Source organism: Prevotella sp. P3-92 (assembly GCF_002251205.1).
Taxonomy (GTDB): domain Bacteria; phylum Bacteroidota; class Bacteroidia; order Bacteroidales; family Bacteroidaceae; genus Prevotella.
Genome location: NZ_NPJE01000031.1, coordinates 1 through 114,939 on the forward strand (window position 1 = coordinate 1; position 114,939 = coordinate 114,939).

Below are 114,939 nucleotides of genomic sequence, written 5' to 3' on the forward strand. Positions count from 1 at the left end.
CAACTTCAATCCCGTTATCGCAAGATACTATATGCGACTCGTAGAACGTGGAAAGAAGAAGCAGGTTGCACTGAATAATGTAAAGAACAAACTCATACGTTTGGTCACTGCTATGGTCCGAAATCGCAAAATTTTCTCACCAGAATATAAAATATCAGCATAAATTAAAAATAATGGTCAAAATATTTGGATTTTAACATAGAAAGCGGATCCACGGAGCACACAGAGTACATGGAAAGATTCTGGTTAAAGATTTTTCTTAAGATTTTCGTAGGATGATAAAGACCACTCCCTCAGACTTCAGACTTCAGACTGCATTTTCGTTAAAGATTATATTTTAGTTGCCTGCCGGCAAGAAATCTTGGAGGAAATCTTCATGTAAAATCTAAGGACCTAAACGGTCCAGAAATCTATTTAAGATTGCTATCTTCCTAAAATATTTCTTGCCGTAGGCAACATCTTAAACAAGATTTCCCCCAAAGATTTCTTGCGAAGCAACCCCATAAAAAATCGTTTCCAGAAACTGTCAACTGTCAACTGTCAACTGTAACGCTTGTGAATGATGATATTGACTACGGATAGTTTTGGAATGACATTGATCTGTATTCATGACATAGCTGCTGACTGCAACTCCGGAAAGCTGAACGGGTATGCTCCGGAATATGCAAACAAGTGAAACAGTATCTGTTCCCCTGTTTCATCCCCCTGTTTCATGGTTGCCTCATAAGTAAGTCATAACTAACTCCGCACTAAGTCCCAAAATTGGCGGACAATGATTGGAGGTACAAGGAACAGAAAGGGAGAATACCAATGATGTGGAAATGAATTGTATGATTGGAATTGCAGTCTAAAGCGTTACAGTTGACAGTTGACAGTTTGGGAAAAGCAAAAAATCATCCAAGCGTTACAATATAACAGTATAACAGTTTCCATAAACCATATTTTTGCGATGGGCTCCGAAAATGTCACACGGATTACATGGATGACACGGATTTTTATTTGCAAGTTCCCTCCCTTTTTAATATCACACAGATATTCTGGAGCAGCGAAGACAGAGTGAAAGCTCGGTTTTACTCTGTTGAGTCGCGTCAGAATAAGCCAAAGGCAAATCACAGAAATTTATTATCCACGGAACACACGGAGAACACGGAAAAGATTAAAGTTAAAGAAACGCTCTGAGGAAGGTGTTCGAGTGCATTTTCGTCTTTGATTTATTTGCTGTGTTATGCGCTTGGCTTATATTGTCAGGAGAGAATTATAAAAAAAACTATGCGAACACGAGATTAAAATATCTGTAATAAAGTTAAATAATATTAAATATTGAATCAAAACTGCCAAAACTCTTGCATTTCGGGGGTGTCATGTTGTATCTTTGTGTTTCAAGCCGAGGATGATTTCCAAAACAAGAAAGAAACCTTTAAACCAAAAAAATCAAATAAATAATTTAACAACTAAAAAGCTGCTTATGTTTACAAAACAAGTAATTCAACACGCCATCTGGTCCCGACAGAAAGACCACGGTTTCCCGATCGCTTCTCGTTCGGTTCCCGTTAACTTCTCGTTAGGTCCTCGTTCGTCTCTCGTTCGTCTCTCGTTCGTTATTCGTTAGTCTATCGAAGACCGATCGAGAACCGAACGAGGAACAAGCGAAAAACGAACGAAAGAGCAACGAATGTCGGTCGAGAAACTATCGAAAACTCGACGAGAAGCCATCGTCATGGCTGGCTCATGGCTGGCAAAGTACCCTTAAGCAACCACAAACCAGAAAAATGCCTTTTGCCTCAAACCTGCCGAGGTGGAATCCTGCACTTCCTTTCCCACACTGAGCATTTTCTCGGCGAATAAAACCATTTCGTCCATCCCGACGGATCCTATGCTCCAACCATGCCGAAACTCCCTCCACGGGCTTATAACGCCTTGTTGTTCCCCAAATAACCGACGGAGAGAATCCAGAGTCCACCCCAAAACACCCTACCATAAGCCCAACAGCCCATCTTTATAGGCTCAACCACAGGTCAAACCATAAAAATCATGTAAAGCCTTACAAGAACCCTCAATATTATCATTTTGTGCAATGTGGGTATTGTAACTTTACAAATGAAGCATAATACAAGTTCGATATATTTACAGAACGATGGATTTTGGCATCAATTCAATCCATTATTTCACGGAAGCCCTCTTTTGTCCAACTCCTCTTTGATGAAGGCATCATATCATGTCTGGATGATGTCGAAATCACAGAAATCACGGAAATCTTTTATCCACGGATCACACGGAGAACACGGATTTTTTTATGTCGCACAGAAATCACGGAAATCACAGAAAAAGATTTTGTTTAAAGATTATTTTCAAGATTTTTATTTAGATTTACCTTTAGCTTATTTTTGTCACGACTCGGCATAGTGAAAGCTTGCTTTCACTCTACTCTCGCTGCTCCAAAAATTCGAGCCTGTAAGGCGATCCATAATAAATTCGTCCCCAAAAGCGAGGTGCTCGAGCGCATTTTCAGTTAGGATTTTCGTTAAAGATTATATTTTTAGTTGCCTTTCGGCAAGATGTTTTGGAGTAGCGAAGACAGAGTGAGAGACGCGGCTTTCACTATGCTGAGTCACGACAAAACAAACCATAGGTAAATCTTGGAGGAAATCTTCATGTAAAATCTAAGGACCTAAACGGTCCAGAAATCTATATTTAGTTTTAATCCGACAACCCTAAAATATTTCTTGCCGTAGGCATCATCTTAGACAGGATTTCCACAAAAGATTTCTAGCCTTCAGGCTACCCAAAAAAGTCCACGTAACACACGGAGAACACAGAGAAAGATTTTCGTAGGATGATAAAGACCACTCCCTCAGACTTCATTTTTGTGTTACAGTTGACAGTTTTTGAAAAGCAAAACTGGTGCGTTTAGACCTCCTGAATCATTCTTCGACGAAGGACTGACCAAATGAAAATGAAGATGAATATAAATTTTTCTGTCAACATCTTCGTAACTCTCATTATATTTTTATATATTTCCATGGAAAAATCTGAAACAGGGGAATTACTCCCCAAAACATAAAAAGCAAAAAAACGTGCATCAGTCTTGATGCCATCGACATGTCCCTGTGATATTTTATGTTCAGCGTCTGCTCCATGATGCTCATGGGATGCGACAGCCTTTTCGACTACCATCCATATGATACGCGCTTCGACGGAGAGACAAATATTAACAAGGGGAATATCTCCAGAATAGAGGACGCTGAAGGAGAACTTCATACCCTGGAGCTGTTATATGAAAGGCGGCTGGATGCTGGAGCCATTGTCTTGTGGACTGTATTTCAACACAGTGTTCGGGTCGGAGTTCTGGGACCGCGAGCCCGAACGCTATCCCGACAACTATTATCCACTGTTGAAGACTAAGGTGCGCACCAACATTTTCATTGGCCAGCGCATGACGAAAATTATCCCTGCCAACCGCCGCAAGTTCCTAAAAAGCATCACGCTGTTTTATGAGATTAGTTCGTGCGACCTCTACATCCGTTCAGCATTCATGGACAGCAAGGTTTCGCTGGGCGACATCCTTTGACTGTCGATAGGAATGAAGTTGCAGATGCTGTGAATAAATAATCTCCACAACAGATTATTCTTTACGACGTAGAACGAACACACCACAAGCGTAATTGAGTGGAGTGTGATTAAAACGAGTTGACGAGTTGAAACTTGTCAACTCGTCAACGAAAAAAATTAATATACGCTGTATGTGCAATACTGGGTGAGGAACGGCTTGCTGTTGCGACCTCCAGTAGTGTTGGTAAAAACCTGTATCAAATCGTATGTGGCACGCGAACACTTTAATGTTGCCTTCTTCGACTTGTTGGAAGTGCAATAGAACCAATAGTCGATATTGACATTGGAAGGCACATTGAAATTGGGTCCGAGGTCGATTTCTTCTATATATGCACTATTAAACATACTGCCGATACTTGTTACATTGTCAGCGCTCCATCCCGAGATGTTTATCTTCTTTGCATTTCCACAATTAGCGAATGTGCTGCTAAGGTTCTGAACTGACGTAGTATTCCAGCCGGAAAGGTTGATGGAAGTGGCAGTGCATCCCTTGAATGCGCTGTCCATTGTGGTGGCAGAAGAGAAGTCGGCATCTACACATGTGAACTCACCGTTGCCGCCTACACCAGCGAACGCATTCTTCATATAGATGATATTCGACGTATTGCTCTTGCCGAACACAACAGTCTGAAGACTCTTGCAATTGCTGAATATAGAGGTGAAATCATTGGCATTATGGAAGTCAAACGAAGACATGTCCACCTTCGGCAACAGATAGCAGTTGGTAAACATCTCCTTAACTCCCGTTTCCTCCAACGATGTCTTGCTACAATTCATTTTCACATCGGTGAGCTTCTGACAATTCCAGAACATACGGTTGAAGGTTCTAACCTTATCAGTGTTCCACGAACTGATATCCACAGACTTGAGCGAATAGCAACGGTCAAACAGGCTGTTCATCGAGGTGACGTTGGACGTGTTCAACCCCTTCACGTTTACAGACTCCAGACTCTCACATAGAGTAAAGATTCCGGACATATTGGTCACGTTTGAAGTGTTGAGCGGAGTGAGGTCCACGCTCTTCAGCTTTCTGCATTGATTGAACATGCCTGCCATGTTGGTGCAGAGCGAGATGTCAAGTCCCGAGAGGTCAACCTCCTCCAAGCCAGAGCAATTAGCGAACATGGCAGAGCAAGTGTTGCGGGTGCTTACGATTGCTCCGGGAGTGGAGACGGTGATGGTGGCCTTGGCGGCATCCCATTCCATGTAAACATTATGCTGCAAATTTTTATCATTGCCTGCTATCCTCTTGACATTGACGGGGAGACTACTTCCTTTATACCCATTATATTTGTCGCTATGGCCTATGATGTTCACCTTCTTTACGTCGGCAATCACTCCTCCGTTAGCTTTTACGAGACTCTCTATATTATTTTTGAATCCTCCGTTGGCTTGTATCAGCTCTCCGGCATAAGTCTCCGACTTCTGGTTAAGCTTGAATGTAAACTTCTTGCTGATGTTGGTGGTTGGGGTTAAGGTGACGTTAGCACTCTTGTCCGAGCCGTTATAGTTGGCATATACGAAGAGTATTAGTTTCCCATCCTCCTTGGAGAAATCGTATATCCATCCCTGCTCGCCGAAGCACACGTCAAAGTCGCAGTTGGCTTCAATGGGTATTTCCACCCTTCCTCCGGCTGCTGGAGCTTCCACCAGAGTCTGCTTAACGTTAATGTATGGTTCATTCTGAACGTCTGGAGAACTTGGGACATCGCCCTGAGCATAGTCAATGACAGACTCTGAGTCGAAGTCGGAGATCCAGTCGGAATCCGTTGCGCCGCCGCTTGTCATCCAATTTGAAATCTTCGGGAACACCTTGTTAATCTTATATCCCTCAATGGTATGAGGCATATAGCCTTCCACCCTGAACGCCCATACGAGTCCTCCATTGTGGAAACTGCTATCGTCAGTGTTTGATGCGAATCGGGTTACTGCAGTGTTCTTCTCGTGTATCTCCACCATGTTCTGTGTGTTATAGATGAAGAAGTTGAGGTCTTTGTCCCTAATGTTCAACTGTGGATTGCCGTCTAACGGTCGTGTGAGTATGATGGTGACATAAGGCAAGCTTTCCTGTGATATCTTTGGCAGATTAACATTGAAATAGCCGTTGCCTTTCTTTAGGTTCTGTGCTCCGTTCACTCGGAAAACAGGAGTGCCGCTGGCATCAGATTCCGATACGTTCTCCACCGAAAGGCGCGTATCCGACGAGAGCCAGTTCACTTCGAGTCCGTCCACATCCACACCCTTTACCTCAACTCCAGGCACAAACGGCAGTTGGCCGCCTATGGCACGTATCTGAAGAGTGATTTCCAGGGTCTCCGAAGTATCGGACTTTCCATACTGTTTTCTGTAGCCAAGCACGAAGTCGTTCATATCGTAGTCGCCCATTTCTGGATACATGTCCTCAAAGAGCACTGTGCCATACACCGAGTTGTTGGGTGAGAACACCACGGTCTTGTCGCTTCCCAACGGCGTCAGCGCCTCTGACGCGTCAGTAATCTCGTCCGATATGTTGGCGGCACGAGTGAGAACCTGCTTTTTACCGATGTCAATGGTGCGCACCACTGTCTTGCCATCCTTGTCGAGGTAGGCAAGATATAGGTTTTCAAACGTTTTGAGTGTAGTGAGAGATACTGTTTCCAGTTTATCAGCCTCAAGCATTGTGGTACACATTAGTTTCTCTAAGTTCTCGTCCTCATATATATACGCACGAGTCGTTACATTGCTTATAAGCTGTATATCCACGTCTTGCGACATGTTCCAGTCAAAATCCAAAGGAACTTCAATTGAATCATTACCTTCAGTATTCATGCCAGGGTGAAGATTGGCTTCAACACAAGCACCGAGTGTTGTAAAGGCGATTGAAACGCCAGCCAACCTTAAGATTTTACAAAAATCTGGTTTAATGTTCATGACTTAAAAAAAATTGCGCGGTTAGTATTCATTCTCAATTTGGCGCAAAAATAAAAAAAAATATTGAATTGTCCAAGGAATTAGACAAATATATTTAATAATATCCTAAAAATATTCACTTTTCAAGTAGAAAGTGATGTCACAGGAACAGGTCCATGCCATCAATCCCAGGCGTTACAGTTTGACAGTTGACAGTTTCGATAAAGCAAAACTATGGATTATCGTTTTAGCCTCAAATATACCTATATAAATGGAATAAAAGGTGGAAATAGTTTGTGGATTGAAGAAAAATGTGTAATTTTGGAGGCGAAAACCTTACTATGATATAGAAGGAAAATGGGGTTAAACGAAACCACATTGGATTATCAACAATTTAAATATAGATTATGTACATATTATTATTTGTAGCTTTTGCCGTTTTTATCACCATCAGCTGGATGATGAAAGATGTATGATAGGTGAAGCCTCTTAAGGTTGCACACGGATGTTTTAGTCGCACGGATTTTACTTTTGTCCTTACAGGACGATTGTAAAATGTTTTGTTGTGTCCGCAGGACGTCGCCCTGGGCTAAGGAAGCCGTTGGGCTTCCAGCCCGGGGCTGCTTGTTCCGTGATTCCGTGTCGTCCGTGTGCTCCGTGGATTTTTTTTGGTAGCCTGAAGGCTAGATGTTTTGGAGTAGCGAAGACAGAGTGAGAGTTCCATTTCATGGCACCTTTTCTCGCCATGGCAGAATTAAAGCGAGCTTTATTCTGCTCATCTGGCTTAACGAAAACGTTCGCTTTCACTATGCTGAGTCACGACAAAACAAACCATAGGTAAATCTTTGGAGGAAATCTTTTTTAAGATGTTGCTTCGCAAGAAATAATCTGTAATTCAGGGAGGCAGTAAACGAATCCTTAACAAAAATCTCAACTTAAAATGCGCTCGAGTTCCTCGCTTTTGGGGAGGGTTTTATTATGGATCGCATCAGAGATGCTCGAAATCTTAACAAAAATCTTTCTCCGTGTACTCCGTGTGCTCCGTGGATTTTTTGAGTTGCCTACGGCAAGATATTAAAAGACCCGTGTCGTCCGTGTGACATTTTCCGTGTGCTATTGGCGGAGAGAACCGCATACGAGTCCTCTTCCGTGTGTACCCACATAGACGCGGCCGTATTCTTGCATGTCTCCGCAAATGTGGAGGACAAGACCATACTGGTGGTTGTCATCGTTGATGCGCACCCAGTTGTTGCCAGAGTCGTCAGAACGGAAGAAACCATAGACGCCATCTACTACACCTATTATATATAGGGCGGGATAGCCATCTTCTATGCGTGACTTGCCAAAACCGAAAGCATAGAGGGTGCTGACATGAGGCATGGCACCCACGGCCTGTAGGTCAGCGTTGAGATGATACAGTCCATCGTAGGCGGCAAGCCATAGGTCACCTTCGCGGTCGGGCATGGCGTATATGCGATCTTGACCGCCCCGATTGTCGCCCCGTTTTTTCTTTTCGGTGGTTCGCAATGTGATGTTGAGCGGTTTTGAAGTGAAGGTTCTACCCGCATCTATACTGGTATAGAGTGTTTTGTTGATCACATCGACAGCATAGAAGCGTTGTGGATTTACTTTGTCGGCGATGACTTTGATGTTTTTGGGGAGACCTTGACATGTGTTCCACGATTCCCCTTTGTCGGTAGTGAATGAGGGTAGGGCACCGCGTGGCGTCCATATCCATACCGAGGCATCGGCATTGACAGCGATGTGTCCGCTCTCCGCTTTTTCTACAGGAGCATTTGCGCATGGCTTCCATGTGCGTCCGCCATCTTCAGAATACGAGATAGGTGGAATGTCGAATAGATGGTTGAAGATGACACCCACGCGCACCATGACGTCAGGTTTGTTCCATGCGCCAGTTACTCCGTCGGTATTGCCGAAATATGGAGCGTAGTGCATGCCCTCCGGTACTGGTTTGGTGATGTCGAAATGCGTATATCCGCCGTAGTCTCCCACACCGCTTACTATGCTTGCTCCCGTTGGGGGAGCATAGAGTTCGAGGGGTACAGTTTCCTCAACTCCCTTAGTGGCAATGCTCCACACGATGGTGTCGCCCTGTCGTTCGCCGGCAGAGAGATTGAACGTTTCCCAACCTCCGAAACCAGTAGTGAAATAGGCATGATCGGCATTGCAGGGGTCGATCTCTATGTCGAACATCCAGTGGAGCGGTGCCATCTTCGTATAAGGAGCTTTGCTATGGTCGTATCTGTAACCATGTTTGAAGAGTGGTATCCATTGTTTACCGCCATCGGTACTGCGAAACATTTCCTCGTCACCGTAGCCGTATTTCTTCCCTAGTCCGTGTGTGCTTACAATGATATGTTGCGGATGGTGTGCATCGACAGCAACTGCAGCATATCCGAATCCCGATTTCTTGCCCTTGTCGAATTTCAAAGGAGAGATGTCCGTCCATGTGTTCTTCTTGATATCGTAAGCCCACAGTGCGCCATCGGTCATGGGTGACGGTCCTGGCGAATCGGCATAACTGATATACAGTTTTCTGTCGGCAGCCATGACCATGTGGGTGGGGCGCAGTCCGACGGGTTGATTGTCAACGGCTTTCCAACTCTTTCCGGCATCGCGGCTGACAAAAATGCTCTGTCGGTCTTTGAGCGAAACAGCCACAAAGATATTCTTTGCATCGTTGCCTTTCTTCTCTTTTTTGTCGAATACAACGGCAATGATGCCGCTGCCTCTGTTCATGCGGTTTTGGGGATTGGAGAAGTCCGTCTGTTCTGTGACATCAGGAAAAGTGTCCACGCGCTTCCATGTCATTCCTTCGTCAACTGACCTCCAGAGTCCGTTGAGCCGTGTTCCGAAGTAGATATTGCGTGAATTGAGCGGATCAACCATCATTCGTTCGCCGTTGCCACGTCCGTTCTCGTTGCCTCCCATGGCAATGGGCACTTTCACCTCGATGAATGATCTGCCTCCGTCGTTTGATTTCAGAATACTTCCCGTCTTAATTGTATAAGTGCCACAGGCCAGATACACCTTTTGGTCGTTGTTGGGGTCGATAGCCACGCTCTCCACCCCTTGCAGATTTTGATTGTCGAGCGACACCCAGTCGAGCATCTGTATCCACTCTTTGTTGACCGCATCCCATCGGTATGCGCCTCCCATATCTGTTCTGCAGAAGCGTACGTCAGGGTTAGTCGGATGAAGAATAAGCCCATCTACGAATCCTCCGCCGACGATAGGTACATTCTTCCATTGGTATTGTTGTGCTGAAGCAGTCATGCCTGTCAACAGGCAAGCGATGGTTAATAGAAAGTGTTTCTTCATATTCCTGAATATCATGTTGGGTTATTAGTATTGGACTGTAAAGGTAGTCATTATTCTGAAGAAAACCACAAAACTTTGTGTAATAAATGCAAAAAAGCTGTTTTTCTGGTATTGTATTTCAATCAAATGGCCTATCAAGCAAAACCATCCGGCAGAAAAGGAATATCTGCCGGATGGAATATAGATGATAGGTTGTCAACGCTTAGAAGTTGTCGATGTGGATTTCGAAGTAGGCTTGAGGATGAGCGCATACGGGGCAAACCTCTGGTGCTTTCTCACCAACTACGATGTGTCCGCAGTTGCGACATTCCCATACTTTCACTTCACTCTTAGCAAACACCTCCTTCATTTCTACGTTGTGAAGCAGTGCGCGATAACGCTCTTCGTGGCGTTTCTCGATAGCAGCCACCAGGCGGAATTTCATTGCCAAGTCAGCGAAGCCTTCCTCTTCTGCGGTTTTAGCAAATCCCTCATACATATCAGTCCACTCGTAGTTTTCTCCTTCTGCAGCAGCAGCCAGGTTTTGAGCGGTGTCTCCAATGCCGTTGAGTTCTTTGAACCACATTTTAGCATGCTCTTTCTCGTTGTCGGCAGTTTTTTGAAAGAGTTCAGCAATTTGTTCGAAACCTTCCTTTTTTGCTTTTGATGCGAAATAGGTATATTTGTTACGTGCTTGCGACTCGCCAGCGAATGCGGCCTCGAGATTCTTCTCAGTCTGTGTTCCAGAATACTTTGTTGTCATAGTCTTTATTGTGTTTAGTTTATATCATTGATGTTTATTGTTCATGATGCAAAGTTACGGATTATTCCAATAGGTTGTTTGAAAATAAAAGAAATCGAATGGTAAATAATGGAAAAAACATGAAAAAACACATGTTTTGCCATTTTTTTAGTATCTTCGCATAATGAAACAAACGATAGCAATCATAGGAGGCGGTGCCGCGGGCTGCTTTTGTGCCATAGCGGTCAAGCGCCTGTTGCCTCACGCAGATGTCACGGTCTATGAAGGCGGCCGTAAGGCGTTGGCCAAAGTGGCAGTGACAGGAGGTGGACGGTGTAATCTGACCAACTCGTTCCGGCATGTGGAACACCTTGCCGCAGTATATCCGCGTGGTGAAAAACTGATGAAGCGACTGCTGAAAGGCTTTTCTGCTGCCGATGTCTGCCGATGGTTTGAGCGCGAAGGGGTGCGCTTAGTGACGCAAACCGATGAGTGTGTGTTTCCCAAATCGCAGTATGCGATGGAAATAGTAGATACGCTGTTGTCGCTGATGCGTCAGTTGGGCGTGACGCTGAAGTTAGGTCATCGTGTCAGCGCTATAGCCCATGAGGATGAGTGCTATCGGTTGACTTTCTCACCGGCCGATAACGTTCAGCAACCAACCGTTACTGCCGACATGGCGGTAGTGACGACAGGAGGCAGTCCGACGATGCAGGGTCTGCAGATGCTTGCCGGTTTGGATTTAGAAATGGTGTCGCCAGTGCCATCGCTCTTCAGCGTATGTGTTGCCGACCGCGCTCTGACCCAGTTGACGGGAACCGTGGTAGAACATGCGACCGCCGCCCTTCCCGGTACTAAATTCCGAGGCGAAGGTCCGTTGCTCATCACTCATTGGGGCATGAGCGGCCCTGCCGTACTGAAACTGTCGAGTCGTGCAGCACGCCATTTGCACGGCTGTGGTTATCAGCACGACCTTTGCATCAACTGGTGTGGAGCGATGACGCTCCCTGAAGTGGAGGCCATGATAGGGGAGATGAGTGTGGCACATGGTCGCAAACAGGTATCTACTGTGTATCCGCCCCATTTGAACAGCCGACTTTGGCAACTGTTGGTTGACCGATCGCAGATACGTGGCGAACAGCGTTGGGCAGAACTTCAGAAGAAACAGATCAATCGATTGGTGAATACGCTGACTGCCGATGTCTATCGGATGACAGGTAAGTGTAGGTTTAAGGAAGAGTTTGTGACCTGTGGAGGTGTGGCCCTTTCCAATGTCAACCTCTCTACCTTAGAATGTAAGCAGCATGAAGGTCTTTATTTTGCAGGTGAGGTGCTCGATGTAGATGCCGTCACAGGCGGTTTCAACCTGCAGGCAGCTTGGACCATGGGGCATACCGTTGCCGTTGCCATCAACAAGAAGTGCCATTGACCGACAGTCTGTCGGAGGCAAACGAGATGTAAGAATAGAAACAACCGGCCGTTCCTTCCCTTGGTCATGGGGCAGTGGGGCGGTCTAAAACAAATATGAAGATGAATATGAAGAAAACACTGATGTGGATGATGCTGATGCTGACCGGCACCGCCACGCTATCGGCACAGACCGCTGCCGACACTACGCAACACGAGGTGGTGATGGAAACCACCATGGGTACCATTGTTCTGCGGCTTTACAACGACACCCCTTTACACCGCGACAATTTCTTGGATCGGGTGCGAACGGGCTATTATAATGGCTGCACGTTTCAGCGTGTCATTCGTAATTTCATGATTCAAGCCGGCAATCCGCAAGCCCGTCAAGTGTCTGCCGGCGATACAGTGCAGTATGATGTGGAGCGCCGTGTGCCTGCAGAAATCCGTTATCCGGCGCATTATCATCGTCGCGGACAACTCTGTGCCGCGCGCGAGGGAGATGATACCAATCCTGAGTTTGCCTCCTCGTCGCATGATTTCTACATCACGTGGGGTCGCAATTTCTCGCCTCGGCAGATGGAATACTATGCCGACCAACTTCGCCGTGAGGGCAGAGCTTATGTCATTCCCGATTCAGTGATGCAACAGAACTATATAAAATATGGTGGTGTGCCCCATCTGGATGGCGGTTATACTGTGTTTGGCGAGGTCATCGAAGGACTGGATGTGGTTGATCGCATCCAACAGACTCCTGTGGATCACGACCATGGTGACCGTCCGTTGGAGGATGTGGTTATTCTCCGGGCTACTATTCGCAAGTGATATGCTACGGTTGTGAATCTGCAATCCGGCGCAACATAGAGCCCAATGGGTTTTCTTAGCCCTGCTGATGTTACTGTTGCCCTTACAGGGCGTATAGGTAAAAGAGGCATAAAAACCCAGGGTGTTACCCTGGGCTATGGAAATATTGCCCCGTTCGGGGCGTTGGTTGCAGAACGTGTACATGGGTAATAATCACACACCATTCGTGATGTTTTTCATCTGCAACAATCCGACGTTGCAGAACGTGTACATGGGTAATAATCACACACCATTCGTGATGTTTTTCATCTGCAACAATCCGACGTTGCAAAACGTGTCGTGGGTAATAATCACACAACCACAACGGGCTGAAGGCCCAATGGTTTCCTTAGTCCTGGGTAACACCCTGTGGGTGTGTGGGGTTATTTTACCGAACGTCCTGAAAGGACAAAAGTAAAATGTTAGAAGACCTTTTCAATGAGTATATAACACAAATCCGCCCTCTTTCTGATGGAACGGGGGTGGACTTGTGTTTTTATTTATTGTTATTTCGGCAGATTGAATGCGCGACTCATCTCCTGCATTTGCTCCTGACTCATACCTTCGGGCATGAAACCCATGGCTCTTGCGTTGACATAAATCTTCGCACTCTTGGAGAGAACGTCAATCTGGTCGAAGGCATCCATCACGTCGATACCTTTGGCAAAGACACCATGTTTCTCCCAAAGCACCACATCATAGTCTTCCAACTGATGGAGTGTGGCCTGAGCGAGCGTATTAGATCCCGGCAGTTCGTAAGGCACAATGCCCAGTCCGAGCGGACAGAAAGCCTTGGTTTCCGGTATCATCGACCAGAGCAGATTGGTGAGCACATCCTTGCCCAGCATCTCGCGGTTGTGGCTCATTGCCACCAGTTCGATGGGGTGGGTGTGTACCGTAGCACGGTAGTTGCTGCCTGTGGCAATGAGCTGTGCATGTACGGTGAGGTGGCTTGGCAGTTCGCTGGTAGGCATGACGGGCTCGTCGGCAATGATTACATACGATGCGCAGTCGTCGAGAATGCGTATGATGCTACCGTTTGCCATGGGCTTTCTTGCTAAATCGCGCATGCGCTTACCCGTACCTTTACAATAGAAATAGGTATTTTTAAGTTCAGGGAGAGTCACTCCAATGGGTATTGCATCGCTGATGGGAGGCATCTGCCTGATTTCGTCATCAACGAGTTCGGTGACATTGACGGTGATGTTTCCACCGTTGCGCTCTGCCCATCCGTTTTGCCAGAGGTATCCTGCCACTTCTGCAATCTTCTCAATTTCCTGTGTCAGTGCAGGACGTTGTTCCAATATACTTTTCATTTTGTTTGTAGATTTGTAGTTTGAATGGTGCAAAGGTAGTCATTTTTCTGATATTTAACGCTATTTGTTCATGATATTTCATATATTTTCAGTAATTTTGCGTCTCGAAGAAACCAAATACAAAACGACGATGAATAAGAAGGAATTACCTGTATTGCTGCTCACGGGTTATCTGGGCAGCGGAAAAACCACCTTGTTGAACCGCATCTTGACCAATAAGAAAGGCATCAAGTTTGCTGTTGTGGTCAACGATATTGGTGAGGTGAACATCGACGCCAACCTCATTCAGCAGGGCGGTGTGGTCAATCAGAAGGACGACAGCCTTGTGGCTTTGCAGAATGGCTGCATCTGTTGTACGCTAAAGATGGATCTCGTGGAACAGTTGAAAGACATTGCTGCCATGCAGCGCTTCGACTATATCGTGATAGAGGCGAGTGGTATTTGCGAGCCTGCACCTATCGCACAGACCATCTGCTCCATCCCCACCTTGGGTCCGGAATATACGAAAGACGCGATACTGCGCCTTGACAGCATTGTTACCGTGGTCGATGCATTGCGTATGCGCGATGAGTTTGGCAGCGGTGAGGCGCTGACCAGCCAGAATATTGGTGAGGAAGACATTGAAAACCTGGTTATCCAGCAGATAGAATTCTGCAACACCATCCTGCTCAACAAGGCTTCTGAGGTGTCGGCAGAGGAGTTGGAGAAGATCAAGCAAATCATCCATGCACTGCAACCCAAGGCAGAGATTATCACATGCGACTATGGTGACGTGGATTTGGATAAACTGGTGAACACCCACGGTTTTGACTTTGATGCCGTAGCCACGTCGGCTGCGTGGATTGACGAAATAGAACATCACCATGACGATGATGATGACAACGAGGAAGAACATCACCACCACCATCATGACGATGATGATGACGACGAAGATGAACATCACCACCACCATCATGACGACGATGATGACAACGAGGAAGAACATCACCACCACCATCATCACCACCACCACGACCATAAAGGCGGCGAAGTGGAAGAGTATGGCATTGGCAGTTTTGTGTATTATGCCCGCAAACCTTTCGACATCAACTACTTCGATAATTTTGTTGCGCGGCAGTGGCCCAAGGGCGTTATCCGTTGCAAAGGCATCTGCTGGTTTGTCGATGAGCCCGACCGCTGTTATGTGTTTGAGCAGGCAGGCCGCCAGATGGGACTTCAGGGAGCCGGTCAATGGTATGCTACCATGCCCGAAGACGAGTTGCGCGACATGATGGCGATGAACGAAGACTTGCGTCGCGACTGGAATCCGATGTATGGCGACCGCATGCAGAAACTGGTGTTTATCGGTCAGCACATGGATCGCAAAGCCATTACCGATGCGCTCGATTTCTGCCTGAGCGACAAGGTGACGTGGTAATCGCACGTGATAAGACTTACAAGTCGGAGATCGGTTAGTGTGCCGCTCTCCGATTTTTTTTTGTTTACCCTCTTTTCATATAGGTCGCAAAATACCTGTTGCATGTAGTCGTGGCAATATCCTACAGCGTGTCGGTGGACGTCAATCAAATAGCTTATGAATAAAAAAACAGCCCAGTTTTTGTAGATTTCCCAGATTATTTCATATATTTGCAAAATAATTGCTCCAACAGAGTCATTGGCAATTAAAAATACTACTATCCTGCATGTCAGACAAGAATATTATATATAAGGTGTATCGATTCTATCGAGATGGATTTCGCAGCATGACCATAGGTCGCACGCTGTGGACCGTTATCATCATCAAACTCATTGTGATATTCGCCGTGTTGAAGTTGTTTTTCTTCCCCGATGTGGTGGGCAGACAAGCCAAAAACGGCGACCGCGCCACATTTGTGGCAGGCGAACTGACGCGCCGGTAGGTATCTGTGCTGACAATACAGCCTGACAGTGAAGCAAGCAAATAGAAAAATAATCAATAATAAAAAAAAATAAAGCTTATGAATCATCTTCTGACAATCGACCCCGCACTCATTGATTGGTCGCGTGCCCAGTTTGCTCTGACAGCCATTTACCACTGGTTGTTTGTGCCGCTAACATTGGGCTTGGCTGTAGTGATGGGCATTATGGAAACCATCTATTACCGTACGGGAAAACCATTTTGGCGCGAACTGTCGCAGTTTTGGCAGCGTTTGTTTGGTGTCAATTTTGCCATGGGCGTAGCCACAGGCATCATACTTGAGTTTGAGTTTGGCACCAACTGGAGCAATTATTCCTGGTTTGTAGGCGACATATTCGGCGCTCCACTTGCCATAGAGGGTATTGTAGCCTTCTTCATGGAGAGTACGTTTGTGGCAGTGATGTTCTTCGGATGGGACAAAGTGTCGCGCGGATTCCATCTTGCATCCACATGGCTTACCGGTATCGGTGCTACGATATCTGCATGGTGGATACTTGTGGCAAACTCATGGATGCAGTATCCTGTGGGTTGCGAGTTCAATCCCGATACTGTGCGCAACGAGATGACGAGTTTCATGGAGGTGGCACTGTCGCCGGTGGCTGTTGATAAATTCTTCCACACCGTCACTTCCACATGGATTGTGGGTGCTGTGTTTGTTTGTGCCGTGAGTTGCTGGTATCTGTTGCGTGGCAGAGAGAAGGAACTTGCACGTAAAAGCATCAAGGTGGCAAGCATCGTGGGACTGGTGGCTTCGCTGGCTGCCATACATACAGGCGATGGTTCTGCGGTAATGGTGGCAGAGAAACAACCCATGAAACTTGCTGCTATGGAGGCACTCTACGATGGTGGTGAGGGTGTCGGACTGACCGTGGTCGGTGCGCTCAATCCCTTTGCTCAACCCGATTATGCCCAGGGAGGCGAGATGCCTTTGCGCATAGCCGTGCCTTACGGACTCTCTATCCTTGCCACTCATTCCACCGACGGATATGTGCCTGGAGTGAACGATCTGCTCAACGGCTATACGCGCAAGGACGGTACGCGCGAACTGTCGGCTGAGGAGAAGATGGAGCGTGGTCGCAATGCCATTGCCACGCTTGCCGAATACCGCAAAGTGAAAGCTGCCAATGCCAACGACAGCCGTTTGCCACAACTCGCAGAACAGTTGAAGGCCGACATGCCATACTTTGGTTATGGTTACATCAAAGACCGTGCAGAACTCGTGCCCTATATCCCCATCAACTTCTACGCCTTCCGCGTCATGGTAGGAGTGGGCAGTCTGCTGTTGCTGTTCTTCATCGTTATAGGTTTTGTGGCATGGCGAAAAGACATCACCAGGAGTGGCAGATGGCTCTGGATAACGGCTGTTGCGATGCTACCACTGGTTTATATTGCCAGCGAAGCAGGTTGGATAGTGGCAGAACTGGGTCGTCAGCCATGGGCTATACAGGATATGTTGCCCACGGTAGCCGCAGTTTCCGACCTGAAGGCAGGTAGCGTTTCGCTGACCTTCTTCATCTTCCTCGTGCTGTTTACCGTTCTGCTGATAGCAGAAGTCAGCATCATGTGTCGTGTCATCAAGAACTATAAGTCGGCACAAGAATAGAGATTACATCCAATATTCAATTTCCAACACTAAAAAAGAACACTGTTATGACTTATACATTTCTTCAACAATACTGGTGGTTTGTGGTGTCGCTGCTTGGCGCATTGCTCGTATTTCTGCTCTTTGTGCAGGGTGCCAATTCGCTGGTCTATAGTCTGGGGCGTACCGAAGAGGGACAGCGCAAAGTGATGGAGTCCACTGGCCGGAAGTGGGAAATCACGTTTACCACACTCGTAACCTTCGGTGGTGCATTCTTCGCCTCCTTCCCATTATTCTACAGTACAAGTTTCGGCGGAGCTTACTGGCTGTGGATGATTATTCTCTTCTCGTTTGTGTTGCAGGCTGTGAGCTATGAGTTTCAGCACTGCAAAGGCAATCTGCTCGGCAAGCGCACCTATCAGTGGTTTCTTGTGATCAACGGCATAGTGGGTCCGTTGCTGTTGGGTGGGGCTGTTGCCACCTTCTTCAATGGGTCAAACTTCATTGTCGAGAAAGCATCGCTCACCGATCTTGGCGCACCGGTCATCAGTCGGTGGGCCAACGCTTCGGCAGGTCTTGACGCACTGCTCGACCCTTGGAACCTTGCATTGGGCTTTGCCGTGATGTTCTTGGCGCGTATTTTGGGCATCCTGTATATCATGAACAATGTTGATGACGAGGATATCCGTTCGCGCGGTTCAGTAAGACTGGTGGGATGTACGATACCATTCCTGGTGTTTTTCCTTGCTTTCTTTGTGCGCACGCTACTGAAGGATGGCTTTGCCGTTGACCCTGCCACGGGTGCTGTGTTTATGGAACCGATGAAATATCTGCACAACTATCTCCAGTTGTGGCCGCTCGCAGTGCTCACGGTGATTGGTGTTGTGCTGTTGCTCTACGGCGTGGGGCGCACCATTTTCAGTGCCACCTATGTCAAAGGAATATGGCCTGCCGGTATTGGCGTGGTGCTTGTGGTGTTGTCGCTGCTGTTGGTGGCAGGGTGGGGCAATACAGCCTACTATCCGTCGAATGCCGATTTGCAGTGCTCACTGACCATTGCCAACAGTTGCAGCAGCGAGTTTACGCTTCGCACCATGTTTTATGTTTCGCTCCTCGTGCCTTTTGTTTTCTGCTATATAGCCTACGTTTGGCGCGTGATGGACAGAAAATAGCGACGTTGCCGATAGGCTTTGCAAACATGCTAATATATCCGTGGCTTTGCTGCGGATATATTTTTTTAGGTGTTTGCCTATTGCTTGGCTCACTCGGCAATGGTCTGTTGATGTGGTTCAGATATTCCCTTGCTCGGCAATTTCAATGAATTTGCTGAGCAAAACAAATTGAATTGCTGAGCAAAACAAATTGAATTGCTGAGTAAAACAAATTGAATTGCTGAGCAAAACAAATTGATTTGCCTTTAGAAGTATGTGCTATAGGAATGTAAGGTGTTGCTTGTTAGGTTGTTAAGCGACGCTTGCACGACCTGTGGCAGCACCACTTTCAACATCGGTCGAAACCCTATACGGCAAAAATGCATGCCACAGACTATTGCTGCCGATGGACTGCAAGAGTTAAGTCAGCTGGTGACAGACCAACTGTCAGGCGCATGTAGCTCAAGGGCGGATGAGATATGCGGCGAATACTCAGATGTAATACTCGGCAGAATCGACGAGGCCGGCACGTAGCGCATACTTAGTAGCCTCGTGTGCATTGTTGACACCCAACTTGCGGAAGATGTTTTTGCGATGGGTGTTGACGGTATGGAAACTGGAGAAACGGCGCTCGGCAATCTCTTTCGTGGTAAGACCGAGCGCAATATCCTTGAGGATCTCGGTCTCTGTGGGCGTCAGGCGAATGTCTTCCTCTTGCTTCTCCTGACTTGGCGCCAATAGCATTTCTGCCATACGCTGGCAGATGTAGCGCTGATGGCGACAGGCGGCAGACAGACATTCGCGCACTTCTTGCAAGGGAGATTCCTTGAGCAAAATGCTGAAACGGGGACTCAGCGCCAGCAAACGGCGTACAAAATCGCCGGAAAGGTCGGTGCTGAACATCACCCATTGCACATCGGGAAAACGAAGATGCAGAATGTCGAGCTCGTCAACATCATTGACGTCAAACAGCGTATAGTCCATCACAACCACCGCTTCACTATCGCTTTTCAATAATTCAATAAGTCCGCATTTGTCTTCAACACTATCCGTTGACCACTGGTCGGCCTGACTGCAAACATACAGAATGCCCGCACGGGTGATGTCTTGATTGTCGGCAAGGATGATGTGACAGTTCATGGGGCAAGAAACTATTGGAAGGAAGCAAGTCGCTTGGTCATCTGTTCGGACAGACGCTCATGGCTGCGGCGCATGTGTGCATACATCACGGTATAGACCGTAATCTCCAAAATAGGATAAACGTAGGGCACACCCAGCAGACACGACAGATAGACAATGATGGCACGGCTGTTGAAAGTCAGCAGATTGGTGTATTTCATCAGCGGAAGAGAACCTCGGCGGAACTCGTCGCGCAACGATTGCGGAATAGTGGCAGGATTGGAATAACGCTGGCGCAGCTGCTCATAGAATGCCTGAAACTTAGGAGTGCGGTCTTCTTGTGATTTGCAGTAGCCGGCATAGTTGGAATAGAATAGGCGGGCAAACCAACGCTCTTTGGGCATCGACTCGGCTATCTTACGCTGTTCGGCAGAGTTGTCGAGCTCGCTGCCTTCCTTGCCTAACAGGAAGAAAAGATGAATCTGACGATAGTAATCGGCTAAGGAACTCTGACGGGAGTGGCAGCCGAAACCTGCCCAAGCGGCAATGGCAAAGGCTATGAAGTAGGCAGAATAGCCTATTTCGTCATAAAACATATTACCTGTGCGAAGGAAGATGGCTACGTAGATGAAGAGAAACCATACATCGCCGGATAGTCCATCGAGCACACGGCCTACAAGGGTTTTCTTGCCAGTAAGGCGCGCCATCTGTCCGTCGGTAGAGTCGCAGAAGTTAGCAAACATCAGGAGAATGACTCCTGCAATGTTGTGATAGAGGTCGGGGAAATAGAACATCACTCCGGCAGCAGCACCAAGGAAGAAGGAAATGATGGTGATGACGTTGGGATGCACACCGAAACGGTTCCAGAAAAGCGCAAACGCCAAACCGATAGGACGTGTGAAATGCACATCAAGCCACTCTTCGGTATCGTCTGACTTGAAGGATGCACGAAGCAGTTCGCTGAAGGTTTTATGTTCGTTTGTCATAATCGTATTGTGAATGAGAAATATCTGTTATTGACCGGCGAGGAAGGCTTCTGCCTTCTTGATATCATCGGCATGGTCGATGTCGAGTACTTTGGAGAATGCCCAAGCCGTCAGCTGACGACCGTCGGTCAGCAGGGCACGCTGGAAATTGCGCATGCGGCTTTCGCCACGTTCCATGCAGCCATTAAGTGTTTCGATGGCTGACGAGGTGAGACCATATATGCCGCCGGAGATGTAACGGGGATGCTCTTGATGGTCGAGAAAATTGAGAATACGGAGCGTATCGTCGGTTTCGACATAGAGTGGCTTTTCGTCATCGATGTAGTCGGTGACGCCCATCACGCCATCGATATGTCCGTCGGCAATCTGTTGACGGAAGGCTTTCACGTAGTTGCTGAATTCTTCTTCGCGGAAAATGGTATCGACGGTGGTCAATACAAAAGGACTGTCGGAGAGATAGGGGCTGATGACATGGAAACTGTGCATCGAACTGGGAGTGCTCTGAACGCAGAAGCGCAGAGGAATGGGGCGTCCTTTCAGTCCGTCGCCCTGCAGTTCTACCAAGTGTTGAGCTACCAAAGTGGTGAGATCGTTGCAGATGACAACGATTTCTTCTGCATCATTATCCATGAAAACACGTATCAGACGGTCTATCAGATACTCGCCGCCTACCTTGACCAACGGTTTGGGAGAGTCAATTCCCTCGGCTGCCAATCGGCTGCCTTCGCCGGCCGCAATTATTGCATATTTCATCTTATATATAAATAATGTGTAACTTTGCAAGCGCAAAATTACACATTATTCGTGAAAAACGAGCAATATACTGTCGTTTTTTATCTTAATACCAGTTTGTTGGTATATACATCGCCTGAACCTTTGACGTCGTGGCGCTCCCTTTGGGCTGTTCCTTCAATGTTGATATCGCCCGAACCGATGACCTGACTCTCGATGGTTCCGCAGTCAACGGCTTTCAACTCGATATCGCCCGAACCTTTCAAATCCATGTGTGTGGCGATGACTTGGTGCTGCGTGATGTCGATGTCGCCCGAACCGATAAGGGAAAGATTGGTGTTGCGTGCCGTAACATTGGGGAGATCGATGTCGCCACTTCCGGAAAGAACCACTTTCAGATTGTCGCAGATGAGGCTCTGAAGGTCGATATCGCCGCTACCACGCAGATCAATCATCATATTGTCGGTATCGATATGGCCGTTGCATTTGAAATCGCCCGAACCTTTCAAGAAGATGCCGACAAGGTCGGGAGAGCTGACGGTAACGGTTACATCGTCGCTATTGCCGACGTTGAAAAAGGTGTTGGGGGTCTTGATCATAATCTTCAACCGCTTGTCAGAAACGGAGGTCTCTACATTCTTAAGGAGCGACTGCGGGGCTTTTACTGATACATGATACGTATTGGCTTGTTGATAAACAACATTGACCGAGCCGTAAATCTCAATGGCTTCGAAGTCTTTCACTTCGTTGCGAATGGTGGTAACCTGCTGCGATTGCGAGTCGGCGGTAATCTTCATTTCCTTGCATGATGTCATGGTGACGATGGCAGTCAGCATTAAAAACATGATTTTTTTCATAGTCTAATATTTTTTGTTTTTGTGATGTTTCTGACCTTTTGACGATACATAGCGTGGAAAAGTTGCAGGCAACCGATTTTTTTTTCGCAAGTAATGTGATTTTATGGAATGGGTCAGACAGCAAGGGTATGATAATCATATAGGGCGGAAATGATAAATAGAAATGGATTTTCCATCAAAGGAATAGGTGCAGAATGACAATCAGGGCTGGATTTCCAATCGTAGGAATCCAGCCCTGATAGGTGGTGTATGCAGAAAATGTACTGTCGATAGCGGTTAGAAAGTCATGCGCACCATGAAACGGATGCCGTGCTTGTGGGCACTCGGCAGGTCGTTGTAGTTGAGGCGGCGCACATATTCCACATGCATGATCTTGAAGATATTGTGAATACCCAATGCCAATTCCCAGTAGGGACGATGGGGATCCATGATATGCGAACCTGTGGGGAATGCCATCACGATAGGACTGTCGGTCTGCATGTTGGGGTTGTTCTTGTCGGAGAGTTCTCCCCACAGCATCTTCACGCCGATATATTCACGCCATTTCAACTTTTTGAGCAATGGGATGCGGTTGAAGATTTTACCGTTGAGGTCCCAACTGATATCGGCAGAAACATAGCGGTCGTTGAGAAACTCCATGTTGTTGATCAGGTTGAACGTGTTGTCCTGAATGATGTATGAGAGGTTGGTCTCAGGCATGCAGAGCAGCAGGAACGGCACTTTCTCCCATTGTATTCCACCCTTGAGATAGCAGTCAATCTTTCCCCAGCTGTTCATCCAGAAGCGTTTGTAAATGCCTGCTTCGGTATAGTTGTAGCTGTAGTCACCGCCCAATACATTCTTCAGACCCAGGGTGTGGCTGACAGAGAACACCGGTGCATCAAGATTGATCTTCAAACGGCGTTGTTTGGTATTGATATAGGTGGCGCCGGGGCAATACTCCAGAGCGGCACGTATTTCTGTTGTGCGAATATGGTGAGATGGCTGAACTGCTGTTGTCGGATAGGGTGAAATGATGTTATCTTCACCGTTGCCAGCAATATTTTTCCATGCCGTGTATTCGTTCATAGGAGTGAAACGCAGATTACCGCAGGCTTCGTTGTCTTCGGTCTTGATGCTGAAAGTAGTCTTGAAACCGAAGTCTTCCTCACGTTCGAAGGTGATCTGCTGTCGGTTGTAGAACATCATAGCATCTACTTTGCTCCACTTGAATGCAGTAAACACGTTGTCCTTGTCGGTATGCATGAACTTGTCTGAGGGCGACATCACATCGTAGGTAGAGGTGAAACTCAGCGTGCGTTTAGGGAACTCACGTGGGAGATACTCCTTCTTGTTGAACGAGTAAGTCACTTCGCCTTTATAGTAGTTCTTGTGTGACTTCATGCCGTGGGCATAGTAGCCGGAGAAGAACCAATGCTTGTTGAGATTGGCTGTGGTCTGGGCAGAAGCACGCAGTCGCATACCGTCAACAAAGTTGTTGGATATCATGGTGTTGATAGGTCCGATATCAACTTTCGACGGATTGCCGGTCTCTACAAAGTTTTCGATGAGTGCCTTTGCACCGAAGATGATATACTTGAAGCCCTTGATGTTCTGCAGTCCTTTGATGAAGGCATCCATGGAATTCTCGCCTTTGGTTAGTTCCACCTGACGGTATTGAGCCCAGAAAGCATCACCACGCATCATGGCATCGGCCTCGCGCACATCTTTCTTTTTGCCTTTGAAGAGTTGTTTGGGCAACTCATCAAAAGCATAGTCTGTGAGGCGTGTGTTACGTATGACAATGATTTTATGGAGGAAACTTGCAATCTTCATCTCCACAATCATGTCATCAACAGAGAGTACCCATTCGCCATTGGGCAACTGGGTAAATTCCTGATCGACACGAAGGTTTTCTACGAAATTGACGTCGCTACGCCGCGGAATGGTCAGTTGGCAACGTTTCACCTGATAGGACGAGTCCTTCAAAATGTAGATGTCGCCACGGAATCCGAAGTCCTGCTGGTTGTTGGGAAGAAACTGCAGATGGATGCAACTGTCGCGATCTACCTTGACGGTGTCCTCTATATAAAATCGGTAGAAGCCGATGGCTCCTTTGCCAATAGGTGAGGTGAAGGGATATTGTAACAGTCGGATCTGGTCGTCGTAGATATTTACATCGGTGAACACATCTTTCAGCATCGTCGTGATGATATCGCCAGTTTGGAAAAGATCGCCTATTCCTGTAGAACTCTGTCCGATGATGATGTTCTTTTCATCGTGTGGCCTGCGGCGATAAAGTCGTTTGGTGACGGTCTCATCTACCGATAGGGGCAATATCAACTTGTTGTTATAGGGGCAGTTCTCTACCTGGTCGGTCAGCCATTTCTTGTTCTTGAACTTAGGGTTCTGGAGCATTTCCGGCGTTATTTCGTTGGCCGCCATGGTGAGCTTCTGATACTTATTGTATTGGTAGAAGTCGTTGTTGGCGAGGTCGGTCATCTTCTTGTGTTCGATGACCTTGCGCATCAGTTCTACTGCCGGATTGTTTTTGCGGCTGTAGCGTTGGCGCTTGGCACGGACGGTGACTCCCTTTAGCATCTTTGTATCGGGCTTCAGACGGATGTCGAGCCGCATGGGGGTGCGGTCAGTAATCTGAATCGTCTGTGAAATATAGCCTACGGCACTAAAGGTCAAGGCCCAGCCAACCCTCTTCTGAATGGTGTAGCGGCCCTCGATGCTTGATACAACAGCTTCTTTATGGGTTTTATAAACGACGCTCGCCATGGGTATGCTGTCTTTGGTCTGAGCGTCGATGACGTATCCTGAAAGCAATCCTTGTGCCTGCGTGGGCAGGCACAAGGACATTACTAATATTATAAAATAGAGTTTAATCGATTTCTTCATCGGCTTCATAACCACCCATTTCGCGGATAGCATTCTTCAACATGGTGTATTGCTGGTAGAGGTTGTTGACAGCCTCTTCGCCCTGAGTGTAGTCGTGCATAGGTGCTTTGAGGAAGAAACTCAGGAAGCGCTGGATGCCAAAGCGTCCTGCACGTGCAGCCAGATCACTCAACAGAGTGAGGTCGAGCAACAGTGGAGCGGCGAGGATAGAGTCGCGGCAGAGGAAGTTGATCTTGATCTGCATGGGGTATCCCATCCATCCAAAGATGTCGATGTTGTCCCATCCTTCCTTGTTGTCGTTGCGGGGAGGATAGTAGTTGATACGTACTTTGTGGTAGTATTGAGTATCCTCATCGTTGCCGTGGCCGTAGAGGTCGGGCTGTACGTCTGGCTTCAGAATGGTCTCAAGAGTAGAGAGCTTGCTGACTTCCTTGGTGTGGAAGTTTGCGGGTTCGTCGAGCACGAGACCGTCGCGGTTGCCGAGGATGTTGGTAGAGAACCATCCGTTCAGACCGAGGCAACGTGTGCCGATGATAGGAGCGAAGCCTGACTTAACAAGTGTCTGACCTGTTTTGAAGTCTTTACCTGCGATAGGCATCTTGGTCTTTTCGGCGAGTTCCCACATGGCGGGAATATCTACGGTGGTGTTTGGAGCGCCCATGATGAAGGGTGCACCTTCGGTGAGGGCTGCGTAAGCATAGCACATAGATGGTGCGATGTGCTCGCGGTCGTCGGCCTTCATAGCTTCTTCGAGTGCTGCGAGTGTGCCGTGGATTTTCTCGTCAACGGGTACGTAGATTTCGGTAGAGGCAGCCCAGATAACAACGATGCGTGCGCAGCCGTTCTTTGCTTTGAAGTCGCGGATGTCCTGACGCAGGGCTTCAACCATTTCCCAACGTGTTTTGCAGTCTTTCACGTTGTCGCCATCCAGACGCTTAGCGTAGTTTTTGTCGAAAGCGGCCTTCATAGGAACAATCTTTTCCAGTTCGTCGCGTACGGGCTCGATATCTTTCTCTTTCAGAACTTCTGCGTACATGGCAGCCTGATAGGCATTCTGGGGGTAAACATCCCATGTGCCGAACACGATGTCGTTCAGATCGGCGAGGGGAACGATATCCTTGTAGTGCAGATACTTCTTGTCTGTGCCACGGCCGATACGAATTTTGTCATACTGCGTCATGGAGCCGACAGGTTTGGTCAGTCCCTTGCGAGTCATGAGTACACCAGTCATGAATGTAGTGGCAACGGCGCCGCAGCCAACTACCATAATTCCCAATTTGCCTTCAGCAGGCTTAACATTAGTTTGTTTCATTACACTTAGTTTTTAATATATGTATTTTATATTATTGTTGTCTAACAGTTCTGTGAGGTTGTCGATAGCGAGATTGGCCTGTGATTCATCTACTGGGTCATCAGTCCATTGTTCGCCTCGTATCCATACGGTATTGCATCCTGCACGATGTGCGGGGATGATGTCTTTGTCGATGCTGTCGCCCACTACGGTTACTTCGTCGGCTTTCATGCCGAGGGCTTCTACTCCGAGTTGGAAGATGCGTGGGTCCGGTTTGCGTACGCCGACCACCGCCGACTCTATGATATGGTCGAAGATGCCATCGAATCCGAATTCGCGGAGTACGGTTGAGATGTTGCCGTAGAAGTTGCTCACCAGTACCATGGGCACTCGCTCTTTGAGTTGCAGGAGTACTGCACGACTTTCTGCGGTGTGTCTGCACACCTCGGTATAAAGCAGGTCGAGTACTTGGTCGTGGTAGTTCAGACAGTCGAGATATTCCATCTCGATGTGCAGCTTAGAGTCGAGGGTTTGACGGAATGTGTAGTCTGGCTGTATGATAGGATTCTTGGCCAATGTCCGCTCGCCGTGCACGTATGCATCGCGAAAGCGGGCTTCGGTCACGGGTACGCCTGCCTGTTGGTAGGTGTGCCACAGTACTTTTCCCCAATGGCAGCCTCCGGTGTCGAGTGTTCCGCCATAGTCGAAAATATAGCCTTTCGTCTTAAGCATGTTTGTCAGTTCTGTCATTTCCTTTTTTTATTGTTTGCAGTCCTGCCTTCTGAACGATGTGCTCTGCAATGGCTTGGGCTGCTTCGGTCCGGCATCTTGAGAAACTGGGCCAGTCGTTGAAGTCTATCAATACGGGGGTTCCGTCTGGCTGTATGATGCAGTCACCTCCGTAGATGCCTGTCTGCAGTAGTGTTGCGGCTTGGTTGGCCATCTGCTGCAATTGTTTTTTGTCAAACGGATAGTGGGCGGGCTTGCCGTTGCGCTGTTCGTCGCCGAATTTGCTTTGCCCATCATCGCCTGGATAGTAGTAGCAGAAAAAGTCTGTATCGGTGACACCGTAAAACTTCACAAGGTCTCCGGTGATGTGTGCCCGTATGTCAATTTCCGTTATCCCCTTGGCTTTCATCTCATTTGCCGTGGTCATGGCGCTTTCGTAGTCTGGGCGGAACAGTACATCCGCTGATGTCTGTGCCGAAGCATCGCCTCGTTTGACCCAATAACCGTTGTTGCCTTTATGCGGTGCAACATTTATTCCGGCGCTTTCCAGCATCTTCATTTGTTGGTAGCGCTGACAGCAGGTGATAATGCCTTCCGGACTGTTGATGACGATGGCGCCTTGCTGTTGCTTTCTTTTAAGCTCTTGCAGCACCGTTTCGTCGCGTCCCATGGTCACATACACCTCTGCTTGAGGAAGCGGTTTTTCTTTCTCGTCTTCCGAATATGTTGCTATACGAAGCCCTTTGTCGAGCAATCTGCAACCGACTTCATGTAATATGGCCGTGTCCTTCTCTACGCTGTTGGGCGAATACCGATGGGCCCGGCTTATCATGACTATTTGACTGTCGTACATATTTTATATTACGCATTAAAAAGCATACAAAGATACTCCTTATTATTCAAATATAGAAAACTTTTGAACATTTTTTTGTTTTCTACGTAAAGTTTTGCCTTTTTTATTTATTTTCTTACAAAATAATGGCGATTATTGCCGTTTGTTGGCAAATAAACGGGGACTGGCTGCAAAAAGGACGTGATGATGGATTTCGGAGTCTTGTTGCGTAGGGAAATACGATTTTGAAATCGGTTTGAAAATGTTCCGAAGCTATTCAGAAACCATCCCGGAGGCATCCCGACGGCATCCCGAAGGGTGGCGGTAAGCATGTCAAGGCGATATGATGTCTCCAATTTACTCTTTTCTCTCGTTGAAAAAATCAATCCAGAATATGGAACCTTTGCCCATGACCGATTCTACTCCAACCTTGGCTTTCAGGCTTTTTGCCAAATTGCGGCAGATGCTTAGGCCAATTCCCGTGCCTGGAACAAATTCGTTGACCTTCACGAAGCGTTCGAAAAGAAGGTCGTTGCATTTATCAGCAGGAATGCCGATGCCTGTGTCTCTTACCCAAATGCTGATGCGATCGGTTTTCTTTGTGTAGCCCAAACGGATTTCTCCAGTCTCGGTAAACTTGACTGCGTTGCTGACATATTGATTGATAATTTCCTTTAGGCGGTCGTGGTCGGTTTGTAATAGGTGGTTGTTTGTATTATCAACAACAATTGTTAATCCTTTTTCTTTGCATGGTGTGGTGTATTTGTCGGCAATCTCACGCAAGACTTCCAGTATGCTGACGTCTGTATTTTCTATAGTTTGGTAGCTTCCTGCTTCCAGTTTGGAGACGTTCATCATGTCATCGAATAGGCGTAGCAGATGTGCATTATTCTGCTTGATGAGGTCTATCAGATTCTGGCGCTCCTCATCGCTCTGTGCCAAAGGTAGAATATCGCTAAATCCGACAATGGCGTGGAGAGGTGTGCGTACTTCGTGAGTGATGTTGGCAAGGAATGCTGATTTCAGTCTGTCGCTCTCTTCGGCGTGGTTGCGAGCTTCGAGTAGTTCTTGTTCCACCTGCTTGGTGGTGTCTATGCATGTGGTTGCTCCTACTATGGTTAGTGGGCGCCCGTTCAGATCCCGCTTCTCAATGGTGGCAAACATGGCAGCCCAATACTTTTTTCCTGCTGCATTAGTCATTTGGTATTCCTGATAGGTTTCTTCCTCGCGTCCTGCCGCAAGGTTGAGAAAGGCGTTGCGAACTGCTTGCACTTGTTCGGTGGCGATGTGTTTGAAAATCTTTTCTACAGGAGTTCCCTTTTGCGGTATGAAAAGGTCTTTACCTTCACGATAGTCGCTCTCTACGTTGATGGTCATCGAAGGTACGTCAACTCGCCAAGTGGAGAGCTTCATTGCTTTAAGCACCAAGTCGTATTCAATGTTGCCAACTTCGTCGGACATGGCCTCTACTTGAGTCTTTAATCGTTTGACTCTGCGTGTCAGCACAAACCAAGAAATTGCCAAAAAAATAATAAGTGGAATGCTTATAATCCATGCAAGAACATCGGCTGTCAGCCATGAACGGATAGATAGAAATATGGTGTCTGTTAGGTTTGTCATATTGGAATTGGCAATATTGCGATGGGCAAAATTACATAAAAGATTTAGAATAATGAAAAAAAACGGGAATTATTTTGCAATTTGCGGCATTTCAGTTAACTTTGCACCATATTTATAAATACACATAATGACACAAGAATTTGAACTGATCGCCAAGACCTTTATGGGATTGGAACCCGTCTTGGCGAAGGAATTGACGCAACTGGGCGCAAACGAAGTGCAAATAGGACGCCGCATGGTGTCCTTTATGGGCGATAAAGAAATGATGTATCGTGCCAATTTTCAGTTGCATACTGCTATCCGTATTCTTAAACCCATTAAGCATTTCAAGGCTCTGTCGGCTGATGATGTCTATCGGGAGGTGCAAAAAATCGATTGGTCAGAGTACATCGGCTTAGACAAAACGTTTGCCGTTGACTCTGTGGTGTTCTCGGAAGAGTTCCGCCATTCTAAGTTTGTGGCCTATAAAGTGAAGGATGCCATTGTTGACCAATTTCGCGAAAAGACAGGAAAACGCCCCAATATCTCGGTGGCAAATCCTGATATCCGTCTGAATATCCATATCGCAGAAGACAAATGTACGCTGTCGCTCGATTCAAGTGGTGAATCGCTCCATCGTCGCGGCTATCGTCAGGAGTCGGTAGAAGCTCCGCTCAATGAGGTGTTGGCTGCCGGTATGATTCTCATGACAGGATGGCAAGGCGAAACCGACTTCATCGATCCTATGTGTGGAAGCGGTACTTTGCTCGTTGAGGCAGCACTCATTGCCCACAATATGGCTCCAGGACTATTCCGTAAGGAGTATGCTTTTGAAAAATGGCCCGATTTCGATAGCGATCTGTTCGACCGCATCTATAATGACGATTCCAGCGAAAGAGAATTTACTCACCATATCTATGGCTATGACGTTGATATCAAGGCAGTCAATACAGCGCGCCTTAATGTGCGTGCTGCTGGGCTTCTCAACGATATTACCGTAGAGGAGGCTGATTTCAAAAACTTCACACAACCGAAGGAGAAAAGCATTATTGTTACCAATCCGCCATACGGAGAACGCATCTCTACCCCTGACCTGCTTGGCACTTACAAGATGATTGGCGAACGCCTGAAACATCAATTCCTCAACAACGACGCTTGGATACTCAGCTATCGTGAGGAGTGCTTCGATCAGATCGGTCTTAAGCCAAGTATCAAGATTCCCGTTTACAATGGCAGCTTGGAATGTGAGTTCCGCAAATATCAGATATTCGACGGAAAGATGAAAGACTTCCGTGCAGAAGGCGGTACCGTCAAAACCGACGAAGAGAAACGTCAGATGGCTGAGAAACGCCGCTTCAAGCAGAATCGTGAATTCAAAAAACGACTTGACGAGAAAGAAGAAAACGAAGAGGCAGACATACGCACATTCCGATTCCGCTCTTTAGAGAAACGCGAATTTAAAGGCGACCGCCGTGATGACCGCTTCCAGAAACGTGGCGGACGCAACGACCGCTATTCACGTGACGATTGTGGTGATGACCGTTATTCGCGCGATGACCGCAAACCCTATCGCAAGAGCGAGAACCGTGGGGGGCATGAGCGCTTTGACCGAAGTGGAGGTAAAAAGCAACGCGGCGGTGGACGTGGCTTTGACCGTAACAAAAGAAGATTCGAAGATGACAATGATTAAATATTGTAGTAAGGCGTTGATGGTCTGCATGACTATGTTGATGACTGTATCTCCAATGAACGCACAGAAGAATTTTACACTTGAGGACCTTAATTTCGGTGGTACAAACTATCGGAATATGGTGCCGGAGAACCGGTGGACTGCATGGTGGGGAGACCAACTTGTTCGCCTCGATGTGGATGCTTGTTATCTGGTAGATAAAGCTAACGGTAAAGAAACCCGTCTCTTTGATGTCAGCCAGATTAACCAATGGATTGCACCAACAAAGGATATTAAGGTTCGTACGCTATATAATGCAGAATTTCCATTTGCAAACAAGAGCGTTGTGGTGATTAGCCAAGGTAGCAAAACCTATATGGTCGATTTCAAAAAACATGCCTTGGTCAGCTCTTTCGAGTTGAAAGACGGTGAAAATCTGTTGGAAACCAATGCTCAACAGACAGCCTATGCTTTCTTGAAAGACAACAACCTGTTTGTCTGCAACCATAAGCAACAGACTGTGCAACTCTCAACTGACGGCAGTAGAGAAGTGGTTTATGGACAGACTGTGCATCGTGATGAGTTCGGCATCAGTAAAGGAACATTCTGGAGTCCCGATGGAAACAAACTGGCCTTTTATAGAATGGACCAGTCGATGGTGACCGATTATCCACAAGTGGATATCCCGGAAATCGGTTTCGACCCAGAAGAAAAACGTTCCTGCATCGCCACACTGGCTCCCGACAAATATCCTATGGCTGGCGAGACTTCACATCAGGTGACTGTAGGTGTGTATGACCTTACTACAGGAAAGACTATTTATCTCAAGGCTGGCGATCCCACAGACCGCTATTTCACCAATGTGGCATGGAGTCCAGACAGCAAAACGGTTTATATGTTTGAATTGAACCGCAAGCAGAACGACTGTCGCCTGGTCGCTTATAGTGCAGAAACAGGCAATAAAACTGCTGAACTCTATCGAGAAACCGACGAGAAGTATGTGGAACCTCTACATCCCATCGTCTTCTTGCCATGGGATGCTAACTCATTTATCATGCAGAGTCGTCAGGATGGATATAATCACCTGTACCTTTGTTCACTTGGCAAGCACGGTAGCAGAATGGCCGGCAATACCGAATCACTCGAAGTCAGTCAACTGACCGCTGGCAAGTGGGAGGTCCTGGAAATGATTGGTTTTAATGCCAAACAGAAGACCATCATCATTGCCAGCAACGAAAAGAGTCCTATCCAACAGAATATCTATGCGGTAAGTGTAAAGACCGGCAAACGAACATTATTAGGAAATGGCGAGGGTTGGCATAATGCCAAACTCAGCGGAAGCGGCAACTATATCCTCGATAACTATTCTACACCGACCGTTCCACGTCGTATAGAAATCGTGCAAACCACTAAGGCAATGGCCGTTTCTTATTTCCAGGCAAAAGATCCTTGGATGGGATATTCTATTCCGCAGTTCAGTTGTGGTACCATTAAAGCAGCAGATGGCGTTACCGATCTCTATTACCGTATGGTGAAACCTGCGGATTTTGATCCTAACAAGAAATATCCTACTGTAGTATATGTCTATGGTGGACCTCATGCACACAACGTCGATGCACGTTGGCATTATAGTAGCCGTGGATGGGAAAGCTATATGGCAGGCAAAGGATACATCACCTTTATCCTCGATAACCGCGGAAGTGAACATCGTGGCAAGGATTTCGAACAGGCTACATTCCATCAACTGGGACAGGAAGAAATGAAAGATCAGATGAAGGGAGTGGAATTCCTAAAGACACTATCTTATGTGGATGCAGACCGAATCGGTGTACACGGATGGAGTTTTGGTGGATTTATGACCATTTCGTTGATGACCAATTATCCCGATGTCTTCAAAGTTGGTGTGGCTGGTGGCCCTGTTATCGACTGGCATTGGTACGAAGTGATGTATGGCGAACGCTATATGGGAACTCCACAAAGCAATCCGGAAGGTTACAAAAAAACATCATTGCTCTATCAGGCTAAGAATCTCAAAGGAAAACTGCAAATCATACAGGGACTTAATGATGTGACAGTAGTGCCACAACATTGCCTCACTTTCCTTAAAGCATGTATCGCAGCAGGAACCCAGCCCGACTTCTTTGTATATCCGGGCGAACCACACAATATGCGGGGACATCAGAGCGTGCATCTGCATGAACGTATTACACAGTATTTTGAAGATTATCTGAAATGAACCAAGAAGAACAGATACTTGTGCGCATCACAGGTCAGGACCGCCCTGGATTGACGGCCTCAGTCATGGGAATCCTTGCTCGGTATGATGCGCAGATTCTCGATATCGGTCAGGCCGATATCCACTCAACACTTTCGTTGGGAATACTCATGCGCTTGAAGGAAGCACATTCCGGACAAGTCATGAAAGAACTTTTGTTTAAAGCCACAGAACTGGGAGTCAACATCGGATTCTCGCCTATTACTGATGATGAATATGAAGACTGGGTGGGACATCAAGGCAAAAACCGTTATATCCTAACAGTTATGGGACGCCAGTTGGATGCACGGCAGATAGAGGCAGCATCGCTGATTATCACCGAGCAGGGGCTTAATATCGACAGCATCCTCAGACTGACAGGTAGAAAGAGCATCAAGAATCCAACAAACCATGTGCGAGCTTGTATCGAATTCTCTCTCCGTGGCGAACCCAACAACCGCAAGGAGATGCAAAGCAAACTCATGCAGGTGTCGAAAGATATGGAAATTGATTTCTCGTTCCAACGCGACGATATGTTCCGCAGAATGCGACGGCTCATCTGTTTTGATATGGACTCGACACTTATACAAACTGAATGTATCGACGAACTGGCAGATCGGGCAGGAGTAGGTGCAGAGGTGCGCGCCATTACCGAGAGTGCTATGCGTGGTGAAATAGACTTCAAAGAGAGCTTCACCAGACGCGTTGCATTGTTGAAGGGATTGGATGTCAGCGTGATGAAGGATATTGCTGAACATCTCCCAATAACAGAAGGTGTGGACCGACTGATGACTATCCTCAAGCGTTACGGGTATAAGATTGCCATCCTCAGCGGAGGATTTACCTATTTTGGCGAATATCTCCAACGTCGATATGGTATTGACTATGTCTATGCTAACGAACTGGAGATTGACGATAACGGCAAGTTGACTGGACGTTATGTTGGGGATATAGTTGACGGACACCGGAAAGCGGAACTCCTCAAACTCATCGCTCAGGTAGAGAAAGTCAATCTTGCACAGACCATTGCCGTAGGTGATGGAGCCAACGACTTGCCCATGATATCAGAAGCAGGACTGGGTATCGCATTCCATGCCAAACCGCGCGTGGTTGCCAATGCCAAGCAAAGCATCAATACCATTGGACTTGACGGCGTGCTTTATTTCCTTGGATTTAAAGATTCCTACCTTGGCGAGCAAGGCAAGTTATAAAATAACCATTCCATTAATATAATAAGGTGTAACAAGATATGAAAATATTACTTTTAGGCAGCGGCGGACGTGAACACGCCCTGGCATGGAAAATCTCCCAAAGTCCGAAATGTGAGCAACTCTACATCGCCCCAGGCAATGCCGGTACTGGCAACTGTGGTGAGAATGTGGCCATGAAGGCTGATGACTTCGAAACCATCAAGACTTTCTGTGTAGAGAAAGCCATAGATATGGTTGTCGTAGGTCCAGAAGACCCATTGGTAAAAGGTATTTATGATGAGTTGAAAGCCGATTCACGCACCAAGGACATCCCAGTGATAGGTCCTTCTAAACAAGGTGCAGTACTGGAAGGATCGAAAGACTTTGCAAAAGCATTTATGCAACGTCATCAGATTCCTACTGCACGCTATCAGACTTTTGACGGGGAACATCTTGAAGACGGATTGCGTTTCCTCGAAACCTTGCAAGCTCCATACGTGCTGAAGGCAGATGGACTCTGTGCAGGCAAGGGCGTCTTGATTCTGCCTACACTTGAAGAAGCGCAAAAGGAACTCATAGATATGCTTGGCGGAATGTTTGGCAATGCCTCTTCGCAAGTGGTTATTGAGGAATTCTTGAGTGGTATTGAGTGCTCGGTGTTCGTGCTGACCGATGGCGATCACTATAAAATTCTGCCTGAAGCCAAGGACTATAAGCGCATTGGCGAACATGATACCGGTTTGAATACTGGTGGTATGGGTAGTGTTACACCTGTACCTTTCGCCACTAAGGAGTGGATGCAGAAGGTGGAGGACCGTATTATCCGTCCTACTGTGGAAGGTTTGAAAGCTGAAAATATTGACTATAAGGGATTCATATTCTTCGGTCTTATCAATGTTGAAGGGGAACCGATGGTTATCGAATACAACTGCCGTATGGGTGACCCAGAAACCGAAAGTGTCATGTTGCGATTGAAAAGCGATATCGTAGATTTGTTTGAGGGAGTGGCTGAAGGCAATCTCGACGAGCGCGAAATAGCTTTTGACGAACGAGCTGCTGTATGTGTTATGCTTGTTAGCGGTGGTTATCCGCAGGAATATAAGAAAGGCTATCCTATTACCGGTATTGAGCAAGTGGAGGGAAGTATCGTGTTCCATAGCGGAACTGCCCTTAAGGATGGTCAGGTGGTAACCAATGGCGGACGTGTAATTGCCGTTTCGTCTTATGGTAAGGACAAGGCCGAGGCTCTGCAGAAATCATTTGAAGAAGCCCAGAAAATTCAGTTTACCGACAAGTATTTCCGTCGTGATATAGGTGCAGACCTTTAAGCGATAGCTCTCAAGCATGACGAAACTACTGCAGAATAGAATAGCAGAAAGCAAACTCACACTACCTGTCACCGTACTTTGTGTGACGGGGGTGTGGTTATTGGCAGGACTCACACAAGGAGATTGGTGGGCATCTTTTGCGTGCTTTGTTGTCTCGACCTATCTGATGATAGAGTTGAACAACAGCAATGCGCTCATTCGTATTTATTCACGTATGGTGTCGTGTGTCTTCTTGGTACTTTCGGCAGTGGCATGTCCATTGTTTGCTTCAACCGAAGGTGCATGGGTACAAGTGTGTGTGGTTGGTGCCTTGCTGATGATTTTCCGAACATATCAAGATGGCACATCGGTGGGAAGTTCCTATTATGCCTATCTGTGTATAGGACTTGCCAGTTTGTCATTTGTCCAGATAGTATGTTTGATACCATTACTGTTGTTGATGCATGGTGTTGTGCTTCACTCTTTGTCGTGGCGTACATTTTTTGCCGGCTTCTTTGGCTTGCTCACTCCCTATTGGTTTTGGACATGCTGGTCGGTGTATCAACAGAGTATCGACCAGATAACTGACCATTTCATGGCATTGACAGAATGGAGTCAACCCTTTGACTTCAGCGCGTGGGATGGGAGTCAGGTTGCTGTGCTGTTGCTATTGGCGCTGATAAGTGTAATAGGTATAGTGCATTATATTCGCACAAGTTATCTCGACCGCATACGTGTGCGTCAACTTTACCATGTCTTCAGTTGGTCGGTATTGCTGATGTTTGCATGTTTGTTGCTACAGCCAACGCTTTACAACATTCTTACTCGCATGCTTATTGTATTTGTGTCGCCCTTGCTGGCCCATTATCTGGCGCTTACCCATACCCGTATCACTAATATCACCTTCCAGGTGTTGCTATTCATGGCTGTACTTCTGACAATTTATAATCTATGGACATCATCACTACTTTTCTGATTAGTTATGGTTATTGGGGAATGCTTATAGCTGCTTTTGTGGCTGGTTCGTTCTTCCCTTTTTCCAGTGAAGCTGTCATGGTGGGACTGATGGCGGCAGGGCTTGACCCTATAGGCCTTATAGTCTATGGTACGATAGGTAATGTGTTGGGATCATGTTTCAATTATGGCGTTGGACGAATGGGTCGTTTGGAGTGGATAGAGAAGTATCTCCACGTCAAGAAAGAGAGTATCGACAAGGCTACGCGTTTCATGGGTGGCCGTGGTGCATGGATGGGATTCTTTGCCTTTCTGCCTATTTTGGGCAGTGGTATTACCATCGCTCTTGGCTTGATGCGTGCCAATATAGTCATCTCATTGGTCAGCATCAGCATAGGTAAGTTACTACGCTATGTGTTGCTCATCTATGGTGCAAGCATCTTTATCTAGTTAAAATTGCTGAAAGATACGGCGCTTCGATAGAAATATTGTACTTTTGTATTTTATTAGGTAATTAAGATCATAATTAATAATACACAATGAAACAATTTCGACTGTTAGACAATATACTGGGGTGGGTCACCTTTTTGATTGCCGCCTTTGTTTATTGCTCTACCATTGAACCGACAGCCTCTTTCTGGGACTGTCCCGAATTTATCTCTACGGGCTATAAACTCGAAGTCGGACATCCACCGGGTGCACCGTTCTTCATGCTTACCGCCAATCTGTTTTCACATTTTGCCAGCGACCCCTCGCAGGTAGCACGTATGGTCAATACGATGAGCGCATTGCTCTCGGCAGTAACCATTCTGTTCCTGTTCTGGTCTATCTCGCATCTTGTTCGACGCTTGTTGGTCAAGGATTGGAGCGAGTTGACACCCGCCAAAACCATAGCCATTGAAGGCTCGGCACTGGTAGGTGCGCTGATTTATACGTTCAGCGATACCTTCTGGTTCTCAGCTGTTGAGGGTGAGGTATATGCCTATTCTTCGGCATTTACCGCTTTGGTATTCTGGCTGATCCTGAAGTGGGAAGAACATGCCGACGAGCCTCATTCCGACCGTTGGCTGGTGCTTATCATGTATATGACAGGCCTCTCGATTGGTGTTCACTTGCTCAACTTGTTGTGTCTGCCTGCCATCGTGCTGGTATATTACTATCGCAAGTGTCCCCAGCCCGATTCACGTAAAGATCTGTATGGCTCTATTGCCGCTTTGGTGATATCAGTAGTTATCTTGGGCGCTGTGCTCTATGGTCTTGTGCCGGGTATTGTTCGTGTGGGTGGATGGTTCGAACTGTTGTTTGTCAACGTGTTTGGTTGTCCGTTCAATACAGGTGAGATTGTTTATATCATCCTGCTTATTGCCACATTGGTATGGGCGATCTATGAGTCCTACAAGGATCAAAGTCTGAAACGTCAGAATATAGCATTTCTGTTGTCTGTAGCCATGTTGGGTATTCCTTTCTTTGGCTATGGCTGGTCAGCAGTGCTTATCGGCATTGTTGTATTGGCTCTGATTTGGCTGGTACTTCAATATAAGCGCCAAGGCAAGTTGCTCATCACTTCACGTATCAAGAATACATCTCTGCTCTGCATGATGATGCTCCTCATTGGTTATTCGTCATATGCTGTCATCGTCATTCGTTCGGCAGCCAATCCACCAATGGACCAGAACTCTCCAGAGGATATATTTACCCTTGGCGACTATCTGGCTCGTGACCAGTACGGACAGCGTCCGTTGCTTTACGGTCAGGCTTATACCTCACAGGTGGCTTTGGAGAAGGCGGGCGACTATTGCCGTCCAGTCTCAACAAAGGGCGCACCTGTTTGGCAGCGCAAGGAGAAAGCATCTGCCGACGAGAAGGATGAATACTTCGTAGCACGTACTAAGGACGACTATGTATATGCTCAGAATATGCTGTTCCCGCGTATGTGGGATTCAGGTAAGGCTGCTTCATATCGTAGTTGGTTGGGCGAAGAACCCGATGGAAGTGAAGAAGCATACGATCGTTGTGGCGAGATGGTTACGGTGAAGATGCCGAGCATGTTGCAGAACATTCGTTTCTTCCTCTCATACCAGTGCAATTTCATGTATTGGCGCTATTTCATGTGGAATTTCGCAGGCCGTCAGAATGATATTCAAGGTCAGGGCGAATTGGAACATGGTAACTGGATAAGTGGTTTCAGTTGGTTGGACAACTGGCGTCTGGGAGACCAATCGACATTGCCCGATGAGTTGAAAAACAACAAAGGCCACAATGTATTCTATATGATGCCATTGATGCTCGGTCTTATCGGACTCTTCTGGCAGTCGTGGTACACTCGCAAACGTCGTGTGCCCGGTAGCGACAAAGAAGATATAGAACCAGTGGGCATCCGCCAGTTCTGGGTTGTGTTCTTCCTGTTCTTCATGACAGGTTTGGCTATTGTCATCTACCTTAATCAGAATCCTGAGCAGGTACGTGAACGCGACTATGCTTATGCGGGTTCGTTCTATGCTTTTGCCATCTGGTGTGGTATGGGTGTTGCAGCTCTCATCGACCTGTTGAACCGCAAGCTGAAGAAAGAAAATGTGTTGGTTGCCGCAGTTATTGCTGTAGTGGCATTGGCTGTTCCCATACAAATGGGTAGTCAGACATGGGATGATCATGACCGAAGTGGTCGTTATTCGTGCCGTGACTTTGGACAAAACTATCTGATGTCGCTGCAGAATGAGGGCAATCCTATCATCTATACCAATGGTGATAACGATACATTCCCCTTGTGGTACAATCAGGATGTAGAAGGTGTGCGCACCGATGCGCGCGTTTGCAACCTGTCGTATCTGCAGACCGATTGGTATATAGACCAGATGCGTCGTCCTGCTTATACCTCTCCTGGCATTCCCATTAAATGGAATCGTTTGGAGTATGTTACTGGTACCAACGAGTATGTGCCCATCGATCCTCATATGAAGCAGGCTGTTCTTGATTTCTATAAGCAAGATCCCGAAACTGCCAAAGCACAGTTTGGTGATGATCCATTTGAGTTGAAGAATGTATTGAAGTATTGGGCACGTTCCAAAAATTCAGAACTCCACGTCATTCCAACCGACACACTCTATATGACTATCGACAAGGAGGCAGTACGCAAGAGTGGTATGATGATGGCAAGTGATAGCATTCCCGACCGCATGGTTATCTCGCTTGCAGGCAAGAGTGCACTCTACAAAGGCGACTTGATGATTCTGGAGATGTTGGCTGAGTGTAACTGGAAACGCCCCATCTACGTGGCTGCAACTGTTGGTGAGAGTAGTTATATCAACCTTGGCAACAATGTGGTGACTGAAGGATTGGCATATCGTATCACACCATTCACTACCAATGCTCAAGGCGCACGCAACTTCGATACGAAGCGCACCTATGATAACGTGATGCATCGTTTCAAGTTTGGTGGACTCAACCAAAAGGGCATATATATCGATGAGACTGTGATGCGCATGTGCTACAGTCATCGTCGCATCATGTCGCAGTTGGCCAACAAACTCATCGAGGAAGGTGACAAGAAGCGTGCCGCTGAAGTTCTTGCCTACATTGACAAGATGCTTCCTTCATATAATATCCCGCATGAATTCTCATCGGGTTCGCTTGATATTGCAGAAGGATGGTATCAGGTAGGTCAGAAGCAGAAAGCCATCAAGGTGCTCAATGAGATGTGGCACAATTCTCAGCAATACCTCAATTGGTACAACAACCTCAATGCTGAGCAGTTTGCCTTCTCTAAGAATAATGCTTATGCCCATGCTTACTATTTGCAGCAGATACTTCTCGTGGCTCAGCAGATAGATCAGCAATGGTTCAACAAACACTACGAGCAGTATAGCCGCATGATACGCACCTTTGAGGAGCGTGGCGGTGCACAGGGCATAGATCGCTGATCGTGGATAGTGATAATATGAAAAGTATTAACTGCAAGTGATAATAGAACAACCGGCAATATGGCTAAGGTGGCTATATCCCAGAGCCACTTGGCGGATGAACCGTCACGAACGGTCAGTATATCTGACCTTCGATGACGGTCCCATCCCCGAGGCCACGCCATTTATTCTTGATACGCTTAGACATTATGGCATCAAAGCCACCTTTTTTATGGTGGGCGACAATGCTCGTAAGTATCCCGAATTGTTGCAGCGTGTCATCGACGAAGGTCATCGGGTGGGTAATCATACACACAACCATATTAGTGGTTTCCGTCATAGCATCCATCAGTATTGCTATAATGTAGAAAAGGCTAATGCCTATCTTCATACTGATTTGGTGCGCCCGCCACATGGTTGGATGCGATGGGAACAGTATGCCATCTTAGGTCGAAAGTATCGCATAGTGATGTGGGATCTTGTCACGCGAGACTATTCCAAGTGGATGACGGCAGAAGATGTGTTGGCTAATGTGAAACGCTATGCTCGCAACGGTTCCATCATCACATTCCACGATTCTCTCAAGAGTATTGATAAACTGAAAACGGCATTGCCAGCAAGTATAGAATGGTTGCGTGAGCAAGGCTATGAATTTAAGGTGTTCGAATGAACACCTTTTTTTGTTTCTGTACAATCATAATATGTACGCGCACGCATACTCATGCGTGCGTATGTGCGCAGGTGCACATGCGATGCTGTAAAAACAGAATATATGACTGTAAATGTAGGATTTGCAGCACACCACCGCATCTTTGAATGTGATGGATGCCCATGTTCGGACCATACAGAATATGGTTTATTCCTGTTCCTTTCTCATGCTGAATTCACATCCACAATACTGCTGGTTGTAAAACTGGTATTGCTTTAACAGTTCGTTGCGACGCTCCTGCAGTCCTCCTTTGCGCCAGTTTTGCGCCCAGAAGTGGATGCCTGGCACAGCCTCTTCTGCCATTTTTCCTGCTGCTGCTATTTGGTCAAGACTCTTCCAACGTGATGTGGCAAGGGTGGTGGCAATCGTGGTAAAACCACGTCGTTGTGCCTCCATGGCAGTGGCAATGAGTCGCATACGGAAACATTGCAGACAGCGGCCTCCCCGTTCAGGTTCGCCCTCCAGCCCTTTGATAGCCGCAAGCCATGTTTCATGATTGTAGTCGCCATCTATCCACTCGATGCCGAGTGAAGTGGCATGGCGCTTGCTTTCTTCTTTGCGGATTTCATATTCTTCATGTGGCCAGATGTTTGGATTGAAGTAGAAGATAGTTGGGCGCACATCGTGTGCCATCATCCATTCTACAATGGCTGAAGAACATGGAGCACAACAGGCATGTAGCATGATGCGGTTGATGCCTTCTGGAATTTCGATATCGTTTTTCTTTTTTTTCATTGTGTAGTATAGGATGTCTGTGTCAGCAACAATTCTATGGTCCGTCAATTAACTTTCCAAACTTTCAAGCCGATAGTGTTCTGCTCGAAAAATGGTGTGCAAACAAAGGTTGCGTCATTGAGCCAAGCATAACAACTCTCGGTGGGTGCCTCAAACACAGGTGTTGTGTTGAAGTAGAAACCCGTTTTCCCGTTGGGAAGGATAGGGTTGGCCAGAACTCCCTCGTTACGCACATGAATCATCACTCCATCTGCTGTACGGATGTTGTAGATGGCTTCAAGATGAGTACGGTTGCGTATGGTATCTACCAGTTGATAGTCTGCACCGCCTGCCAAGACATCTCCTTTGAAACTGCCGCTGTTGGGATGTGTTCCTTCGAAGTGTCCGCCTATAATCGGTATGACGATGCGTTTGCCCATAGCAGTATTTCCCAATGTTTGTGCTGGTGAACATGCTACATGTAATGTCAGTACGTGAGTGAGTTGTGGCGTAGTTGGTTCCTGAGCCATGGCCGTTAGTGGCGTGGCAAGCATCAGTAGCCAAGCCATTGTTGTCATCAAGTGTAGAATAGTCTTTTTCATTGTCAGCCGTTGAATTGTTGGTTGATCTGCAAAGTTACTATCTTTTTTCTTTATACCCAAATCTAATGGCAGATTTGCACCAAAACATGAGGTGCCGATATTCCGTTATGTTAAAATGATGTGGCGCCATAATTGCTACCTTTGCACCGGCAATCAAAAATCATTTCTATAGACGAATGAAGAGATGCACGACCACAATACCGACTTTCATAAACACAAATCATAATTATCAATTTAGGTTTGAGGCAATGTCCATCGTGATGGTGGGTGTTGCCTTTTGATATTTTTATGGCTCTTGCAAACGACAATGCTATTCCTGTTTATGGACGATACTATTGGTGCTGTTTTCCTTCGGGATGCCTTCGGGATCCGTTCGGGATGTGTTTTATGTCGGTAGGATAGTATCATTCCCGATGGCTGAAGTATAGAAGAAAAAGCGATAAACATCCTTTGTGGATTGAAGAGAAAAGTGTATCTTTGCTGCATCTTTCTGAAAGATGCGATAGAATATGAAGTGGAATAGACGTAGAAAGATACTCGTAGTATTCTTGGTAATCGTTGTTGCCGTACAAGGTATAGGTGGGTTGGGTGACTATTATGCCCAAGCGGTTTATCCATGTGTTGCTACCGTTTTGACATTCTTGTCAGGATATGTGCCCTTTGCCATAGGCGACTTGTTTATAGCCTTGAGTATCATCGGTATTGTGGCATTTCCGTTCTATGCTGTTCGTCGGAAGAATAAAACTGTGGGCTATGCCATTGCTGGGGTGGGTGAGTATCTGTTGTGGGTCTATGTGTGGTTCTATCTGGCATGGGGATTAAACTATGCCCAGTCTGATTTTTATCATCGAAGTCATACACCCCGTTATGAAGCCAACAATGATCAACTGCGACATTTTGCATGGCGTTATGCCGATAGCTTGAATGCCACTTATAGTAAAACAGCCATTTATGATACTCTGCGAGTGCCGTCTTTGGTGGTGGCAGGTTATAAGCGTTTAGCCCAGCAGAAGATGGGTGTCCATGCCCCTTTCCATGTTCATACGCAAGCCAAGACCATGCTTTTCACTCCATTGAGTTCCAAGGTAGGAGTGACCGGCAGTATGGGTCCTTTCTTCTGCGAGTTTACGCTCAATGGCGATTTGCGTGCCCACGAGTATCCATCCACGTTTGCCCACGAGTATGCTCATCTACTTGGCATCACCAACGAGGGTGAAGCCAATTTCTATGCCTATCAGGTTTGTACATCATCTGCCGACCGCACGATGCGCTTTTGTGGCTATTATGCCATCTTCTTTCATGTGTTGCGTAGTGTAGATGCTGTACTTGGTGATGAGGCAGCCGAAGATTTCCTGCAATATGTACGACCGGAAATCAGGCAGATGGCATCTGCCGACCGCAACTATTGGCGTTCGAAATACAGTACCTGGTTGGGCAACTTGCAAAATGCGGTCTATGAGTTTTATCTGAGAACCAATCGGGTTGATGGCGGACGGAAGAGTTATTCGCAAGTGGTGGCGCTGATACTCTCATGGGAGCAACGCCAAGGACAGATGCAACGCCGTTGAATAGACTATAAAACAATGTGTTATAGACGGATAGGTGATGGCTGATACAAAAAAAACTGGGCGTGTCTCGCGACAATCCCAGTTTCTGTTTTCTAACTAACTTATTATCAACTATTCATTACTCTTTCTTTGTTATGCACAAAATTATTTCTTGTTTGCTGATGCAAAGGTATGTACATTTTATGATAAAAAACAGAAAATGGATGAAAAAACACACGTAAACGTTTGCGCCATTGCGAGTTTTTTTGTATTTTTGCAGCAATGAACAATAGAAAGCAACACAGAACATCGTTGAAGGACCTGGCTAAAGAGCTCAATGTGAGTATTGCTACAGTCAGTCGTGCCCTGCGCAGTTCTTCGGAAATAGGCCATGAAATGCAGGAAAAGGTGAAGGCTTTAGCCAAACTACGCAACTATCGCCCCAACCCTTTTGCACAGAGTTTGCGTAAAGAAGCTCCGAAGATTATTGGCGTGGTGCTGCCCAATTTGGTGACCCACTATTATGCTGCGGTACTCGATGGCATAGAAGATGAGGCCAAACGATCGGGCTATAGCGTCATTAGTGCCAATAGCCATGAATCATTTGATATTGAAACACAAGCCATCGACAACTTTATCAATCTCCATGTGGAGGGCATTATAGCTTGTTTGTCACAATCCACTACTGATTACAGCCACTTTGAGGAGATTGCAGAGATGGGCATTCCTCTGGTATTCTTTGGTCGTACTTGTCTGAAAGAGCGCTTCTCGTGTGTCACAGCCAATGGTGACCAAGCCGCCCAGATGGCTACTCAGCATTTGATAGATACCGGTAGTCGTCGCATAGCCTTTATCGGCGGTCCTAACCACCTCGATATGGTTCAGCGTCGTAAACATGGTTATCTTGAAGCACTTCGTGAAAATCAGATTCCCATCGAGCGTGAACTTGTGAAATGCGGATCGATAGATTATGATGCCGTACTTTCCAATACTGTTACTCTACTTAAAGAGCAGAAACCTGATGCCATAGTGGCTTTCAACGATATCATCACCTTTGCCGCATTCAATGCCATTCGTGAGGCAGGATTGCGCATACCCGACGATGTGGCACTCATCGGCTTTACCGATGACGTGCATGCTGCATTCGTCACGCCGCAAATGTCAGCCATCGTCGATCAGGCTCACCAAATGGGTGCAACAGCCTGTCAATTGCTGCTCAAGAATATTGCAGGAGATACAGGCGTATATCACAAAATTGTGCCACAAAAGTTGGTCATCCGTGGTACCTCGGCTAAAAAACCGCAGTAAGTAGTAGGTCGAGGACCAAAAAAGGCTGACTATGTTTGGTCTTTTCAATAAAAAAGAGTACATTTGCACCATATTATATATAACTCGTAAAACCTAAAATAAATGCCTCTGGCATTGATGCTAATGACTGTAAATATGAGAAGGATGATCATGTTACTGACGCTGATGGTCAGCTTTGTGCTGACAGTCGGTGCTGCTATTGATGACATTAAGTTTAGCCGACTTGATACCCGTGACGGACTGAGCAACTCACAGATTCTTTGTGTGAAGCGCGACTCCAAGGGATTTGTATGGATAGGAACTCCCTATGGCCTTAATCGATACGACGGATATCGTATCAAGACATTCTACTCATATGCCAAAGATACCACAACGCTACGCAACAATTATGTGGATGAGATCTATGAGGCATACGATGGAAAACTATGGTTGAAGCAGGGTATGAACTATACCATCTTCGACCCAGTAACCGAGTCATGTGACAGACATCCTGAGCGTTGGTTGCAGCAACACGGCGTGGCGGGTGGTATCGAGCGCCTTTATATAGACAAGCATCATCATTTTTGGGTAAAAACCTATGATACTGGTTTCTGGCATTACAATCCTTATACCAAAGAAGCCAAGCAGTTTAATTTCGGTTATGGCCGCCAAGAGTTCAATTCCGACTTTGGTGTATCGAGTTTTGCAGAGATAGGCAAGAGCTTGTTGGTATCTTCACACAATGGTGAGGTGTTCTGTTTCAACAGAGAGAAAAACTGGATTAGTTGGAAAGATGCTTATATTCGTGAGAAAGGATTCTTCAACAATCAGGAATGTAAGTTGCGTACCGATGCCGATGGTAATCTCTGGATGATAACCGTGGTAGGCTGTTTTGTGAAGTCGAAAGGACGTTGGATTCTTTCTTATAAAGAACTGGCGAAACGCTGGGGCGTGGAATTGCCTGACGGGCTGAGCATTTGGGATATTTGTTCGGATAGCAAAAAGCGCGTTTGGATAGCTACCGACCATACAGGACTCTTTCTTGTTGACCGCCAAGCGCATGAGGTGCGCCAGTTCTTGACTCAGAAAAACGACGGTACGTCTATCAGCGAAAACACCCTCCGCATTCTTTATCGCGACCAGCAGGGTCGTATTTGGATTGGTACCTATATGAATGGCGTCAATATGTTTAAGGAGGGACTCTCCAATTTCCGCCATCTTGATCTGGGAAATATCACCACCATCACTTCCGATAAATCCTTCTTCTGGCTGGGAACCAATGATGCAGGTATCATTCGCATGGATCGTAAAACTGGCGAACAGGTTGTTTTCGACCGCAACAACAGTGGCATTGCCACCAATACCATGGTCAGTTCGTTGGTTTCACGTGACGGTACCGTATGGTTTGGAACCTATGAAGGTGGACTGATACGTTTCCGTGGTGGTGCTATCACTAATTTCCGCTCATCGGGTAAACCGGGTGAATTGGCCAATAACAATATCTGGTCGATATGTGAAGACCGTCAGGGCAATATCTGGATTGGCACATTGGGTAACGGTATTCAGCGCTTAACCCGTGCAGGACGCTTTGGCACACCTATCACCAGCCATAACTCTATCTTGGTATCAGACTATATCTCGACTGTCAATTTGACGAAGAAAAACTGGTTGATGGTATCCCATTCCAATTTCTATTCGATTGTGAATCCTGTTTCTGGCAAGATTATCAATCGCAATATTATTGACAATAAAGAGGGCATCGGTATTACCGAATCCTCAATATGTACTATGGAGGACAGTCGGGGACTTGCCTGGCAGGGCTCTTCATCGGGTGCAACCATCTGGGACACGAAGACCAATGCTGTCTATCTGATTGATATGCGTTCCGGACTCATTGGTTCTACCGTCAATGCCATGGTGGAAGACAACAACCACACGGTATGGTTGGTGACTGATCATGGCGTATCAAACGTCATCCCGCAGCAAAAAGACGGACGATGGAACTTTATCATCCGCACTTTCAATAGCAACGACGGTCTCCAGAACGGTCCGTTCAACCAGCGTGCCATCTGTAAGACTGCCGATGGACTTATCTTGGTGGGTGGTCAGGAAGGTCTTGATGTCATCAATCCGAAGCTGATGCGCGAAGAGAAGTATAAGGAATATCCCGTATTCAGCGGCCTGAAACTCTTTGAACAGGACGTAAAGGTTGGTGAAAAGATTGACGGTCGCATCATATTACGTAAGGCACTGAACATCTGTCGTGCCGTTCGCTTGAAATACAACGACCAGTTTACCATTCAGTTGGGAAGTTCCAATGGCGAAATCCATCACCGCTCGCGCTTCCTCTATCGCCTCGATGGTGTGAACAACGACTGGATTAGAACCGAAGAAGCCAACCCCAACATTACTTATATGAGTCTGCCTTCAGGATCTTATACCCTGCGCGTACGCATGCTCAACGACGATGGTACCATTGGTAGTGAAGAGGCAACACTCACCATTATTATACAGCCTCCGTTCTGGCGTTCATGGTGGATGATCATGATGCTGTTGCTGGTTGCCGCCTTTGGCATTTGGTGGAGGCGCAAGAATTATATGCGTCGTCAGGCTAAACGCCAAGCCGCCATCGCATTGCGCCTTGAGATGGAGAAGCGTCAATGGATGGCAGAGATGAAAGCATCGATGGCAGCAGAACAGCCAGCAAAAGGAGATGCTGTTGTTGAAGAACCTGTGCGCCACCTTATGATGCATACGGAATATGCCGACCTTGTAGCAGTGATTAAGAAGCAATGTGCTGAATATGTGAAAGGCAACAAGGGTGTAAAGATTAGCAATGTCATGCTTATCGACGAACTCTTTATGGAGTTTGACGTCGTTCTGATCAAGCGCATGCTCAACATCTTGTTTACCAATTCACAGAAATTTGCCGCCAAGAACTGCCACATTAGTGTTGGGCTCATTCGAAAGGACAATGGTAACGTACAGATTCAAGTGGCTGACAATGGTATCGGAGTGGCTGATGAGTATAAACCACATATGTTTGACCATACAGCAGGTGTTGACGAACTCGAACTCGCTCTTGTCAAAGACATCATAGTGGCACATGGTGGCACCATCGAAGTGAAGGACAATCCTGGTGGCGGAACCATCATGGTGATCGACTTGCCAGCAAAAGGCATGGTGGAAGAAGCTGAAATTATGGACGACGACCATGCTGACGATGAAATAAAATAATTGAAAAAAGTAGTATATAATAACCCTAAATGATCAAATGAATATTATTAAAACCCTCATGGTCGGTGCGTTCTCAATGACCGCATTGACAATGGCTGCAGCAGAAGTGCAGCAGAATGGCAACAAGGTAATGGTCAAACCCGATGGTGGTCAGGCCAAAGTTATCTGTCTTGAGGTGATGAACGACAACATCATCCGTGTGCGCGCCACATCCGAGAGTGCATTACCTGTCAAGAAACCCAGTCTGATGATTGTACCGCAGATAGCTCCCGCAAAAAATAACTATACGATAAGTGAGGACGAGCAGTCTGTAATAGTCAAAGCGAAGAATGTGACTGCCGTAGTCAATAAGGCAACGGGTGCGATCGTATTTTTTGATGCCACAGGAAAACAACTGCTTAAAGAGGCTAAGGATGGCAAGAAATTCCAGAACTTCACAGTCCCTGAGCGCGAATACGGTGTACGCAACATCGGTGGAGTGACCGAAGAGATGAAGCACGGACTGACTTGGCAGATGCTTTTCGACAGTCCTTCCGATGAAGCCTTCTATGGATTGGGACAGCATCAGTCTGAGGAATTTAATATGAAAGGCAAAAACGAAGACCTGTTCCAATATAACACCAAGGTCTCTATTCCTTTCGTACTCTCCAACAAGAACTATGGTATCCTGTGGGACAGCTACAGTTATTGCCGCTTTGGCAATCCCAACGACTATTTGCAGCTGAACCGCGCCTTCAAACTCTACGACCGTCGCGGTAAAGAAGGTCATCTGACTGGTACCTACGTCGATAAGAATGGTAAGAAAGTGGTGCGCGATGAGGATAGCATCTATTATGAGTATGCTTGTCCTCCAACTTCAGAAATTGCCAACAAGACCGATAATGGCGGCCTGAAGAACCTCCCCAAGGGCTTCAATCTCCAAGGTGCCACTGTGACATACGAAGGATTTATCGAGCCTGAATGTTGTGGTCGTTGTGCCAAGGCTGGCAAGAATGAGAAGCAACTCTATCAGTTTATCCTCTACTATGCCGGTTATATCAAGGTGTATATCGATGGCAAGGAGGTGGTGCCTGAGCGTTGGCGTACCGCATGGAACCCCAACAGCTATAAGTTTAGCACCGAACTGACCAAGGGTAAGAAGGCACAGTTGCGCATTGAGTGGCAACCCGATGGTGGCGATTCCTATTGCGGACTGCGTGTCTCACAACCTCGCAATAAGACAGAGCGTGAGCAACTCAGCATCTGGAGCGAGATGGCGCGCGATATGGATTACTACTTCATTGCAGGTCAGAATTTCGATGATGTCATCAGCGGCTATCGCACTTTGACAGGAAAAGCATCGCTCTATCCGAAATGGGTGCTCGGCTTCTGGCAGAGCCGCGAACGCTATCAGAGCAGTCAGGATATCGAGGATAACCTCGCAGAGTTCCGTCGTCGCCACATTCCTATCGACAATATCGTGCAGGACTGGAACTACTGGAATCTGCCCGATTGGGGTGCTCACGACTTTGAAGCAAGCCGTTATCCCAACCCACAGGCTATGCTCGACTCTGTTCACGCTATGCACGGACGCTTCATGATTAGTGTATGGCCTAAGTTCTACGACACCACCGAACACTATAAGGAACTCGACGAGAAGGGATGGATGTATCGTCAGGCTGTCAAGGACGATATCCACGACTGGCTTGGCTTCCGTGGTTCGATGTATGATGCCTATGATGAAGGAGCTCGCAAACTGTTCTGGAAACAGATGGACGACCATCTCTATAGCAAGTTTAATAAGAATGGTGTGCCTGGCGTCGATGCTTGGTGGATGGATGCCTCAGAGCCTAATGTGCGCGACTGCACTCCGATGTGGTATCGCAAAGCACTTTGCGGACCTACTGCCCTCGGCACTTCTACCGAATATTTCAATGCCTATTCTACCGTCAATGCCGATGCTATCTACAACGGACAGCGTTCGGTATGGAAGGGTAAAGCCAACGAACCTCGTGTGTTCCTGCTCACCCGTAGCGGTTTCGCTGGTGAACAGCGCTATTCTACAGCCACTTGGAGTGGTGATATCGGCACCCGTTGGGAGGATATGCGCGCTCAGATGACAGCCGGACTCAACTATTCTATGTCGGGTGTGCCTTTCTGGGGAATGGACCAAGGTGGCTTCTGTGTAGAAAACCGCTATGTTGCGGCTCAGAAACTCTTCAACGAAACAGGTGAAGAGAACGAAGATTTGAAGGAATGGCGTGAACTCCAGGCTCGCTGGAATCAGTTTGGAGCCTTCATCCCCTTGTTCCGTTCGCATGGTCAGTGGCCTACTCGCGAAATCTGGAACATCGCTCCCGACAATCATCCTGCCTATAAGTCGTTTGTTTATTACGACCAGTTGCGCTATCGCTTGATGCCTTATATGTACAGCATGGCTGCATGGGCTCACTTCAAAGACTATACGCTGATGCGTGCACTCGTTATGGATTTCAATGGCGATAAGGAAGTGGAGAATATCGGCAACCAGTGGATGTTTGGTCCTGCGCTCATGGCTTGTCCTGTTGGCTACTACAAGGCTCGCAACCGTAGCGTATATTTCCCCAAACAGTGTGGTTGGTATGATTTCTATACTGGCGAACACTATGATGGTGGTCAGCATTTGGTAGTTGATGCACCCTACGAGAAGATTCCTGTTTTCGTACGTGAAGGTGCCATCATTCCATTTGGTCCTGCCATGGAGTGGTGCGACGAGAAACCTGCCGAACTCATCAATCTCTATGTCTATGAGGGTCAGGACGGATCGTTCCAACTCTACGAAGACGAGGGAACCAACTACAACTACGAGAAGGGTAAGTATGCCACCATCGAGATTACCTATAACGATGCCGACAAAACTGTCAGCTTCGGCAAGCGCAATGGTGCTTTCAAGGGTATGCTGAAAAACCGTCGTTTCAATGTAGTACTCGTGAAGAAAGACCAGCCCCGCGACCTCAACCTCGACAATCCTGAGGGTAAAATGGTGCAGTACAGCGGTAAGGCTGTTAGCGTGAAACTCTGATTTTAAAGATATTGCAATAGGAGGGGTGTGCCATACGGCACACCCCTCTTGTCTTATATAATACCCAATGACTACCCATTGACCACCTGCATAACCATCGTACTGACATCGCCCTTCTTCTATATACAAGTTGCCTAAATGTTCCATTTACCATGTACAAGATATTGCCCGTTATTTTGCCAAGGCATTTCCCATGTTTTGCAAAAGTATTACCCCATGTTTGGCAAAAGTATTACCCCATGTTTTGCAAAAGTATTACCCCATGTTTGGCAAAAGTATTGTCTAACGTTTGAAAAAGATCTTTTCAACGATTGATAAAGATGTTATCCAACGTTTGATAAAGATGTTATCCAATATTTGATAAAAGTATTATCCAATATTTGATAAGGGTATTATCCAACGTTGGATAAAAAGATTATCAAGGTTTGGAAAAACGTTGATAAACGATAGCTTTTTATAAGGGAAATAGGATCACGCTTTACTTTTGTCCTTTCATGGCGTTAGTTAATTGTTTATGTTTTGTATCCTCAGGGCGTTGCAGGGGTGGTCGAATGGTGGTCGAAAATCTAAAAAACAGAAGGTTCGACCACCCGTTATGGTGTTGTGCTGTAGTCACTTATCTGATTCTGGTGGTCGAGTGGTCGAATTTTATGACGTCGCGTGTGCGTGCGCATATACGCGTACATAATATAAAGGAAGTTCGCCGATGCTCATTGATCTGTTTTTGTTAGATTTCTCCTTTGGTGCGCTACATCCTTGATTCGTCTCAATATCATTCAACAGCCCCGTATGGTTAAGCGCAGATTCAAATTAAAATGATGCTTAATACGACGATAAACAGAAGTTGTTTTCTGGTAATGAAAGTTCTCATTTCCATCCATCTTCATAAATTTGCTGGAAAAATCATAGCAGTTGCCGTTGGGTGGAGGTAAAAAAAAGACAGAAAGCCTTTGTCTTCTTGCTGAAAATCGCTAACTTTGCCCAACGATTTACCAATACTAATTTCTTATGTATAGATTCTTTATTCTGGCATGTGCCATTGGCTGTATGTTGACCGCACAGGCACGCGACCGCCAGAACTTTGACAACGGATGGCGATTTGTGCTGGCAGACTCGGCACAAATGTCAAAAACCGATTATCATGATACGCATTGGCGTGCACTAAACCTACCACACGATTGGGCTGTGGAGGGTGATTTCCTCTGTTCTAACCCATCAGGAGCGGGTGGGGGAGCACTTCCTGGCGGCATTGGATGGTATCGCAAGACTTTCAATCTGCAGAAAAACCCAGGAGAACGCTACTTCATTGAGTTCGACGGAGTGTATATGAATGCCCGTGTCTATATCAACGGTAAGGAAGTGGGCTACCGCCCTTACGGTTATAGCTCGTTTGAATACGACATCACACCTTATCTTATAGCCGGTCGCAACGTGGTGGCTGTGCGTGTGGATAATAGCGATCAGCCTAATTCCAGATGGTATAGCGGATGCGGTATCTACCGCCATGTGTGGTTTACCAAAACCGCCGATGTGCATGTGAAACACTGGGGGGTGCATGTGGTTGCCAATCCCGACGGACGTGTCTCCGTGACTGCCGATGTGGAAAGTCAGGGCAAAGCCTATAAGGTGCGCAACCAAGTGTTTGATGCCCAAGGACGAGCAGTTGGTTTGAAAGTGCGCCGTCCCCATCTGTGGTCGGTTGATGACCCCTATATCTATAAGGTACGCACGCAAGTGCTGGTAGGTGGAAAAGTGGTCGATGAGGTGTGGACCAACACCGGATTCCGCTCGTTCCGCTTCGATGCCAAGACAGGTTTCTGGCTCAATGGCAAGAACATGAAGCTCAACGGGGTTTGCGAACACCACGATTTCGGTTGTTTGGGTGCTGTGGTCAACGAAGATGCCATGCACCGCAAACTCGTGCGACTGAAGGAAATGGGTGTGAATGCCATTCGTTCATCACACAATCCGCCTGCTCCCGAACTACTCAATATGTGCGACACCATGGGACTTATTGTCATGGACGAGTCGTTTGATATGTGGCGCCGCCGTAAGACTCAAAACGACTATGCACGCTTCTTCGACGAATGGCATGAGCGCGACCTTGCCGACTTGATACTGCGTGACCGCAATCATCCCTCCATACTGATGTGGAGCATCGGCAATGAGGTGCTCGAACAATGGTCGTCTGCCGATGCTGATACGTTGACTCTTGAGCAAGCCAACCTCATACTCAATGCCGGACACGATGCTTCGACCCTTGCCAAGGATGGCGAAACCAGCGTCAATACATTGTTGGCAGACCATTTGGCTGACATTGTGCGCCGCTACGACACGACACGTCCCATCACCGCAGGATGTAACGAACCATCACCCGACAACCACTTGTTCAAGGGTAAGGCGCTCGATATTGTAGGCTTCAACTATCATCATCAGTGGATTAAGGATGTACCCAAGAATTTCCCCGGTCGTCCGTTTATCATGACCGAAAGCGTTTCAGCCCTGCAGACAACGGGTTTTTACACTATGCCCAGCGACTCTGTCATCAAAGCACCTAAGGAATGGTGGTTGCCCTATACCGATCCTTCGTTCAAATGCTCGTCTTACGATAACATGCATGCCTCATGGAGCAGTACTCACGAGGAAACATGGGATGTGGTGAAGCATACTCCCTATGTCGGTGGACAGTTTATATGGACCGGTTTCGACTATATCGGCGAACCCACACCTTATTCTTATCCTGCTCGCAGCAGTTATTTCGGCATCATCGACTTGGCTGGTCAGCCTAAAGATGTCTATTATATGTATCAGAGCGAATGGACCAATCGCCCCGTTCTGCATCTCTTCCCCCATTGGAACTGGCTCGATGGCGAACAAATCGATATGTGGTGCTACTATAATCAAGCCGACGAAGTGGAACTCTACATCAACGGCAAGAGTCAGGGCGTGCGCCGCAAGGCAGATAGCCACCAGTATCATGTGATGTGGCGCGTAACCTTTGAACCCGGAGAAGTGAAGGTCGTGGCACGCAAAGACGGTAAAGAGGTGCGCCAGCAGACTATCCATACTGCCGGACAGCCCCATCATTTGCAACTCAGCATCGATTATCAAGGTAAAAACACCACCTTCGTCAAGGTGGAAGTGGTTGATGAGAACGGCAACCGATGCCCTTGGGCAGAGAACCAAGTGTTTTTCGATACCGATGCCACCATCATCGGTGTGGATAACGGAAACCAGACATCACTCGAACGCTTCAAGGACAATAAGCGCAAAGCATTCTTCGGCAGATGCTTCGTCGTACTCGACGGACATGGCACGCTGAAAGCAAAATCATACGGACTACCAACAGCAACTATCAAATTATGATGAAGAAAATCTTATTATCAGCAGCGCTCCTGCCCATGGCAGCCGTTGCACAGATACAGACATCGGCAGGTGTACAGTATCTGCAATGCCAGGCAAAAGATATGTCGGGCGAGTTCTCTGACTTTTCCAATACCTATTTCCTGGCTGACAGTCTGGCTGGCTTCGACCTCAACAAGGGTGAAGGACTGCTCAACTGGAAACGCTACCGTCTCGTACCGCGACAGGCTTTCAACCTCAATGGCTATTGGCCTGTGCGCATGAAGATGCTCGATTTCCCCGACACACAGTATGACAACGACCCCAACCTGCGCATCAAAGTGCAGAAAATAGACAACCGCACGCTTCGTGTCACCATCTTCACTTCACCCATCGAACCGAAGATGGATGATGCCAACGACCCCATGTTCTCACCGGAGTTTATTGCACAGCAAACTGGTGAACAGGCTAAAAACGGTCGTGGACGCTGGAACGTGAAAGCTACCGACCAAGCTATTGTCTATAAAAACAATAACGGTTCACTCGAAATACAGAAGTATCCGTTCCGTATCGTGCTGCGCGACGGACAGGGCAAACTGCTCACACAGACCCGTCACATCATCGATAACGACAGTACACAGGTGAAACTCCTGCCCTTCAACTTTATCAAACGCGGTTCAGACAATTCGCGCAGCATCAATCCCGTACTGATGCTCTCACCCAACGAGCGCATCTACGGTTGCGGCGAAAGTTTTACATCGCTCAACAAAGTAGGACAGAAAGTGCAAATCTCGGTAGTCGATCCACAAGGACCAGAGACCGATGGCATGTATAAACCCGTGCCTTTCTATTTCTCTAATCGGGGATATGGTATCTTCATGCACACCTCGGCACCTACAACAGCTGATTTCGGTGCCTCTTACATCGGTGCACAGCGCCTCTTTATGGGCGACGAAACGATGGACTTCTTCATCTTCTTCGGTGAACCGAAAGACGTGCTCAATGCTTATACCGACGTCACTGGTAAGTCACCTATGCTTCCCCTCTGGACTTTCGGCACATGGATGAGCCGCATCACCTATTTCTCTCAGGAGGAAGGACTCGATATTGCCCGTAAACTCCGTGCCAACAAGATACCATCAGATGTTATCCATTTCGATACAGGATGGTTTGGCGTAGATTGGCAGTGCGACTATGAGTTTGCCAAAGATCGTTTCAAAGATCCAGTAGCCATGCTCAAGTCGATGAAGAAAGACGGTTTCCATACCTGTCTCTGGCAATTGCCCTACTTCACACCGAAGAACCGCTACTTCCGTGAACTCGTTGATGGCGGCATGGCTGTACACAACGGCAACGGAACATTGAGCTATGAAGATGCGGTGCTCGACCTCAGCAATCCCAAGACCATAGCATGGTATCAAGGCAAAATCGCTAACCTCATCAAACAAGGAGTTAGCGCTATCAAGTGTGACTTCGGTGAGGCTGCACCATACGATGGCATCTATGCCAGCGGCAAAACAGGATTCTATGAGCACAACCTCTATCCCCTGCGCTACAACAAAGCACTCTGGCAGGCTGTGCGCGACAATACTCCCGACCATGAAGGTGTCATCTGGGCTCGCAGCGCATGGGCTGGAAGCCAGCGCTATCCGCTCCATTGGGGTGGCGATGCTGCTACCAACGAGATTGGTAGCGTAGGTATGTTTGGCGATCTCCGTGGCGGTTTGTCATTCGGACTCAGCGGATTCTCCTTCTGGAGCCATGACATGGGTGGCTTTGTCACCAAGAGTCCCGACGATCTCTACCGTCGTTGGCTGCCATTCGGATTCCTTTCAAGCCATACCCGTGCCCATGGAGCACCTCCTACCGAACCTTGGCTCATCAGCGAAAGCTTTACCAAAGCATTCCGCCAGTCGGCAGAAATGAAATACAAACTCATGCCTTATGTCTATGCACAGGCAAAGGATTGCTCTGAGCGCGGACTGCCTATGGTACGTGCACTGCTCGTGGAATTCCCCGATGATCCAGGTGCATGGTTTGTGGAAGACGAGTATATGTTTGGTTCGCAGATTCTTGTTGCTCCAATGCTCGAAACAGGAAAAAGCCGCACCGTATATCTGCCCCGTGGAAAGTGGATTGATTATCAGACAGGAAAAGTCTATGAGGGGGGCTATCAGACTATCCCAACTGCTGAGATTCCCTGCGTCATCCTCGTCAAGGATGGATCACTCATTCCCCATGTACCTGTCGCACAAAACACAGGCGATATCAAATGGGACAAGGTCGAGCTGAAAGCCTATAAGGCCGATGCTACCAAATGTACAGGACTCCTGTTCCGTCCTGGCGATAAGGAACTGCAACATATCGAGAAATAACTATTCATGAGCCGGGGATGAACATCAACAATGTTTCATTCCCCGGTATTTTTTATAACTACAATCCCTCTTTGGTATATACGATAACGCTTTATTATCAATTATAGGTACATGCTATGAAAACAATATGGGTGGCACTTGCAGCCATGACCATGGCGGCACCGATGCACGCACAACTGGTCATCAATGAAGTCATGCAGTCTAATATCGACTGTATCATGGACGACATGAACGAATTTCCTGATTCGTGGGTGGAATTATACAACAATGGCGAAAGTAGCGAACAGCTTTCTAACTACAGTATCGGACTTACCACTGATGCTCAAAAGGCATGGGCTTTGCCGGCATCACTTATCAACAAAGGATATCGCGTACTCATCTATTGCGATAAGGCGGCATCGGGTATGCATACTGATTTCCGCCTTGAGTCGGGAAAGAACGGCGAAATCTATCTGTTCAAAAACAATAAAGTGGTCGATAAACTGACCAAAATGAAAAAACAGCCTGCGCCTAATATTGCCTATGGACGCAAGACAGACGGTAGCGACACATGGGGATATATGGCTATACCAACACCAGGCGGCACCAACTGCGGATCTACCTGCAAGGATCTCTTGGGCGATGTGGTATTCAGCGAACCTGGACGGGTCTTGGAAAATGCGCAGACTCTCAAACTCACCCTGTCACTTCCTGACGGAGCGCCTGCAGAAACTGTCATCCGATATACTACAGATGGTAGCGAACCAATAGCATCAAGTTTGCAATATACCGCTCCAATCACCATCAGCGCCTCACAGGTGGTGCGCGCAAAACCATTCTGTACGGGGTATCTGTCACCTCGGTCAGTCACCCAGTCGTATATCTTCCACGGACGACAGATGACGCTTCCCGTTATTTCCATCGTTACTAAGAATGTGTATTTCTATGATAACAAACAAGGAATACTGGTGAAAGGCAACTATAACAGCAGTCAGGAAAACTATAAATACAACTGGCGACGACCCATCAACTTGGAACTTTTTACTGCCGCTGGTAGTAAAAGTCAGCTCAACCAACTCTGCGAAACACGTGTCATGGGAGGTGCTTCACGTGATAATATGATGAAGTCGATGGCTATTTATGCCAACAAGCGATTTGGTACGAAGCGCCTTCAATATGAATTTTTCCCTGACCAGCGACCGGGTATCACCGATTATAAGTCACTCGCACTGCGCAATGCCGGCAACGACTTCGACTATCTCTACATGCGCGATGCTGTCATCCAACGGTCTATGGCTGCCTATGTCGATCTTGATTGGCAGGCATGGCGTCCTGCCATTGTCTATATCAACGGAAAGTACAACGGTATGCTCAACATCCGTGAACGAAGCAACGAAGATAATATCTATACCAACTATGAGGGATTGGAGGATATTGATATGATAGAAAACGGATGGGAACTGAAAGTAGGCGATTGGGAACATTTCAACCGCTTCAAGGCGTTCTATCAAGAACATGGACATACCCTGGCAGAATATGAAACATGGATGGATTGCAAGGAGTATATCAACCTGATGATCATGAATCTTTTCTACAATAATCAGGACTTTCCCGGCAATAACATCGTATGGTGGAGACCACGCACAGAAACTGGCAGATGGCGATGGGTGGCTAAAGATACGGACTTCGGACTTGGGCTTTATAGTTCGGCAGCTACCTATAAAACCTTTGAATGGTTCTACAACCCCAATTATGACAAAGACCACGCATGGGCAAATACATCTGAGGCTACAAGATTGTTTCGCCGATTAATGGAAGATGCCGATTTTCAACGGGAATTCATAGACCGTGCTGCCATCTATCTGGGTGACTTCTTGTCGGAAAAGAATATACGGCTGCTATGGGATGATATGTATAATCAGATCAAAACGGAATATCTTCACCATCGCAAGCTTGTCAACGAGTGGTGGCCTAATTATACCAACGAATTGAATACAGCACATAAATGGCTTAACGAACGTATTCCGAGTTTCTATCAGCAGATTTCCGACTTCTATAAAGTGGGAAATCCTGTTCCACTCACCATCAATGCCACGATGGCTGAAAGCGACAGAAACGCCATGACGATCACATTCAATGGCGTGCGCTTGACAGAAGCATGCTTTGACGGAAAATTCTTCAAGAATAGATCCATGCAGATCAATGGGGTGCTCTCCGACGGACGGGAGGTGAAAGCATGGAATATCGTACAGCATCAAGGTATTGCCACTACTACTATACAGCAGTCGGGAGCTACCCTTACTATGGCGCTACCCGATTGCGACAAGGTGGAGATTACCGCTGTAATAGGTGAACCTACTGCCATCACGCAACCTGATACCAAAACATGGCACTGGTCGTTTGCTGCAGGAACACTACAGGTTGACCAGGTGGAGAAGGGTACCAAGGTGTGTGTATATGACCTATTAGGCAGAATACTCCATCGGACTACAGCAACTGGTGCACTGCTTTCCTTCGCAGTTTCTGCCAAGACCTGCATCCTGAAAGTTGGCGATGAAGCTGCAAAAGTAACTGATTCTACTCGACGATAAATCGAAAGGAGTGTTGAAGAATAGTATGATCTGAACATCGCTAAACGCAAAATAGAATACTTATGGATATACAACCAATTGCTTATTTTCGATCACCATTCACCTCGAAATTCGGATTGCCACGACAGAGTGGTATCGTAGAAACGTTGCATGGACGCATAGAACTCACTCGCGATTATGCCACACCAGAGGCACTGCGGGGATTGGAAGAGTATGATTTCCTCTGGCTGATATGGGGATTCTCTGAAAATGTCGATGCACGTAAGCATCCTACCGTGCGACCACCATTGTTGGGAGGAAACGAGCGCGTCGGGGTTTGGGCAACGCGTTCGCCATTCCGACCCAATAATCTCGGACTCTCATCGGTGCGTATTGTGGCGGTGCGTCCCGAAGATGGAGTAGTGGAAGTGGCAGGGGCTGACCTCATGGATGGCACACCTATCTACGATATCAAACCTTATTTGGCTTATGTGGATAGTCATCCTGGTGCACGGGGCGGTTTTACCGATCGCAAACAGTGGCAGCGGTTGGAGGTGGTTATATCTGACGAACTGACGAAGACCCTCTCACCACAGATCGTGCAGACACTGACCGATGCACTTGCGCTTGATCCTCGTCCTCATTATCATGATGATCCCGACCGGCAGTATGTGATGCCTTTCGACGGCTATGAAGTGGTATTCTGTGTGGACGGCAACATGTTGTATGTCAAGAAAATTATCCCTTGTATCGCTGTACCAGAAAAAAAGTAACCGCATTATTTGTAGATGACGGAAATTTTTAATATATTTGTGTCCGAAAAATGGTTGACATGATGGAAATGGTATTGATACTTATCTTGGCTATGGGCTGTCTGGTGGCTTTCTGTTGGGCTTGGCAGATGCGGAAAAGAATGCGTGTGTTGGAACGTGATATAATGATGCATCGCATCTTTCTGAAGAATGTTATTCAAGAGTCAGAACTTCCCCTTCGGCAAGTTTCTCGCATGGCTAAGATGCTTTCAAAGGATGATTTATACCTTTCCAAGAATGAAAAACACAATATGGCAGAACAGTTGAATGGCTATGCTTATTTCATCGATACATTGTTGAATGAACTTATGCTCTTCACTAATCCTTCCGATGAGGTGGCACACGTGAGACGGGAACAGTTCAGTCCTAACGAACTTTGTCGACGTTGTCTGGAAATCAATATCTCCAACATTTATCATCGACAGGCTGTCAAGTTGAATTTTCATCGTACCATGAGCGATGAGTTCTTTATAGAAAGTGATCGCCATGTCATAGAGATTATCCTCAATAAGTTGATTCAGAATGCCTGTCGCTTTACCGAAAAAGGGGAAGTGGTCGTGGGGTGTAACACTACAGAGAATGAGGGCATGCTGACACTCGATGTCAGTGATACTGGTGCAGGAATTCCCAAAGATCGTCTGAGTCGCCTGTTTAGTTGGTTTGAACAGCCCGACGATATGCGCGATGAGGCTGAACTTGATTTGAGCATTTGCCAGCGGTTGGCACAAAAAATTGGAGGTGTGCTTTTTATCGACGAACTCTATGCACGTCAGGGAACTCGTGTGGTGCTGGTATTGCCCATCAAGTAGGCTGTAATAACAGAAACAAAATTATAGTTTTTCTTTCCGTCACGAAGGGATGGTGTGTCACATCCTGTCGGACTTACAGATCGCTTCTGTCCAAATGGTCGCGCCACAGATATTTGCGTGTTTCGTGTACGATGATGCCGTTCAGCGCCAAGAGCGATAGCAGGTTGGGAATTGCCATGAGTGCATTCATACAATCGGCCATGTTCCATACCACACCCAACTGCATCACGCTGCCTATAAATACAGCAACGATAAAAATCATCCGATAGACAAGCATCCATCGACGACCTTTCAGATATTCTACTGCGCGTTCACCATAATAGCACCAACCTAAGATGGTGGAAAATGCAAAGGTCAACAGACCGAAAGTCAGTAAAGGTGTACCAATGATGGGAATTTTAGAAAATGCCATCTTGGTCAGTACCGCACCATTGTCGAAAGTAATGTCGGGGTATGCCAATACACTGCTTACAATAACAATTCCCGTCATGGCACAGATGACTACCGTGTCCCAAAATGTACCAGTGCTGGACACCAAGGCTTGGCGTACTGGGTTGCGTGTCTGTGCGGCAGCAGCTACGATGGGAGCAGAACCGAGTCCTGATTCGTTGCTGAAAAGACCGCGTGCTATGCCATAACGTGCTGCCATCATCACTGTAGTACCTACAAAACCTCCTCCTGCTGCCTGCGGACTGAAAGCCGAGGTGACGATGAGCTTGATGGCAGGCCATGCATAATCGATGTTTACTCCTATTATATAGATACAACCTAAAATGTAAAAGAGTGCCATGAGGGGTACCAGGGTTGCGCAGACACGTGCAATACTCTTCACACCACCTAAAATAACAGCACCAGTGAGTAGGCAGATGACTGTTCCTGTGATATAGGGTGAGATGTCATAGGTTTCGTAGGCGAGTGTGGCAATGGCATTGGCTTGCACCGTATTGCCGATGCCAAACGAGGCGAGGGCAGTGAAAATGGCAAAGAGAATTGCTGCCCAACGCCATCCCAATCCTTTCTCCAGCGCAAACATAGGTCCTCCAATCACTTTGCCATCAGGTTTCTTCTCGCGATATTTGATAGCCAGTAGGCCCTCTGCATATTTGGTGGCAATGCCAAATACACCAGTCAGCCAACACCACAATACTGCACCAGGACCGCCTAAGGCAATGGCGGTGGCTACACCGATGATGTTTCCGGTGCCGATAGTAGCAGCTAGAGCGGTTGCCAATGATGAGAATTGCGAAACGTCACCGGTTGCATCGGGATCACGTTGTACAGATAGCCGAATGGCTTTGAGTATATGTCTCTGTGGAAAATGCAATCGGATAGTAAGAAAAAGATGGGTTCCCAAGAGCAGGATAATCATGGGCCAGCCCCACAACAGGGAGCTCGTTACGGAGAAAAATTCGTTGATGGTGTTCATGTTGTTGCTGCTTTTGCGTGCAAAGTTAGTTAAAAATGCTCAAAATGTAGTCGATTCTTCGTTTTTTTTGAATTTTGGTTAAACTTTTTATCGTTTGATGCGTCATATTGATAACAAACGTGATTTGGCTCATTGAAAATACAGACGAGACATGAAATGACGAAACATTTGACCTATGTGGTAGAAAGAAAATCAGGACAATGATGGCTGCTCCGATAGTTGGAGTAGCCATCTTTCGCTTTTTATCCGTGTTTATGCTCATCGATATCCATTCTTGAGTACTGTTTGATATATGGTTAATTGCTGTTAAAATCTGCAGTTCTATCTATTTCGATAGATAACATAATTATATAGATAAGTTGAAAAATATTTGGTAGTGTGAGGTTTTCTTCTTATCTTTGCTCCCTAAAATATGATGAAAGTTCAGGATATGAAGAGATTGATACATACGACAACCCTCATGGCAGTGGGAATTACCACTTGTTTGGGCTTTGTCTCTTGCTTTAAGGATGAGCCGCTCAATGCAGAATGTGATATTGAGCAGGCTTACATACACGCAGGCGACAAATTGAATAGTTGGTTCCTTTTCGATTCCGACACACTTCAATATGTGCAATCTGACCAGAACAAGATAGAGTTTACCATGAGTGCTATGGCTGATCTTACACAGATTGCTCCACTTTTCAGACTCACTCCTGGGGCTACTATATCACCTGCCAACGGCAGTGTACACGATTTTTCTAAAGGTTCGGTGAAATATACGGTCACTTCGGAAGATGGACAATGGTCACGTATCTATTTTGTCAGCATCAGAAAAATGCTCTATTTCGGTAGTGAACACGAGTTTAATTTTGAAAACTGTTATGAGGACAAAGGGTACTACCATTGGCAAGAACCATGGAAAGATGCTAATGGTAATACGACCAAAGAGGCTATCTGGGCAACAGGAAATCCGGGTTACAAGATTAGCAATAGCTCTACTCCAGCAGAGAATTATCCCACAGCACCTATTGACGAAGGATATGAAGGAAAAGGGGTAAAGCTATCCACTTGCCGAACAAGTGGACTTGCAGACATGGTGCAGAAGCCTATTGCGGCTGGCAACCTCTTTATTGGGCAGTTTGATCCGTCTAATGCATTGCAGGATGCTATGTCTGCCACTAAGTTTGGACGCCCATTCAGTTTCAATACCCAACCCAAGACATTCACAGGATACTATAAGTATAAGGCTGGGGAGAAATTTACCGACCAGTATATGCATGTACTGGAGCAAAAAGACTACGGCACTATCTATGCCGTGTTCTATGATAACCATAATGCAAAGGGCGAAGCGGTGGTGCTCTATGGCAACAACGTACAGACAAGTGAACAGGTTGTGGCACTTGCCCGACTTGATAATATCGACAATACTCCTGAATGGACTCCATTCACTCTCAATTTCATCTACCGTAAAGCTGTAGATATGCAGAAGCTGAAGGCTGGCGGTTACAGTCTCGCTATCGTTTGTTCGTCAAGTACCAACGGTGCTGAGTTTATGGGTGCCGTGGGTAGTACGCTTTGGGTGGATAAGTTTAAGATTACATGTGAATAAGGATGAAATGCCAAGCGATATAGATATTCGGTTATGACAATGAAGAAAATCATAATATGCTCCCTGCTGATGATGTGCACGTTGTGGGCATGGGCAGGAGACGATAATCAAGAACATTGGAGTGCATGGAACAAATATCTGCACAACTATAAATACTATGTACACGTGGGGTATAATATCGGTGGAACAGCACCTATTGGTATGCCTGCCTCTATCCGCACGCTACATAGTTATACGCTGCAACCTAACTTCACCCTTGGAGTAGATGCCCACCATGTTATCTCTGGCAAATGGGGATTCTTGGGCGGTTTGCATTTTGAAAACAAAGGTATGAGAACCGATGCGGGTGTGAAGGGCTACCACATGAAGATTGTGCGTGGTGGCGAACAGTTGGAAGGTGTATTCACAGGAAGTGTGGTGACTAAGGTTGACATGAGTCTTATCACCGTTCCCTTGCAAGCCACTTATGATTTGACCCCACAGGTGCGTCTGAAACTTGGTCCATATGTGAGTTATGCCACAGCCAAGAAATTTGAAGGATGGGCATACGATGGATACCTCCGACGTCAGGAGGAAGGACATGAAAAGGGTGATCCTACCGGACAGAAAGTGATACTGGGACATAATGATGGTGAGCGTGGCAACTACGATTTCTCCAGCGATATGCGCTCTTGGCAGTTTGGTATCGACCTCGGTGCCGACTGGTATATCACTAAGCGTTGGGGTGTCAAGGCTGATTTATCATGGGGATTGACGGGTATCTTCAAGAAAGATTTCGATACCATCGAGCAGACCATGTTTCCCATTTATGGTACGATTGGTGTGATTTATCAACTGAAATAAAAAAAATAGGTATCAATTATTATTAACTAAAAAAGAAAGGAAAAAAAATGAAATTGAACAAGATTTTCTATCTGATGGCCATGGTATGTACACTTGGCTTTACTGCATGTGGTGACGATGACGATGCACCCAAAGACGATCCAATCCAGTCGCCTATCGTAGGAACATGGAATGTTTGGTCACAAGGAAATGATTACGATGGTTATACCGGTTCTGTACAGCTCAACTGGGAAGTAGAAGAAGGAACAAGTATTAGTCTCGACCTTCTTGGAACTGGTACACCTACTGAAATTTCTATCAAGGAAACCGTTGTTCCTTTGGCAAATAGCCTGGGTAACAAGTTCCTGCCTAAAGTGCTGAAGAGTGTTATTTTCACTCCTGATGGCAAGATCAATGCTGTGGTTTCTGACTATGATGATGACGATATCGCTCCAGAGTGGGAGACTGTTAAGGGCTATGCTACCTATAAGGTTATTAGCGACAATCTCATCAGCGTTTCTATCGACGCAGAAAAGGCTACTGAAGATATTGATGATCCAGCAGAAAAGGCACAGATCAAGACTATCCTTAAATCGTATGGTACTATTCCCGTCAATGTTCGTTGGAATGGCGAAAAGCCTTTCTTCTTTGTTGACAAGGCATACGTACAGCCTATGATTGCTGCTTTGGTTGCTTTCATCGACAAGGTGCCTACAAACGCCATGGATCCAGATGATTTCCAAACTTTCACTATGGTTAAGGGTGTTGTGAATCAGCTGTCTGGTATCATGGACAAAACTTCAAAGTTTGAAGCAGGTATCGAACTGACCAAATAATACTTGGTCGTTTGACTATAAACATAAATCCCTGGCATACAATCTGTGCCGGGGATTATTGTTTTTTCATAATTTTTCAGTATCTTTGCATCCAAAGACGCTAAGGTACTCACGCTCGGAAGTAAAAAAGAAAAAGTGATTTTTCTTTTGTACTTCGCTCGCTTAATCGTACCTTTGCAACCAATAAAAGCTCTGCTGATATTTGGTAAAATCATACTAACGATGACACGAGAAGAAATAGTCTTTGACTATCTGCAACAGCACGACATTCCCTACACGTGCTATCACCATCCCGAAGGCAAAACCATTGAGGAGGCTAAACGATGGTGGAAAGACGATGGCAGTATCCATTGCAAAAACTTGTTTTTCCGCAACCACAAGGGAAATCGGCATTATCTGGTATGCTTCCATTGTGACCATGACCTCGATATCCACGATTTGGAACACCGTCTCAAAGCAACGCTTGTATCCCAGGGATTACCTTCTTGTGGTAAACTATCGTTTGCATCGCCCGGGCGCATGATGCGCTATTTGGGACTTGAACCGGGAAGTGTGTCGCCTTTCGGACTCATCAACGATACGGAGCATCATGTGCATCTTTTTCTTGATTGTCATCTGAAAGAGGCTGAGACGCTGTCGTTCCATCCGAATGATTGTAGGGGAACGGTAGTTCTTCGTCGTGATGACTTTGAGCGCTATCTCGACACTCTCGGCAATACCTATGAGTATTTGACCTTGTATTGATGATGGTGACTCTATTCTTCTACATCTTCGTTAACGTCTGTTTCTACATCACGTTTAATGGTAACGTTTCCTGTTGAAGAGAGAATAACGCGTACTGGAATATATTCATCGGTCTGTGGGTGACTGATACTACCGGCAAACTCCAAGTCGCTGCCGTTCACCTTGTCATATACCAGTCCGTCAAGAATACCAGTATGGCGGTAGTCGTTGTCAAGACAAGCATCGAAGTTGGCTTTGGTAAATGAGCGTGTAAAGAACACCCCTCCGTCAGCTCTTGTTACAGTAACTTCCACTTCGTTATCCACGAATTTCTGTCCTAATTCGTCTGTCACCATAGGCAGTGAGTCACATGGTTGGCGGTGTATCTCCACCTTATAGCTATTGCCTATCCACTGTATCTGGTGACTCTTATTGTAGTCAGCCTGTCGGATAGGTGCCTCTATTTTGGGGCGTTCCACTTTTTCGGTAATAATGTCGTCACTTTGTCTCTTATTGCCACAAGCGGTCATGAGCACAGCCATGCCCATCACGGCGAGTTGTAATGTCATTCGTTTCATATTTTCAATCTTTACGTTTCGATTTACAAAGGTACGATTAAGTGAAGAAAATGCCAAATATATTTGAGTATTTTTGAACGTGAGTACCTAAGACTGAAAGTCAAAGGTAGTGCAAACCGAGCGAAATACAAAGAAAAAAGTCCTTTTTTCTTTTATTTCCGAGGTGCCGCCTATCTTGGATTCTCAAAATCAAAGGAACGTTTTCGTTAAGCCAGATGAGCAGAATGAAAGCTCGCTTTAATTCTGCCATGGCGAGAAAACGAAGGATGCAATCCACCGTTTTCGGTTAAGCCAGATGGGCAGAATCGAACATTTCTGTGATTTCCTTGTGACATTTTTGGAGGGCACATGGAGAAAACGTAAAAATCCGTCTAAATCCGTCTAAATTCCGATGATTGATTTCTGTGTGAGACCTTATCCGGAGCACCAACGCAAAAAAATAGAGGGACTGTTTGGTTATCCCCCTACTTTCAAGTTGTTCCATAGTGTGATTAGTGCCTTCATGTCCGGCAGAACAAGGTCGGCACCCTCGTTGGCAAGTGTTGCGTCGGGTAGTGGACCGGTATTTACAGCAATGGTGAAACACTGTGCTGCAACGGCAGCACGCACACCGAGTGGCGCATTCTCCACCACAATGGCTTCCCAAGGTTGAATGCCTGCTTTCTTCATTCCTATGAGATAAGGCTGCGGATCAGGTTTCCCTCGTGTGACATCAAAACTTGTCACTACCAGATCACTACAAACTAAACCATGCAGATCGCTGTCGAGTTTGGCTAGTAAGGTGCGTTGACCACTACCTGTCACCACACATATCTTCAGTCCGTCTGCCTTGATTTGCTCCATCAATTCGCGGATATTGGGAATCATGCCAGCCTTGGGCAGTTCGGCAAAGATGCCAGACTTGACATTATACATCCGTTGCGCTTCCTCATCAGAGAGTTCACGTTGCCATTGTTGGCGCGCTTTGAGTTTGATGGTTTCCACACCGCGCATGCCCTCATAGAGGTAAGCCTCTTCTGGTGTCATGTCGATATCAAACGATGCCATAGCCTTATGCCAAGAGTAGGCATGGTTAGGCATGGAGTTGTAGATGACACCATCCATATCGAAAAGCACGGCTTTCGGACAGAATTGTCTGAAGCCGTGCTTTTGTTTATACGATTCTATTTCGTGCATAGATTCTTATTACTGTTCCTGTGCAAGACGCTCCTTGATAGCTTTTGAGTCTGCTTCATAACCGGGCTTTTCGAGCAGGGCAAACATGTTTTTCTTGTATGCCTCAACACCTGGTTGGTTGAAGGGATTCACACCAAGAACGTTGCCGCTGATACCGCAAGCAATTTCAAAGAAGTAGATGAGCTGTCCGATGTAGTATTCATTGAGCTTAGGTACAGAGATGCGGATATTGGGCACACCACCGTCAACGTGTGCGAGACGTGTGCCGAGCTCTGCCATCTTGTTAACCTCGTCAACACGTTTTCCGGCGAGGAAGTTCAGACCATCGAGGTTTTCTTCGTCGCTGGGGAACAACATGGTGCGGTTAGGTTCTTCTATGCTGATAACGGTTTCGAAGATGGTACGCTCACCATCCTGAATCCACTGACCCATAGAGTGCAGGTCGGTAGTGAAGTCGCAGCTGGCGGGGAAGATACCCTTTTTATCCTTACCCTCAGACTCTCCGTAGAGCTGTTTCCACCATTCAGAGAAGAAGTGGAGCTTGGGCTGGTAGTTGACCATAATCTCAATCTTCTTACCGGCACCATACAGACCGTTGCGCACGGCAGCATACTGAGCAGCGAGGTTCTCTTCGAAAGGAACATTCTTACCGCAGGCTTTTTCCATATCGGCAGCACCCTTCACGAGTTGCTTGATATCGAAACCAGCGCAAGCGATAGGTAGCAGACCTACTGGAGTGAGTACAGAGAAGCGACCACCTACGTTGTCGGGGATGATAAAGCTCTTGTAACCCTCTTTGTCAGCGCAAGTGCGAGCGGCGCCACGCTTAGCGTCGGTCACAGCTACGATAACGTGTTTTGCCTCGTCTTTACCCATCTGAGCCTCACACTGCTTCTTCAGCAGACGGAAGGTGAGGGCAGTCTCGGTGGTAGTACCAGACTTAGAAATGTTGATGACGCCAAATTTCTTTCCTTTCAGATAGTCGGTCATCTCTGCCAGATAGTCTTCACCGATATTGTTTCCTGCAAAGAGGATGGTTGGATTTTTCTTGTCTTGGATGAGCCAGCTGAACGAGTTGCCCAGTGCTTCAATCACTGCACGTGCACCCAGATAGCTTCCGCCGATACCGGCAACCACTACCACTTCACACTTTTCGCGAAGCGTATTGGCTGTTGCCTGCAATTCGTTGAGGAAAGACTCGGTGATGCTGCTGGGCAAATGGAGCCAACCCAAGAAGTCGTTACCCGGACAGGTGCCGTTCTCCAGCGCTTCCTGCGCTGCCTTTACCTTCGGTTCGAAGGCTTTCACTGCGCCAGCCTCAAGAAACGAGGCTGCTTTTGTGATGTCAAGTTTGATATTGCTCATAATTGTTGCAAATATAATTTGGTTATATCTTATCTTTACTTTTTTTCTAATAGGGTCTGCCTCCTATCATCTGAATGAGTCGGTCAGCAGTTTGATCTCAATCTGTGGTGAGATGCGCTCGTAGAGTATGTTATAGACCGCGTCGAGGATGGGCATGTTGACATGGCAGTGGCGGTTTATCTCCTTCATACATTTGGTACCGAAGTAACCTTCTGCTATCATCTCCATTTCAATCTGTGCCGACTTGACGGAGTAACCCTTTCCTATCATCGTACCGAAGGTGCGGTTGCGTGAAAAATTGGAATAGCCCGTAACGAGCAAATCGCCGAGATATACCGAATCTACCACATTGCGCTCAATGGGATGTACCACCTGCAGGAATCGCTGCATCTCCTGTACTGCATTCGACATGAGTACAGCTTGGAAATTATCTCCAAACTTCAGACCGTTGCAGATACCGGCAGCGATGGCATATACGTTCTTCAGTACCGAAGAGTATTCAATGCCGATGACATCGGTAGAGGTCTTGGTCTTGATCACCTGGCTTGCCATGACGTCGGCAAAGGCGTGTGCCTTTTCGCGGTCAGCGCATCCGATGGTGAGATACGACAGGCGGTCGAGTGCCACTTCTTCGGCATGCGACGGACCTCCGATACATGCCAGATTGTCGTAAGGCACATCATATACCTGATGGAAATATTCCGAGCATACGAGGTTCTCATCGGGCACAATACCCTTGATGGCTGTGATGACAAATTTATCGCGGATGCGTGTCTTGAGTTTTTTGAGGTGACTCTTCAGATAGGGCGACGGTGTGACAAAGACAAGGGTGTCATACTGTTGCACAATTTTGTTGATATCCGATGAGAAGTATATTTCGTCGGTATTGAAGCGCACACTCATCAAGTAGGCAGGATTGTGTCCCAACCGTATGAAATCCTCGATACGGTCGTCACGGCGCATATACCATCCGATGTGGTGGGTGTGTCCTACCACAATCTTGGCAATGGCTGTTGCCCAACTACCACCGCCGATGATTGCTATTTTACCGCAGTCGAACATTTCTTTTTAGTGTTTACTGTTTGTAGTTCTTATGCTCAATGTCCAATGTCCCGTTGTGGCTGTTGGCTTTCTCCAGTATGCTTACAACAGAACATTGGACACGAAGTATTATGCGTTACTTTTGTCAATCCACTGCTGGATGACATCAACAGCAGGTTTGGTCATTTCAAGCTTGTATTTCTTGACAATGTCACCAATCTTCTGTTGCAATCCTTGGGCTTTCTCTTCCTTGATGTTTTGCACAAGGTTGAAACCTGCCTTACGCAGCACGGGTACCCACTCTTCGCCGACACCCACTTCTGCCCATTCGGCAACGCTGCTCTGTGGAATCTTCTTCTCTGGCTTCATCTGTGGGAAGAACAATACCTCCTGGATATAGGTCTTGCCTGTCATCAGCATCACCAGACGGTCGATACCGATGCCAATACCACTTGTAGGAGGCATACCGTATTGCAAAGCGCGTAAGAAGTCTTGGTCGATGATCATTGCTTCGTCATCACCCTTATCAGCCAGACGCATCTGATCTACGAAGCGCTCTTCCTGGTCGATGGGGTCGTTAAGCTCAGAATAGGCGTTAGCCAACTCCTTACCGTTTACCATCAGTTCGAAACGCTCGGTCAGTCCTGGTTTTGAACGGTGCATCTTGGTCAGTGGCGACATCTCAACAGGATAGTCGGTGATAAAGGTAGGCTGGAGGAAAGTGCCTTCGCAGAACTCACCGAAGAGTTCATCAATCAACTTACCCTTACCCATGGTCTCGTCAACATCCATACCTTTCTCTTTGCAGAAGGCGCGGATTTCCTCTTCGCTCTTGCCGTTGCAGTCGAAACCGGTCTTTTCCTTGATAGCGTCAAGGATAGGCAGACGGCGGTAGGGCGCCTTAAACGAAATGATTTGGCCATCGATTTCGCGTTCGGGCTTGCCGTTGACAGCAATACAGATGGTTTCAAGCAGTTTCTCGGTGAATGTCATCATCCAGTTGTAGTCCTTATACTGCACATAAAGTTCCATGCAGGTGAACTCTGGATTGTGGTTGCGGTCCATACCTTCATTGCGGAAGTTCTTGCCAATTTCATATACTCCTTCAAAGCCGCCAACGATGAGGCGTTTGAGGTAAAGCTCGGTGGCAATACGCATATACATGTCTTGATCGAGCGCATTGAAGTGGGTGATGAACGGACGGGCTGATGCACCACCGGCAATAGACTGCAGTGTAGGAGTCTCTACTTCAGTATATCCTGCTTCATCGAGTACACGGCGCAAGGTGCGGATAACGGTGGCACGCTGCAGGAATGTATCCTTCACACCATCGTTCACAATCAGGTCAACATAGCGCTGACGGTAACGCAGTTCGGGATCTTCAAACTTGTCGTATGCCACACCGTCCTTGTATTTCACGATAGGCAGTGGTTTCAGACTCTTCGACAGCAGGGTCAGTTCCTGTGCATGTACCGAAATCTCACCTGTCTGTGTGCGGAATACGTAACCCTTGATACCGATGAAGTCACCAATGTCAAGCAGTCGCTTAAATACCTTATTATATAAGTCTTTGTTCTCGTCGGGGCAGAGGTCGTCGCGCGAGATATATACCTGTATGCGGCCTTTACTGTCCTGCAATTCTGCAAAACTGGCTTTACCCATGACGCGGCGGCTCATCATACGACCTGCGATGCACACCTGACGGGGCTCAGCATCGTCGTTGAAATTGTCGCGGATATCGGTAGAATAGGCATTGGTGGAATATTCTGCTGCGGGATAGGGGTTGATACCCATCTGGCGCAGTTCCTGCAGACTTTCGCGTCTGCCAATCTCTTGTTCACTAAGTTCTAAAACGTTCATATCTGACTTTTCTTCTGTTATATGCGTGCAAAGGTAGTAATTTTATCTGATTATCTCACTTTTTTTATCCCTTTTTTATAATTATCAAGGTGTGTTAATGTCACAGAAAGGGGTGATTGACGAAAAATAGATAAAAAACTGCAATACTATTTGGCTGTTATCAGAAAATATATTATTTTTGCAATGTATTACTATTACAACCAAGCAAATGTTGCACGAAAGAATCAAAACACGGGTAGTTGGTGTTGATATCAATGTAGATCAGACGACCTACGCAGTGATAGACATTCGTGGCCATATCATAGCCAGGGATAGTTTCTCTTCGGAAGATTACCCGAAAATCAATGACTATATCTTAAAGTTGTCAGAGAGCATCCTTGAGATTGTTGAAGCCAATGGCGGATACGAAAGCGTACGATCTATTGGTATTAGTGCACCCAGTGCCAATCAAGTGACTGGATGTATTGAAAATGCGCCCAACCTGCCTTGGAAAGGCGTGGTACCTTTGGCTGCTATGTTGCGCGATAGCTTGGGTATTGCGGTTGTTCTTGGCAACGATGCCTATTCTTTCGCCTTAGGTGAGCATGCCTTTGGTCCTGCCCACGGCATGAAGAACTTTATACTCGTCACCATCGGCAGTGGTACGGGAAGCCGCTTCTTCAGCAATGGAGAAGTCTATAATGGCAATCATGGATTTTCCGGTGAGGTCGGACATATTTGTGTCGAGCCTGGTGGACGTCTTTGTGGTTGCGGTAAACGTGGATGTTTGGAAACCTATACAGCGCAGAAAGGCTTCATACAAACAGCGCGGGAAGTTCTTGCAGAGAGCGAATTGCCCTCTACGCTACGCAGTGTAGATAAACTGACCGTTCGCGCCATTGCTGAAGAGGCTGTGGCTGGCGATGAACTGGCAAAAGAAGTATTGCATCGCACAGCCGAGTATCTGGGATTGGCATTAGCCAACTATGCTTCTCTTGTCAATCCCGAAGCCATTATCCTGACGGGTGATGTGACAAAGGGCGACCAGATGTTGCTTGAAATGGTCAATGAGGTGTTTGAAGCACATGTGTTCCATAATATGAAGGGCAAAGTAAAACTCTTGCTCTCTCAGATTGACGAACAGGAGCTCAACCTTCTTGGTGCCAGTGTAATGGCATGGGATGTGAAAGAGTACTCACTATTCTTGTAGTAAGTTCCTCCCTCATACTTCCCATTTTATGAATGACAGAAAACAATAAAAAAGTAGAAACATTGCATTATGGGTGTTACAATAAAAAATAAAGTAGTGGGAGTTGTCGTCGGATACGATATGGCTACCTTAGCCATTGTCGGTGTGCGTGGCGACATTATTGCTCGCGACTCTTTCTATATATCGACCTACCACGATATCAACGATTTCGCTGGAATGCTCTGTGAGAAAATTACATCACTCATCGCAGCCAATGGTGGCATGGAGAGCATCCGTTCGGTAGGAATCAGTGTGCCCAGTGGCAACTATGTGACGGGATGTGTGGAAAATTCTCCGAATATGCCTTGGAAAGGACGCATCCCCTTGGCATCAATGTTGTGCGACCGCTTGGGCTTGGCAGTAGGTTTGGGTAATGATGCCCATGCCACTGCAGTAGGCGAGGCAGCTTATGGTGTAGCTCATGGTATGCGCAACTTCATCGTTGTCTTGTTGGGCAATGGCGGACTGGGCAGTTGTTTCTTCTGTAATGGTCGTGCCCATTTAGGTGTAGAAGGCTATGCCGGCGAATTTGGCCATACCTGTTGTAAAGTGGGTGGTCGCAAGTGCAATTGTGGTCAAGAGGGATGTCTGGAGGCTTATGTCTCGGCACGTGGCATGATACAGACTGCTCGTGAGATCCTTGATCAGCATCCAGAAATGGACAGTATGTTGCGCCGTATGCCTGAAATGACTATGAAGATCTTGAAGCAAGCCTGCGAAATGGAAGACAAGGTGGCATTGGAAACCGTGCGCTATACGAGTCGCATCTTGGGTGTGAAACTTGCCAACTATGCTTCCATAGTCGATCCTGAAGCTGTTATCCTCACTGGCGAACTTGCCATGTTCGGTAAGTGGATGATGCCCGACCTTCGTGCTTGTTTTGAAGAGAATGTGTTTCACAATAGCCGTGACAAGATAGAATTGTTCTTCTCCGATTTCGATGAAGGGGAGCGAGACATCCTTGGAGCCAGTGCCTTGGCATGGACGGTGAAGGAATACTCGTTGTTTAAGTAAACTGTAGGAATGGATATAGAACATATCAAACAAATTATTTCAAGCAGTCCCAATCTCAGTACCGTCCTCGGCATGGAATTTATCTCCACTCCCGAGGACGATATCTGTATGGCACGTATGGCTGTTGATGAACGCACACGTCAGCCTTTTGGCTATCTTAGCGGTGGCGCTTCGTTGGCATTGGCAGAGAATGTGGCTGGTGTCGGTTCGTCGGCACTCTGTCCCGGATGTGCCTGTGTGGGCATTGAAGTCAGTGGCAGCCATGTCAAAGCTGTGACAGAAGGGGAGACGGTGACCGCCACTGCACGATTGCAACATCGTGGAAAGACCCTTCATGTGTGGAATGTAGAACTCCGTGATACGTCTGGTGATTTGATATCCACTGTGCGTGTCACCAATTATATCATACCATCCTATGAATGAAACAACAGCTTTTGCCATATATCGCTTGCCCCATCAACAGCAGTGTGTGCTGGTGGATCAGATTGGCGGACTGCCACGCGAGTTGCCATCGTGTGCCGAACTGTGTGGCTGCGAGGGATTTGTCATGGCTCCCTTTGCTCCTTCTGCAGATTGTCCTATATTGCTGTTGCGCCCGGACAGGGTATATACTTTTGCTTGTGCAGACCATGTGAAGGCATTGATTCCTGTAGATTCGGTAGAAAATATAGAATCGCAGATTGAACCGCAACCTTTTTCTCATGCCGACTATCAGGTAGATTTCGCCAATTTCCACGAACATCTTGTCAATGGCGAGTTTAGCAAACTCGTCCTTTCCCGCAGTGTTGACATCAAGCGTAAGCCAGGTCTTACGGCAATCAGTCTTTTTGCCGAAGCCTGTTGCCGTTATCCACGGGTGATGGTGGCATTGGTTTCCACTCCGCAGGCAGGTACATGGCTTACTGCCACTCCCGAAATTCTGTTGTCGGGCAGTGGTCGCTTCTGGCAGACTATGGCTCTTGCCGGCACCATGCCCTACAGCGACAAGGTGCGGTGGAGCGATAAGAATATTCAAGAGCAACGGTATGTGGCTACTTATGTCACTGAGGTGTTGGAACACTATACTTCCGATTTCACCGAACATGGTCCTCGCACGGTGCGCGCTGCCCATTTGGCACATCTGCGCAGCGATTTCCATTTCACCTTGTCGAATACCGACAGGGTGGGAGAACTCATTCAGGCACTCCATCCCACACCGGCTGTATGTGGTCTGCCCAAGGATGAGGCTCGCCAGTTTATCCTTGCCAACGAGCATCACGACCGTCGTTATTATAGTGGTTTCATGGGACCGTTGTCACTTCACGATACGACCCATCTCTATGTCACCTTGCGCTGCATGCAACTCTTCAACAGTCATTGTCGCCTTTATGCCGGTGGTGGCATCTTGCCGGAAAGTAACGAACAGTTGGAATGGCAGGAGACCGAAGCGAAGCTCGACACCATGCGTCGTCTTTTCCAGTAATCATTGCTTATAAACACTAAATCTCTCGTGATGTATTATTCATCGAAAGAAAACGTCAATATCCTCACCGCTTTATTGGTTGCCCATGGCGTGCGCCATGCTGTGGTGTGTCCCGGCAGTCGCAATGCTCCTATAGTCCACAACCTTGAGGCCTGTCCTGATATCCAGTGTCATCCGCTTACCGATGAGCGCTCGGCAGGCTTTTGTGCGCTGGGCATTACTGATGCTACCAACCAACCCGTAGTGGTGTGTGTCACCAGTGGGTCGGCATTGCTCAATCTCGCCCCTGCAGTGGCAGAGGCTTACTATCGTCACCGCCCATTGGTCGTGGTTTCTGCTGACCGTCCTCCCCAGTGGATTGACCAACTCGATGGGCAGACCCTGCCGCAACCTGATGCGCTTGGACGCTTTGTGGCAAAGGCTGTCTCATTGCCAGAACCTGCTGATGATGAGACACGATGGTACTGCGAACGGTTGGTCAACGAGGCATTGTTGGAACATCGCGCGCCTGTACATATCAATATAGCCATCAGCGAACCGCTTTTCGATTTCTCTTGTCCCTCGCTCCCTGCTGTTCGTTGCATGGAACGCATCGAGGCTGAGATTCCCAACCATGTGTTGAGTCACATCGGCCGTATGTTCATGTTGTCCAAACGTCCTATGCTTATCAGCGGTCAACCCTTCAACCATCGGTTGGATGAGATGGTGATGATGGTAGAACACGACGAGAGCTATGTGCCCGACCTCGTGGTCTATGTTGGCTTACCCATAGTGAGCAAACGGGTAAGGAAGTTTCTGCGACGTTCCAAAGAGTCGTGGCTGATCAACGAAACAGGTGAGGTCAGCGACCCCTTGATGAATCTCACTAAGGTCATTGTAGGTGATTCCGATATGGTGGTTGATCATTTACACTTCCTGCTCGAACAAGATCCCCATCCGTTTGTGCAGCGTTGGCAGACTTTGGCGGCAAAGGTTGATGAGGCTGTGAGTACCTTTGATGCTCCTTTCTCGCAGCTGCTTGCTGTTCGTCAACTTGAAATGCGATTGTCGGCATTGCCCATGGTCTATCGCCATTATGCCAACTCTACCGCCATCCGACTGGCGAATAGTTTTGCTACGGGTGCATTATGGTGCAACAGGGGTGTCAATGGCATTGAAGGGTCACTGTCCACTGCTGTCGGTCAAGCCATGGCAGTCAGTCCGTGGCCTTTGTTCTGTGTCATCGGCGACCTCAGTTTCTTCTACGATCAGAATGCACTATGGAACAATCAGCTACCGTCCAATCTCCGCATTCTGCTGCTCAACAACGGTGGGGGAGGCATTTTCCGCCTTTTACCTGGATTGGAAAAGAGTCCTGCTCGCGACGCCTTGGTGTCGGCAGCCCATCATACAACTGCCGCAGGCATCTGCCAACAGTGTGGAGTGGGTTATCTCACCGCTGTTGATGCTGACTCGCTTACTGATGGGTTGCAGTGGTTAGTGTCTGCATCCGATTGTCCTTTGTTGCTTGAAGTCACCACCGACGCTGCCATTGACGAGCAAGTGATGCGCAGTTACTATCAGACTATTCTCAGATATCCTATAGATTGATTCAATCAATCGGTCATTAGCGATTATCGCTTTTGGAGTATAGCAATCGGGCAGGAAGAAAACATCTTGGTGTTTCTTCCTGCCCGATATTCATGATTTCAAAATCGGCTGTTTGTCCGATATGAGTTTATTGCTTATGCTGGGAAGCATAGCACAGCATGTTGAGCAACAGCTGTCGTCCTACAGCATCGGCTTTGTTCATGCCCTGAGTGTTGAAGGTATTCATCGACTCGTTCATACCGTCGAGATCCACCTTCTTCGTATAGGCTTCCGTTCCTTTCAGACAAGCAGGGATGTCGAGTGTGGTAATGAGTATTCTGCCACGTCCTGCAGGAATCTCGGAGAGTGCCGAATATACCTCTTTGCGATGGTCAGACACACAACCGACCAATACTTCACCGCTCATGTCGCGCAAACCGATGCGGCGACGATTGTAGGCTGCAAAACACTGATACTCCCAGTTGAACACACAGTCGGTGGGTAATCCTTCAAAGATGGGGTGTGACCGACAGAAGAAGTTGCCACCATACCATGATCGTCCCAAGGCTTTCTCACCTCTATAGTCCATCACCTCTTTATCGCAAAGCAGATCTGCCCAGCGCACGGGATTATCTACAATGACGAGAGTGTGGCCCGAATAAACCCACTCCAGAATATCGCTGTATCCACTTCCAAACTGTGTGGGTTCAAAGGCTCCTACTATCATCAGGTCTGTCTGTGGTCTGCCACGATGGTAATTCACCGTCTTCACGCCTTGTGCATCAAGGTAGGCTGCCAGTACACCAGTGGTATCAGCCACGGCACATACACCGTCAATACCTGTTGCATTCATAGCCACGGCATAGATCTTATCATCACCGGTAGCCATGGTGCGTCCGTGTTGTTGCAGTTGGGCTTCGATGCTGACATAACCGGCACAGGGAATGCGCACCTTCCAACCAGTCATCAGATTCTCGCCATAGACCACTCCGCCACTCACTTTGACGCGCTTTTTCATCCGTGCCAATACTTTGCCTTGCGCGTCGCGTGCGGTGAGTTGAAGCATGGCTGGTCCGTGGATATCCTTTCTGTTGACGATATATACATCGGTAGTCGTCGTATCGCCAACGGCAAGCACCTTATGGGTGAGTTTCACTGAGAGATAAAGTGGACGGTTGTAACGGGCTATCAGCTGTGCATCGCCTTTGAGGTTGCGGTAGTTATCTACCACACCCGAATGGTTCTCCAGTTTCATCGACTCCCATCCGTTGATGGCATAGGCATCTACGGTGTTGCTGATGTGAACATTCTCCATCACACGGCCTTGGTAATAATATGCCACATTACCCATCTGTCGAGTCAGACTGTCAACACAGGGGAATGCTTTGCTGAAGCCACGGGTGCGGAGGAAGTTATCGTAGGCATCATACCATGCTAAATAGTCGGCAGCCTCCCAGTTGTTAGTGCGTCCCGAACGGAGAATCTCGTCGCGGATGAGTTGCAGACGTGGCGGTGTGCCGATGGCTCCTTCTTCTCCCCAATATACTATTTCGCCTTTATTATCAGAGAAACGCAGGTAGTCGTTCTTGCCTTTATAGATATAGTCATGATAGACACCGGGTCCGCCAGCATGGTGGTTGTCCCACCAACCAATATTGTGGAAGGTGGTATCGCCGGGCATCAGGTGCAGTTTGAAATGGTCGTCGGGTAATCCCTCCGGATTCTTTCCGTTGCACGAATTATAGGTGAGGATGCGCGATGGGTCGAGGCGATGTGCCATTTGCATCTGTCGGCGGTCTTCTGCCTGTGGTGAAGCACCACGCTCGTTGTGCAGATTATAGATGATGAGTGATGGATGTGATCGGTCGCGACGTATCATACGTGCCAGTTTCTCATTGCGGTAGTTGAAATAAAACTGGGTGTAGGCTGTACCGTCATCAAACTTGTTGGCGGGATATTGGTTGCCGCCGGGTTCCTCGAAATAGAGCAGACCGAGTTCGTCGGCTGCGTTGAGCACATCGGTATTGCCGATGGTGCGGTGGAAGTTGAGCATATTCATGCCCAGTTGTTTGGCGTCTCGCACCTGTTTGTAGGCGAGCTCGCGAGAAGGAGTAATACCGTTGTCGGGCCAGAAACTCCATGAGATGGCGGTGATGAGGGTGATGCGCTTGCCGTTGAGGTAGAACTGTCGGTCACCTTTTACGTCGCGCACTTCAAACCATCGGAATCCGAAACGTTGTGTCAACTCATCGTTGCCCAGTTTGGCGGTAAGTTCGTAGAGGTTGGGTTCTTCCACACTCCATAGTTTGGCTTGAGGCAAAGAGAGGGTCAGGGTTTTCTCGCTACCATCCATCTGTTCCTGACGACTCCATACTACCTTGTTGCTTCCGCGTTCTCTCAGTTCGAGTTTCAGTGGTGTGGCTTGTTTCACGCCTTCTGCTGCTATGTGTACTTTGACGGTAGAGGCGGCTGGGGTGTTCTCCACAAACATATCGCGGATAAACGTATTGTCGGTTGCCACGAGGTGAACACGTCCTGTGATTCCTCCAAAACCATGTGAGGGATTGGTGAGGTAGGCTCCCCACGCATAACACTGCGAGTCTTTCCAGTTGAAATTGCCGTTGGGGTCGGTGATGCGAACAGCTACCTCATTCTTTTGTCCCACTTTGGCGTATGGGGTGATATCCACTTCAAAGGGAGTGCTGTTGACCAAATCGTAGCCCACCAATTGGCGGTTGACGAAGATCTCGGCACGGAAGCGCACGGCATCAAACTGCAGAGCGATGCGCTTGCCTTGCCAGTTGGCAGGCACATCAACCTGCGTGCGAAACCATGACACGCCGACATAATTGCCGGTCACACCATAGGTCTGACCATTCCATCCCCACATCTCACCTTCCACAGTGGCAGGAAGATGCACACCAGTCTTCTGTGGGTGGTCGAGCAACTGCCATCCGCCTGTGGGCAGATTGACTGGCAGCGATGCCATGGTGACGGGCGGTGTGAAGAGTTTGTCGTTTGCCCACTGTGCTTGAGGATCGAGGGTGATGTCCCACGCTAATGGCGACAGGTCAATCTTGTCACGTGCCGCACTCTGTAAAGCAACAGCAGAGAGGGCCATTAGTAACAATCTTTTGATTTGCATAATTGTTGTTTTTTAGATTAGTTAATATGTGATGTTTGGTAGGGTAGTGTGTAGTAGTTGTCGGTGATTGCTGGGCTGTCAGACCGTAGCAGGACTCTTATGTCTTTCGGTCTGCCATATACATTCCCGTCAGAATACAGACGGCACCTATCAGAAAATAGATGGTAATCTTCTCGCCCAACACCCATGAGGCAAAGATCATCGTGGTGATGGGATTGAAATATACCCAGTTGGTGGCTTTCACCGCACCGAGTTTGGAGATACACCAGTTCCATGTCAAGAAACAAATCATCGATGCCAGACAGCCTAAAAACAATAGGTTGCCCACAACCACGGGTTGGGTCAGCACTGCCATGGAAGGCACGCCCGGCACCAATATATAATAAGGTATGATGGTCAGCACACCATAGAAGAATACCTTCCGCGTGATGAAAGCAGCACTATACTTGTCGGTCATTGTCTTCATCAACAGCGAGTAGAATGCCCAACAGATGCAGGCTGTAAATGCCAGGGCGTCGCCCACGGGAGAAAGGTGGAGCACAAATCTGCCGTTGAGCACTATGATGATCATACCCATAAATGCCAATAGTGAACCTGTCAACTGCATGATATGGATGCGCGAAGAGCGATAGACCAACCGCACCAGTAGTGTGGCAAACAGTGGACAGGAGCATACGATGAGTGAAGTATTGGTGGCTGTGGTGTAGTTCATGGCTTCGTTCTCACTCAGGAAATAGAGTGAACCTCCGGTGATGCCCAACAATACCATCAGACCTTCGTCGCGCCATGAGTCAGCAAAGAGTCGTCGATGGTTGAAACAGAACATCAGCACATATGCCATGGCGAAACGCAGCGTGAATATCTGTGCTGGCGAAAGACCATTAATCATCAACACCTTGGTAGATACAAAGGTGGTGCCCCATATTGCTACAGTTAGGAATGCAACAAGATGGTAGAAGATGTTATTGTTTGTCTTTGGCATCTGAATCTTTGGTGTTATCACGAATCAATACAGTCTTTGTTGTGTGGCTATCGCTACACGCATGCAAAGATAGTGCAAACCGAGTGAAATGCCAAAGAAAAACTGTGTTTTTCTTTTATTTCCGAGGTGCCGCCTATCTTGGGACTCCTGTCCAGAGATAGTGCAAACCGAGTGAAATGCCAAAGAAAAACAGTGTTTTTTAACATAGAGACTTTGATGTTGTACAGGAAAAAATCGTCAACATTCAAATGTTCTATACTCTGAAAAAGAGTTTCGTTTCTGTTAGTATCTTTATTTTTATAAAAGCATCAAAAGCCTCTACAAAATTTTTATAATCTCCCATAAGCCTAAAGTTTGTATTGTGAAAGTCAATATTAATCTGTCGAAGACAAATCAAGCAAGAAATCATAGATGCTGATAATCTGAATTCCATCATCATCGCTCCATGATTTTGTATGCTCACCAACGATAAGGAGTTTACATTCCGAAAAAGTGGTACATGTTCCACTTTTTCGGAACAAAGGTAATACTATTCTTTTAAAAATAAGACAGTTTCTTTAGGAATTTGACAATTTTAGCCAAATTCGCTACTCTACATATACACCTCCATGCCATTCACCTCAAATATACACACATCTCGAAGCTGCCGGATTTCATTTGAGTCCAGCAGTTTCATTCGTCTTGTGCCTTTATAGAAGTCATATTTGAGGGAGATGCAACGGTGCCAGGACTGGATCTCACCGCTGCGAGTCCATAGACGGATGTCGATGGGTTCGGGACTGGATAGGATTTTGCGGAGGGTGGTGATGTGGATTGATTGCATAGTGATTGGTGTTAGTCGAAGGTGCGGTGGAATGGATCATCGAAGATGTTCTTACCGTAGTCAATGGTGATTGGGAGATGATGACTTCTATATTTGTACTTGAACTTGATACTGTTCGTGGCGTTATCCAGTGCGTAAATTTTCACGGATTTTACTTTTGTCCTTACAGGACGTTTGAAAAAATAACCATACATACCCAGGGTGTTACCCTGGGCTAAGAAGATGTTGCCCCATTCGGGGCGTTAGTAACCAAACAAGCAGTGGTGGGCTGGAAATAACAAAACAAGCAAAGGCGGGCTGAAAGCCCAATGGTTTTCTTAGCCCAGGGTAACACCCTGGGGACATTGTGCAATGTACCCGAGTACGTCCTGTAAGGACAAAAGTAACAATCATCGGATTGTTTTCGTTAAGCCATGAGCAGAATCGAACTTTCCGATTAAGTGAACGAAAAATCAAGCTCGCTTTGATTATGCCGTGGCGAGAAAACAAAGGCGTATGCCAATTTAGACGGAATTTAAACGGATTGTTTTTGGTGGTTGCCTGTCGGCAAGAAATCTTTGGAGGAAATCTTTGAGGAAAATCTTTGGCCTATGGCCAGAAATCAATATTTAATTTTAATCATATCTCAATAAAATATTTCTTGCGCTCGCGCAACATCTTTAAAAAGATTTCCCCCAAAGATTTCTAGCCTTCAGGCTACTAAAAAAATCCGTATTCTCCCGTGTGTTCCGTGGATAATAATCTTTCCGTGTGCGACAAAAAAGGGAGGATGAGTTTGCGATAGTACCGCCTTAACTATATAAAAATTGGTAGTTAGGGCGGCGCTATCGCTTATAAGTCCGCCCTAACTATGTTAAAAAAGGTAGTTAGGGCGGTGCTATCCTTGCGTGTCTCAGTTTTTTTGTTTATCTTTGCACCAATAAGATACGGTATAAATGAAATAAAATCAGAACGTTATGAATACAAACGGGATAATAGGACGTGAGTATGAGCAAAAACTCATACTGGAGCGTTGTAAAAGCAGCAAGGCAGAACTGATAGCAATCTATGGTCGTAGGCGTGTAGGAAAGACTTTTTTGGTTCGAAAAATGTTCAATGACCAGTTTGCTTTTTCGTTTATAGGAATGTATGAAGTGAGCCGTGCGGTACAGCTGGAGCAGTTTCGCATGGCATTGGAACATTATACTAAACAGACTGTGCCGAGACTGAAAACTTGGTTTGAGGCTTTTGCTGCTTTGCGTGAATATCTGTCGGGCTTATCTCTGCAGGAACCGATTGTTCTGTTCTTTGATGAATTGCCTTGGATGGATACACCCAAAAGTAATTTCATCGCAGCTTTCAGCTATTTTTGGAATTCATGGGCTTCAATGGTTCCTAATATGAAACTTATCGTCTGTGGTTCTTCTACTACGTGGATGTTGTCCAAGTTTATAGGCGATAAGGGCGGACTGTATGGTCGTGTAACTCGCCAGATTTATCTGGCTCCGTTCTCTCTGGGTGAGACCGAGCAGTTCTTAAACGACTTGAAAGGTTTGTCTCTTACCCGTCAGCAGGTGTTGGATGTCTATATGATATTGGGAGGTATTCCTTATTATCTTGATATGCTGGAGCATGGTGTACCATTAGACGTGTGCATTGATAGATTGTTTTTCTCGCAGGATTCACCATTACGTGGAGAGTTTGATTTTCTCTTCCGATCCCTATTTCATGACTCCAAGCATTATCGCAAGATAGTAGAGGTGCTTTCTGAAAAAATGAAGGGGATGACCCGTAAGGAATTGATGGATGAGTTGAAACTGAAAGGCGGTGGACAGTTATCAGAAATCCTGGAGAATCTGAAGAAATGTGACTTTATCAGAAAATATTCTACCATAGGAAAGAGTGAAAGGGATGCCATTTATCAGTTAACTGATTTATACTCATTGTTCTATACCCGTTTTGTGGCAAATAACAGTGGACAGGATCAGAATTTTTGGAGTAACATGCGCAATTCGGGAAGTCGCACAGCCTGGAGTGGCTATGCTTTTGAACAGGTGTGCCTGCATCATATCCCACAAATCAAAAAAACATTGGGCATTTCCGGTGTTTTGGCGAATGTTTATTCCTGGTCTTGTCGTCCTTTTGTGGATTCTACTGGTGCTGAGTGGCGAGGCGGGCAGATTGATATGTTGATTGATCGTGCCGACGACACGATCAATATTTGTGAGATGAAATATGCCGAAGATGAGTTTGTGATAGATGCCAGCTATGAGCAGCGACTGCGTGACAGAATGTCTTCATTCTCTGTGGCAACCAAGACGAAGAAAGCCTTGTTGCATACTTTCATCACGACTTATGGTGTGAAGCAGAATATGTACAGCGGATTGGTGAATAGTGAAGTGACGATGAATGATCTCTTTTGATAACACCTTAGTCAAACGTTGGACAATACTCTTGCCACCGTTTTCGTTAAGCCAGATGAGCAGAATCGAACATTTCTGTGATTTCTGTGATTTCCGTGTGACCTTTTTGGGGTTGCCTGTCGGCAAGAAATCTTGGAGGACATACCCAAGCAATGCTTACCTTTAAGTCATCGCTTTCGCATGCCACTGTCAAAAAGACCATCGCAAGCAATGCTGTCGACAGTCATTTGACAGTGGGGTTGTTCATTCTCATGTTCTTCAGTTTCGTGATGTTTTTGTAAGTTTATATATATTGATATGGTTGGTTTCATTCTTCGTCCTTCGTTTTATGGTTGTGTCAGCGCGGTATAGTTATTAGGTGTGGAGAATTTAACTCTCGTTTGCAAAGTTACGAAACATAATTCGAAGATTTTAGAAAAATTTTAGTTTTCACTTTCTTTTGCCGTTGACTAAACACTTTTTAACTTTCTTTTAACGGCCACTTGTTGCGTTTTAAGGCTGTTGTTTCTTGCTTTTAACGTGCATTTTTTGGCCTTTTCTTGCTTTTAACGTGTAGTTTGGGGGTGCTTCTGCATGGATATGTTATGATCATCACTATTTCATTGTCGCATGCGAATCTCACGGATTTTGTTTTCGTTGGTGCTCCGAAAAAGGATATTAGAGGTGGACACCCTTCACAAAATCGGTGTTGATATCTTGGATATTGCGCTTGGCTTTACAGTAGGCAGAGTCTGAGATGAAGCCCGATTCGTATGCCACTTCCACTTGAGTGGAAGCAGGATTGGCATTGGCATAAAGGCGAGCATATTCCAAACGGAACATGTTGACGAGACGGTAGTAACCCACTTCGGCAATAAAACGACTGGCACCTGAACGCAGGCCCTTATCCACTCCAGAGAGAATTTGAGTCTTGAGCAGATGTTTGTCGCGATAGTTTTGCAAGATCACCTGCAACACAGCCTCTTTAGCCTCTTTACTATAGCGTGCTCGCAGTTTGGCAACCTTAGGAGCGGTAGTTGGTGTTGTGACTTGCTGTGTCTCTGCCTCAGCGACGGGTTCCTCCTCAGGATTGTCCGCAACAATATCTTCTATGGTGATCGTATCTGGCTGGACATTCTCCGAGAGCGGATCGTCAGACTCTGTTTCTGCCAACGGTTCTGTTTCGGTAGGCATTTGATCCTGTGGTTGCTGTTTCTCGGTTGTTGCAGACTCAGTCACGGACACTGTTTCTGCATCGTCCAGAATCACTTCCTGCTGTTCTGTCTCTGTCGTAGCCTCCGTGTCGATCTCGGTGTCGTCAGTTGTTTCAGCAGGCGTGTCGGTCTGCGCCATCGACAGCCTTTGGTCGTCATTCTGTGTAGTGTTTTTGTTATCATTGACGGATTTTGACCGTTGTGGATGGAGAATGAGACAGAGGAATATAACCATCCAAACGGAAAAGACGATATGGATGATAGCCATGAGCAGGCGACTGCCTATGACCAAGGGGAACCAGGCAATGCCTATCCATACCACCGGCATCCAAATGACTTTTTCGGCAAAGCGCAGTGGAAAGTCGTCCTCGGTGGCATAGTTCTGAATGTGGTAGTTGTCGATGAGTTGTGTGATGCGGTGGATAACACCCAGAAGTCGTGCGGTGAGTAATACGCTGAATCCCACCATCACCCATAGAAACCAATGGTAATGCTGTTCCAACCAGTTGCCGCTACCTGCAAGGATGGTTACTGCCATGACGGTGAGTAATGAGATAGGAATGGTGAAGACGGTCACGTTGAAGAGTCCGGCCAATGGCTTCCGATGGAAGTAGCGCTGAAACAGCATAGAGAAGCAGCACGGGTAGAAGATGATGCAGAAGATGCGCACATACTGCCAGGCAGCCTCACTCATAGGGCAGAGGAAGTAGGGCAGTTGCAGTATCACGGCTGCACAGAAGAATGTGACCTGTCGGCGTGCGGGATAGTAATAGTCAGCCTCTTGGTCGTAGGGCCGACACATGTGGAACCAACGCACTACGGCACAGATGATGCCCGTGACGATGAAGATGAGACAGACATCTGAATAGAATATAGGTAATGTTAAATTGTAGTGCATGGCGGTATGGTCTTTTTAGGGTGATGTTAATACTTGAAACTTGATCCTCCTACAAACTCGCGCATGATAGAGGTGGGCGGAATCTCACGGTCGGAAATGGGGATGAAATAATGCAGGAATTTCAAGAGGCGGTGTGCCTCGGCATATTCCGGACAGTTGCGAGGCACAGCCGCAAGAATCAGTTCGGCGTGAGGACGGAGCACGGCAAACTCGATATTGAGTGCCGAGTTGAACATCACGTCTGCTGTTTCCTGGAATGGCGCAATCCATTGATCTTCTGCTTCACAGACATTGCGCCATTGGCTGATGGTCTCCTGTGCCGTATAGGCACCTTTATTATAATCGCGGATGATGCGTCGCAGCAGTCGGTTGTCCTGTGTGGGAATCCAGTTGTGCGCATCGAGGAACTCTACGTCGCGGTTTTGAAAGAGTCTGAATTTCAGTCCCTGCGAGGTATTGTTGACCTTTGCAGAGACCACTGGGAACGGCATTTTTAGTTCTTCGGCGTAGTCTTGATAGACTTCCAATAATGAGGTTCCTTCTGGGAAACTCTTGGTTATATTATTATTCTTGCAACGTATCTGTAGCATGATTCTTAGTTTTCTTGGAGACAAAGGTAATACAAAATCATCAAATTGCCATGCAAGATTTGAATTATTTCGTTTTTTTATGCTGCACACATACTCCTTACATCATTATTTCAGTATAATTTTTATTACATTTTAACAAATTACAGTTTTACAGTTTTACAGTTTTACAGTTTTGAAAAAGCTAAAAATTCTGCCAATTAAGAGATTTTAACAATTATAAAATTAACAACAAATATAAATTATATATAAATATATATATATATAAATATATATATATTATATATATAAAAAATCGGCTCGAAAGTCAGAAACCGTTTATAAAAACTGTAAAACTGTAAAACTGTAAAACTGTAAAACGCAGTTGGCGCTCTAACACTATGGTTCATTTCTATTACAGCGTCTAACAGCATACCCATGATTTTACCACAGGTTCAAGCCAATATACGTATAGTGCTCCACCTAACTGCCTAATATTCAGCAATATACAATAACCGCTAAGATTTACACTCCAAAATTAGGCTTTGTAACGCATTGATACACAGAGAAATGTAACAAGGTGACGGACATTTCCATCACAAGTTGGCGACAAGTGGAACAACCTATTGTTTTTTTTCGTACCTTTGCACCGTGGTTCAAGAGAGAATCACTCATCGCACTGAACATTCCGTCCGCACACAGACGTGGGCAACTCCTCAGTAAGTCACCAGTGAATCCGCATTAAATCCCAGAATCAGGCGGGCGACGATGGGACAAAATGGGAGAAACATGGGAACTGAAAAGGAAAAACAGACGATGTGGGAATGAAGCGAAAAACGAAGGATGAAAACGAAGGATGAAATCCAACGTTTTCGTTAAGCCAGATGAGCAGAATAAAGCTCGCTTTAATTCTGCCATGGCGAGAAAAGGTGCCATGAAATGGAACTCCAAAATGATAATAAACGAGTAAAGAAACAGACTATGACAACAAGACAATGGAAACCCATCAGAGCGTTTGAAGAGATCCTCTTCGAAGAATACAACGGCATTGCCAAGATTACCATCAACAGACCACGGTACCGCAACGCCTTCACACCAAAGACCACCCTCGAACTGAGTCAGGCCTTCGCCATCTGTCGTGAACTGCAGCGCATCCGCGTCGTACTGCTCACCGGTGCCGGCGACAAAGCATTCTGTTCGGGAGGCGATATGCATGTGAAAGGCCGTGGAGGATATATTGACGAAGAAGGCGTGCCCAGACTGAGTGTCCTCGATGTGCAGATGCAGATACGCCGACTGCCCAAACCCGTTATTGCCATGGTCAACGGCTATGCTATCGGCGGCGGTCATGTGCTCCATCTGGTGTGCGACCTGACCATCGCATCGGAGAATGCCATCTTCGGACAGACTGGTCCTAAAGTCGGATCCTTTGACGCCGGCTTCGGTGCATCCTACCTCGCACGAATGGTGGGACAGAAGAAGGCCCGCGAGATATGGTTTCTCTGTCGCCAGTATTCAGCCCAGGAGGCAGAACGTATGGGCATGGTCAACAAGGTCGTGCCATTCGACCAACTGGAAGACGAGTGTGTGGCATGGGCAGAAGAGATGATGGAACGTTCCCCCATTGCTTTGCGCATGATCAAAGCCGGACTCAATGCCGAACTCGACGGACAAGCCGGTATTCAGCAGTTGGCAGGCGATGCTACCATGCTCTACTACTTCCTCGATGAAGCACAAGAGGGTGGCAAGGCATTCTTGGAGAAGCGCAAACCCGATTTTGACAAATACCCTCAAATCCCCTGATCAGCAATGTATAAGATAGACTTGGAAGAGCGGGTGCTCCATTTCCGACAGCCTGCCGGAACATCACGAGGCATCTATACCGACCGTCGGTCGTGGTTTGTGACCGTCACCGATGGCAATCGTCAGGGCGTGGGAGAATGTGCTCCGCTACCCCAACTCAGTTGTGACGACCGTTCAGACTACGCCCAACTGTTGCGCCGCTTCTGCGACCAGATAGAACAGACGGGATGTTTCGACCCAGAACTCCTGCGCGACTATCCCTCGATGCTCTTCGGACTGGAAACCGCCATGCTCCATCTGCAAGCGGGTGACATCATCTTCGACACCCCATTCAGCAGGGGAGAAGAAGGAATCACCATCAACGGACTGGTATGGATGGGCAATTTCGAAGAGATGACCCAACGGCTCGACCAGAAACTCGACCAGGGATTCCACTGCGTGAAACTCAAGATTGGTGCCATCCGCTTTGAGGATGAACTCGAACTCGTGAAGCGCATACGCAACAGATACAGCCATCGGGAGGTGGAGCTGCGTGTCGATGCCAACGGAGCATTTGACTTTGAAGATGCACTCTACCGCATGGAACTCTTAGCGCAATATGCAATCCACTCCATCGAACAGCCCATTCGTGCCGGGCAGTGGAGCTTCATGGCAGAACTCTGTCACAACTCACCATTGCCCATCGCACTCGATGAAGAACTCATCGGTGTGAACGACAGAGACCAAAAACGACAGATGCTCAACATCATCCGTCCCGCTTATATCGTATTGAAACCCTCATTGCATGGCGGTATGATGGGAGTAAGAGAGTGGGTAGAGACAGCTCGCGATATGGGAATAGGCAGTTGGATAACCTCAGCATTGGAGAGTAATGTCGGTCTTGACGCCATTGCCCAACTCACAGCCGATATCTATGGTTCTGCCATCCGCATGCCCCAAGGACTGGGCACCGGCCAACTCTTTACGGATAATATACCCATGCCGCTGACCATCAAGGGCGACAAACTATGGCGATGCAGATAGAAGAGTTTTTGGAGGAATGGCACAACGACAGTGACACCCTGCTCGTACACACCAGTGGATCGACAGGGAAACCCAAACCCCTGTGGGTGGAGAAACGACGCATGGAAGCGTCGGCACGTATTACCTGCCGTTTCCTCGGACTGAAAGCAGGAGACACCGCTTTGCTCTGTCTGCCACTCGACTATATAGCCGGTAAGATGATGGTGGTCAGGTCGCTGGTGAGTCAACTGCGGCTGACAACGGTAGAACCCAGTAGCCATCCTCTTGCCCTCTTGCCTCCATCACTACAGCAGATTGACTTTGCTGCCATGGTGCCCCTGCAGGTGTGGCAATCGCTGAAGAATGATGAGCAACGGCAACGGATCATGGATATTCGGCAACTGATTATCGGCGGTGGATCCATCGATGACCAATTGGCTGCACAGCTCCGAGACTTCCCACATGCCGTATGGAGCACCTACGGAATGACCGAGACGTTGTCGCATATCGCCCTCCGCCGGCTCAACGGGCCGCAACGGTCGGAATGGTACAAACCTTTTGAAGGTGTCGGTCTGTCGGTTACCGCCGAAGGTTGTTTGACGATAGATGCTCCTGCCGTACATGAGGGAGTGCTCGTGACCAACGATATCGTGGAACTGCGTGCTGACGGATGTTTCCGTATTCTTGGCAGGCGCGATAATGTGATATGTTCGGGTGGCATCAAGATTCAGATGGAAGAGGTGGAGCGGTTGTTGCATGCTTATACCGATGTGCCGTTGATGATAACCCGTGCACCTCATCCGGTATTGGGGCAACAGGTGGTCATGCTGACGGAGAGTGATGACAGGGAAGGCCTTCGCAACATTTGTCGTAATCATCTGCCTCGCTATTGGCAACCACGAAGCATCTTCACCGTAACACATCTGCCTCAGACTGCGACCGGCAAACCTGCACGTGCCGAAGCTGAACAAATGGCGGTTGCACACGGAATGCATGGATGACACTCAATAATCACAGATCATCAATCAGAATATAAAAGGACTGAAAACATAAGGGGGACGTGTCCTCACGGATTCGTCCCTCTTTTCGGTTGTTAGTATTATAAATAGGTAGTAGAACGAAATGATGCCAAAGCATCATGATGGGTATATCGGTTCAGCACTCACGATAGAAATCGAGTGCCTCTTTGATTTCGTCTTCAGTAGCTGTTTGGTCGATGCGGATGTCGCCCACATGGCCCAAAAGCGTGAAGTTGATGGTGTTGCCCACATTCTTCTTGTCGTGGTGCATCAATTCTATCAGTCGAGGATAGTCGTCGCAGGTGATTGCCATCCGTCCGTAGTTCTCCTTGATGAATGCCACGGTCTGACGCATGATGTCGGTGGGAAATCCAGTCTTGACACAACAGAGATACAACTCTACAATCAGTCCGTATGCCACCGCATAGCCGTGAAGAATAGGCTGGCGCTCCAATGCCAACGATTCGAAAGCATGTCCTGCCGTATGTCCGAGGTTGAGTGCTTTGCGGATGCCGTGCTCTGTGGGATCTTCCGTCACGATGTGTTGCTTCACACTCACATTATCAGCCACCATCTCACTGGTGATGTGCGAGGTGACAGGGTCGAAACAAACCAATTGACTCCAGCGTTCTTTGGTGGAAATCAGTCCGTGTTTCAACATCTCCGCATAGCCAGAGAGAATATTCTCCCGATCCATGGTGTGCAGAAATTCAGTATCGAGGATGACACAACAGGCATTGTTGAATACACCGATTTCATTTTTCAATCCTCCGAAATTGATGCCCGTCTTGCCGCCAACACTGGCATCGACCATAGAGAGCAGGGTAGTGGGGATGTTGATATAAGCAATGCCGCGCTTGAATGTGGAAGCAGCAAACCCACCTAAATCGGTGACCATGCCACCACCCAGATTGACCATCAGCGAATGGCGTGTGGCACCAAGGCGTTGCATTTCGCTCCAAACAAAGGATAGGGTGTCGAGCGTCTTGTGAGTGTCGGTACAGCCGATGGTGATCAACTGTGCATCGTGCATCGACGGACATTGGCAGACCAGTGGCCAACATACTTTGAGCGTTGTTTCATCAACAAGCACCAAAAGACGGTCGTGGCTACATGCCGCTACAGCTTCGTCGATTGCTTTCCGAATGTTTTGTGATATGATAACCTTCTGTTGTTTCATTTCTGTCTGCAAAATTAGTATAAAATTTGCAATTTCGTCTATAAAAATTATAGATAATTGACGAAATGGGCATTTTTCCTGTTTTTTGGGTTAAACTCTTTGGCGATTTAAGCGTCAAAAACCCCAGATTGAACTTAAAACGTTACCTATAGAAAATGAAAAAGAGATTCCTAATGACCCTGATGACGTTGACCATTGCCATAATAGCCATGGCGCAGCGCTCCATTACGGGTAAAGTGATTGAAAACGACTCGCAGGATCCAGTGGCACAGACCACCGTACGCCTGTTGAAGACAGACAGTACGATGGTGAAAGGTGTGTTGACTGATTTGAATGGACAGTTCTCGCTGAAAGCACCAGCCACAGGCCGATATATTATTCAGGTGACCTGTGTGGGATTTAAAACCTATACCAAGCGCATCAATGTGACAGCCGACAAGAATGTGGCTTTGGGCACTATTGCCCTTTCGCCCGATGCTATTATGCTGAAAGGAGCCACCGTTACCGGACATGCAGCCAAGGTGACTGTCAAGGCCGATACCTTTGTATATAATGCATCAGCATACCGCACTCCAGAAGGATCGGTAGTGGAAGAACTCGTGCGTCGCCTCCCTGGTGCACAGGTTGACGACTCAGGTAAGATCACCATCAACGGCAAGGAGGTGAAAAAAATACTGATCGACGGTAAGGAGTTTATGACAGGTGACACCAAGACAGCCATGAAGAATCTGCCCACCTCTATTGTAGAACGTGTGCGGGCATACGATCAGAAGAGTGACCAGGCGCGTGTGACAGGTATTGATGATGGCGAAGAGGAAACCGTGCTCGACTTCGGTGTGAAGAAGGGCATGAACCACGGACAGATGCTCAACGTGAATCTCGGGGCTGGTACGAAAGACCGTTACAGCAACCGTGCCTTTGGCGGTACGCAGAGCAAAGACCTTAAGGCCTTCGGTATGATGAGTGCTAACAATGTAAACGATATGGGATTCCCCGGCGGTGGCGGTGGACGCTTCGGCGGTGGACGACAGGGACTGACAGCTACCAAGATGGTGGGTTTCAACCTCAACTATGAGATTCCCGATAAGCTGATTCTCGACGGTAGTGTGCGCTGGAACCACAGCGACGGTGATACCTATGTGTTGAAATCAACCGAAAACTTCCTAAGCGGAACAGCCTCTACCTTTGGCAACAGCCGTAACCAGAACTATACACGATCCAACAACTGGGATGTACGCATGCGTTTGGAATGGACTCCCGACAGCATGACCAATATCATGTTTCGTCCGCACTTCACCTATGGTTCCAACGACGGACTCAGCAAAGGTTATTCGCTGACCTTTGATGAAGACCCCTATACCTATGGCAACGACCCCCTCAACAATGATGAACTGGTGGAAGCCATGCGCAACGACGGACTCGTCAAAAACCGTAACAACGACAACTCGCTCAGTTATAGCGATTCGAAAAATGCTGGTGCAAAATTGCAGATGAACCGCAAGTTGAATGCCAACGGCCGCAACGTGACCTTGACCCTGGGCGCTAACTATGGTGACGGCATGAGCAAATCGTTTACCAACAGTATGGTGGAGTATTTCCAACTGCTTAATAGTGCGGGTAGCGACTCAACCTATCAAGCCAACAGATACGCCGTGACTCCCACTACCAACTGGAACTACAGTATTAAAGCCCTCTACAGCGAACCTATCCTGCCCAAAACTTATTTGCAGTTCAGTTACCAGTATCAGTATAAATACTCGAAGAGCGACCGTGGTACTTACGACCTCAGCAATATCAACGCCAACTTCTTTGATGTCGATGCAGACTACCGCCAGTGGGACAGTTACCTCTCGTTCCTGGGCAATGCCTCGCTCGACAACTATCGCGACAATAAGCTCAGCCGTTATTCGGAATATAAAAACTACATCCACACAGCCGATGTCATGTTGCGCGTGATAAAAAAAGACTATAATTTCAATGTGGGTGTGCAGGTAGTGCCACAGAAGTCACACTTCGTGCAGGACTATCAGAGCGTACATACTGATACCACCCGTACGGTGACCAATGTTACCCCGACAGCCGATTTCCGTTGGAAGATTTCGAAGTTGAGTCAGTTGCGCTTCACCTACCGCGGAAATACCAGTCAGCCTTCAATGACCGATCTGCTCGATATTACCGATGACAGCAATCCACTCAACGTCAAGAAGGGTAACCCAGGACTGAAACCATCGTTCACCCAAAATTTCCGTCTTTTCTACAACAACTATATCCAGAATCATCAGCGTAGCATTATGGCGCATCTGATGTTTTCAACTACCGACAACTCCATCTCCAATATGGTGACCTACGATAAGACAACCGGTGGACGAACCACACGGCCTGAGAATATCAACGGCAACTGGAATGCCTTCGGTATGTTTATGTTCAATACCGCAATCGATACTGCTGCCTATTTCAATGTGAACACCTTCACGACGGTGAACTACAGCAACAGTGTAGGATATGTCAGTGTGGATAAGGCAGACTCACAGAAGTCAACCACTCGCACTACGAATCTCAGCGAACGCATTGCTGCCAGCTACCGCAACGATTGGTTGGAATTTGAACTCAACGGTTCACTCAGTTATATGCACGCTCGCAGTAAACTGCAGGCCAACAACAACCTCGACACATGGACCTTCTCCTATGGTGCCAGTTTGATGCTGACCGCACCGTGGGGTACGCAACTGTCGTCAGGACTCAATATGAACAGTCGTCGTGGTTTCAGCGACTCGTCGATGAATACCAACGAACTGATATGGAATGCACAACTCTCGCAGTCGTTCCTCCGTGGCAACGCACTCACCGTGTCACTCCAGCTCTACGACATCCTTCATCAGCAATCCACCTTCAGCCGCACGGTCAACGCCATGCAGCGTGCTGATACGGAATACAACGCCATTACCAACTATGCCATGCTGACCGCATCATACAGGCTGAATATCTTCGGAGGCAAGTCGAGCATGCGCGGTCCACATGATAACCGTCGAGGCATGCGCGGTCCTGGCTTTGGTGGTCCCGGGCATGGTCCTGGTGGAGGTTTCGGCCGTCCTCGCAGATTCTAACATCAACTGTTTTCAACAATACATGAAAAGGTGCAGGCCATTATTATTGGTCTGCACCTTTCTTATGGGGGATATTGACGACAGGATTATTCTGCTTTGCGGTCGTCGATATTGTCGCCCTCTGTGGGAGCCATCTCCTCTTCAAAGTCGGTAACACCAGCTTTTACAAGGATGTTGTACCACTGAATGAGCTTTTTGATGTCGCTGTTGTGAACGCGGTCGCGATCCCATTCAGGCAACACCTTGGTGAAATACTCATGGAGTTCGGCAGGACTTGCCTTCTTGTAGTTGAGGCTTGACTCCTTGCCACCTTCCAAATCACGCAGTGAGGCGAGGATGGTCATCAAGGGCACATCGTCTGTTTCGGTAAACATGGCGATGTCGGCCAGTGATGTGATACGGTCGTTGCCGAAAGCAGGCATGCGCTTATGTGTCGCATCGAGTGCCTCAACGATGAGGCTGTTGTTGCCGCGTGACACGAGTTTGTAAAGTCCCGGTTTGCCCGAGATGGCTAAAATAGTCTGTTTCATGATTTGTATGCTAATTGTTTGATAATTGTTTCTATTTGTGGTTCGAGGGGCTGTATGCCGTCGTTGACAATCTCGAAGTCAGACAGCTGCCGCACTTTTTCCTGAGACCATTGGCGTTGCATCCACTGCATCACCTTCTCCCTGCTGATGTGGTCGCGTGACATGACTCGGTTGATGCGCACCTCATCGGGAGCACTCACCATGACAACCTTATCGACCAAGCGGTTGATGCCTGATTCGAAGAGGATGGCACTCTCCATCCACTGGATGCCGCTCTCCTCGAAATCGCGGAATACGGCAGGATGGACGATGTCGTTGATGGCTTGCGCATGGGTATCGCTCTGCAAGAGGAAACGCGTCACGGCAGCCTTGTTGAGCGTGTGTTCGTCTTTGTCGGTCTGACAGAGAAAAGCATCGGGGCCGATGAGTTGGCAGAGTCCTTTATATATAATAGGTGAGGTGCGAATGAGGCGTTTGGCAGCCTCGTCGCAGTCGTAAACCTCGATGCCACGCTGTTTGAGCAGGCGACACACGTAACTCTTACCTGTTCCGATTCCTCCTGTGATACCTATCTTCATTCTTCTTCGATGAGATAATCCACCTGTTTCATTTCGAGAGTGGCGCGACTGATGCCATGAGGCACATTGCGCAGGTAGATGTTACACTTGTCAGACGGATGCTGCATGATTTCCTGGTAGTCTGCCACAACGGTGAAGTCCTCTGGGCGCAACGACCTGAACTGGTTGACACCCGTGATGAAGTTCACCTTGACCTTTTGCGGGAAGGTGCGCAACACTTTACCCTTCGGCATGTTGATGGCTTGAATGGTTACACCATCGATACTCTCTTCGGTGAGAACATCGGTAAAGAATCCGATGCGCACATATTCAGGTACAACCTTCACATCTTTAATATGTGCCAACCGGCAGTCAACCATCAAAGTGTCGCGGAATCCTGCATAGTTGAGCGGCTCGGTGAACATGGCACGAATGCTGTCGAGTTTCTCGCTTGAGGCATAAACGTCAACACTGTCGGGCCAATATTGCACATGTGAGATGAAATAAAGCTGTTCGGGGATGACACGGCCAGCCCATCTTACCGGTACACGCTTGCGCTCACCGTTGTTATAACTGAAATCCACCCTGTCGGGCTTCATGCTGATAATAGAGGTGGACGATTCCAGTTGTAGTTCGATGAGGCGTTTGAGTTCACTGCTGCTAACCGCTCCTTTTCCTTGCCCTCGGTCATAGGTCTTGAAGGGAATATTGACCATTGTGGTGTGGTTGTAAAGATAGCCCATGATGACCCAACCCTTGTCGCGTAAGGTGACGCGGATGGTATCTGTCTCAGACGAGGTGAGTACGGCATTGCGAGGGACACCCTTGATGCGTATGAGAACCTTCACTTCCTGTTCGTAGGTCTCATTGAGAGTGAGAATAAGCCAGAAAGCTCCCGATAGAAAAAGAAAAAACAGAAACACCAGAAGTTGCTTGCTCATGGTGCTGAACAAGAAACGTCTGGTGATCCGTGTCAGGTGTTGTGGATTCAAAATGCTGACTTAATAGTCGCGGCATGAATGCCGGATGTTATTTTTGAGCGGTCTGCATGGTAGCAGCCACATTGTCATATACAAAGTTTTTATCAACTTTGATAACTACACCATGGGCAATCTCCACTTCGATGATGCCTTTTGCCAGGTCAACGCGCTTCACTTTGCCATAGATGCCACCGCCGGTTACAACTTCTTGACCTTCGGCCAGAGAGTTCTGAAACTGCTGAATCTTCTTGCGTTGCTTCTGCTGAGGGCGAATCATGAAGAAATACATGATGGCAAAGATAGCCACCATCATAATGATAAAACTCATGCTGCCACCCTGGGCACCACCGGCTTGTGCGGCGAGGATAATCTGTGTCATAGTCGTTAATATTGTTTTTATTGTGTAATCTTATCGTTTCTGTCGTCAATGCGCTTGAGCAAACGTCCTGTTTCAATGAGATGATGGGCAATGTTGTCGAGCATACCATTGATGTAACTGCCACTGCGTGGGGTAGAGTAGGCCTTGGCAATCTCTACAAACTCGTTGATGGTAACGTTGATGGGAATGCTGGGGAAGGATAGCATCTCTGCAATGGCCACCTGCATGATGATGATGTCCATATAGGCCAGACGGGAGAAGTCCCAGTTGATGGAAGCTTCGCTCATGAAATGCTGATATTCATCGGCATTGAGGATGGCATAGCGGAACAGCTTGCGTGCATAGTCCTTGTCTTCCTCGCTGTCGTATTCTGGCAGCAACTCCTGACTGGCTTTCTTCTTCTCGTCGAAACGCTTGATGGTCTTCAGTACGAAGGTGTCAACGATGTCCTTGTCGTCGTTCCAGTAAAGACTCTCTTCTTCAAGCAGGGCGTCAAGGTCGTCATTATTCTGAATGAACGTACGATAAATCTTACGCCACACCTCGCGGTCAGCAGCGTAATCGTCTTGCTCGTCAGCCATATAATCGTGGTAAATCTGACTTTCCGTAATCTGAAGATACAACTTTTTAAGAAATTCGGGATTGTCGTTCCACGATTTCTTCTGTGTTTCCATCAGCTCGTTGAGCATCTTGTTCTCTTCAAGCTGCAGTGCAAAACGGTTGTAAGCGAACTTCTGTGATGGCATTTCTGTGCCTTCGCGCTGTGCCCTCGCCTGGGCAACCTCCAAATGTCTGCGCGACTCTTTTGTAATGCCAACAATGAGCGCCAGCAGATAGGCATACATATCGTAGGCCTTGGAGAGGCTGAAAAGAAGTTCCTTCTCTGCCGATTCAATGTTCTTGCTGCCGTTTTGATAATAGGCATAGGTTAACTGAACGGTCTTGATTCTTATTAATTCCCGATTAATCATAAATCTGTTGAAAATAATTATTTTGATACTCTTATCAAGTGCAAAAATACAAAGAAATCCATTCTCGTGCAAGAAAAGCGATGAAATAATGTAAAAAAGTAGTGGATGTTATGGGCATTTCACAAATTTTTCGTACCTTTGCACCGCTTTTTCGCTTCGTGTGATGGTGAATTAAGCAAAAACAACTTAATTTAGAGTAACACATTTATTATTATGAAAGAAATCAACGTAAACGGTCAGAAGCGCACCGATTTGGGCAAAAAAGCCTCTAAACAGCTTCGCAAAGAAGGACTCGTACCCTGTAATTTGTATGGTGAGAAGAAAGATGAGAACGGACTTCCCGTAGCATTCTCATTTGTAGCTTCTATGGCAGAACTCCGCAAGGTAGTTTATACTCCTCATGTATATGTAGTAGTGCTGAACATCGACGGTGAAGAGCACAAGGCTATCATCAAGGAGCTTCAGTTCCACCCAACAACCGATGCTCTGCTTCACGCAGACTTCTACGAGGTGAACGACACCAAGAACATCACTGTAGGTATTCCCGTTAAGCTCAACGGTCTGGCCCAGGGTGTGCGCGATGGTGGTAAGCTTCAGCTCCAGATCCGCAAGATCAACGTTACCGCTCCTTATCAGCAGATTCCTGAAATTCTGAACATCGATGTTACAAACCTCGAGCTCGGTAAGAGCATCAAGGTGGCTGCCCTCAGCTTCGAAGGTCTTGAGATCGCCACTCCAAAAGAGGTTATCGTTTGCTCTGTTAAGGCTACCCGTGCATCTCGCTCGGCTGCTGCCACTGCAGAATAATCTGACTGCATAGAGCATGGACAAATACTTGATTGTCGGTTTGGGCAATGTCGGTAGTGAATACGATATGACCCGCCACAATACTGGATTTATGGTATTGGACGCTTTTGCTAAAGCGTCCAATATTGTTTTTGAGGACAAGCGTTATGGGTATGTGGCAGAGGTTTCTATCAAAGGCCGTAAGGTATTTCTGCTGAAACCTACCACTTATATGAATCTTAGCGGTAATGCCGTGCGCTATTGGCTCAACAAAGAGAATATCGACCAGAGCCGTTTGCTCGTCATCAGCGACGATGTTGCTCTGCCACTTGGACATTTCCGACTGAAAGCCAATGGTTCTAATGGCGGACATAACGGATTGGGACATATCCAGCAACTCATCGGACAGCAGTATGCCCGTTTGCGCATGGGAATCGGCAACGATTATCCGCAAGGCATGCAGGTGGATTATGTGTTGGGACGCTATAGTGACGACGATATGAAGACGCTTCAGCCGGCTCTTGACCTTGGTGTGGAGATTATCCGCAGCTTTGTGTTGGCGGGTATTGACATCACCATGAACCAGTATAACAAGCTGGGGAAAGGAGTGAAGCAGAATGGCTGAACTGGCACGTATAGACAAATGGCTGTGGGCTGCACGAATCTTCAAGACACGCAGCATTGCCGCTGACGCCATCAAGAATGGTCGTGTCACTATCGGTGGTGTCAACGTGAAGCCTTCACGTATGGTGAAGGTTGGTGAGACGGTAAGTGTGCGTAAGCCTCCCGTCACCTATTCTTTCAAGGTTCTCAAAACCATTGAGCAGCGTGTCGGTGCCAAACTCTTGCCTGAGATTTATGAGAATGTGACAACTCCCGATCAGTATGAACTGCTGGAGATGAACCGCATCAGCGGTTTTGTGGATCGTGCCCGTGGCACAGGTCGTCCTACGAAGAAGGAACGTCGTGCGCTCGATGATTTTATCGGACCGTCGCTTGAGGGCTTCGATGATTTCGATTGGGATGACGAAGAATAGTCTTTTAGAGATCAAGAAATTGTTTTTATGATACTCGACATCATTATCGTGATTATCGGCATTTCTGTTGTATTGGCAGGAGCAGACCGACTGACAGAAGGTGCTTCGGCATTAGCCCGTCGGCTGCATGTTTCAGAAATTGTCATTGGTCTGACCATTGTGGCTGCTGGTACGTCGGCACCCGAACTCTTTGTCAGTCTGGTATCGGCATTGAAGGGCACCCCCGATTTGGCGGTGGGTAATGTGGTCGGTTCGAATATTATGAATGCGATGCTTATTGTGGGCTGTGCCGCCATGGTAGCCCCGATGGTCATCAGCCGTTCTACGGTACATAAAGACATCCCGTTTGCCGTAATTGCATCGGTACTATTGGTGTTGGCATGTATTGACGGGCAACTGTCGTGGACCATCACCGGACACACTATCGGTCGCTTGGATGGTGTGATGTTGCTGGTGGGCTATGTCCTATTCATGTATTATACGTTGAAGCATGCCAAAGCCGATGATTCGGAAACAGCACAGGTGAAGGCGCAACCGGTATGGTTGAGCATCATCTATGTGGTGGTCGGTTTGGCAGCCTTGGTATTCGGTAGTGATTGGTTTGTCGGTGCCGCATCGCGTATTGCCACTTCGTTGGGAGTAGGTGAGAGTGTCATCGGACTGACGATTGTGGCTGGCGGTACTTCGTTGCCCGAACTGGCAACGAGTGTAGTGGCAGCCCGTAAAGGCCGTTCTGCCATGGCGATCGGAAATGTTATTGGCAGTAATGTGTTCAATGTACTGATGATACTTGGTGTGACAGCTCTTATCTGTCCGATGCAGATTAACGGTATCACGATGATAGATCTGCTGATGACCTTGGTATCGGTCGCTCTGGTATGGTTTTTTGCGCGTACCCGATATACGGTGGCACGCTGGGAAGGTGGTGTGCTTACCGCAGGCTTCCTTGGTTATATGGCTTGGTTGTTGAGTCAGGCATAGCCAGCATTGCGATATAAAGAAATATGGGTTTTGCAGCAGGTTTGTTTGCTGTAAAGCCCATATTATATTTATAAGCGGTAGTTTATTCTCCGTAGATTTCCTTGAGTTTCTCGCCAACCTTCTCACCGCGAAGATCCATGGCAACGATGATGCCGTTGGGGTCAACCAGTATGTTGGAAGGGATGCTTGCTACACCATAAACCTCACTTGCAGCACACTTCCAACCTTTGAGGTCGCTGATCTGTGGCCATTTCATACCGAGTTTCTGAATGCCTTCCACCCAAGCCTCTTTCTTTTGGTCGAAGGAAACACCCACAATCTCAAATCCTTTGTCGTGGTATTTCTCATAGTTGGCAACCAGATTAGGCATTTCCTGTCGGCAGGGACCGCACCATGAAGCCCAGAAATCCACTAATACATACTGACCTTTTCCTACCCATTGGCTCAATGGAGCATAGCGGTCGTCTGTGTCGTTCATCTGCAGATCAGTAAATTTCTTGCCAGGTGCTCTTTTCTCCATACCCGCCAAGAGTTTCTTGGGACGGTCGAGTTCCGGGCAGTTGTAGTAGGCAGCAGTAGGATCGAGAATACTCTTCAACTCATTATAGTCGAAGTCGTACATGGCGCTGAGGATGTATTTGGCAGGAATCGTATTGTTTTTATTGTCGCGGATGATGGTACGTACCAGTTTGAGTTGTACTCCGCTGAGTGAGTCCATCTGGTTTGACAACTGTACGATGCGTGCTTTAGTCTCCGGCAGTTCCCCTTTAGGGTCTTTCTCGCGTAGTGCACGATACTCTTTCATTACTTGTTCACCCTGTGCATCGATGGCATCCATCTGCACTTTATACACATCTTCCTGTGCGTATGCGCCCAGTGATATGGCCATTAGGGCCAAAGTTAAAATTTTCTTCATATTGTTTTTGTTTTACCGCTACAAAGATAGTGCAAACCGAGTGAAATACAAAGAAAAACCTTGTTTTTCTTTTATTTCCGAGGTGCCGCCTATCTTCAGCAAGCTTATCTCTGCTCATTTGGCTTAACGAAAACGTTGGATTTCTCCTTCGTTTTCTCGCCATGACAGAATTAAAGCGAGCTTTATTCTGCTCATTTGGCTTAACGAAAACGTTGGATTTCTCCTTCGTTTTCTCGCCATGACAGAATTAAAGCGAGCTTTATTCTGCTCATTTGGCTTAACGAAAACGTTGTTTTTTTTTCTATAGAGAAAAATGGTTGTTTTGGCACTTACCCAATCTTCATGCGAGTCCAAAGCCAATGGGGAATGAGGCGCCAAAAGAATACAAGGATGGCATAACGCCAGTCGATAACTTTGATAGCCTTTTCCCTTTCTATCGCATCGACAATGGCTTTTGCCACCCGATGGGCATCAAGCTGTAGGGGATAATGATTGCCAGCAATGAGGTCGGTCTTTACAAAACCCGGTCGGATGTCTGTGAACAGGATAGGCAGATGACGCATTCGCGCCTGTTGGGAGAGACATTCTATATAATGGTTTTGGAAACGCTTGGTAGAAGAATAGGCAGGGGCGGCTCCCAGTCCTTTGGTTCCTGCTATCGAGGTGATACAGGCGATGTGTCCTTTCTTATGGTTTCCTGCCATCCACCGGTAGGCAGTAGCTACCATCCGCACAAAGCCCATACCATTGGTGGCTACGGTTTGCAGCTCCTTGTCAATATCGAGCGTGGTGTTCTGCCAACCGATACCCGAACTGTGGAAATAGAGATCCATGCCTCCCATCTCGCTGATCATCTCCTGCAGAAGGTCAGAGGCATCATCCTTGGTAATATCTATCTGTCGGAAACAAGCGATGCGACCTTCTGGCGCCTGACGTTGTACCTCTCTTAAAAGGTCTGTGCGCCGACCGGCAATGCCTACCAGCCATCCTTTTTCAGCCAGTTGTAAAGCCACTTCGCGTCCGATACCGGAGGTGGCTCCTATCACAATAGCTTTTTTATTCATACGCTCTACCAGTTGACCCATCGTTTCACATCGTATTTCTGTTGATAGTCTGCCGGCGCAATACGTATTGTGGTAGGTGTGTCGCTCTTGCCCAAGAGGAAACGTTCTATGAAGGCAACGACTTCCGGATATTGTGATTCGGGCAATTGGCAATGGTCATGTCCCGGTACGATGGAATAACCGATGCGGTCGGCAATACCGAAACGCTGCCAAACCTTGATGGCAGCTTCTGCAGAAACATACATGGAAGGATCAGCCAGCCATTCGTAGTCAGGATTGCCTAAAAGTAATACGGCACGTGGGCAGCACAGGGCAATGAGTTCGTGGTGGTCGTGAGGCAACAGATCTACACGTTCTTCAGCGAATGTTGTCTTCATTGATTCCAAAAACCAGTTGTAGTCTGTACGGTCGAGTGTTTCCACCTTACCTATGGTGCGCGATACACGCCATGACGCAGCACCTCCGCCTCCGGGTTCTTGTGCGATGATCAATGCCACGCGTTCGTCCATGGCTCCACAGAAGAGCGCCATTTTTCCAGCATACGAGCATCCTGTCACTCCGATATGCTTCATGTCGATGTGTGTTTGTTCTGGACCGAGTTTCTGTAGTCCGTCAAGCAGTCGGCTGAATCCCCATGCCCATTCACTATAGGCCCCATTGGCTGTTAGCGAAGGATAGAGTCGGTCGAATTGATACAGACCGCGCCTGTCGTGCTTCCCCCATTGGGTGTAGTTGTTCACCTGACTCTCTCTGAAGGTCATCAAAGCGATATTGCGCGCTGTGAAGAGTTGTGCAGGAATAGAGTTGCGACTGGCTCCGATGATGAGCGGATAGGGTGCTTTACCACCTTTGGGATAAGTAATGACGGACGAGAGAGTCAGGGTCTGTCCGTCCACGTGTACATCGACGATAAGGGTGTCGCCGTTCATGCGGGCATCAATATCGTCCATGCTTACCGCAGGCTTCATGCCGATTTCATATTTCTGAATACTTGCCAACAGTTCGGCACGTCTCTGTGCCCATTGTCCGTAGCGTTTCACCTCTTTCTTGCCGTTGTCCATCAGAAAAGGATTGGGTAACAAGGGTTGTGCTGTCAATGTACGCTCTTTATAGTATGCTTTCTGCATAAGTGACAGATGCTGGTTTTCGTGGGCAAAGACCAGAGGCGGATTCTTCTTTTGAGCAAGGGCCTGTAGTGGAATAATGATGCTCAATGCCATGCCTATGGCGATAATCATAGGTAAGTGATGGCTTCTGTTTGTTTTCATCATCGTCAATATATTAATGTAGTTCGTGTATCGTCCGCATTTTACTGAGTTCTATCAGCTTTTCTGCATGACTATTATTGAGCGTTCCTTGGTTATATTTCTTTCGATTGTATTTCCACCAGTTCAAGATGTTGGCATACTCCTTGTTGCTTTTGGCGGGCATCTGATGATGCTCCATGACATAAGCTACTGCCAATTGATACATGGCATCCCATGATTCTTCTCTGTTTCTTGCCATAATATTTTATAGTTTTCTGCAAAGATACAAATACATATAAAAACATCCAAACATATTCTGATGATTTTTGTAGAATCGGGCAGATTGATGAATCTACTTGCGTTCAGAAAACCAAAAGAAATTTTTGGATTTCTTTTGCTTTTCACTCACTTATTCGTACCTTTGGTCCTACGAACCTTAGGTACTCACGTTCGGAAAACCAAAAGAAATTTTTGGATTTCTTTTGCTTTTCACTCACTTATTCGTACCTTTGGTCCTACGAACCTTAGGTACTCACGTTCGGAAAACCAAAAGAATTTTTTGGATTTCTTTTGCTTTTCACTCACTTATTCGTACCTTTGCAGGCGAAAAACCTAGGGGTACTTGCTCAACCCCCTTTAACAAAACAAGAATATGAAACACGACAATCAAAAAGTCAGTGTGCTGTTTATGCTTTTCGGCATACTGTTCTGCGTCTGCCTCATTACGGCAAACGTATTGGAAACAAAGCAAATCTCATTTGGTTTCGTCAATGTGACGGCAGGTCTTATCGTATTCCCCGTGAGCTACATCATCAACGATGTGGTATGCGAGGTGTGGGGATACCGTCGCACACGTATGCTCATCTGGCTGGGCTTTGCCATGAACTTCCTCTTTGTGATGTTTGGAGCAATAGCCGACTGGATTCCCGGTGCCGATTATTGGAATGGCGACGAGGGATTCCATCAGATCTTCGGACTGGCCCCGCGTATCGTTGCCGCATCATTTGTGGCATTTCTCGCCGGTTCGTTTATCAATGCCTATGTGATGAGCCGCATGAAAATGATGACTGCAGGTAAGGGATTCTCGTTTCGCGCCATTGCCAGTACTGTGTTTGGCGAGTCTGCCGACTCGATTATCTTCTTCCCGCTCGCTCTTGGTGGTGTGATTCCCTGGGAGGAGATGCCGTCGCTCATCATTTCACAGGTGTGCATCAAGACACTCTACGAGATTATCGTTCTGCCTGTAACCATCCGCGTAGTGGCATTTACCAAGCGTCACGACCAGGAGGATGTCTATGACGAAGACATCAATTACAACATCTTTAAAATCTTTTCATTCTGATGGAAACAAGACAAGAAGACCATTTGCAGGCCTTGGGTCGCAAAACCGACTATCGCATGGATTATGCGCCAGAGGTGCTGGAGACCTTTGTCAACAAGCATCCGGGTAATGACTATTGGGTGCAGTTCAACTGTCCTGAGTTCACTTCACTCTGTCCTATCACAGGACAGCCTGACTTCGCAGAGATTAAAATCATGTATATTCCAGCAGAAAAGATGGTGGAGAGCAAGAGTCTGAAACTCTATCTCTTTTCTTTTCGCAACCACGGCGATTTTCATGAAGACTGTGTGAATATCATCATGAAGGATCTCATCAAACTGATGGAGCCGAAGTATATCGAGGTGACTGGCATTTTCACTCCGCGTGGAGGTATCAGCATCTATCCTTATGCCAATTACGGACTGCCCGGCACAAAATATGAGCAAATGGCAGAGCACCGTATGATGCAGCACGGACTGTGATGCAGACAAGACCGGATAAAGGTCCAGTAGAAAAAATAAGGTGGAAGAGTACTCTTCCACCTTATATGTTATAGTACGGCTAACACTTAGTTGTTTTTCTTGCGATAGAAACTCCAGTCGCCATCGCTGAAGCGCAACACAAGTGTGTCTTTGGTGAGTTCTACGATGCGACAGGTGTCACGGTCAATCTTCTGCTTTGTACCTTTAGTGCCCGATGGCATTTCCATCGTCCCAGAAGCCATAATCAACTTACCGTTGAAAAGTCTCCACTCCGTGTATCGCTTGATTTCTGGATACACCACAGCACTCATCTCGTCGGTTGTCTGTTGGTGTTTCATGCCTCTGGTAGTCATACTGTATCCACGCTTAAACTGCAACACATACTCACGCGGTACGAGCAATGATTCTTTGACAGAATCGGGCATCTCTGCCATCATGCGCCGACGAAGACGACGCGACATTTTGTCATAGTCGCGCAGTTTGGGCTTGACCATGAAAGCCCATTGTCCTTTGAGGTCGTCGAGGTTGATGACTGTCAGCGCCTCTGCCTTGTCTTCAGGATTGAGAATCACAGCCAGTTCGTCACCGATAAACGGTTTGCCGAATATCTGTTTCTGCTGACTGGCATTGATGATGTCGAAGGTGTCAGGATCGGCACCGGTGTAGGGGAGAAGCACCAAGAGCGAATCGGTAGTACCGTCGCATGCCAGACCATATAGGGTTGAGTCGCCCGGTTGCCGTTTCAGATAGTTGTCAGTGGCTTTTTCGGCTTGCGGAGCCTCCTTTTTGCCACACGCAGCCAATAGAAGTAAGGCCGAGGCAATAGTCAGTATTGTCTTCGTCATAATCGGTATTTTTTAGTTTTCGATGCAAAAGTACAAAATATCTCCGATTTTTGGTGTAAGTATTGGTTTTTATTTGTACATTTGCAACGAAATAACTATAACTAACGAGATTATTAGCCTTATGAAGAAGAAAATCAGATTCAGTCTTGTCTATCGCGACATGTGGCAGTCGTCTGGCAAGTTTCAACCCCGCAAAGATCAGTTGGCACGTATTGCTCCGGTAATCATCGACATGGGATGTTTTGCTCGTGTGGAAACCAACGGCGGTGCTTTCGAGCAGGTGAACCTGTTGGCTGGCGAAAACCCTAACGAGGCCGTACGTGCTTTCTGTAAGCCTTTCAACGAAGTGGGCATACAGACTCACATGCTCGACCGTGGTCTTAATGCGTTGCGCATGTATCCTGTACCTGATGATGTGCGCCAACTGATGTATAAAGTGAAGAAGGCACAAGGTACAGATATTACCCGCATCTTCTGTGGACTCAACGATACCCGAAACATCATACCTTCTATTAAGTGGGCAAAAGAAGCAGGCATGATACCGCAGGCAACACTCTGCATCACCACATCGCCTATTCATACTGCAGAATACTACTCTGCCATTGCCGATGAGCTGATAGCTGCCGGTGCCGAGGAAATCTGTCTGAAGGATATGGCTGGTATAGGACAGCCTGCCCTGTTGGGTAAACTGACCAAGCTCATCAAGACCAACCACCCCGATATTATCATCCAGTATCATGGTCATTCCGGTCCCGGACTGTCAATGGCTTCTGTATTGGAAGTGTGCAACAACGGTGCCGATATTATTGATACGGCCATCGAACCGCTATCGTGGGGTAAAGTGCATCCCGATATCATCTCGGTACAGTCGATGCTGAAGAATGAAGGCTTCGATGTGCCCGAAATCAATATGAATGCCTACATGCAGGCACGTGCGCTCACTCAGGAGTTTATCGACGACTGGTTGGGATATTTCATCAATCCTGCCAACAAACTCATGTCGTCATTATTGCTCGGTTGCGGACTTCCTGGCGGTATGATGGGTTCTATGATGGCAGATCTGGGCGGCATCTACAATGCCATCAACAAGCTGCGTGTCAAGAAGGGCGAGGCAGAACTGTCGATGGACGATATGTTGGTGAAACTCTTCAACGAAGTGGAGTATGTATGGCCACGTGTAGGTTATCCTCCATTGGTGACACCATTCTCACAATACACCAAGAATATTGCCTTGATGAACCTGTTGACGATAGAGCAGGGCAAGGGACGCTATGTGATGATGGACGATGCCATGTGGGGCATGATACTCGGCAAGAGCGGAAAGATTCCTGGAGAGATCGCACCCGAACTGAAAGAACTCGCTGTCAAGCAGAAACGCGAATTTACCGATGTCGATCCACATACATTGCTTGACAATGCACTTGATGGATTCCGCAAGGAGATGAAAGACAATGGTTGGGAGTGCGGTCAGGACGATGAGGAACTCTTTGAATTGGCTATGCATCCCGAACAGTATCGTATCTATAAGAGCGGTATGGCAAAGAAGAATTTCCTTGCCGATTTGCAGAAAGCAAAGGATGCCAAACTCGGCACGAAGCTCTCTGTAGAAGAACTGGCTGCTTTCAAACATGCCAAGGCGGATGCGCTGACAGCTCCTGTGGCAGGTCAGGTATATTACGAATTCTCAGGCGAAGGAGCTTGCGAACCTTGTCTCGAACCGTTTGTCGGACAGCGCTACAAGGAGGGTGATACCTATTGTTATATACAAGCGCCATGGGGCGAAATCGTTCCTATTCCTGCTGCCCTTGGCGGTAAACTGGTAGAGGTGGCAGCCAAACAGGGTGCCAAGGTGCGCCGTGGCGACAACCTCGGTTGGATAGAACGAGACCAATGATAGACTATCAGACGATAATAGATAAGTATTATCCGCAAGACAATGCGTTGCGCCGTCTGTTGCTTAAGCATAGCAGGCAGGTGGCGCAACGCGCTTTGCAGATAGCGCAGCGGCATCCTGAACTGGGTGCTGACCGGCGCTTTTTGGAGGAGGGAGCTATGCTTCACGATATAGGGGTGTTCCGCTGTCATGCACCATCCATCTATTGTGAAGGTACCGAACCTTATCTGCGCCACGGACTTATCGGCGGACAATTGTTGCGCGAAGAAGGATACCCAGACCATGCGCGAGTTTGCGAGCGACATACCGGCACGGGACTCACTATTGAGGAAATCAACGAGCAGCACCTGCCGTTGCCTCCTGCCGATTATGTGCCAGAGACCATCGAAGAACAGATTATCTGCTATGCAGACAAGTTCTACTCCAAGTCGCACCCCGACCGGGTATCGACCGTAGATGACGTCATCGCATCGCTCATGAAGTTTGGTTCGAAAGGCGTAGAGAAATTCAAGAAATGGTCGGAAACCTTTGAATAGCGGTTTCCGACCATTTCCTTTACTATCCTCTCTATTGCAGTTATCCACAGATAGAGGATTGATTATTGGGAATTACTCCGAATTATTGAGGCATCTTAGGATATTTGCGTGTCCAACCATCCCAACGAAGGCGCATCACACCGAAGAAAGCCTCGCCGAAGATGCCACCCGACATCTTTGAAGTACCTTCACGACGGTTGACAAAGATAACGGGAACCTCTTTGATTTTGAATCCTATCTTATAGGCGGTAAACTTCATTTCTATCTGGAAACCATAACCCTTGAAGCGGATTTTGTCCAGTTCGATAGTCTGTAGCACACGGCGCTTGTAGCATTTGAAACCTGCTGTGGTGTCGTGAACGCTGAATCCTGTTACTATTCTTACATATTTCGATGCGAAATAACTCATCAGCACACGGCCGATGGGCCAGTTGACCACGTTGACACCGCTGACGTAACGACTGCCGATAGCCACATCGTATCCTTCATCGGCACATGCTGCATAGAGGCGAGGCAGGTCGTTAGGATCGTGACTGAAGTCAGCATCCATTTCAAACACATATTCATAGGCACGTTCCAATGCCCATTTGAAACCGGTGATATAGGCAGTTCCCAATCCCAGTTTGCCACTGCGCTCAACAATAAATAGTCTGTCGGCAAACTCTGTATCCATCAGATGGTGGACGATGGCAGCAGTACCATCAGGCGAACCGTCATCGATGATTAGGATATGGAAACACTTCTCCAGTGCAAAGACCGCACGGATAATCTTCTCGATATTCTCCTTCTCGTTGTAAGTAGGAATAATTACTATACTGTCGCTTTGATTCATACTTTTATGTTTTATGCTACAAAGGTACGATTAAGCGAGCGAAATGCAAAAGAAAAACTCGTTTTTCTTAGCACTTCCGAGTGAAAGTACCTTGGAAACATCGATTTTTCTTTTGTGTTTTCGTTAAGACTGTGGGGCAGAGGCCGTGCAACCCTGCTGGGATTGACTTCTTTTTACCTTGTTATGCCTTGATAGAAACCAAGCCGGTCCTGCTTACAGATTTGCGTACAACCCAAGCCTTTGTGTGACACATTATTATAATTTACGATGAAAAATATAAAAAAGGTTGTGTGTTTTAAAAAAAATACGTATATTTGCATACAGAAACCAATAATGATACCCAAATACTAAAACGATTATAGATATTATAGATAATGAAAATACATTGTGGACGTATAGGAATAATAGTTTTTTTTATGTGTATTGTTTATTCTTCATGCACAAAGAATAAACAAAAAAGTCTTGTTTTGTCAAAATATGAATGCAATTTTGGAAAGGTTAGGCATGGTGTTCTGTGCGCTGATTTTGTAAAACTCTACAATAAAGGGAAAAAAGATATACGTGTAAGTAGAGTGGGAGGTGATTGTGGATGTACAACTGTGCTGATTGATAGACGGATAATAGTCCCTGGTGACTCTACTGTCTTACATTTTTCTCTAGATACTAAGGAAAAAATAGGTAAAATTGAAAATTATATAATTATAGAAGCCAATACAGATTCTGTAGTACATTATGTGCGACTTCTTGCAACAGTTGAATAAACAAAAAGACGAATGTAATATTGTATTCGTTGTGACAATATTTTTTATTGTTACAAGTTTTGCTTATGTTCCTTTTTTTGTGGATGATATTATTTATCCGAAAATATTGTCTTTTGGAAGTATTGGGATGTTATTATTGTTGTTTAGTAAAGGTGATATGGCAATTTACCTGTGCGAAAAAAAACTGGTTTGGTCAGTGTTAGCTCTGTTGTTCTATATACTGGTAAGACATAACGGCTATTTTTCGGTGTTTGTCCCTATAATTTTAGTATCGGTAATGTTGTTGCTGTTTTTCTCTGAAAGGAAAGTGCCAAATGATGTTGTAGGTAGAGCCTCGTTGATAGTGAGTATTGGAGCTGTAATTATTTGTTCTGCTCAATCATTTGGCTTGATGCGTTTTTATGAGAGTTTTCTTTTTACTGGTATATTTGATAATCCTTCTGGAGTTTCTGTTTTGATGTCTCTTTGCTTTCCTTTTGTGTTAGAACAATGGTTTAAAGATCGTTCGTGGACAACGATGGTGATAATCGTACTAATTGTTATGTGTGTAGTTTTGATACAATCACGGAGTGGCATACTTGCAATGTTACTTAGCTCATTAATGGTGATAGATATAAACAAAAAAGTGAATTCGAAACAGACAGTGTTGGTGTTGAGCGTAGGGCTATTATTGCTGATATGTTTATTTGTTTTAAAAAATAATTCAACAATGGGTCGTTTTTTCTTATATTCTAACACATTGACTTTACTTAAGAAAAATTTGTTTTTGGGATATGGTCCATGGGGATATGAGACAAACGTAATGAATATACAAGCTGAATATTTTATGAAACATAAATTAAGTGTATATGGTGATTTGGCCGGAGAAATGAGACACCCCCTGTGTGAGCCTTTGCTTTTATTGGTTAATTATGGATTAGTTGGTTTCTTTCTTTTACTTTGGATATGCAGTGAAATATATAAATCTTGGAAACAACGTCGAAGTGTTTGGCATTGTTGCTTGGCGGCGTTTGTTGTACAGTCACTTTTTACATATACAATGCGTTATCCATCTACGTGGTTTGTTGTTATTTTATGCTTGTCGCAAATAGTTTCAGGTACTCAAGGTATTAAAGTGAAAAAGTTTGTTTTGCCAAAAGGTATTGTAATTGTCGTTTTATTATGGGGAAGCCTTGCTATAGGTAATGATGCAAAATATGAATATCAATGGTATAGACAGACAAAACAAGAAGAGGTGGATTTGGTATCTTTGGAACAAATGGCAAATAATTGGAATGGAAATCCTCTGTTTTTTCGTAGTTATGCAGAAATATTGCAAAACGAATTTCTATTTGACAGGAGTAATAATATGTTAGAACGATACAATCAATACATAATAGATTTTAATTCACAAATAATGATAGCTGATAATTATTATGCCATGGGACAGTATAAAGAAGCTATGTCTTATTATTACAAAGCTTCTTATATGTGTCCTGTTCGGTTTGTTCCTATGAAAGGTATGATGCGGACGTATAGAAGAATGGACATGAACGAAGAAGCTTGTCAAATTGCACGTGATATTATTTTAAAGAAACCTAAAATTAACTCTTTTGATGTGGAACTAATTAAGAGCGAGGCAAGGAAACAACTATGGCAAAAATAAAAAATAAATTATACGTATATGTATGTATAGGAGGATTTGTTTTGGCGATTTCTTTATGGATAATGCATTGCTATATACAAACGGATACCTTTAGATTCACTAGTGTCCACTAAAAACGACAAACAATCGTTGTAAGTGGTTGATATGCGACAAAATACGAGCAAAAAATGACTCTATGGGTTAGAAATGACTATCTTTGCAGAAAATTACAATCTGTAAGTTAGTTTAGACTCATGAATCAAGGTAA

General features: G+C 46.8%; 87 protein-coding genes and 1 pseudogene. 49 read left to right on the forward strand and 39 right to left on the reverse strand.

Annotation, left to right across the window (positions count from 1 at the left end; genetic code table 11):
* Window positions 1-3,274 precede the first annotated feature (3,274 nt).
* Complete coding sequence (locus CIK93_RS04550; protein ID WP_094446714.1) at window positions 3,275-3,568, forward strand: hypothetical protein; 294 nt, start codon at window positions 3,275-3,277, stop codon at window positions 3,566-3,568.
* Between the two features lie 158 nt (window positions 3,569-3,726).
* Here the strand turns inward: CIK93_RS04550 and CIK93_RS04555 are convergent, their stop codons facing one another.
* From CIK93_RS04555 to rbr, 3 genes are all read right to left on the reverse strand, one after another.
* Window positions 3,727-6,519, reverse strand: coding sequence for a BspA family leucine-rich repeat surface protein (locus CIK93_RS04555; protein ID WP_094446715.1), 2,793 nt, complete (start codon window positions 6,517-6,519; stop codon window positions 3,727-3,729).
* A 1,092-nt stretch (window positions 6,520-7,611) separates the two neighbouring features.
* A complete protein-coding gene (locus CIK93_RS04565; protein WP_254046735.1) occupies window positions 7,612-9,840 on the reverse strand; it encodes an exo-alpha-sialidase in 2,229 nt (742 codons plus the stop codon).
* Window positions 9,841-10,042: 202 nt separating this feature from the next.
* Window positions 10,043-10,582 (reverse strand): rubrerythrin, encoded by a 540-nt coding sequence (gene rbr, locus CIK93_RS04570; protein ID WP_094446718.1) that lies wholly within the window; start codon window positions 10,580-10,582, stop codon window positions 10,043-10,045.
* A gap of 163 nt (window positions 10,583-10,745) precedes the next feature.
* Between rbr and CIK93_RS04575 the strand changes: the two genes are divergently transcribed.
* Window positions 10,746-11,990 (forward strand): aminoacetone oxidase family FAD-binding enzyme, encoded by a 1,245-nt coding sequence (locus CIK93_RS04575; RefSeq protein ID WP_094446719.1) that lies wholly within the window; start codon window positions 10,746-10,748, stop codon window positions 11,988-11,990.
* A 95-nt stretch (window positions 11,991-12,085) separates the two neighbouring features.
* The gene (locus tag CIK93_RS04580; RefSeq protein WP_094389752.1) at window positions 12,086-12,793 is read left to right on the forward strand and encodes a peptidylprolyl isomerase; all 708 of its coding nucleotides are present in this window, start codon (window positions 12,086-12,088) and stop codon (window positions 12,791-12,793) included.
* A 524-nt stretch (window positions 12,794-13,317) separates the two neighbouring features.
* Here the strand turns inward: CIK93_RS04580 and rhaD are convergent.
* Window positions 13,318-14,127: a rhamnulose-1-phosphate aldolase gene (rhaD, locus tag CIK93_RS04590; RefSeq protein WP_094389754.1), complete on the reverse strand. Its 810-nt coding sequence runs from the start codon at window positions 14,125-14,127 to the stop codon at window positions 13,318-13,320.
* A 130-nt stretch (window positions 14,128-14,257) separates the two neighbouring features.
* Here rhaD and CIK93_RS04595 point away from each other — a divergent pair, with 130 nt between their 5' ends.
* The 5 genes from CIK93_RS04595 to CIK93_RS13615 all read left to right on the forward strand — a co-directional run bounded on the left by CIK93_RS04595 (window position 14,258) and on the right by CIK93_RS13615 (window position 19,330).
* Window positions 14,258-15,544, forward strand: coding sequence for a GTP-binding protein (locus tag CIK93_RS04595; protein ID WP_094446721.1), 1,287 nt, complete (start codon window positions 14,258-14,260; stop codon window positions 15,542-15,544).
* A 265-nt stretch (window positions 15,545-15,809) separates the two neighbouring features.
* A complete protein-coding gene (locus CIK93_RS04600; protein ID WP_094389756.1) occupies window positions 15,810-16,025 on the forward strand; it encodes a DUF4492 domain-containing protein in 216 nt (71 codons plus the stop codon).
* 78 nt (window positions 16,026-16,103) lie between these two features.
* Window positions 16,104-17,666 (forward strand): cytochrome ubiquinol oxidase subunit I, encoded by a 1,563-nt coding sequence (locus CIK93_RS04605; RefSeq protein WP_094446722.1) that lies wholly within the window; start codon window positions 16,104-16,106, stop codon window positions 17,664-17,666.
* Window positions 17,667-17,713: 47 nt separating this feature from the next.
* Window positions 17,714-18,817: a cytochrome d ubiquinol oxidase subunit II gene (locus CIK93_RS04610; RefSeq protein WP_094446723.1), complete on the forward strand. Its 1,104-nt coding sequence runs from the start codon at window positions 17,714-17,716 to the stop codon at window positions 18,815-18,817.
* Window positions 18,818-19,180: 363 nt separating this feature from the next.
* The gene (locus CIK93_RS13615; RefSeq protein WP_158215472.1) at window positions 19,181-19,330 is read left to right on the forward strand and encodes a hypothetical protein; all 150 of its coding nucleotides are present in this window, start codon (window positions 19,181-19,183) and stop codon (window positions 19,328-19,330) included.
* Here the strand turns inward: CIK93_RS13615 and CIK93_RS04615 are convergent.
* The 9 genes from CIK93_RS04615 to CIK93_RS04655 form a co-directional block, all read right to left on the reverse strand.
* Window positions 19,289-19,936 carry a response regulator transcription factor gene (locus CIK93_RS04615; protein ID WP_094446724.1) on the reverse strand — a complete coding sequence of 216 codons (648 nt, stop codon included), beginning with the start codon at window positions 19,934-19,936 and terminating at the stop codon, window positions 19,289-19,291. The two genes, CIK93_RS13615 and CIK93_RS04615, sit on opposite strands and share 42 nt — an antisense overlap.
* A gap of 11 nt (window positions 19,937-19,947) precedes the next feature.
* Entirely contained in the window at window positions 19,948-20,901 is a 954-nt protein-coding gene (locus tag CIK93_RS04620) for a CDP-alcohol phosphatidyltransferase family protein (protein ID WP_094440282.1), read from the reverse strand.
* A 27-nt stretch (window positions 20,902-20,928) separates the two neighbouring features.
* Window positions 20,929-21,654 (reverse strand): sugar phosphate nucleotidyltransferase, encoded by a 726-nt coding sequence (locus tag CIK93_RS04625; protein WP_094440283.1) that lies wholly within the window; start codon window positions 21,652-21,654, stop codon window positions 20,929-20,931.
* Between the two features lie 80 nt (window positions 21,655-21,734).
* The gene (locus CIK93_RS04630; RefSeq protein WP_094440284.1) at window positions 21,735-22,490 is read right to left on the reverse strand and encodes a head GIN domain-containing protein; all 756 of its coding nucleotides are present in this window, start codon (window positions 22,488-22,490) and stop codon (window positions 21,735-21,737) included.
* 276 nt (window positions 22,491-22,766) lie between these two features.
* Window positions 22,767-25,376: a DUF5686 family protein gene (locus CIK93_RS04635; RefSeq protein ID WP_094389763.1), complete on the reverse strand. Its 2,610-nt coding sequence runs from the start codon at window positions 25,374-25,376 to the stop codon at window positions 22,767-22,769.
* The gene (locus CIK93_RS04640) at window positions 25,360-26,688 is read right to left on the reverse strand and encodes an inositol-3-phosphate synthase (RefSeq protein ID WP_094389764.1); all 1,329 of its coding nucleotides are present in this window, start codon (window positions 26,686-26,688) and stop codon (window positions 25,360-25,362) included. The genes CIK93_RS04635 and CIK93_RS04640 overlap by 17 nt, the downstream gene beginning before the upstream one ends.
* 12 nt (window positions 26,689-26,700) lie before the next feature.
* The gene (locus tag CIK93_RS04645) at window positions 26,701-27,417 is read right to left on the reverse strand and encodes an HAD family hydrolase (protein ID WP_254046277.1); all 717 of its coding nucleotides are present in this window, start codon (window positions 27,415-27,417) and stop codon (window positions 26,701-26,703) included.
* A complete protein-coding gene (locus tag CIK93_RS04650; RefSeq protein WP_094436670.1) occupies window positions 27,392-28,249 on the reverse strand; it encodes a hypothetical protein in 858 nt (285 codons plus the stop codon). Before CIK93_RS04650 ends, CIK93_RS04645 begins: the two co-directional genes overlap by 26 nt.
* Before the next feature lie 336 nt (window positions 28,250-28,585).
* Entirely contained in the window at window positions 28,586-29,848 is a 1,263-nt protein-coding gene (locus CIK93_RS04655) for a HAMP domain-containing sensor histidine kinase (protein ID WP_094389766.1), read from the reverse strand.
* A 127-nt stretch (window positions 29,849-29,975) separates the two neighbouring features.
* On the opposite strand from CIK93_RS04655, the gene CIK93_RS04660 reads away from it, so the two are divergent.
* From CIK93_RS04660 to CIK93_RS04695, 8 genes are all read left to right on the forward strand, one after another.
* Window positions 29,976-31,517, forward strand: a complete 1,542-nt coding sequence (locus CIK93_RS04660) for a class I SAM-dependent RNA methyltransferase (protein WP_094446725.1) — start codon at window positions 29,976-29,978, stop codon at window positions 31,515-31,517.
* Window positions 31,504-33,732, forward strand: a complete 2,229-nt coding sequence (locus CIK93_RS04665; protein ID WP_371327167.1) for a DPP IV N-terminal domain-containing protein — start codon at window positions 31,504-31,506, stop codon at window positions 33,730-33,732. The genes CIK93_RS04660 and CIK93_RS04665 overlap by 14 nt, the downstream gene beginning before the upstream one ends.
* Window positions 33,729-34,961: a phosphoserine phosphatase SerB gene (serB, locus tag CIK93_RS04670; RefSeq protein WP_094389768.1), complete on the forward strand. Its 1,233-nt coding sequence runs from the start codon at window positions 33,729-33,731 to the stop codon at window positions 34,959-34,961. Before CIK93_RS04665 ends, serB begins: the two co-directional genes overlap by 4 nt.
* A 38-nt stretch (window positions 34,962-34,999) precedes the next feature.
* Entirely contained in the window at window positions 35,000-36,268 is a 1,269-nt protein-coding gene (gene purD / locus CIK93_RS04675; protein ID WP_094446727.1) for a phosphoribosylamine--glycine ligase, read from the forward strand.
* Window positions 36,269-36,284: 16 nt separating this feature from the next.
* Window positions 36,285-37,223, forward strand: coding sequence for a hypothetical protein (locus CIK93_RS04680; RefSeq protein WP_144007567.1), 939 nt, complete (start codon window positions 36,285-36,287; stop codon window positions 37,221-37,223).
* Window positions 37,199-37,651 carry a YqaA family protein gene (locus tag CIK93_RS04685; RefSeq protein WP_094389771.1) on the forward strand — a complete coding sequence of 151 codons (453 nt, stop codon included), beginning with the start codon at window positions 37,199-37,201 and terminating at the stop codon, window positions 37,649-37,651. The genes CIK93_RS04680 and CIK93_RS04685 overlap by 25 nt, the downstream gene beginning before the upstream one ends.
* An 89-nt stretch (window positions 37,652-37,740) precedes the next feature.
* Window positions 37,741-41,118 (forward strand): DUF2723 domain-containing protein, encoded by a 3,378-nt coding sequence (locus CIK93_RS04690; protein ID WP_094446728.1) that lies wholly within the window; start codon window positions 37,741-37,743, stop codon window positions 41,116-41,118.
* A gap of 37 nt (window positions 41,119-41,155) precedes the next feature.
* A complete protein-coding gene (locus CIK93_RS04695; RefSeq protein ID WP_094389773.1) occupies window positions 41,156-41,767 on the forward strand; it encodes a polysaccharide deacetylase family protein in 612 nt (203 codons plus the stop codon).
* 186 nt (window positions 41,768-41,953) lie between these two features.
* On the opposite strand, the gene CIK93_RS04700 is transcribed toward CIK93_RS04695, so the two are convergent.
* Both CIK93_RS04700 and CIK93_RS04705 read right to left on the reverse strand, forming a co-directional pair.
* Window positions 41,954-42,541, reverse strand: coding sequence for an epoxyqueuosine reductase QueH (locus CIK93_RS04700; RefSeq protein WP_094446729.1), 588 nt, complete (start codon window positions 42,539-42,541; stop codon window positions 41,954-41,956).
* Between the two features lie 44 nt (window positions 42,542-42,585).
* On the reverse strand, window positions 42,586-43,122 hold the full coding sequence (locus CIK93_RS04705; RefSeq protein WP_094446730.1) for a DUF3237 domain-containing protein: 537 nt from the start codon (window positions 43,120-43,122) through the stop codon (window positions 42,586-42,588).
* Between the two features lie 509 nt (window positions 43,123-43,631).
* On the opposite strand from CIK93_RS04705, the gene CIK93_RS04710 reads away from it, so the two are divergent.
* From CIK93_RS04710 to CIK93_RS04750, 9 genes are all read left to right on the forward strand, one after another.
* The gene (locus tag CIK93_RS04710) at window positions 43,632-44,690 is read left to right on the forward strand and encodes a DUF3810 domain-containing protein (RefSeq protein WP_094446731.1); all 1,059 of its coding nucleotides are present in this window, start codon (window positions 43,632-43,634) and stop codon (window positions 44,688-44,690) included.
* A gap of 261 nt (window positions 44,691-44,951) precedes the next feature.
* Complete coding sequence (locus tag CIK93_RS04715) at window positions 44,952-45,977, forward strand: LacI family DNA-binding transcriptional regulator (RefSeq protein WP_094389777.1); 1,026 nt, start codon at window positions 44,952-44,954, stop codon at window positions 45,975-45,977.
* A gap of 135 nt (window positions 45,978-46,112) precedes the next feature.
* Window positions 46,113-49,193 carry a two-component regulator propeller domain-containing protein gene (locus tag CIK93_RS04720; RefSeq protein ID WP_158215473.1) on the forward strand — a complete coding sequence of 1,027 codons (3,081 nt, stop codon included), beginning with the start codon at window positions 46,113-46,115 and terminating at the stop codon, window positions 49,191-49,193.
* Window positions 49,194-49,230: 37 nt separating this feature from the next.
* The gene (locus CIK93_RS04725; protein WP_094446733.1) at window positions 49,231-52,233 is read left to right on the forward strand and encodes a TIM-barrel domain-containing protein; all 3,003 of its coding nucleotides are present in this window, start codon (window positions 49,231-49,233) and stop codon (window positions 52,231-52,233) included.
* A 1,008-nt stretch (window positions 52,234-53,241) separates the two neighbouring features.
* Window positions 53,242-55,599 carry a glycoside hydrolase family 2 TIM barrel-domain containing protein gene (locus tag CIK93_RS04730; RefSeq protein ID WP_094446734.1) on the forward strand — a complete coding sequence of 786 codons (2,358 nt, stop codon included), beginning with the start codon at window positions 53,242-53,244 and terminating at the stop codon, window positions 55,597-55,599.
* Window positions 55,599-57,950: a TIM-barrel domain-containing protein gene (locus tag CIK93_RS04735; protein ID WP_094446759.1), complete on the forward strand. Its 2,352-nt coding sequence runs from the start codon at window positions 55,599-55,601 to the stop codon at window positions 57,948-57,950. Before CIK93_RS04730 ends, CIK93_RS04735 begins: the two co-directional genes overlap by 1 nt.
* 116 nt (window positions 57,951-58,066) lie before the next feature.
* Window positions 58,067-60,520: a CotH kinase family protein gene (locus CIK93_RS04740; protein WP_094446735.1), complete on the forward strand. Its 2,454-nt coding sequence runs from the start codon at window positions 58,067-58,069 to the stop codon at window positions 60,518-60,520.
* Between the two features lie 62 nt (window positions 60,521-60,582).
* On the forward strand, window positions 60,583-61,272 hold the full coding sequence (gene tsaA / locus CIK93_RS04745) for a tRNA (N6-threonylcarbamoyladenosine(37)-N6)-methyltransferase TrmO (protein ID WP_094446736.1): 690 nt from the start codon (window positions 60,583-60,585) through the stop codon (window positions 61,270-61,272).
* Window positions 61,273-61,331: 59 nt separating this feature from the next.
* Window positions 61,332-62,120 carry a sensor histidine kinase KdpD gene (locus tag CIK93_RS04750; protein WP_158214956.1) on the forward strand — a complete coding sequence of 263 codons (789 nt, stop codon included), beginning with the start codon at window positions 61,332-61,334 and terminating at the stop codon, window positions 62,118-62,120.
* Window positions 62,121-62,193: 73 nt separating this feature from the next.
* Here CIK93_RS04750 and CIK93_RS04755 read toward each other — a convergent pair whose 3' ends face one another.
* Window positions 62,194-63,546, reverse strand: a complete 1,353-nt coding sequence (locus CIK93_RS04755; protein ID WP_094389784.1) for a sodium:alanine symporter family protein — start codon at window positions 63,544-63,546, stop codon at window positions 62,194-62,196.
* A 412-nt stretch (window positions 63,547-63,958) separates the two neighbouring features.
* Here CIK93_RS04755 and CIK93_RS04760 point away from each other — a divergent pair, with 412 nt between their 5' ends.
* The 4 genes from CIK93_RS04760 (at window position 63,959) to CIK93_RS04775 (ending at window position 67,539) form a co-directional block, all read left to right on the forward strand.
* Entirely contained in the window at window positions 63,959-65,137 is a 1,179-nt protein-coding gene (locus tag CIK93_RS04760) for a PCMD domain-containing protein (RefSeq protein ID WP_254046736.1), read from the forward strand.
* Between the two features lie 39 nt (window positions 65,138-65,176).
* Window positions 65,177-65,980: a porin family protein gene (locus CIK93_RS04765; protein WP_094389792.1), complete on the forward strand. Its 804-nt coding sequence runs from the start codon at window positions 65,177-65,179 to the stop codon at window positions 65,978-65,980.
* A gap of 47 nt (window positions 65,981-66,027) precedes the next feature.
* The gene (locus CIK93_RS04770) at window positions 66,028-66,795 is read left to right on the forward strand and encodes a hypothetical protein (protein WP_094446737.1); all 768 of its coding nucleotides are present in this window, start codon (window positions 66,028-66,030) and stop codon (window positions 66,793-66,795) included.
* A 222-nt stretch (window positions 66,796-67,017) separates the two neighbouring features.
* Entirely contained in the window at window positions 67,018-67,539 is a 522-nt protein-coding gene (locus CIK93_RS04775; RefSeq protein WP_094446738.1) for a prolyl-tRNA synthetase associated domain-containing protein, read from the forward strand.
* Between the two features lie 11 nt (window positions 67,540-67,550).
* On the opposite strand, the gene CIK93_RS04780 is transcribed toward CIK93_RS04775, so the two are convergent.
* The 5 genes from CIK93_RS04780 to lysS all read right to left on the reverse strand — a co-directional run bounded on the left by CIK93_RS04780 (window position 67,551) and on the right by lysS (window position 73,538).
* On the reverse strand, window positions 67,551-68,096 hold the full coding sequence (locus tag CIK93_RS04780) for a DUF4738 domain-containing protein (protein ID WP_094446739.1): 546 nt from the start codon (window positions 68,094-68,096) through the stop codon (window positions 67,551-67,553).
* A 456-nt stretch (window positions 68,097-68,552) separates the two neighbouring features.
* Window positions 68,553-69,272, reverse strand: a complete 720-nt coding sequence (locus CIK93_RS04785; protein WP_094446740.1) for an HAD family phosphatase — start codon at window positions 69,270-69,272, stop codon at window positions 68,553-68,555.
* 9 nt (window positions 69,273-69,281) lie between these two features.
* Entirely contained in the window at window positions 69,282-70,637 is a 1,356-nt protein-coding gene (locus tag CIK93_RS04790; RefSeq protein WP_094446741.1) for a glucose-6-phosphate isomerase, read from the reverse strand.
* A 66-nt stretch (window positions 70,638-70,703) separates the two neighbouring features.
* Window positions 70,704-71,699 carry an NAD(P)H-dependent glycerol-3-phosphate dehydrogenase gene (locus tag CIK93_RS04795; protein ID WP_094391096.1) on the reverse strand — a complete coding sequence of 332 codons (996 nt, stop codon included), beginning with the start codon at window positions 71,697-71,699 and terminating at the stop codon, window positions 70,704-70,706.
* A gap of 108 nt (window positions 71,700-71,807) precedes the next feature.
* Window positions 71,808-73,538: a lysine--tRNA ligase gene (lysS, locus tag CIK93_RS04800; RefSeq protein ID WP_094446742.1), complete on the reverse strand. Its 1,731-nt coding sequence runs from the start codon at window positions 73,536-73,538 to the stop codon at window positions 71,808-71,810.
* A 208-nt stretch (window positions 73,539-73,746) separates the two neighbouring features.
* Here lysS and CIK93_RS04805 point away from each other — a divergent pair, with 208 nt between their 5' ends.
* The 5 genes from CIK93_RS04805 to menD all read left to right on the forward strand — a co-directional run bounded on the left by CIK93_RS04805 (window position 73,747) and on the right by menD (window position 78,832).
* Window positions 73,747-74,727, forward strand: a complete 981-nt coding sequence (locus CIK93_RS04805; RefSeq protein WP_094391098.1) for an ROK family protein — start codon at window positions 73,747-73,749, stop codon at window positions 74,725-74,727.
* Between the two features lie 69 nt (window positions 74,728-74,796).
* Entirely contained in the window at window positions 74,797-75,780 is a 984-nt protein-coding gene (locus tag CIK93_RS04810) for an ROK family protein (protein WP_094446743.1), read from the forward strand.
* Window positions 75,781-75,789: 9 nt separating this feature from the next.
* Window positions 75,790-76,203: a PaaI family thioesterase gene (locus CIK93_RS04815; protein ID WP_094446744.1), complete on the forward strand. Its 414-nt coding sequence runs from the start codon at window positions 75,790-75,792 to the stop codon at window positions 76,201-76,203.
* On the forward strand, window positions 76,196-77,242 hold the full coding sequence (locus CIK93_RS04820; protein ID WP_094446745.1) for an isochorismate synthase: 1,047 nt from the start codon (window positions 76,196-76,198) through the stop codon (window positions 77,240-77,242). Before CIK93_RS04815 ends, CIK93_RS04820 begins: the two co-directional genes overlap by 8 nt.
* Before the next feature lie 30 nt (window positions 77,243-77,272).
* Window positions 77,273-78,832, forward strand: coding sequence for a 2-succinyl-5-enolpyruvyl-6-hydroxy-3-cyclohexene-1-carboxylate synthase (gene menD / locus CIK93_RS04825; protein WP_094446746.1), 1,560 nt, complete (start codon window positions 77,273-77,275; stop codon window positions 78,830-78,832).
* Window positions 78,833-78,959: 127 nt separating this feature from the next.
* Here menD and CIK93_RS04830 read toward each other — a convergent pair whose 3' ends face one another.
* The 4 genes from CIK93_RS04830 to CIK93_RS14000 form a co-directional block, all read right to left on the reverse strand.
* Window positions 78,960-81,956 carry a glycoside hydrolase family 2 protein gene (locus tag CIK93_RS04830; RefSeq protein ID WP_094446747.1) on the reverse strand — a complete coding sequence of 999 codons (2,997 nt, stop codon included), beginning with the start codon at window positions 81,954-81,956 and terminating at the stop codon, window positions 78,960-78,962.
* Window positions 81,957-82,053: 97 nt separating this feature from the next.
* Window positions 82,054-82,938, reverse strand: coding sequence for a DMT family transporter (locus tag CIK93_RS04835; protein WP_094446748.1), 885 nt, complete (start codon window positions 82,936-82,938; stop codon window positions 82,054-82,056).
* A gap of 592 nt (window positions 82,939-83,530) precedes the next feature.
* Window positions 83,531-83,761 (reverse strand): hypothetical protein, encoded by a 231-nt coding sequence (locus tag CIK93_RS04840; RefSeq protein WP_094391105.1) that lies wholly within the window; start codon window positions 83,759-83,761, stop codon window positions 83,531-83,533.
* 11 nt (window positions 83,762-83,772) lie between these two features.
* Window positions 83,773-83,907 carry a hypothetical protein gene (locus CIK93_RS14000; RefSeq protein ID WP_256387573.1) on the reverse strand — a complete coding sequence of 45 codons (135 nt, stop codon included), beginning with the start codon at window positions 83,905-83,907 and terminating at the stop codon, window positions 83,773-83,775.
* An 810-nt stretch (window positions 83,908-84,717) separates the two neighbouring features.
* Here CIK93_RS14000 and CIK93_RS04850 point away from each other — a divergent pair.
* The gene (locus CIK93_RS04850; protein WP_094446749.1) at window positions 84,718-86,163 is read left to right on the forward strand and encodes an ATP-binding protein; all 1,446 of its coding nucleotides are present in this window, start codon (window positions 84,718-84,720) and stop codon (window positions 86,161-86,163) included.
* A gap of 657 nt (window positions 86,164-86,820) precedes the next feature.
* On the opposite strand, the gene CIK93_RS04855 is transcribed toward CIK93_RS04850, so the two are convergent.
* Both CIK93_RS04855 and CIK93_RS04860 read right to left on the reverse strand, forming a co-directional pair.
* Entirely contained in the window at window positions 86,821-88,254 is a 1,434-nt protein-coding gene (locus CIK93_RS04855) for a hypothetical protein (protein ID WP_094446750.1), read from the reverse strand.
* 26 nt (window positions 88,255-88,280) lie between these two features.
* Window positions 88,281-88,658: pseudogene (locus CIK93_RS04860) on the reverse strand (nucleoside kinase); the annotation flags it as partial.
* Between the two features lie 1,143 nt (window positions 88,659-89,801).
* Between CIK93_RS04860 and menB the strand changes: the two are divergent.
* The 3 genes from menB to CIK93_RS04875 are packed head-to-tail and all read left to right on the forward strand — an operon-like array spanning window position 89,802 to window position 92,626.
* Window positions 89,802-90,623 carry a 1,4-dihydroxy-2-naphthoyl-CoA synthase gene (menB, locus tag CIK93_RS04865; RefSeq protein ID WP_094390898.1) on the forward strand — a complete coding sequence of 274 codons (822 nt, stop codon included), beginning with the start codon at window positions 89,802-89,804 and terminating at the stop codon, window positions 90,621-90,623.
* A gap of 6 nt (window positions 90,624-90,629) precedes the next feature.
* Window positions 90,630-91,646, forward strand: a complete 1,017-nt coding sequence (gene menC, locus CIK93_RS04870; protein WP_094446751.1) for an o-succinylbenzoate synthase — start codon at window positions 90,630-90,632, stop codon at window positions 91,644-91,646.
* Window positions 91,637-92,626, forward strand: coding sequence for an AMP-binding protein (locus tag CIK93_RS04875; RefSeq protein WP_094446761.1), 990 nt, complete (start codon window positions 91,637-91,639; stop codon window positions 92,624-92,626). Before menC ends, CIK93_RS04875 begins: the two co-directional genes overlap by 10 nt.
* Window positions 92,627-92,780: 154 nt before the next feature.
* Here CIK93_RS04875 and CIK93_RS04880 read toward each other — a convergent pair whose 3' ends face one another.
* On the reverse strand, window positions 92,781-93,824 hold the full coding sequence (locus CIK93_RS04880) for a 3-dehydroquinate synthase family protein (protein WP_094446752.1): 1,044 nt from the start codon (window positions 93,822-93,824) through the stop codon (window positions 92,781-92,783).
* 155 nt (window positions 93,825-93,979) lie between these two features.
* Between CIK93_RS04880 and CIK93_RS04885 the strand changes: the two genes are divergently transcribed.
* The gene (locus CIK93_RS04885) at window positions 93,980-96,928 is read left to right on the forward strand and encodes a TonB-dependent receptor (RefSeq protein ID WP_173815117.1); all 2,949 of its coding nucleotides are present in this window, start codon (window positions 93,980-93,982) and stop codon (window positions 96,926-96,928) included.
* An 86-nt stretch (window positions 96,929-97,014) separates the two neighbouring features.
* Here the strand turns inward: CIK93_RS04885 and CIK93_RS04890 are convergent, their stop codons facing one another.
* The 5 genes from CIK93_RS04890 to nusB all read right to left on the reverse strand — a co-directional run bounded on the left by CIK93_RS04890 (window position 97,015) and on the right by nusB (window position 100,345).
* Window positions 97,015-97,458 carry a DUF5606 domain-containing protein gene (locus tag CIK93_RS04890; protein ID WP_094390879.1) on the reverse strand — a complete coding sequence of 148 codons (444 nt, stop codon included), beginning with the start codon at window positions 97,456-97,458 and terminating at the stop codon, window positions 97,015-97,017.
* Window positions 97,455-98,036: a dephospho-CoA kinase gene (coaE, locus tag CIK93_RS04895; RefSeq protein WP_094390880.1), complete on the reverse strand. Its 582-nt coding sequence runs from the start codon at window positions 98,034-98,036 to the stop codon at window positions 97,455-97,457. Before coaE ends, CIK93_RS04890 begins: the two co-directional genes overlap by 4 nt.
* A complete protein-coding gene (locus CIK93_RS04900) occupies window positions 98,033-98,956 on the reverse strand; it encodes a hypothetical protein (RefSeq protein ID WP_094434110.1) in 924 nt (307 codons plus the stop codon). Before CIK93_RS04900 ends, coaE begins: the two co-directional genes overlap by 4 nt.
* A gap of 88 nt (window positions 98,957-99,044) precedes the next feature.
* Window positions 99,045-99,374: a preprotein translocase subunit YajC gene (gene yajC / locus CIK93_RS04905; RefSeq protein ID WP_094446753.1), complete on the reverse strand. Its 330-nt coding sequence runs from the start codon at window positions 99,372-99,374 to the stop codon at window positions 99,045-99,047.
* 17 nt (window positions 99,375-99,391) lie between these two features.
* Window positions 99,392-100,345: a transcription antitermination factor NusB gene (gene nusB / locus CIK93_RS04910; protein WP_094446754.1), complete on the reverse strand. Its 954-nt coding sequence runs from the start codon at window positions 100,343-100,345 to the stop codon at window positions 99,392-99,394.
* Window positions 100,346-100,558: 213 nt separating this feature from the next.
* On the opposite strand from nusB, the gene CIK93_RS04915 reads away from it, so the two are divergent.
* The 4 genes from CIK93_RS04915 to CIK93_RS04930 are packed head-to-tail and all read left to right on the forward strand — an operon-like array spanning window position 100,559 to window position 103,149.
* Window positions 100,559-101,152, forward strand: coding sequence for a 50S ribosomal protein L25/general stress protein Ctc (locus CIK93_RS04915; RefSeq protein ID WP_094390883.1), 594 nt, complete (start codon window positions 100,559-100,561; stop codon window positions 101,150-101,152).
* A gap of 16 nt (window positions 101,153-101,168) precedes the next feature.
* Window positions 101,169-101,756: an aminoacyl-tRNA hydrolase gene (gene pth, locus CIK93_RS04920; RefSeq protein ID WP_094390884.1), complete on the forward strand. Its 588-nt coding sequence runs from the start codon at window positions 101,169-101,171 to the stop codon at window positions 101,754-101,756.
* Window positions 101,749-102,168, forward strand: a complete 420-nt coding sequence (locus tag CIK93_RS04925) for an RNA-binding S4 domain-containing protein (RefSeq protein ID WP_058322667.1) — start codon at window positions 101,749-101,751, stop codon at window positions 102,166-102,168. The genes pth and CIK93_RS04925 overlap by 8 nt, the downstream gene beginning before the upstream one ends.
* Before the next feature lie 27 nt (window positions 102,169-102,195).
* Window positions 102,196-103,149, forward strand: coding sequence for a calcium/sodium antiporter (locus tag CIK93_RS04930; protein WP_094446755.1), 954 nt, complete (start codon window positions 102,196-102,198; stop codon window positions 103,147-103,149).
* Between the two features lie 82 nt (window positions 103,150-103,231).
* Here CIK93_RS04930 and CIK93_RS04935 read toward each other — a convergent pair whose 3' ends face one another.
* From CIK93_RS04935 to CIK93_RS04950, 4 genes are all read right to left on the reverse strand, one after another.
* On the reverse strand, window positions 103,232-104,065 hold the full coding sequence (locus CIK93_RS04935; protein ID WP_094390886.1) for a TlpA disulfide reductase family protein: 834 nt from the start codon (window positions 104,063-104,065) through the stop codon (window positions 103,232-103,234).
* Window positions 104,066-104,394: 329 nt separating this feature from the next.
* Entirely contained in the window at window positions 104,395-105,150 is a 756-nt protein-coding gene (locus CIK93_RS04940) for an SDR family oxidoreductase (protein WP_254046737.1), read from the reverse strand.
* Window positions 105,135-106,400 (reverse strand): S9 family peptidase, encoded by a 1,266-nt coding sequence (locus CIK93_RS04945; RefSeq protein WP_254046738.1) that lies wholly within the window; start codon window positions 106,398-106,400, stop codon window positions 105,135-105,137. The genes CIK93_RS04940 and CIK93_RS04945 overlap by 16 nt, the downstream gene beginning before the upstream one ends.
* Window positions 106,401-106,410: 10 nt before the next feature.
* Window positions 106,411-106,635, reverse strand: coding sequence for a helicase associated domain-containing protein (locus tag CIK93_RS04950; protein ID WP_094390887.1), 225 nt, complete (start codon window positions 106,633-106,635; stop codon window positions 106,411-106,413).
* 393 nt (window positions 106,636-107,028) lie between these two features.
* On the opposite strand from CIK93_RS04950, the gene CIK93_RS04955 reads away from it, so the two are divergent.
* Window positions 107,029-107,718 (forward strand): queuosine precursor transporter, encoded by a 690-nt coding sequence (locus CIK93_RS04955; RefSeq protein ID WP_094446756.1) that lies wholly within the window; start codon window positions 107,029-107,031, stop codon window positions 107,716-107,718.
* On the forward strand, window positions 107,718-108,179 hold the full coding sequence (gene queF / locus CIK93_RS04960; protein ID WP_094390889.1) for a preQ(1) synthase: 462 nt from the start codon (window positions 107,718-107,720) through the stop codon (window positions 108,177-108,179). The genes CIK93_RS04955 and queF overlap by 1 nt, the downstream gene beginning before the upstream one ends.
* Window positions 108,180-108,265: 86 nt before the next feature.
* Here the strand turns inward: queF and CIK93_RS04965 are convergent, their stop codons facing one another.
* Window positions 108,266-109,024: a hypothetical protein gene (locus CIK93_RS04965; protein ID WP_094390890.1), complete on the reverse strand. Its 759-nt coding sequence runs from the start codon at window positions 109,022-109,024 to the stop codon at window positions 108,266-108,268.
* Between the two features lie 121 nt (window positions 109,025-109,145).
* On the opposite strand from CIK93_RS04965, the gene CIK93_RS04970 reads away from it, so the two are divergent.
* Window positions 109,146-110,918 (forward strand): oxaloacetate decarboxylase, encoded by a 1,773-nt coding sequence (locus CIK93_RS04970; RefSeq protein WP_094390891.1) that lies wholly within the window; start codon window positions 109,146-109,148, stop codon window positions 110,916-110,918.
* Window positions 110,918-111,454, forward strand: a complete 537-nt coding sequence (locus tag CIK93_RS04975) for an HD domain-containing protein (protein ID WP_094390902.1) — start codon at window positions 110,918-110,920, stop codon at window positions 111,452-111,454. The genes CIK93_RS04970 and CIK93_RS04975 overlap by 1 nt, the downstream gene beginning before the upstream one ends.
* A gap of 82 nt (window positions 111,455-111,536) precedes the next feature.
* Here the strand turns inward: CIK93_RS04975 and CIK93_RS04980 are convergent, their stop codons facing one another.
* The gene (locus CIK93_RS04980; RefSeq protein WP_094390892.1) at window positions 111,537-112,286 is read right to left on the reverse strand and encodes a polyprenol monophosphomannose synthase; all 750 of its coding nucleotides are present in this window, start codon (window positions 112,284-112,286) and stop codon (window positions 111,537-111,539) included.
* Between the two features lie 374 nt (window positions 112,287-112,660).
* On the opposite strand from CIK93_RS04980, the gene CIK93_RS04985 reads away from it, so the two are divergent.
* Both CIK93_RS04985 and CIK93_RS04990 read left to right on the forward strand, forming a co-directional pair.
* Window positions 112,661-113,047, forward strand: coding sequence for a DUF1573 domain-containing protein (locus CIK93_RS04985; RefSeq protein WP_094446757.1), 387 nt, complete (start codon window positions 112,661-112,663; stop codon window positions 113,045-113,047).
* A complete protein-coding gene (locus CIK93_RS04990) occupies window positions 113,040-114,692 on the forward strand; it encodes an O-antigen ligase family protein (RefSeq protein WP_158215474.1) in 1,653 nt (550 codons plus the stop codon). Before CIK93_RS04985 ends, CIK93_RS04990 begins: the two co-directional genes overlap by 8 nt.
* The last annotated feature ends 247 nt before the right edge of the window (window positions 114,693-114,939 follow it).

Excerpts from the sequence above, each read along its gene's own strand:
- CIK93_RS04790 (WP_094446741.1), bottom strand. The coding sequence starts at position 70,637 with ATGAGCAATATCAAACTTGACATCACAAAAGCAGCCTCGTTTCTTGAG.
- CIK93_RS04850 (WP_094446749.1), top strand. The coding sequence starts at position 84,718 with ATGAATACAAACGGGATAATAGGACGTGAGTATGAGCAAAAACTCATA.
- CIK93_RS04635 (WP_094389763.1), bottom strand. The coding sequence starts at position 25,376 with ATGAAGAAATCGATTAAACTCTATTTTATAATATTAGTAATGTCCTTG.
- nusB (WP_094446754.1), bottom strand. The coding sequence starts at position 100,345 with ATGATTAATCGGGAATTAATAAGAATCAAGACCGTTCAGTTAACCTAT.
- CIK93_RS04945 (WP_254046738.1), bottom strand. The coding sequence starts at position 106,400 with ATGATGAAAACAAACAGAAGCCATCACTTACCTATGATTATCGCCATA.
- CIK93_RS04690 (WP_094446728.1), top strand. The coding sequence starts at position 37,741 with ATGAAACAATTTCGACTGTTAGACAATATACTGGGGTGGGTCACCTTT.
- CIK93_RS04595 (WP_094446721.1), top strand. The coding sequence starts at position 14,258 with ATGAATAAGAAGGAATTACCTGTATTGCTGCTCACGGGTTATCTGGGC.
- CIK93_RS04885 (WP_173815117.1), top strand. The coding sequence starts at position 93,980 with ATGAAAAAGAGATTCCTAATGACCCTGATGACGTTGACCATTGCCATA.
- CIK93_RS04765 (WP_094389792.1), top strand. The coding sequence starts at position 65,177 with ATGAAGAAAATCATAATATGCTCCCTGCTGATGATGTGCACGTTGTGG.
- yajC (WP_094446753.1), bottom strand. The coding sequence starts at position 99,374 with ATGACACAGATTATCCTCGCCGCACAAGCCGGTGGTGCCCAGGGTGGC.
- menB (WP_094390898.1), top strand. The coding sequence starts at position 89,802 with ATGACAACAAGACAATGGAAACCCATCAGAGCGTTTGAAGAGATCCTC.
- CIK93_RS13615 (WP_158215472.1), top strand. The coding sequence starts at position 19,181 with ATGCCACAGACTATTGCTGCCGATGGACTGCAAGAGTTAAGTCAGCTG.
- CIK93_RS04900 (WP_094434110.1), bottom strand. The coding sequence starts at position 98,956 with ATGAGCAAGCAACTTCTGGTGTTTCTGTTTTTTCTTTTTCTATCGGGA.
- CIK93_RS04935 (WP_094390886.1), bottom strand. The coding sequence starts at position 104,065 with ATGAAGAAAATTTTAACTTTGGCCCTAATGGCCATATCACTGGGCGCA.
- CIK93_RS04740 (WP_094446735.1), top strand. The coding sequence starts at position 58,067 with ATGAAAACAATATGGGTGGCACTTGCAGCCATGACCATGGCGGCACCG.
- CIK93_RS04555 (WP_094446715.1), bottom strand. The coding sequence starts at position 6,519 with ATGAACATTAAACCAGATTTTTGTAAAATCTTAAGGTTGGCTGGCGTT.
- CIK93_RS04655 (WP_094389766.1), bottom strand. The coding sequence starts at position 29,848 with ATGACAAACCTAACAGACACCATATTTCTATCTATCCGTTCATGGCTG.
- CIK93_RS04805 (WP_094391098.1), top strand. The coding sequence starts at position 73,747 with ATGTTGCACGAAAGAATCAAAACACGGGTAGTTGGTGTTGATATCAAT.
- CIK93_RS04630 (WP_094440284.1), bottom strand. The coding sequence starts at position 22,490 with ATGAAAAAAATCATGTTTTTAATGCTGACTGCCATCGTCACCATGACA.
- CIK93_RS04795 (WP_094391096.1), bottom strand. The coding sequence starts at position 71,699 with ATGTTCGACTGCGGTAAAATAGCAATCATCGGCGGTGGTAGTTGGGCA.
- CIK93_RS04780 (WP_094446739.1), bottom strand. The coding sequence starts at position 68,096 with ATGAAACGAATGACATTACAACTCGCCGTGATGGGCATGGCTGTGCTC.
- CIK93_RS04715 (WP_094389777.1), top strand. The coding sequence starts at position 44,952 with ATGAACAATAGAAAGCAACACAGAACATCGTTGAAGGACCTGGCTAAA.
- CIK93_RS04840 (WP_094391105.1), bottom strand. The coding sequence starts at position 83,761 with ATGCAATCAATCCACATCACCACCCTCCGCAAAATCCTATCCAGTCCC.
- CIK93_RS04980 (WP_094390892.1), bottom strand. The coding sequence starts at position 112,286 with ATGAATCAAAGCGACAGTATAGTAATTATTCCTACTTACAACGAGAAG.
- CIK93_RS04605 (WP_094446722.1), top strand. The coding sequence starts at position 16,104 with ATGAATCATCTTCTGACAATCGACCCCGCACTCATTGATTGGTCGCGT.
- CIK93_RS04930 (WP_094446755.1), top strand. The coding sequence starts at position 102,196 with ATGATACTCGACATCATTATCGTGATTATCGGCATTTCTGTTGTATTG.
- menD (WP_094446746.1), top strand. The coding sequence starts at position 77,273 with ATGTATTATTCATCGAAAGAAAACGTCAATATCCTCACCGCTTTATTG.
- serB (WP_094389768.1), top strand. The coding sequence starts at position 33,729 with ATGAACCAAGAAGAACAGATACTTGTGCGCATCACAGGTCAGGACCGC.
- CIK93_RS04785 (WP_094446740.1), bottom strand. The coding sequence starts at position 69,272 with ATGCACGAAATAGAATCGTATAAACAAAAGCACGGCTTCAGACAATTC.
- queF (WP_094390889.1), top strand. The coding sequence starts at position 107,718 with ATGGAAACAAGACAAGAAGACCATTTGCAGGCCTTGGGTCGCAAAACC.
- CIK93_RS04835 (WP_094446748.1), bottom strand. The coding sequence starts at position 82,938 with ATGCCAAAGACAAACAATAACATCTTCTACCATCTTGTTGCATTCCTA.
- CIK93_RS04685 (WP_094389771.1), top strand. The coding sequence starts at position 37,199 with ATGGACATCATCACTACTTTTCTGATTAGTTATGGTTATTGGGGAATG.
- CIK93_RS04645 (WP_254046277.1), bottom strand. The coding sequence starts at position 27,417 with ATGACAGAACTGACAAACATGCTTAAGACGAAAGGCTATATTTTCGAC.
- purD (WP_094446727.1), top strand. The coding sequence starts at position 35,000 with ATGAAAATATTACTTTTAGGCAGCGGCGGACGTGAACACGCCCTGGCA.
- rhaD (WP_094389754.1), bottom strand. The coding sequence starts at position 14,127 with ATGAAAAGTATATTGGAACAACGTCCTGCACTGACACAGGAAATTGAG.
- CIK93_RS04815 (WP_094446744.1), top strand. The coding sequence starts at position 75,790 with ATGGATATAGAACATATCAAACAAATTATTTCAAGCAGTCCCAATCTC.
- CIK93_RS04760 (WP_254046736.1), top strand. The coding sequence starts at position 63,959 with ATGATGAAAGTTCAGGATATGAAGAGATTGATACATACGACAACCCTC.
- CIK93_RS04625 (WP_094440283.1), bottom strand. The coding sequence starts at position 21,654 with ATGAAATATGCAATAATTGCGGCCGGCGAAGGCAGCCGATTGGCAGCC.
- CIK93_RS04650 (WP_094436670.1), bottom strand. The coding sequence starts at position 28,249 with ATGTACGACAGTCAAATAGTCATGATAAGCCGGGCCCATCGGTATTCG.
- CIK93_RS04620 (WP_094440282.1), bottom strand. The coding sequence starts at position 20,901 with ATGACAAACGAACATAAAACCTTCAGCGAACTGCTTCGTGCATCCTTC.
- CIK93_RS04680 (WP_144007567.1), top strand. The coding sequence starts at position 36,285 with ATGACGAAACTACTGCAGAATAGAATAGCAGAAAGCAAACTCACACTA.
- CIK93_RS04735 (WP_094446759.1), top strand. The coding sequence starts at position 55,599 with ATGAAGAAAATCTTATTATCAGCAGCGCTCCTGCCCATGGCAGCCGTT.
- CIK93_RS04700 (WP_094446729.1), bottom strand. The coding sequence starts at position 42,541 with ATGAAAAAAAAGAAAAACGATATCGAAATTCCAGAAGGCATCAACCGC.
- menC (WP_094446751.1), top strand. The coding sequence starts at position 90,630 with ATGTATAAGATAGACTTGGAAGAGCGGGTGCTCCATTTCCGACAGCCT.
- CIK93_RS04985 (WP_094446757.1), top strand. The coding sequence starts at position 112,661 with ATGAAAATACATTGTGGACGTATAGGAATAATAGTTTTTTTTATGTGT.
- CIK93_RS04730 (WP_094446734.1), top strand. The coding sequence starts at position 53,242 with ATGTATAGATTCTTTATTCTGGCATGTGCCATTGGCTGTATGTTGACC.
- pth (WP_094390884.1), top strand. The coding sequence starts at position 101,169 with ATGGACAAATACTTGATTGTCGGTTTGGGCAATGTCGGTAGTGAATAC.
- CIK93_RS04855 (WP_094446750.1), bottom strand. The coding sequence starts at position 88,254 with ATGCACTACAATTTAACATTACCTATATTCTATTCAGATGTCTGTCTC.
- CIK93_RS04575 (WP_094446719.1), top strand. The coding sequence starts at position 10,746 with ATGAAACAAACGATAGCAATCATAGGAGGCGGTGCCGCGGGCTGCTTT.
- CIK93_RS04775 (WP_094446738.1), top strand. The coding sequence starts at position 67,018 with ATGACACGAGAAGAAATAGTCTTTGACTATCTGCAACAGCACGACATT.
- tsaA (WP_094446736.1), top strand. The coding sequence starts at position 60,583 with ATGGATATACAACCAATTGCTTATTTTCGATCACCATTCACCTCGAAA.
- CIK93_RS04725 (WP_094446733.1), top strand. The coding sequence starts at position 49,231 with ATGAATATTATTAAAACCCTCATGGTCGGTGCGTTCTCAATGACCGCA.
- CIK93_RS04890 (WP_094390879.1), bottom strand. The coding sequence starts at position 97,458 with ATGAAACAGACTATTTTAGCCATCTCGGGCAAACCGGGACTTTACAAA.
- CIK93_RS04875 (WP_094446761.1), top strand. The coding sequence starts at position 91,637 with ATGCAGATAGAAGAGTTTTTGGAGGAATGGCACAACGACAGTGACACC.
- CIK93_RS04565 (WP_254046735.1), bottom strand. The coding sequence starts at position 9,840 with ATGAAGAAACACTTTCTATTAACCATCGCTTGCCTGTTGACAGGCATG.
- CIK93_RS04955 (WP_094446756.1), top strand. The coding sequence starts at position 107,029 with ATGAAACACGACAATCAAAAAGTCAGTGTGCTGTTTATGCTTTTCGGC.
- CIK93_RS04580 (WP_094389752.1), top strand. The coding sequence starts at position 12,086 with ATGAAGATGAATATGAAGAAAACACTGATGTGGATGATGCTGATGCTG.
- lysS (WP_094446742.1), bottom strand. The coding sequence starts at position 73,538 with ATGAACGTTTTAGAACTTAGTGAACAAGAGATTGGCAGACGCGAAAGT.
- CIK93_RS04705 (WP_094446730.1), bottom strand. The coding sequence starts at position 43,122 with ATGAAAAAGACTATTCTACACTTGATGACAACAATGGCTTGGCTACTG.
- CIK93_RS04755 (WP_094389784.1), bottom strand. The coding sequence starts at position 63,546 with ATGAACACCATCAACGAATTTTTCTCCGTAACGAGCTCCCTGTTGTGG.
- CIK93_RS04640 (WP_094389764.1), bottom strand. The coding sequence starts at position 26,688 with ATGAAACAAACTAATGTTAAGCCTGCTGAAGGCAAATTGGGAATTATG.
- CIK93_RS04880 (WP_094446752.1), bottom strand. The coding sequence starts at position 93,824 with ATGAAACAACAGAAGGTTATCATATCACAAAACATTCGGAAAGCAATC.
- CIK93_RS04665 (WP_371327167.1), top strand. The coding sequence starts at position 31,504 with ATGACAATGATTAAATATTGTAGTAAGGCGTTGATGGTCTGCATGACT.
- rbr (WP_094446718.1), bottom strand. The coding sequence starts at position 10,582 with ATGACAACAAAGTATTCTGGAACACAGACTGAGAAGAATCTCGAGGCC.
- CIK93_RS04950 (WP_094390887.1), bottom strand. The coding sequence starts at position 106,635 with ATGGCAAGAAACAGAGAAGAATCATGGGATGCCATGTATCAATTGGCA.
- CIK93_RS04720 (WP_158215473.1), top strand. The coding sequence starts at position 46,113 with ATGAGAAGGATGATCATGTTACTGACGCTGATGGTCAGCTTTGTGCTG.
- CIK93_RS04925 (WP_058322667.1), top strand. The coding sequence starts at position 101,749 with ATGGCTGAACTGGCACGTATAGACAAATGGCTGTGGGCTGCACGAATC.
- CIK93_RS04550 (WP_094446714.1), top strand. The coding sequence starts at position 3,275 with ATGAAAGGCGGCTGGATGCTGGAGCCATTGTCTTGTGGACTGTATTTC.
- CIK93_RS04970 (WP_094390891.1), top strand. The coding sequence starts at position 109,146 with ATGAAGAAGAAAATCAGATTCAGTCTTGTCTATCGCGACATGTGGCAG.
- CIK93_RS04600 (WP_094389756.1), top strand. The coding sequence starts at position 15,810 with ATGTCAGACAAGAATATTATATATAAGGTGTATCGATTCTATCGAGAT.
- CIK93_RS04830 (WP_094446747.1), bottom strand. The coding sequence starts at position 81,956 with ATGCAAATCAAAAGATTGTTACTAATGGCCCTCTCTGCTGTTGCTTTA.
- CIK93_RS04965 (WP_094390890.1), bottom strand. The coding sequence starts at position 109,024 with ATGACGAAGACAATACTGACTATTGCCTCGGCCTTACTTCTATTGGCT.
- CIK93_RS04940 (WP_254046737.1), bottom strand. The coding sequence starts at position 105,150 with ATGGGTCAACTGGTAGAGCGTATGAATAAAAAAGCTATTGTGATAGGA.
- coaE (WP_094390880.1), bottom strand. The coding sequence starts at position 98,036 with ATGAAGATAGGTATCACAGGAGGAATCGGAACAGGTAAGAGTTACGTG.
- CIK93_RS04710 (WP_094446731.1), top strand. The coding sequence starts at position 43,632 with ATGAAGTGGAATAGACGTAGAAAGATACTCGTAGTATTCTTGGTAATC.
- CIK93_RS04610 (WP_094446723.1), top strand. The coding sequence starts at position 17,714 with ATGACTTATACATTTCTTCAACAATACTGGTGGTTTGTGGTGTCGCTG.
- CIK93_RS04660 (WP_094446725.1), top strand. The coding sequence starts at position 29,976 with ATGACACAAGAATTTGAACTGATCGCCAAGACCTTTATGGGATTGGAA.
- CIK93_RS04820 (WP_094446745.1), top strand. The coding sequence starts at position 76,196 with ATGAATGAAACAACAGCTTTTGCCATATATCGCTTGCCCCATCAACAG.
- CIK93_RS04615 (WP_094446724.1), bottom strand. The coding sequence starts at position 19,936 with ATGAACTGTCACATCATCCTTGCCGACAATCAAGACATCACCCGTGCG.
- CIK93_RS04770 (WP_094446737.1), top strand. The coding sequence starts at position 66,028 with ATGAAATTGAACAAGATTTTCTATCTGATGGCCATGGTATGTACACTT.
- CIK93_RS04750 (WP_158214956.1), top strand. The coding sequence starts at position 61,332 with ATGATGGAAATGGTATTGATACTTATCTTGGCTATGGGCTGTCTGGTG.
- CIK93_RS04810 (WP_094446743.1), top strand. The coding sequence starts at position 74,797 with ATGGGTGTTACAATAAAAAATAAAGTAGTGGGAGTTGTCGTCGGATAC.
- CIK93_RS04915 (WP_094390883.1), top strand. The coding sequence starts at position 100,559 with ATGAAAGAAATCAACGTAAACGGTCAGAAGCGCACCGATTTGGGCAAA.